This window comes from Lawsonibacter hominis (assembly GCF_014287895.1).
GTDB lineage: Bacteria > Bacillota > Clostridia > Oscillospirales > Oscillospiraceae > Lawsonibacter_A > Lawsonibacter_A hominis.
Window position 1 is genome coordinate 1 of sequence record NZ_JACOPP010000007.1, and the last position, 111,571, is coordinate 111,571.

Sequence of the window (111,571 nt, forward strand, 5' to 3'; positions counted from 1 at the left end):
TAAGATATCCTCTTACCGATGTCTCCTTAGAAAGGAGGTGATCCAGCCGCACCTTCCGATACGGCTACCTTGTTACGACTTCACCCCAATTATCGAACCCACCTTCGGCCGCGCCCCCCATTGCTAGTTAGGCTACGGACTTCGGGTGTTCCCGACTCTCATGGTGTGACGGGCGGTGTGTACAAGGCCCGGGAACGTATTCACCGCGGCATGCTGATCCGCGATTACTAGCGATTCCAACTTCATACAGGCGGGTTTCAGCCTGCAATCCGAACTGGGACGGCTTTTAGGGATTTGCTCCACCTCGCGGTATTGCTTCCCTCTGTTTACCGCCATTGTAGTACGTGTGTGGCCCAGGACATAAGGGGCATGATGATTTGACGTCGTCCCCACCTTCCTCCGTTTTGTCAACGGCAGTCTCGCTAGAGTGCTCTTGCGTAGCAACTAACAATAAGGGTTGCGCTCGTTGCGGGACTTAACCCAACATCTCACGACACGAGCTGACGACAACCATGCACCACCTGTCTCTACTTTCCCCGAAGGGCACCTAATGCATCTCTGCTTCGTTAGTAGGATGTCAAGCCCTGGTAAGGTTCTTCGCGTTGCTTCGAATTAAACCACATACTCCACCGCTTGTGCGGGCCCCCGTCAATTCCTTTGAGTTTCAACCTTGCGATCGTACTCCCCAGGTGGGATACTTATTGCGTTAGCTGCGGCACGGAGGGGGTCAGACCCCCCACACCTAGTATCCATCGTTTACGGCGTGGACTACCAGGGTATCTAATCCTGTTTGCTCCCCACGCTTTCGCGCCTCAGCGTCAGTTACTGTCCAGCAATCCGCCTTCGCCACTGGTGTTCCTCCGTATATCTACGCATTTCACCGCTACACACGGAATTCCGATTGCCTCTCCAGCACTCAAGAACTACAGTTTCAAATGCAGGCTATGAGTTGAGCTCATAGTTTTCACATCTGACTTGCAGTCCCGCCTACACGCCCTTTACACCCAGTAAATCCGGATAACGCTTGCCACCTACGTATTACCGCGGCTGCTGGCACGTAGTTAGCCGTGGCTTATTCAAGAGGTACCGTCATTTCTTTCGTCCCTCTTAAAAGAAGTTTACAACCCGAAAGCCTTCTTCCTTCACGCGGCGTTGCTGGGTCAGGCTTGCGCCCATTGCCCAATATTCCCCACTGCTGCCTCCCGTAGGAGTCTGGGCCGTGTCTCAGTCCCAATGTGGCCGGTCAACCTCTCAGTCCGGCTACTGATCGTCGCCTTGGTGGGCCGTTACCCCGCCAACCAGCTAATCAGACGCGAGTCCATCTCAGAGCGATAAATCTTTGATATCACTACCATGCGGTACCGATATATCATGCGGTATTAGCACAATTTTCACTGTGTTATTCCCCACTCCAAGGCAGGTTACTCACGCGTTACTCACCCGTCCGCCACTAAGTAACTCTATCATTTGGACGAATCCTCAATCAAGAGCACTCCGTTCGACTTGCATGTGTTAAGCACGCCGCCAGCGTTCATCCTGAGCCAGGATCAAACTCTCAATAAAATGGTATCTATACAGACCTTCCAGCCTGTCTAAATCATTTCATCGAAACTTAATCATAGCTTCAAAGAAATTTGTCAAGAGCCTTCCTATTCCAATTGCTTGTCTTAGAAAGGACTTCTCGTCCTTTTCTGGTGCTTCAAGTTTCACGTTGTTTAATTTACAAGGTGCACGCGTCCCGCTTCATTCGGCTTCCGTCTCAGTCGCAGGAACTTTATTGTACCATGCTCGGTTCAACTTGTCAAGAGGTTTTTTGATTTCTTTTTCATCGAGCCGCAAGGCTGATTTTTTGGAAACCCTTGCCTCTCAAGGGGTTGCTCCTCACAGGCGCTCAATTAATATACCAAATGCCTGTCCAATTGTCAACACCTTTTTTGCATTTTCCTGCGTCTTTTTTTACACCCCCTTGACGCAACAAGATATGCCGTGCTTCTCTGCCGTATAGGCACAAGATATGCTTTCCTATGCCCGCTTCCGGCGCAGAAGCGCCACAGGCAATACCAGTGCAGGCAGCAGGAACCCAAAAACCAGCCCCCCCGCTTCCCCCCAGCCCTCGATCCATTCATATAAGGTAAAGGCGTCCGGGAACAGGAACAGCGCGCCCGCCAGCGTCAGAAGAATAAGAGGCAGGGCGGCGCTTTCGCGCCGCTGAAAGCCAAAGACAGCTTGCGCCATACAGCAGCAGGAGCACAGGAGCAGGGTGAGCAGCGCCAGATCGGCCAGCACCCACAGGGCAATGACCACCGACTCCACCCGTCCGAAGGCGCCTTCCACACCCACGCCTTTGACCATCATAAAAAAGGGGGTGTCCATCCGCTGTGTCAAACCGGGTCCAAACGCCCCCAGGCACACCCATTGCAGCAGCGTGAGCACCAGGCAGAAAACAGCGGCCCAGCGCATCGCCCGGCGGCGGTTTCCCTCTTTCCGGGCCACTCCTCCCCCCAAAAAAGCGCCAAAGATCACGTATCCCACTACCGAAAGCGCAGGCAGGGTGCCCCGGAGGACTTCCGGCACATCCTGCACCCATACCGGCAGCACATTCTGGGGTTCCACCCGAAACAGCCCCAGAAACAGGACTACTCCCAAGCAGAGGGATAGGGCCAGATAAAAGATTTCTCCTGCGCGGACCAGGGCCGGCAGCTTTTTGCGGGCAAGCCACAGCGCCACCGCCAGCAGCACCACCAGAAAGAGCTTTAGGGGTGCGTTGCGGTAGCTGGTGGACAAAAGGCGCAGGGCAAACAGCCGTGCGTTGACGCACAGCAGGCACAGCCCCCACAGCAGGTAAAGCAGGGCGAGGGCCTTTCCCGGCAGCCTGCCCAGGGCGCGCTGGAAGATCTGGGCCAGACCGTCCTCCGGCCCGGCCGTGCGAAACAGGGCAAACAGCACCCAGCAAAGCCCCAGCAGCACGGGCAGCGCCGTCAGGGTGCACAGCCACCCGGCCGCTCCCGCCGCCGCGGCCGTGCGGCCGGGAAGTACGCGTACCGTCGGGGAGAGCAGGGCCGCAAACAGCAGACAGAGCAGCTGGCGCAGCGCGATTTTACCCTCAGGCATGGATTCACCACCTTAATGAAATCGTTTTACCCCGCGTCATAGCTGCGCTCCAGCTTAGCCGTGACGGAGACGCTGACCTCCAGGCTGGAGGGATCCCACTGCCGCCGCAGCGCCTCTGCGCGCCAGGGCTGGGACAGTCCGGCCGCTCCGGCCAGGGAGAAGAAATCCCCCTCCAGCGTCCGGCACAGCTCCAGCGCGGCCAGAATGCGCTCCTGTTCCACTGCGGCCAGCTCCGCCTCCAGGCGGCGGCGGGCCGCCTCCTCCTGCAGCGCAGGCGCCCCTTCCGCCAAATTGGCCTCCACACGGCACTTTACGTCCATACCGGTGAGCACTTCCCCGTCAAAAACGCCCCGGATACGGGTCTTGGCCCCCACCACCCGCAGCGCGGCGGTTCCGTCGGCCTGAGGCAGTTCTACCACGTCGGCATCCACCCGGCTCAGCAGCAGGTTGACCCCGGCTGCGGCCGCTCCCTCCGCCCAGCCCACCAGCACGCCGTCCCGCAGCAGGGCGTATCCGGCGGTGGAGAGCGTGCCGTCACCGGTGAGGGCAGGCGCAAAGGAGGCCCCGCAGCGTTCCAGATCGGAGAGTACGTTCCGGACCGTGCGGGACATGGAGTCCGAGCGCAGCCCCGCTCCGTCGTGCAGGGTCTCCAGCCGGTCAGCCGCGGAGTCCTGCTGCCAGGCGGCGGAGATCGTCGTTCCCGCCTGTCCGTTTTGGATCACATAGAGTTCGGTGTCTAGGCGCATCTCCACATCCCGCATCACATAGTCCAGGGCGCCGCCCACGCCCCGGCGTGCCAGGTCCTCCCCCAGCAGCATCTGTCCCACATGGCCGAAGTAGATATAGGAGTCCCCTTCCCCCTGCATCTCCAGCAGGGCGGCGCTGAGGGTGCCCGCGCTGCCGGAGATCAGGGCGGGGTCGTCCAGCCCCTGCCCGCCGGTGGCGGCGGTGACCGCCACCCCGTCCGCGTCGGCATCCACCCCCAGGGTACGTACCAGGGACATGTCCTCGATCTCGCGGGCGTAGGGCAGCAGATCGGCGCGGCAGCCGCCCAGGGGAAGCAGCAGAAGCGCCAGCACACCGGCCCATCGCTTCATCGCTGGTTCCTCCGGTTCCGGGTGCGCAGGGCTGCGGGGCGCAGCTTCGTACGCTTCAGGGGCTGGCGCAGAACGGCGTGTCCCTCCACCTGCTCTCCCGCATTGGCGGCAAAGGGGGTCAGGTAGGATACGCCGAAGCTCTCGATGCCCGCCAGGTGGCACACCAGCATAGCCGCCCCCGCCACCACCCCGAACAGCCCGGCGGCCGAGGCCAGTACCGCCAGGAGAAAGCGCCAGATGCGCAGGGCGCCCGCCAGCTCCTGCGAGGGCATGGTGTACCCGGCAATGCCCGCGATGGACACCACGATGAGCACCGCCGGGGAAACGATCTTGGCCTCCACCGCCGCAGTGCCCACCACCAGTCCGCCGATGATGGAGACGGTCTGGCCGATGGACTGGGGCAGACGCAGCCCCGCCTCCTGCAGGATCTCAAAGGCCAGCAGAAGAATGAGCACCTCGAACACCGAGAGAAAGGGCACGTCCCGTTTGGCCGCGATGATGGACAGGGCCAGCCGGGTGGGGATCATCTCCTGATGGAAGGTGACCACGGCGATATACAGGGCGGGCAGGGTCAGGGTAAGCAGCAGGCAGGCATACCGCAGCACCGAGATGACCGAGGCCACCATCCAGTTGTTGGACTTGTCCTGGGGCGCCCGCAGAAAATCGCCGATGACGCCGGGGGCCAGATAGCCCAGCGGAAGGCCGTCGATGAGAATGCCCACCCGCCCCTCCGCCAGCCCCGCGCAGAAGCGGTCGGGCCGCTCGGTGTACTGCACCAGGGGAAACGCGGTTGCGGTCTCGTCGATGATATATTCCTCAATATTGCCGGTGGAAAGCACCGCGTCGATATCGATGCGCTCCAGCCGCGCCTGTACCCGCTCCACCAGGGAGGGGTCCACCACGCCCTCCAGGTACAGCACGTCCACCGTGGTCACCGATTGCCGCCCTACGATCTGTTCCCGCAGGCGCAGCTCCGGCGCCTTCAGGTGGCGGCGGCACAGGCTGGTGTTGGTGCGCACCGACTCCACAAAGGAATCCCGGGGTCCCTTGAGCACCGTTTCGTTTTCCGGCTCGCTGATGGAGCGCTTTTCCTCCGTGCCTACGTTGAAGGACAAGACCTCCGTCTCCCCCGGAAACAGCAGCAGGCAGTTGCCCTCCACCAGGTCGAAGGCCGCGCGGTCTGTGGCGCTCCGGCGCTCTACCCCCAGATTATAGAGGGCCCCCTCCTCCATGGCGGCCATCAGCTCCGCCATATCCGGGCAGTCCGCCAGGGCCGAGTCCTGCGCCAAAGGCCGCAGGACATAGTCGCTGACCCGCTCCATCCGCACCATGCCGCTGATGTAGCACAGGGTGATCACCTTTTCCCCGTCCCCCGCCAAGCGGACGTTCCGTTTGGAGAAGTCCGCGCAGCCGGCAAAGACCGTCTCCAGGCTTTCCAGCGTCAGGGGCAGGTCATAGCGGGGCTCTTTCCTGGGGTGGGGCGGCACGCTCTCCCGTGCCCGGCCAAAAAATCCCATGGCCCGCACCTCCTTTTTTGCAAATCCTTCTATGAGTATGACCGGTTTTTCCCGCGATATGCAAAAAGCCCCGGAGCGGCAAAGAAAGAACGTTCCAGGCTGTCAAAAAACCGGAACAGGGTTGGACAACGGGAAGGAAGATCGTGTAAAAGAAACCCGGGAGGGGCGTCTTTCGCGTTGAATCAAATCAAATGTTGAACGTTTGGGAAAGTTCAACATTTGCCCCAGCTTGGCAAAAAGACTTTTTTGACAAGCGGAGAATATTCTTGTATTCCCGCAGGCCTTCCTTTATAATAAGAATAAGATCGCGGTGCGCCGCGGCAAAGACACTGTAAAGTGAGGCGGGAATTATGGAGATCAAGAATTTCGATAATATCATCAGCCGTGTCCCCAAGCTGTCGGCCCCCCTGCGGGTGGTGCTGGCCGGTTCCGACGGAGAGAACATGCTCCGGGGCCTCTTCCAGGCTCAGAACGAGGGCTTTGTGCAGCCCGTGCTGGTGGGCGACCGGGCGCGCACCATGGTCCAGCTGGAGAAGCTGGGGCTGGAGCAGGAGCCTTACACCATGGTGGACACCCCCCCCGGCCACAATGTCACCCAGGCCGCCATCGACATCATTACCTGCGGAGAGGGCGACATCCTCATGCGCGGCAACCTGCCCACCCGCGACTTTCTGATGCCTGTGCTGGATCGGAAGAACGGCCTGCGCACCGAGCGGCTGATGAGCCATGTGTCCCTGGCCTCCATTCCGGAGTATCCCAAGCTGCTGGCTCTGTCGGACATGACCATCATCGTCAACCCCAATCCCACCCAGAAGAAAGCCATCATCAAAAATACCGCCGACGCGCTGAAGGCCTTTGGATATGAGAACCCCAAGCTGGCCCTGATGGCTCTGGTGGAAAACGTAAACTTTCATATGCCCGATACCATCGAGGCCCAGCGCCTGGTGTCCGAACAGAAGCAGCATCCGTTTGCCGACTGCGAGCTGTGGGGCCCCATCGCCTATGATCTGATTATCTCCAAGGAGGCCTGCCGCCTGAAGCATTACGACTGCCCCTGGTCGGGCGGCGGCTTCGACGGCATCATCGCCCAAAACCTGATCGCGGCCAACACGCTGGTCAAGAGCTGGCTGATCCATGCCCACGCCGTCACCTGCGGCGCGGTGGTGGGCGCCAAGGTGCCCATTGCCCTCACCTCCCGCTCCGCCGCTGCGGAGGAGAGCTTCTTCTCCCTGGTCTTCTGCGCCGTCCTCAACGAGTGGCGCAAAAGCCAAAAGCCGTAATTCCGACCCAAACGAGCGCGGCCCCCGTCCTTTCGGACGGGGGCCGCGTCTGTTTAACCGGAGCGGGCGGTGCGTTTCCCGGTTCATCTGCCCTTGGACGCGCCCGTATACAGCGGCGCCCGCCGGGCGCCGGGGACCCGCCGCACCCGGCGCGCGCCCGCGCGTCCCGCCGCTTTGGCGGCTTCGCACACCACCACGGGGGTCACGGCAAGGCAGAGCACCACGGCCCACTCCACAGGGCTCATGGGAACGGTGTTGAAAACGGCCTGCAGCGGCGGCACACAGAGCACGGAGAGCTGCATCACCAGCCCGATCAGGAACGCCCGGTTCATGGCGGCGTTGGAGAAAACGCCGATGTGCAGCAGCGAGGCCCGCTCGCTGCGTACATCAAAGGCATGGAACAGCTGGCACAGGGTCAGCGTGGCGAACGCCATGGTGTTGGCCGCTGCATGGGCCTCACCGGGATCGGAGAGCACATACTCCCCCAAAAAGTAGGCCGTCAGGGTGAGCAGTCCCACCATGGCACCCTGCCAGGCCAGGCGGAGGGAGAAGGCGCGGGAAAACAGGGACGCGCGGGCGTCCCGGGGCGCCTGCTCCATGACGCCCTCCTCCACCGGCTCCACCCCCAGGGCCAGGGCGGGCAGGGAGTCGGTGACCAGATTGAGCCATAAAAGCTGGACCGGCACCAGGGGCATCTGGTGAAAATCCAGCACAGTGGCCAGGAAGATGGTCAAGATCTCCCCAATGTTGCAGGAGAGCAGGTAGTGGATGGCCTTTTTGATGTTGGCGTAGATGCCGCGGCCCTGCTCCACGGCGGAGACGATGGTGGCAAAGTTGTCGTCCGTCAGGATCATATCCGCCGCACCCTTGGCCACGTCGGTGCCCGCCACCCCCATGGCGCAGCCGATGTCGGCCGCCTTGAGGGCGGGGGCGTCGTTGACCCCGTCGCCGGTCATGGCCACGACCTTGCCCCGGGCCTGCCACGCCCGGACGATGCGCATCTTATGCTCCGGAGAGACCCTTGCATAGACGGCGAAGCGCTCCACCTCCTGCTCCAGCAGTCCCTGGGGCATAAAGTCCAGATCCTCCCCGGTGACGGCCAGATCCCCCTTGCGGCAGATCCCCAGTTCCTTTGCCACGGCCACGGCGGTAAGCTTATGGTCTCCGGTGATCATCACCGGCCGTATCCCCGCGGCGTAACACTGTTCCACCGCACGCCGCACCTCCGGCCGGGGCGGGTCCATCATGCCGATCAGGCCCGTAAAGGTCAGCCCCTGCTCCAGGGTGGCGCTGTCCAGCGTCCGGGGCAGGAAGGCCAGGTCCTTATAGGCCACGCCCAGCACCCGCAGGGCCCGCAGGGCCATGGCCTCGTTGCGGGACAGGGCCCTGCGGCGCGCCCCCTCGTCCATCCTGCACCGGCCCAGCAGCACGTCGGGCGCCCCCTTCACCAGCACCCGAAAGCTGCCATCCGCCTTTTGATGTACCGTGCTCATGAGCTTGCGCTCCGAGTCGAAGGGCAGCTCGGCCCGCCGGGGCCACTGCTCCTCCAGCGTCCCTTTCTCCAGCCCCTCCCGCGCGGCGGCTACCACCAGGGCCGCCTCGGTGGGGTCGCCGCCGGCGGCGGGTTCCCGCCCTGCCCGGATGAGCGCCGCGTCGCTGCAAAGCGCGCCGATGGTGAGGGCCAGCGCCCGCTCCCCTGTCCGGGGCGTCCAAACGTCCACCACAGTCATCCGGTTCTGGGTCAGGGTGCCCGTCTTGTCGGAGCAGATCACCCCCGCGCAGCCCAGGGTCTCCACGGCGGGCAGGCGCTTGACGATGGCGCCCCGCCTGACCATCCGCTGGACCCCCAGCGCCAGCACGATGGTAACGATGGCGGGCAGCCCTTCCGGAATGGCGGCCACGGCCAGGGATACGGCGGTCATGAACATCCCCAGCAGGGCCTTGCCCTGGAGCAGGCCAGCCCCGAACATCACCGCGCACACGCACAGACACACGAAGGAGAGGGTCTTGGAGATCTCCGCCATCTTTTTCTGGAGCGGCGTCTGGCTGTCCTCCTCCCCCAGCAGCATCCCCGCGATGCGGCCCATCTCGGTGTCCATGCCGGTGGCGGTGATCACGCAGAGGGCCCGGCCGCCGGTGACCACGGTCCCGGAGAGCACCATATTCCGCCGGTCGGCCAGGGGGGTGTCCTCCGGGAGCTCCCCCACAGGGGCCTTGGCGGCGGGTACCGGCTCCCCGGTCATGGCGCTCTCATCACAGCGCAGCCCCGCGGCCGTGAGGATGCGGGCGTCGGCGGGCACCAGGTCCCCCGCCTCCAGCCGGATAATGTCGCCGGGCACCAGCGCCGCGGTCTCCAGGCGGATCTCCTTGCCGTCCCGCAGCACCTTGGCCAGCGGGGCCGACATCTGCCGCAGGGCCTCCAGGGCCTTTTCGGCGTTATCCTCCTGCGAGATGGAGATGCAGGCGTTGACCGCCACGATGACCAGGATGATGGCCGCGTCCAGCCAGTCCTCTCCCCCGGTGGCCCACAGGGACAGCCCCGCCGCCGCCAGCAGCACCAAGATCATGGGGTCCTTCATCTGCCCCAAAAAGCGCCGCAGCAGCCCTGCCCGCCGCTGGCGCGCCAGCTCGTTGGGCCCCCAGCGCTCCAGCCTGCGTCCGGCCTCCGCCGGTGACAGGCCCCGCTCCCGATCCGTCTCCAACTCTCCCAGCACTTGCTTGACGCTCTTGGCGTACCAGGCGTTCATATGCATTTCCCCTGACATCCAGAATTTTCCTGTCCTTGGCTGCCAGTATAGCACAAGGCCTGTCCGTATTCAGGGGAAACGTGGCGGGACAGGAAACGGCTTTTGCAGCTGCGCCGCCCGGTCCGCCAGGCGGCGCAGGAAGCAGTCGTTGCTGGGCCGCTTTTCGGGCCTGCCGCCCATCAGGGCGCAGTATTCCGGCGGCGCGGCGCTGTGGATGCGCCGCACCATCTCCCGGATGTTCTTTTCCACGCAGGCATAGCTGGTCCGCCCCCGCCGCATGGCGGGGAGATAGGCCTGTTTGAGCAGCATATGCTTTCCCCGCGCCCCGGCCAGGGCCGCGGCTGCAATGGCGGCGGCCTCGGCGCCCAGGCCGCCGCCCCCCATATCCGCCAGCAGAGCGGCGGCCGCCTGCTCCAGGGGGTCCTGATAGAGCACCCGGATCAGCCCGGGCAGCGTCGCCAGGTGCACCGGCTTGATGAGATAATAGTCCGCCCCCAGGGAAAAGGCATAGCTGACCACATGGGAGGATGCCACCCGGGAGAGCACGATGACCTTCGGGCGCGGGACCACCGGATGCGCCCGGAGCTGCTGCAGGACCCCCAATCCGTCCAGGCCGGGCATGATCAGGTCCAGGAGCACCACGTCCGGCCGCTCCCGCTCCAGCAGCTCCAGCGCCTCATAACCATCCCGGGCGGCGGCGCACACCGCCATGTCCTCCAGGGGGGCGAAGAAATCGTTCAGCAGCGTGCGGGCGGCTGTGTCGTCCTCCGCCAGCAGGATACGAATCGGTCGTGTCATCCGTCCTCCGATTCCATCGCACGCACCAGATCGGCCGCTTTCAGAATAATGTGGGCGGCCAGGCCCCGGTCCAGCGGCGTCATCTCCTCCATGCGCCGCAGCATCCGCCCTGCCGCCGCGCCGGGTTCCCTCTGCCCATAGGCCAGCGCGTCCAGGCTGATGTTAAAAATACTCCCCAACCGGATGAAGTAAGCCATACTCATGCATTTCTTCCCCTGTTCGATGTCCCCGATATACTGGGTCGAGCTGCCCAGCCGCTCCGCCAGCGCCTCACGGGTCAGTCCCGCCTCCTTCCGGCACCGCCAGACCCGCCGGCCCACTTCCTCGCACAGCGCCTGCTTTTCCTGCTCATCCATATTAAAAGCCCCTTTGTGCAAAACTTTAGTTATAGCTTGGCACAACTCAAGGTTTTTAAAAGCAACCATCGTTTCTTATTATGCGTCTATAATACCTATTTTCTTAATGCAAGCTTCTTTTTGAGCATTTTGCTCTATTGCGGCGGCAAAAGATTGGTCAATCAGACGATTTTGGGGGCTCGCCCCCTGAAATTTTGCTTTCCCGCCCTTCCAGACGCCAAACAGCACTATTTCAAGCGATTTTTTAAAAACAGCTCGCTTATTCTTTTCTTTTCTTCCGTTATCCATTAAAATCTCTTTGTAAATTCATTTGTAAAACCGGCCCTCTTTTTGCTATCCTAAGCGTGTGGAAAGCAACGCCTGTTTTTTGATCCGGACAAGCAAATTTGGAAGGAGAGGCCGCCTGCGGGATCGTCCTCTGATTTCCCGCGCGCGGCGGGAGCCCTGCCATGACGCCTAAAACACTCAAGAGCAAGGTATCCCTGGTCTATTTCAGCCTGATTTTTATCATACTGATGCTCGGCGTCATTTCTCTGTGGAATTTGACGCGAATCGGCCGCGCCGTCAATAATATCGTTATCACCAATTATAACAGTATCCAGCGTCTGGGCCATATGAGCGACGCGCTCAATTCCCAGGGCTCCATCCTGCTGACGTACCTGGACACGGGCAATTACGACGCCGCCCTGGAGCAGTTCGACGCCCAGACCACAATCTTTTGGGAAAACTACCACATGGAGCATGCCACCATCATTATCCCCTATGAGATGGAGCTGATCGAGGGGATCGGCAGTGAATATGAATCCTTTCTGACTCAGGCGCAGGCGGTCTTCTCGGCAGAGGGGAACGCGGACGCGCTGACGCTGTACCAGACCGGCACAGCGCCCCAGGCCCAGCGGGTCACGCTGAACATGGACGCGCTGGTCGCTTCCAATGAAAACGCCCTGTTTGCCCGCAAAGAGGAGGCCCAGCAAACCGTCTCCCGCGCCTGGGCTGTGCTGGCGGTCTTTTTCCTGCTGGCGGCGGTCATCGGCTTTTTTGCCCTCAAGCTGTATACCGACAAGCTGTTCCGCCCCATCTACGAAATCACGCAAAACCTGAAAGCGGTGCGCCAGGGCAACCTGAACCGCAAATCCTCGGTGCGCTCCAACGATGAGTTGGGCGCGCTGTGCGAGGAGTTCAACAACATGACCCAGCGTCTGCTGGAATTCGAGCGGAGCACCATGGGCCAGCTCCTTTCGGAACGCAACCGCACCATGGCCATCGTCCGCAGCATTACGGAGCCGCTGGTCATCCTGGACGGCAACCAGCGCGTTACGCTGCTCAATCACTCGGCGGAAGAGCTCTTCGGTCTGTTCACCAGCGACAGCGCCGGTCAGGATTTCCTTTCCGTCATCCGCCGTTCCCGCTTTCATGAGCCGTTGTCCCAGATCCTGCGGGACCCGGGCGCGTATCAGGAGGAGGTGCTCTGTATCGGCTCCTCCGATGACGCCCGTTATTTCAACGTTACCTTGACGCCTCTGCATTACGAGGGGATCGACCCCGGGTCGGTCATCCTGGTCTTTTACGATATTACCGAGCTCAAGCGTCTGGACACGATGCGCAGCGATTTCATCGCCACCATCTCCCACGAGTTCAAAACGCCCCTCACCTCCATCGTCTTTGGGGCGGATCTGCTCTCCGACGGCTCCCTGGGGGCGCTGAACCCGGCCCAGGGCGAGGTGGTCACCACCCTGAAGGAGGATGGCGAACGTCTCTCCCGGCTGGTCTCCGACCTGCTGCTGCTGTCCAGGATCGAATCGCCCAATCTGATCTACCAGTTTGTTCCCTGCGATCTGGCCGGGATCATCCGCAGCGCTCTTCCCCAGTTCCTCCCGCTGGCCGAACAGGGGGGCGTTTCGCTGGCGGCCCAGCCGGAGGCGGACCTGCCGCTGGTTCTGGCCGATCCGGACAAGATCAAATGGGTCCTGAACAACCTGCTTTCCAACGCCGTGAAATATACCGATCCGGGCGGTCGTATCTTGGTCCGCGCCCGGCTGACCGGCGCAAGCGTCACCTGTGAGGTGTCCGACACGGGTGAGGGGATCCCGCCCGCTTTCCTGGAGCGCATTTTTGACAAATACGTCCAGGTCAGCAGCTACGATCTAGAGCTGCGGGGCAGCGGGCTGGGTCTGGCTGTGGCCAAATCCATCATCCTGGCCCACAACGGAAGGATCTGGTGCGAGAGCGAGCTGCACCAGGGCTCCAGCTTCTATTTTACCCTTCCGCTGTCCGATAAGGGAGTTTTGCACCCATGAAGAAGGTCCTGGTCGTCGACGACGCAAAAAACATCCGCATGCTGCTCACCAAATGCCTGGAGTTGGAGGGATACCAGGTCAAGACCGCCACCAACGGCAAGGACGCCCTCGCGCTCTTTTCCTCCGAGCGCTTTGACCTGGCCTTCCTCGATATCAAGCTGCCGGAGCTCTCCGGCACGGAGGTGCTCCGGCGCATCCGCGCCCAGGGCAACGACACCCCGGTGATCGTCATCACCGCCTATCCCACGGTAAAAAACGCCGTGGAGTGTACCAAGCTGCAAAGCATCACCTACCTGCAAAAGCCCTTTACCGCCGACCGGCTGCGCGCCGTGCTGAAGGAGGTCACCCCGCCCGACCCGCTGCCGGCGTCCTCCGATGCGTACAAATGCGCCGCCGATTTGTTGGATGCAGAACGCTGGGAGGAGGCGATCTCCCGGCTCAAGGCGGCTCTCGCCGCCGATCCCACCGATCCTGCGGTTTACTTTGGTCTGGAACGGGCCTATCTCGGTCTTGGCGACCGGGAGACCGCCGAAAAATTCCATAACGCCGGGCGCTCGTTTACCTGATCCCCGCACCGCTCTTCCGCTCAGAAAACAGGACCGTTGTCTTTCCACAAACTGATCAGCGAGAAATCCCTGTTATTTCTGGAAAGGAAGGCCAATTATGAACGACACTCTCAAAAACATTCTGCGCAAAGACGAGACCGTCCTCTGGGCGGGCGCCCCGGAACCGGTGGAGGTGCTGGAGAAGCCGCACGTTCCTCTGCTGATTGTGCGCTGGGCGGTCTGCGCCGTCCTGGGCGTGCTGCTGATCGCTTACCTGACCTATTTCTCCGTGTACGTCTTCCAGGTGGAAAACCAAGCCCGCATAGTGGTGGGCGTCGTACTGGCAGCCTGTATCTTTGTGGCCCTGCGCCCCTTTATGGACGCCCGCGGCCTGCCCAAACGGGTCTGCTTCGCCGTCACCGACCAGCGCTTTATCCTCTATCGCCGCAACGGAGACGCCTTTGATTACCGGGAACTGACCGACATGACCGAAGCCACGGTAGAGGCGCTTCCCACCGGTGCGTATAACTTCTTTATCGGCCCGGTCACCAATTCCCTTCGCCGGAGCACCCACCTCAACGTCACCGAATACCGCGAGGACGCCAAGCTCGACCCGCTGGTCTTTGCCAGCGTGGCGGATATCCAGGGCCTTCTCCGCGTCCTGCCGTCCTATATCACCGTCCACGGCGCCCCCGCCGCCGACCCGGAACGGGCGGCCTGAATCTGCGTTCTTCTCTTTCCCTTTCACATCCCGCCCGGCGCGCCGTTGCCCAACGGCGCGCCGGGCGGGAACCATTTTACCCGTCCGCGTCCTGCGGCCTCCCGGCGGAAGCGCATCCGCTCTGCCGCTGCGCCCGACCGCGGTCTTCCCCCGCCGCGCGGCGGTCCGCCACGCAAAACCGCCCCGGAGCCCGGCATCCAGCCGGTGCTCCGGGGCGGTTTTCACTTCTGCGGCGGACGTTATTCCGCGGCGGGACTCCCGGCGGGCGTGCCGGTCGCTTCCGGCGCACCGGACTCCTCCGGCGCACCGGACTCCTCCGGCGTCCCGGTCTCCTCCGGCGCGGCGCTCTCCTGAGCGGCGGCCTCGGCGTCCCGCTTGGCCTGACGGGCTTCGTTGAGCTGCTGGATCTTATCATAGAAGGCCTTGGGGTCCAGCGCGGCAAAGGCGTCGTTGGTCTCCACCACGGCGTTTTCCAGCCACCCGTCCATCAGGTTGCTCATGGCGTAATTGCTGTAGAGGCTGCGGGTATCCGGGGTGTCGGCATCCAGGCGCAGGATGATGTGATAGCCGTACACGGTCTCGATGGGCTCGCTGATCTCGCCCTCGGCCAGGGCCAGAGCCCCCTCCTCAAACTCGGCCACCATCTGACCGCTGTAGGCCAGGTAGCCATCGGGGTAATAAAGGTTGCCCTCTTCGTCCCGGCCGTCGTCGCTGTACGCATTCATCAGCTCGTCAAACTTGGCCGCAGGGTCGTCCGCGGCACGGATCTGCGCCAAAAGCTCCTCCGCCTCGGCCTTTTTGGCTGCCTTTTCCTCGTCGCTGTAAGTGGGATAGCCGGTCGTCTCATCCGTACCGGTGGAGTTCTCGAACGCCACCAGGATATGCTTGGCATTGTAAATGCCCTGCTCTTCCAGAAAGGCATCCATCTCGGCGTCCTCCGGGTCCAGCTTCCCGTCGGCGGCGTATTTCTCCTCCAGGGCCAGGCTCTGGTAATACGCCATGTTCAGCTTGCGGAACGCCGTATCGCTGATGCACTGCTGATCCAGCCAGTCCTGATAGACGATCCCCTGGCTCTCCAGGGTCTCCTGGAGCTGAGTCATCTGCTCGTCCGCCGTCGTCTGGTCCTCTTCGGATATCGTCGTGCCTTCCTCCGCGGCCTTGAGCTCCACCAGGGCGTAGAGCTTGCTGGTCTCCAGCGCGTCGTTCTTCAGGTAGTCGGCCGTGGGCGTGCCGTCGATCTCCTCCTCCCAGGCGGTGTCGTCGGCCAGATAGCCGCTCTGCTTGGCGGTGGAAATGCTGGTCAGCAGCCAGAACAGGTACTCGTCGGCGGGCACCTCGGTACCGTCCACGGTATAGAGCACGGTATCCCGGGTGATCCCGGCGGCCTGATATGCGATGTCCCCGGGATCGGGCGTGGCCTCAGGCTCGCCGGTCCCGGCGCAGCCGGCCAGCAGCCCCGCCGTAAGTACGCCGCTTAGTCCGGCGCACAGGAGCTTTTTCAGTTTCATCTGATTCATATCCTCCTTCATTTACAAGAGGCGCCGCCCCTGCGGAGGCTCTGGATACTACACGCCAAAGGCCGGACGCTTGTTAGAGTATACCGCGTTTCTGTCCCCGCGGCAAGAAAAAGGGGCGGGATTTACTGAAAATTCATAATTTTAAGGTTCGGTCGGCGCCGGGCGCGGCCCGGTGCGAGCCGGCCCGCCGGGACGGGAGCGGCCGCTCCTGCGCCCCGTCCGCTCATTCCTCCGCCGGCGCGGTCTTTCCGTAGTCCTCCACCAGCTTTTGGGCCGCCTTGAGGGCGTCCTCCCCCCGTTTGAGCTTCAGGGAGAGGTAGGGCTTCTCGCCGGCGGAGAACAGCAGCCGGCCCCCATAGCGTTCCTGCCCACACAGGGCAGATACCCGCTGCAGGTCGAACCGGGCCAGGTAAAGGTTCAGCCGGATGCCCTTCTGGTCGATCTGGCCGATGCCGTTCCGGGCGGCGGCGGCGCGCAGCAGAGCCACGGCGATGAGGTTATTGACCGTCCGGGGCGGGTCGCCGTAGCGGTCGATGAGCTCGTCGGTCACATCGTCGGCGTCTTCCTCGCTGCGGATGGCGGCAATGCGGCGGTACAGGTCCATCCGCTGTTCCGGAGAGGGGACGTACCGGTCGGGGATGGAGGCGGCCACGCTGAGGTCCGCGGCGCACTCGGTCTGCACGGGAACGGGCTCCCCGCGCTCCTCCAGCACCGCCTCCTCCAGCAGCTTGAGGTACATGTCATAGCCCACGCTGAGCAAAAAGCCGCTCTGCTCGGGGCCCAGGATGTTGCCCGCGCCGCGGATCTCCAGGTCCCGCATGGCGATCTTGAAGCCGGAACCGAATTGAGCAAACTCCCGGATGGCTCCCAGGCGCTTGGCGGCCACCTCGGAGAGGACCTTGCCCCGGCGGTAGGTCAAATAGGCGTACGCCCGGCGGGTGGAGCGCCCCACCCGGCCCCGGATCTGGTGGAGCTGGGCCAGCCCCATCCTGTCCGCGTCCTCGATGACCAGGGTGTTTACGTTGGAGATGTCGATGCCGGTCTCGATGATGGTGGTGCACACCAGCACGTCGATCTCTCCCTCGCTCATACGGCTCATGACGTCGTTGAGCTCCTCCTGGCTCATCTTCCCGTGGGCCACCGCCACCGCCGCATCCTCCCCCAGCAGCTGCTGAAGGCGGGCGGCGGTGCGCTCGATGGTCTCCACCCGGTTGTGGAGGTAGTAAGCCTGGCCGCCCCGCTCCAGCTCCCGGCGCAGGGCGTCGGAGAGCACGCCCCAGTCGTGCTCCAGCACATAGGTCTGCACCGGCTGCCGGTCCTGGGGCGGCTCCTCCAGGGTGGACATGTCCCGGATGCCGGAGAGCGCCATGTTCAGGGTGCGGGGAATGGGGGTGGCGGACAGGGTAAGCACGTCCACCTGCTTGGACAGCTCCTTGAGCTTCTCCTTGTGGGCCACGCCGAAGCGCTGCTCCTCGTCCACCACCAGCAGTCCGAGATCCTTCCACTCCACGTCCTTCTGGAACAGCCGGTGGGTGCCGATGAGCACGTCGATGCTCCCGTCCTTCACCCGGCGCAGGGTCTGCTTCATCTGGGCAGGCGTGCGAAAGCGGGAGACCACGTCGATCTCGACCGGATACTTGGCAAAACGCTGCTTGGCGGTCAAAAAGTGCTGGCGGGCCAGCACGGTGGTGGGGACCAGGATGGCGGCCTGCTTGCCGTCCAGCACGCACTTCATCACCGCCCGGAAGGCCACCTCGGTCTTGCCGTAGCCCACATCGCCGCAGAGGAGCCGGTCCATCGGCCGGGGGGTCTCCATATCCCGCTTGATCTCTTCGATGCAGCGCAGCTGGTCGTCGGTCTCGGCGTACTCGAACTCGTCCTCAAACTCCTTCATCCAGGGGGAGTCGGGGGAAAAGGCATACCCCGGCTGCCGCTGGCGCTGCGCGTAGAGCTGGATGAGCCCCTTCGCCAGGTCCTGCACCGCCTTGCGGGCCCGGCTCTTGGCCTTCTCCCAGTCGGTCCCCCCCAGCTTGGAGAGCTTGCGCGTTTCGTTGGCGTCCTCGCCGGAACCGATGTATTTGCTCACCAGGTCCAGCTGGGTGGCGGGGACGTAGAGCACGTCGGCCCCGGCGTAGACGATCTTCACGTAGTCCTTCTCCACGCCGTCCACCGTCATGCGGGTCATTTCCAAAAAGCGCCCCACGCCGTGGTGCTCGTGCACCACCAGGTCGCCGGGGGACAGGTCGGCGTAGGAGCCCAGCTTCTGCCGGTTGGTCACCGCCCTGGCCCCGCGCTTCTTCCTGCCCGGCAGGGCCTGCCCCTCCGTCAGCACCGCCAGATGGGCCCCGGGGTACTCCATCCCCGCGGTAAGGCCGCCCACGGCAATGACCGCCTTGCCGTACTCGGGCAGTGCATGCAGCTGGAAGTCCACGGCGGTCTTCCGGTTCTGCTCCCGCAGCAGGGTCTGCAGATTCAGGGCCCGCTGCTCGCTGCCCACCAGCACCACGATCCGAAATCCGTCGGACACGTAGTGGGCCAGGTCGGACACGGCGGTCTCCAGGCTGGCGCCGTAGGAGGGCAGCTGTTTGGCCAGCAGGCTGAGCAGGGTGCGGGGCCGTGCGGGGTACTGGGCGGAGGCAAAGGAGTCCAGATAGCAGACCGGCCATGCCTCCAGCTGCCGGCACAGCGCGTCGAAGCTCTGGGCGAACTCGGCCAGCTCCCCGGCCACCGTGCCGTTTTCCAGCAGGGTCTGGCTGTCCTGCTCCAGCTGCCACAGATAGTGTTTGGCCCGCTCGGCCACGCGGGGGCTCTCGCTGAAGAGCACCACCGCCTCCTCCGGCAGGTAGTCCGCCGCCGTGGCCACCCGGGGATAGATCAGCCCCAGATACCGGTCCAGTGCCGGAAACACGGCGTGGCCGGCCAGGCGCTCCCGGTCCTCCTCCAGCGTGCGCAGCAGGGCGTCGCTGCCGCCTTTGCGCCGCTTCACCCGGGCAATCAGGCCGTCCAGTTCCCCCAGCAGGCCGTCCCAGCCCCCCGGCGCGCACTGGGGCAGCACCTCGGCGGCGGGCAGGATCTCCGCCTGCCGGATGTTCTCGGTCCGCCGCTGGGTATTGGGGTCGAAGAGCCCCAGCGAATCCACCTCGTCCCCGAAAAACTCCGCCCGCACCGGGCGCTCCTGGGCGGGAGAAAAGAAGTCCAGAATCCCCCCGCGCAGGGCAAACTGCCCCACGCCCTCCACCTGCTCGCAGCGGGTGTATCCCGCCGCCGTCAGCGTCCCGGCCAGTTCGTTCAGGTCATGGCTCTCCCCCAGGCGCAGGGTCTGCGCGGCATGGATCAGCTGGCTTTTGGGCATGGTGCGCTGTAACAGGGCCTCCACCGTGCACACCAGCAGGGGGCATTCCCCCGCCGCCAGCGCGCGGAGCACGGAAAGGCGCCTGTGCTCCCACTGGCGGGAGGCCACGGCGGCGTTATGAAAGGTGAACTCCCGGGCGGACAGGGTGCGCACCCCTTCTCCGGAGAGCGCGGCCAGATCCCGCTCCAGCCGCTGGCACTCCCCCTCGTCGGCGCAGACCAGTACCACCGGCCGCCCCAGGGCCTGGCGCAGCCCAGCGGCAAAGTGGGCGCGATGAACGGCGGACAGGCCGTTCACCGCCGCCGGACAGGCGCCGTTGTCCACGGCGGCGCACAGCTGCCGGAATTCCGGGAGATCGTTGAGCGCGGCAAGCAGCGGCTTCATAGGGCCCTCCTAAATAGAAAATTTTGGAAGTCACAGGCGCAGCGCCCACTCAGCGACGGACGGCGGGCGCCCGGTGCGGCCGCCTGCGCCCCAGCAGGATGGGGCAAAAGCGATCCAGCAGCAGGATCAGCGGCGCCGGGATCAGAACCAGCCCCGCCAGGTGGACCGCCAGCAGGCCCCAGCCTGAGACGGGCGCGAGGCACTCCACAGCCCGCTGGGCCAGATTGGAACCAAGCCACCCCACGGCATAGTAGGCGGCGCTGTATTTCCCCAGAAAGCGCAGGCCTCGGGCCGCCGGAAGCGCCCGGCAGAGCAGGACACAAAACGCCGCGCCGCAGGCGCCCGCGGCGTAGCAGGTGAAAAACTCATTGAGGTAGCGCAGATTATAGTCGATCCGGGTGGGGCCCAGATTCCGGTTGAAGGCGGTAAACAGCAGGTTGGCCCCCAAACACACCAGGGCCAACCGTATCGTTTGTCCCGCGCTGCAGACAGAGGCGGGATGTCTCTCCAGCCAGTGCCGGGCCCGGCGGCCCAGGGCCAGATAGGGCAGCAGCAGCACCGCGGCGTCCACATGCCAGGGCAGTCTGGCCCCGCCCAGCCGGGCGTAGATCCACACCGCCCCCGCCGCCAGCAGCGCGGCGGGGAGCAGTCTGTTTTCCCTCCCCTCCAGAGCGCGCAGCAGCAGGGCAAACAGGCATTCCGCCGCAAAGAGGCCGGGGAAGAACCAGGCCCGCCCGGCCCAGGGGGTATCCGGCCACTGCAGGGCGATGCCCAGCAGTCCGTCCCAGTCGGGCCCGCCGCCCGCGGCAAGGGCCGCGGCGCTTTCCCAGCAGAAGAACGCCAGGTTATACGCCAGGTAGGGCATCAGGATCGGCAGCGCCTTATGGCGCAGGGTCGCCCCCACGCCGCCGGGGCGCAGGGAAAAAAACCAGCCGCTGAGCAGAAAAAACAGCGGCATGTGGAAGGAGTAGATCCAGGCGCTCGCCCACTCCGGCAGAAGGCGGGAGTGCCCCAGTCCTACCAGCAGCACGCCCAGCCCCTTGGCCGCGTCGGGCCAGGCCAGACGCGCGCCGCCCTGCTCAGCCATTGAAGCGGCTCATGGCCCGGTCCGCTCCCTCCCGCAGCAGGCACTCCACCGCGTCGGCACACCGCTTGACGGCCTGATCCATCGCCTTGGCGTCCTCCCCGGTGAATTTGGAGAGGACCCAGTCGGCCATGTCGTAATCCGGGTGGGGCTTGCCGCCCACCCCCACCTTGACCCGGGGGAAACCGTCCCCGCCCAGCTGAAGGATGATGTTTTTCAGGCCGTTGTGCCCCCCGGCGGAGCCGTTTTTCCGAATGCGCAGCCTGCCCACGGGCAGGGACACGTCGTCGGAGATCACCAGCACCCGCTCGGGCGGAATCTTGTAAAAATCCGCCGCCGGGCGCACCGCCTCGCCCGAGAGGTTCATATAGGTCACCGGCTTCATCAGCAGCACCCTGTGCCCGCCCACCTCCGCCGTATTGGTGAGGGCGCGGTATTTCAGCTTCTGTACGGGCACGCGGCAGCGCTCGGCCAGCTCGTCCACCACCCGAAAGCCCACGTTGTGACGGGTGAGCTCGTACTGCCCGCCGGGGTTTCCCAATCCCACCACAAGCCACTCCACACCGTTTTTGTTCTTGCCAAACAGCATCCTATTACCCCTTGATACGGATCTTCCTGAAACACAGCGGGCGCTGTGTTTCAGGAAGGTTGATTCGGACGGGTTTTGCGCCCGCCGGGCGCGCTCCCATTCCGCTCTGGGAGCGAAATGGGAGAATCGATCCAAAACGGGAAACGGCGGGGGCAAGCCCCCGCCCTCCCCGGTCGGTCTGTCTTTTGTCGGCTCTGCGCAGCGGCTCTGCAGCCGGGGAGCGCTCCCGGACGCCGCTTACACGAACAGCTTGGAGACGGAGATCTCCTCGTAGATGCGCTCGATGGCCTCGGCAAACATGTGGGCCACGGAGAGATACTTGATCTTATCACAATTTACGCCGGGACGGGCGGGAACGGTGTCGAGGAAGAACACTTCCTTGATCACGCTCTTTTCAATGCGCTCCACCGCGGGCCCGGAGAGCACGCCGTGGCTGGCGCAGGCCACCACCTCCGTGGCGCCGCCCAACTCCACCAGGGCCTGCGCCGCGCCGCACAGGGATCCGCCGGTGTCCACCATATCGTCAAAGAGGAGGACCTTTTTGCCCCGCACCTCGCCGATGATGTTCATGACCTCGGAGGAGTTGGCCTTCTGGCGGCGTTTATCCACGATGGCCAGTCCCATGCCCAGCTTCTGGGCGAAGGCCCGGGCCCGGGCCACGCTGCCCACGTCGGGAGAGACCACGATCACGTCGTCCTCCTGCCCGGCGTAGCGCTGGTGCAGGTAATTGGTAAACACGGGGTTGCCCAGCAGATTGTCCACGGGGATATCGAAAAAGCCCTGGATCTGATTGGCATGCAGGTCCATGGTCAGCACACGGTCGGCGCCGGCACGGGTGATGAGGTTGGCCACCAGCTTGGCGGAGATGGGGTCGCGGGGTTTGGTCTTGCGGTCCTGACGGGCGTAGCCGAAGTAGGGCATCACGGCGGTGATGCGCCCGGCGGAGGCCCGCTTCAGGGCGTCGATCATAATGAGCAGCTCCATCAGGTTGTCGTTGACGGGCGAGCAGGTGGACTGTACCACAAACACGTCGGAGCCGCGGACCGTCTCGTAGATGGAGACGAAGTTCTCCCCATCGGAAAAAGCCCCGACCTCGGCGTTGCCCAGTTCCATCCCCATCTCCTTGCAGATGGCCTCGGCCAGGGGCCGGTTGGAATTGCCGGAAAAGATTTTGATATCCTTGCCGTGTGCGATCATTTCTGACATCCTCTCCTTTTTGTTTCTCTTTATCATTTCCCGCTTCCGGGATCATTTCCTGCTCTTGCGGCGCTTGGCGGCCCACTGCTTCTTGACCACCTGCACGCTGCGGGCGATGGCCAGGGAGTCGGCGGGGACCTCGTTGGTGATGGTGCTCCCGGCGGCGGTGTAGGCGCCGTCGCCCACCTTTACGGGGGCCACCAGGTTGGTGTTGCAGCCGATAAAGGCGTCGTCCCCGATGGTGGTGCGGAACTTGGTGGCGCCGTCATAGTTGACGGTGACGGTGCCGCAGCCGAAGTTGACCCGCTGCCCCACGTCGGAATCGCCCACATAGGTGAGATGGGAGATCTTCGTGCCCGCGCCGATGTCGGAGTTCTTCAGCTCCACAAAGTCGCCCACCTTCACGTTGGCCCCCACATGACAGTTGGGCCGGATGTAGGCAAAGGGGCCGATCTTCACGCCGTCGTCCACCCGGCTCTCGTTGAGCTGGGATGCGTTCACCGTCACCCCGTCCCCGATGGTGCAGTCCCGGACCATGGAATTGGGGCCGATCTCGCAGTGTCGGCCGATGACGGTCTTCCCCCGCAAAATAGTGCCGGGCAGCAGCACGGTACCGTCCCCCACGGTGACCTGCGGGCCCACGTAAGTGTTGGCGGGGTCCACCACGATCACGCCGCGTCCGGTCGTCAGCGCCCGGTTCAGGGCGGATACGCCGTCGTGGTGGGCAAAGCTCTGGGCGCTGAGCCAGTCCATGCCCCGGCTCAGCGGCTGGATGCCCAGGAACTGCCCGTAGGGCTGGCCAAAGGCCTCCCCCTTCTCCCGCAAAACGGCGTCGAAGTCCGCCCCCGCGTCCAGCGCGTCTTTGAGCGCGGCGGAGTCCACCCGGAACACGCCGCAGCTCTCCCCCCGGGGCAGCGCCGCCCCGTCGTCCGCCAGATACGCGGCGGCGGCGGCGTTCAGATAGACCGGCTGGGTCACCACGGCCACCCGTCCCGTCAGGCCGGACAGGAATTCCGCCAGCCGCTCCCGTGCGTCGGTGGCGCCGGTGGTCACATAGCCCGTCCCCTCCGGGAAGCAGGCCTGGGCCGCCTGCCGGTCATCGTCGTGGCAGACCACTAAAAATTTCTCGAACCCCTCCGCGCGCAGCGCTTCGGCCATCCAGACCGCCGGCGGAGCGAACATCAGCTCCTCCAGCATCCAATTGAACCGGCCGTCCTCCCGGGGGAGAAACACGACCGCGCCCTTTCCTTCCATATGGCGCACCTCTCTTTTCCGTTTCATTATAGCAAAATGGTCTCAAAATTGCATCGACAAATTCAAAAAATCCACGTTTTTCCCGCACTTTATGTGCCTTGCACAATTTTGCCGCCGTTTCCCCCGCTTTTCTCGGATAAAACACGCCGGCGTGTCCGCTTGCGGCGGACAAACGCAGGCTCGGCGAAGACGCCCGCACCGTTCAGGCCAGCAGGATGCGCCGCAGGGCCAGCCGGCGCCAGATGTGGGTCACCTCGGCGGTGGCGCAGAGCTTATCCGCCAGATTGACGGTCAGCGCCTCCCGGCAGCGGGGACGGCGGCGGGCCATGGGCCACATGTGGGAGAGGATGATGTTCTCCTCCTTGGAGGAAAGCCCGCCGCACAGCTTGACGGCGTTGCGCAGGGCGGCCGCCGGATGGGCGAAGCACTGGCGGTAGGACCTGAGGCTGCGGGGATCGTAGAGGTACAGGTCGTGCAGCAGCCCGGCCCGGGCGGCAGCGCGGTAGTCCAGCCCCCACTTCCGGGCCAGGCGGAAGGCGGTATAGGAGACGAAGACCGAGTGCTCATAGCAGGACACGCCGGGGTGATGGCGGATGCCCTGCATAGCGCGCACCGCGGGGGTCTCCAGCAGGTCCTCCACCTGCTCCAGATAGCAGTTCCAGTTGGTCTTGTCCCAATAGGTCATGACGCGGGCTTCCTTTCTTGGTTTCGGCACCTTTGATTATACGCGCCCGCGCGGCATTTGTCATCGGGAAAAAGGGAGTTCGACTGAAAAGTGTTATAATTTCTTAAACATTTCCGCCCGGCCCTTGTATATACTAGCTGTACTAACACGCTTCATACACCCGGGGCGCCCCTGCCCCGGCGGAAAGGAGACGGGCGCATGATCTCTCTCAATTACCGGGATGCCCGGCCCATCTACGAACAGGTCAAGGACGGCCTGCGGCATCTGGTGGTCACGGGGGCCATCCAGACCGGGGACCGGCTTCCCTCGGTCCGGGCGCTGGCCTCTTCCCTGGCCATCAATCCCAACACCATCCAGCGGGCCTACGAGTCGCTGGAGGCGGAGGGCTATCTCTACACCGTGGCGGGCAAGGGCTCCTTCGCCGCTCCCCAGGACGGAGTAAACCGGGTGCGGCGGGATGCCCTGCTGGGCCAGTTCGACAGCTCTGCGGCAGAGCTTTTATTCCTGGGCATGACGGCGGAGGAGCTGACCCTGCGGCTGCGGGACGCGGCCCTGCGTCAGGCGCGGCGAGAGGAGGCGGGACAATGATCCAGGTAAAAGACGTGGTAAAGACCTTCGACGGCTTCCGGGCCCTGGATGGGCTGACCATGACGGTGCCCAGCGGCTCCATTTACGGGCTGGTGGGGCCCAACGGCGCGGGCAAGTCCACCATACTCCGCCATATCAACGGGGTCTACCGCCAGGATTCCGGCGAAGTGCTGGTGGACGGCGCGCCGGTGTACGAAAACCCGGCGGTCAAGGCCCGCCTGGCCAGCATCCCCGACGAGCTGTACTACTTCCTCTCCGCCTCCACACGGGACATGATGCGCTTTTTCCGGGGCTTCTATCCCCGCTTTGACCAGGCCCGGTATCAGGCGCTCAAGGACGTGTTCACCACCGTGGACGAGCGCCAGTCCATCCGCCGCCTTTCCAAGGGCATGCAGAAGCAGAGCGCCTTCTGGCTGGCGCTGTGCTGCCGGCCGGACGTGCTGGTGCTGGACGAACCGGTGGACGGCCTGGACCCGGTGATGCGGCGGCAGGTGTGGAGCCTTTTGATGGGAGACGTGGCCGAGCACGGCACCACGGTGCTGGTCTCTTCCCACAACCTGCGGGAGCTGGAGGACGTATGCGACCACGTGGGTATTCTCTCCCGGGGAAAGGTGCTCATCGAACGCAGCCTCAGCGACCTTCAGGAAAACGTGGTCAAGATGCAGGTGGTCTTCCAGGAAAAGCAGCTGCCCCAGCTCCCGGCGGACCTGGAGATCCTCAACATCTCCCAGGTGGGCCGCATCCACACCCTGATCGTCCGGGGCAACGCCACCGAGGTCACCAACCGCCTGGCGGCGTATGCCCCCATCCTCATGGAGGCCCTGCCCCTGACCCTGGAGGAGATCTTTATTTACGAGCTGGGAGGTGAGGACTATGCGGTCCGCGACATCGTGCTTTAATCTCACCCTCTATCAAAAAAACCTGTCCCGCTTTTGGCCCATCTGGGCGCTGTACGGCCTGATCTGGCTGTTCCTGCTGCCCATTTCCATCCTCAACGAGAGCCGCTGGTGGGACAGCGCCAGAGCCGCTCAGCGCCCCCTGCAGTTTCTGGAGGGCGGCAGCGCCGGTCTGGCCATGGCCCTGATCTTCGGGCTGCTCTCGGCCATGGCGGTGTTTTCATACCTCTATAACAGCCGCTCGGTAGGACTGATGCATACCCTGCCCCTGAAGCGGGAGGGGCTGTTCTTGACCAACTACCTCTCCGGGCTCTCCTGCTTCCTGCTGCCCAATCTGGCGGTCTTTGTGCTCTCCCTGGCCGCCGAAGCCCTGGCGGGGGCGGTGAATGCGGGCAGTCTGTGCATGTGGCTGACGGTACAAAGCCTTCTGTGCTTCTTTTTCTACTCCTTCGCGGTATTCTGCGCCATGTTTACCGGCCACATCCTGGCCCTGCCCGCCTTTTACGGCATCCTGAACATTCTGGCAGCCGGGCTGGCGTACCTCTTTGACGCTCTGGCCGGGGCATTCGTCTACGGCTACGCGGGCATCCCCAGGCTGAGCGAGGCCGCCGTCTGGCTCTCCCCCGCCCTGCGCCTGACCTACACGCTAAATCTGATCTATCCGGGCGGCAACGGGGTGTACGTCCAGTTCTACGGACTGCACGTGGTGCTGCTCTATGCCCTGGCGGGGCTGATCCTGACCGGGCTGGCCCTGCTGGTCTACCGGCGCCGCTCGCTGGAGCGCGCCGGAGACATCGTCAGTGTGGGCTGGGTGCGCCCCGTCTTCAAGTACGGCGTGGGCGCCTGCGCCGCCGTGGCTCTGGGCTCTTTCCTGTACGGGAGGATGTTTCTCTACAGTCTGCCCGAGAACGCCTGGACCCTGCTGTCGTTCCTCCTTCTGTGCGGCGCGGCGGGCTATTTCGTGGCCGAAATGCTGCTGCGCAAGCGGTTTTGGGTCTTCCGGCGGAGCTGGAAGGGCTGTCTGGTCCTGCTGGGCTGCCTGACCGCGCTGGTCTGTGTGCTGGAATTCGACCTGACCGGCTTCGAGCGCCGGGTGCCCGGCTCGGACCAGGTGGCCTCGGTCCAGATCGGAGACGTGCGCTCCGCCCCCTACGACGACCTCAACTATACCTCTTTGAATCTGAGCGACCCGGCCGATCTGGCGCTGGTGGAGCAGCTGCACCGGGCCATTGTGGCGGAAAAGGACCGGTTTGACCAGGCGGACGATTACGGCGCGGTCCAGCTGACCGACGGGCTGTATGTGGAGACCAGCAGCTCGGTCTCCGTCTGGCTGGATTATACCCTGAACACCGGCGGGCGCGTCCTCCGGCGCTACTCCTTGCCGGTCACCGCGGCCGACCTGACCGATCCCTCCTCCGCCGCCAGCCTGCTTACCCGGCTGCTCAACGACCGCACGCAGGTGGAACAGGGCTATTTCCCCCGCTGGAGCGGGAACGCCCGGCTGGTGGACGCCTGGGTCTCCAATCTGCAAAATCCCCAGCCCGGGAGCGACGCCTCCGAGGCCTCCTACGCGGACGTCTACGTGGACAGCGCCGCCCTGGAGGAGCTATTGACCGCGGTGCGCAGCGACCTGGCCGCCGGGCGCCTCGGGGTGCGCTACCTGTTGGACGACCAGGCGCGGCAGGAGAACTGCTACCTCAGCGACCTGTATCTGGACTTCCGGACCCCCGCCGCCCGGAACGCGGCGCAAAACAGCACGGACGAACCCGGCGCGGAGACGGCGTACGAAGGCAACGTCGTCTGCATCACGCTTCAAAAGAGCGCCGCGGAAACTCTGGCCGTGCTGGAGAAATACGGCGTCGTGGGCGGCGCCTCCCAGCTGGTCACTCACGCGGAGCTCTCCCGGATGGAGGCGGCCGGGGCGGCTTCTGACGGCGGCGGTGAGTATACCGTGTCTCTGCCCGCCAACTGAGCGGCTCCGCCGCGTCCCCGGAAGCGGAGCGCGTCCGGCCCTTTGGCCGGACGCGCTTTTGCCCCGAATTGTTAAAGTTTTAACTTAAAATCCCCAAAACGGCCCGAAAAACTCTTCCTCTTGGAGTTGATTTTTGTGTGAGGCAGGCGTATAATCAGGCCGAAGGGTATTTCCAGCACGGGAAGAATATAAATTTTTGGAGGTCTTCGTACATGAAAGAAGTCTACGTAGTCAACTGCTGCCGTACGGCAGTGGGGTCTTTCGGGGGCAGCCTGAAGGACGTGCCCGCCACCGATCTGGGCGCGGCAGTCGTCAAGGAAGTGCTGAGCCGCGGCGGCGTGAAGCCCGAGCAGGTGGACGAGCTGATGTTCGGCTGCATCCTCACCGCCGCGCAGGGCCAGAACCCTGCCCGTCAGGTGGGCGTTAAGGCCGGTCTGCCCTATTCCGTGCCCGCCTACACCGTCGGCATGGTGTGCGGCTCCGGCATGAAGAGCGTGATCGAGGGCGCCCGCGCCATCCTGGCCGGGGACGCTGAGATCATCGTGGCCGGCGGCACCGAGAACATGTCCGCCGCCCCCTACGCCCTGCCCGCCGAGCGCTGGGGCGCCCGCATGGGCGACAAGAAGGTCGTGGACACCATGATCAAGGACGGCCTGTGGGATGCTTACAACAACTACCACATGGGCACCACCGCCGAGAACATCTGCGACATCTGGGGCATTACCCGGGAGGAGCTGGACGCCTTTGCCGCCAGCTCCCAGCAGAAGACCGAGGCCGCCCAGAAGGCCGGCAAGTTTGACGACGAGATCGTGCCCGTCCTGGTCAAGAAGAAGAAGGAACTGGTGGAGTTCAAGGTGGACGAGTTCCCCAAGGCCGGCGTGACCTGCGAGAGCATCGCCAAGCTGCGGGGCGCCTTCCCCGTGGGGCCCGAGGGCGTGGAGGACGAGGTGGTGCACACCTTCGAGGTCACCCAGATCCATGAGGCCGATACCAAAAAGCACGTCCAGCGCGTGACCGCCGCCAACGCCTCCGGCATCAACGACGGCGCCGCCGCCATCCTGCTGGCCAGCGGCGAGGCTGTTGAGAAGTACGGCCTGAAGCCCATGGCCAAGCTGGTCGGCTGGGGCCAGGGCGGCGTGGATCCCAAGATCATGGGCGTGGGCCCCGTGCCCGCCTCCCGCAACGCCATGTCCAAGGCCGGCGTGACCATTGAGGACATCGACCTGGTGGAGGCCAACGAGGCCTTTGCCGCCCAGTCCATCGCCGTGGCCCGCGAGCTGAACTTCGACATGAGCCGCGTCAACGTCAACGGCGGCGCCATCTCCATCGGCCACCCCGTGGGCGCTTCCGGCGCGCGCATCATCGTCACGCTGCTGCATGAGATGGCCAAGCGCGGCGACGCCAAGCGCGGCCTGGCCACCCTGTGCATCGGCGGCGGCATGGGCGTTGCCACCATTTTCGAAAAGTGCTAAATGAAACTCAGCGCTGTGCCGGAACGGGGACGGGAACAGACCGCCCCCGCTCCGGCATACGGCAAAACTCCCATTCTTCATTTTAGGAGGGCAATATCGTGCGCAATAAAGTAATTTCTGTTGCGGAGGCCGTGGCCATGATCCCCGATGGGGCCACCATCATGTGCGGCGGTTTCCTGGGCTGCGGCAGCGCCCATCACATTATCGAGGCCCTGGCAGAGAAGGGCACCAAGGACCTGACCCTCATCGGCAACGACTGCGGTATGGCGACCGGCCCCAACGGCGAGGAATTCTACGGCATGGCCAAGCTGGTCCACAATCACCAGGTCAAGCACGTCATCGCCACCCACGTGGGCATGACCCCCGACGTGGGCACCCAGGGCATGGTGGATAAGACGCTGCAGGTGGACCTGATCCCCCAGGGCACCCTGGCGGAAATGATCCGCGCCGGCGGCGCCGGCCTGGGCGGCGTACTCACCCCCACCGGCGTGGGCACGATCGTGGAGGATTCCCCCTACTGCCTGGGCAAGCAGACCATCGACGGCAAGGAGTACCTGCTCATGAAGCCCATCCGTGCCGACTTTGCCCTGATCAACGGCCACATTGTGGATCAGTTCGGCAACATCTGGTATAAGGGCACCACCCGGAACTTCAACATCGTTATGGCCACCGCCGCCGACGTGGTCATTGCCGAAGGCGATAACCTGGTGGAGATCGGCGATATCGAGCCCGAGAACGTGGTCACCTCCGGTGCCTTTGTCAATTACATCGTGGATGGAGGGAAAGCATAATGGATAAGTCTGAGATCAAGGGCTTTATCGCCAAGCGCGTCGCCCAGGAGCTGAAGGACGGCGACGTGGTCAACCTGGGCATCGGCCTGCCCACGCTGGTCCCCGCCTACCTGCCCGAGGGCGTCCACGTGATCCTTCAGTCCGAGAACGGCATCATCGGCACCGGCCCCAAGCCCACCCCCGAGGAGGCCGAGCCCCGCTATAAGACGGACGCCGGCGGACAGCCCGCCCAGGCCGCCAATTTCGGCTGCTACATCGACTCCGCCACTTCCTTCGGCTTTATCCGCGGCGGCCACGTCAACGCCACCATTCTGGGCGGCCTGGAGGTGGACGAGGAGGGTTCCCTGTCCAACTGGATCATCCCCGGCAAGAAGATGCCCGGCATGGGCGGCGCCATGGATCTGCTGGTGGGTGCCAAGGAAGTCATCGTGGCCATGGAGCACACCGCCAAGGGCAATCCCAAGATCCTGAAGAAATGCCGTCTGCCCTATACCGCGGTGCACTGCATCACCAAGATCATCACCGAGATGTGCGTGATCAACGTCACCGACAAGGGCCTGGAGCTGGTGGAGATCAACCCTGAATTCACCGTCGAGCAGGTGCAGGCCGCTACCGAGGCTACCCTGATCGTCTCCCCCGATCTCAAGCCCATGTGCTGAACCCCAAAAGAAGTCAAACGGGTCTGCGGCTATGCCGCAGACCCGTTTTTCTGCTCTTTCCCTTCTATCCGCATCAAAAATGCTTCATTACGTCCGGATCCCGTTCTTTACAGGCTGCCGAAAGCGGCAGTATAGTAGGCCTTGACCAAGACAGCTGCCGCCAGCGAAAGGAGGCTCTGCATCAGGGGCGGGAAAATCCGGCACAGTCTACCAGATGAAAGAGAGGGAGCAGAATGTCAGCTTTAACTGCACGCGGAAAAAACGTTAAATACTATATCTGTGTCGCTATTTCGCTATGCTTTATTTTCCTGTTTGGAAAATTGGTCCAGCCCTTTGCCGGCATTACGCCGGTGGGCATCAGCATCCTGGGTATTTTCTTTGGGGTGCTGATCGCCACCATCGTCACCGGAGAGACCTTCTGGCCCGCCCTGCTGGGCCTGTTCGGCATGATCGTCTGCGACTTTACCACTGCGGGCGACCTGCTGAAGACCTGGTTCGGCAATACCACCATTCAGCAGATCATCTGGGTCATGGCGCTGACCGGGGCCGTGACGGAATCCGGCGCGGTCAACGTGCTGGCCCGCAAGGTCCTCAAGATCCGGGCGCTGAAGGGGCATCCCATGCGTCTCATCACCGCGCTTTTCCTGACTGTTTTAGTCTGCGCCGCATTGGTCAGCAGCCCCACGACCATGCTCCTGCTGTGGTATCCGATCCTGGACGGCATCTGTGAGATGTGCGGGGTGGAGAAGAACAGCGACCTGAAGCGGGAGCTGCTGCTGGGCATCTACATCGCAGCCATGGGGGCCTATGTACTGCCCTTCAAGGGCGTGCACCTCTCCTCCATCGCCATCATCAGCGGCATTATGGAGAGCAGCGGGCTGCCCTTCAACAATATGGCCTACCTGGTCGTGGCCACGCTGGTGGTGCTGGCCTTCGTGCTGGTCTACACGCTGTTCATCCGCTTTGTCTGGAAGACCGACCTGACCCCGCTGAAGGAGTTCGACGTGGACAAGATGGGGCTGACCGAGGCCGACCTGAAGATGACCGGCAAGCAGAAGACTCTCTTCGGCTTCATGCTGTTCGGCATCGTGTTCCTGCTGCTGGGCATGGCTCTGCCCAAGGGCAGCGCCGTCTATGATTTTTACAACAAGATCGGCTCCACCTGGGTCTGGATCGTTCTCTTCGCGGTCCTGTGCCTGATGCGGGACCGGGAGGGCAAGCCCTTCATCAACGGCGTCAAGCTGCTTCAGTCCAAGACCATGTGGGGGATCGTGGCCGTGGCCGGCTGCTTTACCATCTGCGGCTCCGCCATCGCCTCCGATGATCTGGGTATCAAGGCCGCCATCGCTACGGTTCTGGGGCCCATTCTGGGCAATGCCAGCTGGCCCATCATGGTCATTCTCTGTGTGGCCGTATCCACCATCTTCACCAACTTTACCAACGGTATGCCCGTCAGCTTCACCATCAACGCCATCTGCATCCCTCTGGCCTGTACCATGCAGATGGAGGGCCGCGGCAACGCCACCATCCTGGGCGTGGCCACCATCCTGGCCAGCATGTGCGCCTTCCTGACCAACGGAGCCATTGCTTATGCCCCCATCCTGCTGGGCCGGGAGGAAATGACCTCCAAATTTATCTTTACCAAGGGCGTTGTGACCAACATCCTCTTTATCGTACTGGCCAGCCTGATCTGTATCGTAGGCGGCTACGTGGTCTGACCAAACTACCAGCAAGGGAGAAAATTCTACTATGACGAACAAGACTTATCTGGAGCCCGCAGCCGAGCTGCCGGTCCAGGAGGAATGCGACATCCTGGTGGTCGGCGGCGGCGCGGCCGGCCACTCCGCCGCCATTGCCGCCGCCCGGGCAGGGGCCAAAAACATCATCCTGCTGGAGCGCTACGGCTATATGGGCGGCGATGTGACCGGCGGCTATGTGATCATGGTCCCCAACCTCTCCTGGTATGACAAATCCTTTGTCCGCGGCCTTCAGGAGGAGTGGTTTACCCGCCTGAGCAAGATCCCCGGCGCGGTGACCGCCCCCGGACTGGACCAGGTGGGCTGCACCGACCCGGCCCTGCTTCATCCCTGGCGCGCCTTCCACGACTGCGTCAGCCGGGACGGCTACGGCGGCTGCAAGCCGTCCTGCCTGGTGCGTTCCGTCTACTTTGAGCCCAATCAGCTGAAGATCGAGATGGACAAAATGCTTCTGGAGCACAAGGACGCCATCCGGGTCATGTGCCACAGCATGGGCGTGCGCCCCATTCTGGAAGGCGGCCGGGTCAAGGGTGTGGTCTACGAGAGCAAGGAGGGCCGCAAGGCGATCCTTGCCAAGATCGTGATCGACGCCACCGGCGACGGCGACCTGTACTCCCGGGCCGGCGCCCCCTGCCAGAGCATGGCCGACCAGGTGACCCGCGCCAACACCACCGCCCTGGTGTGGCGGATCGGCGGCATCAACTGGGACCTGTTCTACCAGTGGCGCAGCACCCACCCGGACGAGATGGCCGCCCTGCGCCTGGGTCTGACCCGGGTGGCCGGGTTCCGCTGCCTGCCCATGCCCAGCAACCAAAACGACATCTGTTGGGTCAACAGCTGGCACGCCAACCGGGACTGCTCGCAGGTCAAGGATCAGACGGAGACCGAGATGAACACCCGCAGCACCATGCGGGACGTACTGGACTATTTGCGCCAGGCCGTGCCCGTGGCCTTCCGCAACGCGTACCTCTACGATATCGCGCCTCAGCTGGGCACCCGCATCAGCCGCCGCCTGGTGGGCGAGTACGTGATGAGCACCGCCGATTTTGCCTACGCCATCCAACACGACGACGTGATCGCCTGGCACTCCACCATATGCCAGGTCAACGACTGCGGCCCGGTCGAGATCCCCTACCGGGCCATCCTGCCTCAGGGGGTGGAAAACCTGCTCTGTCCCGGCCGCCACCTGTCTGCCGACGGCATCGCCATCGACTGGCTGGATCTGATCCCGCAGTGTGTGGGCACCGGACAGGCCGCCGGCGTGGCCGCCGCCGTGGCGGTCGCCGACGGCTCCACCGCCCACGGGGTGGATATCCGCAAGGTGCAGGATATCCTGGTGGACCAGGACGTGCCCCTGCCCCGCAACGCCAAGTTTGAGGCCAAGGACCCCTCCTACCGGGAATGTGTGCAGGCCCATCAGTACGGCCTGTACACCGATAAGGCCAAGCTGGCCCGGGAACAGCGGGAAAAGGGCCAGCGCCTGGACCTGGACTTTCAGGAAAAATTCAATGAACCGCCCAAGCACTGAGCCGCCGGAGCAGGCTGCGCAGCCCGTCCCTTCGCAGCAACCCGTGCTGCCGCTGGACTTCTGCCGCTCCCTGGTGGACGCGCCCGGCTGTCTCCGCGACGGCGTCTGCAACGAGTGCGGACGGTGCGAGCACTGAACCCGAAGCGGGGCCGTACCGGAACGCGCCGCCTTTGGCCGGCCGGTAACGCCGTCTCTCATACAAAAGGCCGGAGCATTGCCCTTCCAAGGCAATGCTCCGGCCTTTTGTATGGAAGGCGCCCGCTCCAGCTCCTGTCCCGCGGCGTTCGCCCGCGCCGCTCGTGCCGCAGACGCTAGGATTGCCGGGTCTGCTGCCGCATAAAGGTAAGAAAGGGCTCCATCGCGCTCTGCTGATAAAGTCCGCGGCTCCATACCAGCCGGTTCGTGCTGGGGTGGAAAAAGTCCAGAGGCACCTGCCTTACCTCCTCCCACGTCGCCATCATATCCAGCGGCAGGATCGGATAGAGCTTCCCCTGCCGGGTCAGTTCCTTCAGCAGCATCTGGTCCGACGTCCGGATCACCACGCTCAATTCCCTGCCCAGCGCCTGAAAGCAGGTCTTCAGCGTGGCCTCGATGGGCATGGGAGCGTTGAAAAAGCCCAGCGGCAGATCCAGAATATCCGCGATGCTGACGCTCGTCTTTTGGGCCAGGGGGTCCGCCGCCGCCACCCCCAGCATGATGGGATTCGGATAGAGCTCCAGCGCGTCAAACTCCACCGGGTCCGGCCGCACCGGTGTAAAAAAGGCGTCCAGGCGCCCATTCAGCAGCATGCGCCAGGCGTCATAGGCGCTGTATTCCTCAATATACAGGCGGATCTGAGGATAGCGGCACTGGAATTCCTCCAGGTAGGTATGGTAGATGCAGTAGGCATTGGTGGGCGTAACGCCCAGCCGCAGCAGCCGTGTCTGCTCCTGAGTGCGCAGCCGGCCGATCCGCCCCTTGGCGGTGGCGTAGCTGGCCGTAAACGTCTCGAACAGCTGGGCCAGGATGGTTCCGCTCTCCGTCAGGGCAACGCCGTTTTTGGAGCGTGTAAAGATCTGGGTCCCGAACTCCTCTTCCAGCTCGGCAATGGCGCGGGAGACCACGGAGCGGGAAATAAACAGCGCCTCCGCCGCAGCGGAGATATTCCCCTTGGCACAGACCGTCTGGAAATACTCGATCTGCTTCAGCGTCATATCCGCACCCGCCCCTTTGCCCGGCCGGCCCGCGTTCTCATTCCGCCCCGCCCACGAACTTGTGGGCCTCGTTGACCGCCCGCTCTACGGCGTTGAGGATGTTCTGATAGCCGGTGCAGCGGCACAGGTGGCCGGAGATGAGCCTGCGCAGCTCGTCCCGGGTGTACTGCCGGCCGCTGCCCACGATCTCCACCGCGCTCATGATGATGCCGGGGGTGCAGAAGCCGCACTGGACGGCGGCTTCCTCCACAAACGCCCTCTGGATGGGGGAGAGCTCCCCGCTTTCCGTCTGCAGGCCCTCCACGGTGAGGATGCGCTTCCCCTGGGCCCAGACGCCCAAATAGATGCAGGAGTCGATGGCCACTCCGTCCACCAGGACGGTGCAGGCTCCGCACTCCCCCACTTCGCAGCCTTTTTTCACGCTGGTCAGGCCCAACCGCTCCCGCAGCACGTCGGCCAGGGATTCCCGGGGATCGATCCCCACCTCCACCGCCCTTCCGTTGACGGTACATTGGAGCGCTTCGATCATATCTGTGCCCCTCCCTTCCGGGCCGCCTCCCGCAGGGCGCGGCCCGACAGCTCCTCCACCAGCTGCAGGCGGAACTCTTTGGACGCCCGCCAGCTGGAGCGCGGATGCACATCCTCCAGCGCCGCCCGGCCGATCCGGCCGACGGCCTCCCCGATGGGCAGGCCCCGCACGGCCGCCTCCGCGCCGCAGGCGCGCATGGGCACCGGGCCCGCCACGCCGAAGGCCAGGCGGGCCTCCTCAACGGTCCTTTTGTCCGCGCTGAGCTTCACCAGGCAGCTGACCCCCAGTGTGGCGATGTCCATGGCGCTGCGCATGGCGTATTTGATGTAGTGTCCGGTATAGCCCTCGCAGTTGGCGCGTGGGATGACGATCTTCACCAGCAGCTCCTCGTGGGCAAGGTCCACCTTGCCCACCCCCTTATACCACTGGGCGATGGGCACTTCCCGCTCGCCCCGGGGGGAGCGTACCCGCAGCACCGCGCCCAGCGCCATGAGGGTGGAGGCGGAGTCCGCCGAGGTAATGCCGTTGCAGACGTTGCCGCCGATGGTGCCCGCCGCCCGGAGCTGGGGCCCGCCCGCCTGGTCCACCGCCTCCCCCAGCACGGGGATGCAGCGGCGGATGACGGGGTCAAAGGCCACGCCCCGGAACGTGGTCAGAGGCCCGATCTCAATGTCCCCGCCGCTCGCCTGCGTCACGCCGGAGAGCTCCTCCCCCAGCCCGTGGATGGACACCAGGGAGCAGCCCGCCAGCTTCCCCTCCCGTACCTTGATGAGCACATCGGTGCCGCCGGCGATGACCAGGGCGGACGGGTCGGCCTGAAGGGCACGGATGGCGTCGGCCACCGACCGGGCCTGATAGATGGATGCGATATCATACATCAGAGCAGTCCCTCCTTTCGGAATGCGTCCACCAGCCGCTGGGGCGTGAGCGGCAGGGTGTTCACCGCCACCCCGGTGGCGTGGAGCAGGGCGTTGCGGATGGCGGGAGCCACGGGGATGGCCGGCGGCTCGCCCAGGGATTTGTTGCCGAAGGGCCCGGAGGGGTCCTCCGTCTCGACAAACAGGGCGTGCAGCTCCGGGTGGTCCAGCGCGGTGGGCAGTTTATAGTCCAACAGGTTGCCGTTGAGCAGCCGCCCGGTCTTCTCGTCCAGCTTCATCTCCTCGCTCAGGGCGTACCCCAGCCCCATGCTCATGCCGCCGTGGACCTGGGCCTCGGCCAGCTTGGGGTTGATGAGCGTTCCGGAATCGTGGACGTTGACGATGCGCAGCACCCGGATCTTCCCCACGGGGATATCCACCTCGATCTCCGCGAAGCAGCAGCCGAAGGAAAAGGTGTTGTCCTTGACGTGGCTGGTGCACTCGGCGGTGATGTGCACGGAGTGCTCCAGCGAATAAAAGGCCTCCAGCGCCAGATCGGCCAGTGAGAGCAGGCTCTCCCCGCTCCGGGCGTCCACGATGTCCCGGCCGCGGACGTCCAGCTCCCCCGCCTCGGGCAAAAGCTCCCGGGCATAGCGCAGCAGCTTTTCCCGGAAGCGCTCCCCCGTCCGGCGGATGGCGTGGCCGGTCACGTAGGTCTGCCGGGAGGCGTAGGCCCCCGTGTCGAAGGGGGCGATGTCGGTATCCTGGGTGGAGACGATGTGTACGTCCTCGGTGGGGATCCCGATGGCCTGGGCGCACATCTGGGAAAAGACGGTGTCGCCCCCCTGGCCGATCTCGGTGGCCCCCAGCTGAAGCTGGACCGTGCCGTCCTGGTTGAGAACGATCCGGGCGGAGGAGGTCTCCAGCGAAATGGGGTGCACGCCGGTCTTGTAGGAGAAGACGGCCATCCCCACCCCCCGGCGCACCGGCCCGGTCTGGTTTTGATACCTGGCCCGCAGCCCGTCCCAATCCAAGAACCTGCGCCCTTTTTCCATGCATTCCCGCGCTCCGGTGGAGTGACAGGTAATGCCGTTGAGGGGGTCCACATAGCCGGGGGGCATCAGGTTTTGATAGCGGAATTCATAGGGGTCCAGCCCCATTTCCCGGGCAATGTCCTCCATCATGCACTCCAGGGCAAAATTGCACTGAGGGATGCCGTAGCCCCGCATGGCGCCGGGGGCGGGGCGGTTGGTGTAGACGGTGTACGCCTCGCTGCGGTGGGCCAGCTGGTCCAGGTAGGTCTGGCGGAAGCCGGTGACGGCGTTGGCCGCGATGGCGTGCCCGTGGGAGGCGTAGCCCCCCTGGTCGGATACGGCCACGCACGAGCGGGCCATGAGATAGCCGTCCCCGTCCACCGCGGCGCGCACGTCAAAGGAAATGGGATGGCGGGAGCGGGTGTTCCGGAAGGTCTCCTCCCGGCTGGCCTCCAGCTTGACGCAGCGGCCGCCCGCTTCCACACACAGCCAGGCGTTCAGGGGCTCGTAGAGCACTTCCTGTTTGTTGCCGAAGCCGCCGCCGATGTAAGGCTTGACGACCCGCACCCGGCCCCAGGGGATCCCCAGCGCCTGCCCCACCACCCGGCGCACGATGTGGGGGATCTGAGTGGAGGTGACCACCACGATGCGCCCGCCCTCCCGATAGGCGTAGGAGGTGGGATTCTCAATGTGGCAGTGCTGGACCTGCTGGGTCTCGTAGTGCCCGGAAAACCGGTGGTAGGCGGGGCAGTCCAGCACGTCCCCGGCGCAGCGGAAGTCCGAGGGCGGCAGGGGGATCTCGGACACGGTGTGCTTCAGGATATTGTCCGGATGCTCTTCGTGGATGGGCGGTACGCCGGGCGCCATGGCGGCCTGGGGCGTGAGGACGGGGGGATATTCCTCATACTCTACCCGGATCCGTTCCAGCGCCCGCCGGGCGGTGATCTCATCCACCGCCACCACGGCGGCGATATCGTCTCCATAGATGCGCACCCGCCGGTTGAGCAGTTTCCGGTCGGCCACGTCCTGGTGGGCCGGCTCCACGCTCCAGGGGTGGCCGGGGGTGGGATACTGGATCTCCGGCACGTCGAAGCAGGTGAGCACCTTCACCACCCCGGGCAGCGCTTCGGCCGCCGCGGTGTCCATGCTTTTGACCCATCCGTTGGCGATGGTGCTGTGGAGGACCTTGGCCACCAGCGCATTGCGGGGGCAGAGGTCGTCGGTATATTGGGCGCGGCCGGTCACCTTGTCCACGGCGTCCACCCGCTGGATACTTCTGCCGACTTCCATAAAACGCACCTCCTTATTTGCCCTAAGTATACCGCAGGATGACCAAAAAAGGAAGGGAAAGACGCAAAAAGCTAAAAATTTGTCAGAGGCACCAAAAAGCTTTTTGTTTTCCCTTGATTTATTCCCGCCATGTGCTATCATAAACGGAGAAGTCCCAATTGAAGGAGGCGCCAGCATGATCGACTTGACCATCCACCAAGCGTGCCTGGACCGCAACATCCAAAAGGCCCGGGAGAACGGGGTGATCATCCCCACCTTTGAAAACATGAAGCATCCCGAGACCGTGCCCGGCAAAGTGAAGGACCGGCTGAAGCACGTGGGTCTGTGGGACGTGGACCCGCTGAACCTGTTCCGCATCACGTGGAAAAACGAGCCCCTGGAGACCGGCGGGCTGTACCGCCCCGTCCCCAATTACATCGAGCTGCCCTCCGCCCTCACCGGCGTGAGCGCCCGCATCCTCTGCCTGGTGGGCAAGTGGTTCCCAACCGGCTGCCATAAGGTGGGCGCCTCCTTCGGCTGTCTGGCCCCCCGGCTGGTCACCGGACAGTTTGACGCCGCCTACCACCGGGCCGTGTGGCCCTCCACGGGCAACTACTGCCGGGGCGGCGCCTTCAACTCCAAGCTGCTGGGGGTCAAGTCCGTGGCCATCCTGCCCGCGGGCATGAGCCGGGAGCGCTTCCAGTGGCTGGAGCAGATCGCCGGCGAGGTCATCGCCACCCCCGGCTGCGAGAGCAACGTGAAGGAGATCTTCGACAAGACCCACGAGCTCTCCCAGCTGCCCGACTGCATGATCTTCAACCAGTTTGAGGAGATGGGCAACCACCTGTGGCATTATCAGGTCACGGGCAGCGCCGTGGCGGAGGTGTTCGAGGCCGTCAAGCGCCCCGGCGACCGCTTCGCGGGGGCCTGCTTCACCAGCGGCAGCGCGGGCACCATCGGCTGCGGGGATTACCTCAAGGAGGTCTACCCCACCCTGAAGCTGGCGGTGGGCGAGGCGCTGCAGTGTCCCACCATCCTGGAAAACGGCTTCGGCGACCACCGGATCGAGGGCATCGGCGACAAGCACATCCCCTGGATCCACAATGTGAAGAACACCGATCTGGTCATCGACATCGACGATGAGGACTCCCAGCGCCTGCTGCGGCTGTTCAACGACCCGGCGGGCCTGGATTACCTGCGCACCTGCGGCGTGGATGAGGCCACCCTGGCCCAGCTGTCCCTGCTGGGCATCTCCGGCATCGCCAACGTACTTTGCTGCGTCAAGCTGGCCAAATATTACGAGCTGACCGAGCACGACGTGGTGGCCACCGTGCTCACCGACTCCGCCGCCATGTACGGCTCCCGCATCCAGGAGCTGGCGGAGCAGTACGGTCCTTACGACGCAAAGGCCGCCGCGGTGGATCACAGCCTGCACCTGCTGGGCCTGCGCACCGACGCCATGGCGGAGCTGACCTACTACCAGCGCAAACGGGTCCATAACCTGAAGTATTACACCTGGGTGGAGCAGCAGGGCCGCACCATGGAGGAGCTCAACGACCTGTGGTACGGCACGGTATGGGACGACGTCCACCAGCAGGCCGCCGCCCTGGACGAGCTGATCCATTCCTTCAATGAGGCCACCGGCGTTCTGGGGCGGCTGTAGGGGCCTGCACCCCCCATTCTCCATTCCCAAAAGGAGGTTTCCCCATGAAATACGTGCTGGGCGCCCAATGCGTCAAATGCGGCCGGGAATACGACGCCGTGCCGGACCTCACCACCTGCTCCTGCGGCGGCATCCTGGATATCGTATACGACTACGCCGCCATCCGGCGGGACGTTTCCCCCAGGGACCTGGAGGACTGCCGGGACTACAGCATGTGGCGCTACCGGCCCTTCCTGCCGGTGGAGGCCGACTCCGCCCCCACGCCCCTGCGGGTGGGCTGGTCCCCGCTCTACCCGGCCCCCCGCCTGGCCCGGGCGCTGGGGCTCAAGGCCCTCTACCTCAAGGACGACGGGCAGAATCCCACCGCCAGTCTGAAGGACCGGGCCTCCGCCCTGGCGGTGGTCAAGGCCCGTGAGGCCGGGGCGGACACCATCGCCTGCTCCTCCACGGGCAACGCCGCCTCCTCCCTGGCAGGCAACGCGGCGGCGGCGGGGCTGTCCACCTATATCTTTGTCCCCAGCCGGGCGCCCAAGGGAAAGGTGGCGCAGCTGCGCATTTTCGGCTCCACCGTCATCAGCGTGGACGGCTCCTATGAGGACACCTTCGCGCTGTCCAAGGCCGCCATCGACCGCTGGGGCTGGTACAACCGCAACGCGGCCGTCAATCCCTACCTGTCCGAGGGCAAGAAGACCGTCACCCTGGAGATTCTGGAGCAGCTGGGCTGGCGGACGCCCGATTACATCGCCCTTTCCGTGGGGGACGGCTGCACCATCGCCGGAGCCTGGAAGGGCCTGAAGGATCTGTATGCGGCCGGGTTCATCGAGCGCCTGCCCCGGCTCATTTCCGTCCAGGCCCAGGGCTGCTGCCCCCTGAACCGCGCCATCCAGACCGGGACGCCCTGGACCCCCATGGCGGAAAACACCCTGGCCGATTCCATCGCCGTGGGGGTGCCCCGCAACCCGGACAAGGCCCTGAACGCCATCCGGGAATCGGACGGGATCGCCGTCAACGTCTCCGACGATGAGATCCTCGCCGCCATGCGCCTGCTGGGCCGCACCCAGGGCGTGTTCGGGGAACCCGCCGGGGTCACCGGTACCGCGGGCGTGAAAAAGGCCCTGGAGCTGGGCCTCATCTCCCCCGACTCCACCGTGGTGAGCATCGTCACCGGCAACGGCCTGAAGGACGTGCAAAACGGCATCCGCGCCGCGGGGGAGCCCATGCTGGTCCGGCCGGAGCTGGACGCGCTGCTGGACGCCTTCGCGTCCCATGGGATCGCCCCGTAAGAGAGAAAGGAAGCTGCTGCAATGAATGAACGCCCCGCCAAGATCGCCGTGATCTGTCACATGCTCTTTACGCTGGCCAGCCTGCTGTTGGCCATCTACTTCTTCCTTTTCGTCCCCGGCAAGGGGATCGTCCCCATGGTCGGCCTGCCCATCTGGATGGGCTACAGCGTCTACGCCACCATCAAGAGCGTGGCCGACATCATCGGCCGCCAGCGCCGGTTCACCAATTTCTCCAACATGATCGCCCGCTGGGAGGATACGCTGGAGGGCCGCGGCAAGGCCTTGGCCCTGCTGACCTTTATGACGGTGATCGTCGGCGCGGTAAAGATCGCCGTCCCCCTGCTGCTGATGGAGCTTTGATCCCCTTCGCCGACAAGCGCGGCCGCGCCGGCAGGCGCTTGACCGCGGCGTTTGATCCCGGTCCCGTATAAGGAGGTTTTTATGTCCATCCTGATCCAAAACGGCACTCTGCTGCTCCCGGAGGGGCCTGCCCGGGCCGACCTGCGGCTGGAAGGGGACAAGATCGCTCAGATCGGCCCCGGCCTCCCGGTGGAAGACAGCCGGGTGGTGGACGCCTCCGGCCGGCTGGTTTTCCCCGGCTTTATCGACACCCACACTCATTTCGAGATGAACAAGGGCACCGACCGGGAGACCGCCGACGATTGGGCCACCGGCACCCGGGCCGCCCTGGCCGGGGGGACCACCTGCGTGCTGGATTTTGCCGAGCCCAAGCGGGGGGCCGCCCTTTCCTCCGCCCTGGAGACCTGGCATAGCCGCGCGGACGGCCGGGCCTGGTGTCACTACGGGTTCCACATGACCCTCAAGGACTGGAACCCCGCCGTCCGCGCCGAGCTTTCCGCCATGACCGCCGCCGGGGTGACCTCCTATAAGGTCTATCTGGCCTACGACAACCTGCGCCTGCGGGACAGCGCGGCCTATGAGGCCGTGCGCGCCGTCGGCAGGGAGGGCGGCCTTGTGGGCTGCCACTGCGAGAACGGGGACCTGGTCGCCGAGGGCGTCGCCGCCATGCACGCCGCAGGCCGCCGCGGCCCCGAGGCCCATCCCCATTCCCGTCCTCCCCTGGTGGAGGCGGAGGCGGTGGGCCGCTGGCTGGCCATCGGGGAGATGGCGGGCTGTCCGGTGAATATCGTGCATCTCTCCACCCGCCGCGCTCTGGAGCTGGTCCGCGCCGCCCGGGCCCGGGGCCAGGCGTGCTATGTGGAGACCTGCCCGCAGTATCTGCTGCTGGACGAGGGGCGGTATGCCCTGCCCGGCTTTGAAAGCGCCAAATTCGTCCTCTCGCCGCCCCTGCGCGCGCCGGAGGATGTGCGCGCCCTGTGGGACGCCCTGGCCGCCGGCGAGATCGACACCGTGGGCACCGACCACTGCTCCTTTGATTTCTACGGTCCCAAGCAGCTGGGACGGGAGGATTTTGCCAAGATCCCCAACGGCATCCCCGGTGTGGAGCACCGCCCCGTGCTGCTTTATACGGCGGGCGTGGCCGCGGGGCGTATGAGCGCCCATCAGCTCATGCAGGTTTTGTCGGAGCGCCCCGCCAAGCTCTTCGGGATGTACCCGCGGAAAGGGGCTTTGGCGGTGGGCAGCGACGGCGATCTTGTAATATTGGACCCGAATGCTACCCAGCGTATTTCCGCCCGCACCCAGTACCAGAATGTGGACTACACCCCCTACGAGGGCATGCAGGCCAGCTGCCGCGTGGAGCACGTGTTCCTCTCGGGGGTGGAGGCTGTGCAGAACGGCAACGTCCTTTCCCCGCCCCGGGGCCGCTATGTCCGCCGGGGGCCTTCCCAATTCTGGCGATGAGGGTGGGCGCGGTGCTGCTGGCCTCCGGCGCGGGACGGCGCTTCGGCTCCAACAAGCTGCTGGTCGACTGGCATGGGGCGCCGCTGATATGCCGCGCCCTCTCGGCCGTCCCCCCCGCCCTGTTTTCCCGCGCGGCGGTCTGCTCGCCCTATCCCCGGGTCCTTGCGCTGGCGGAGGCGGCCGGGTTTCTTCCGCTGCGCAACGCCCACGCCCGGGAGGGGGTCTCGGCCTCGATCCGCCTGGGCCTGGGGGCCATGACGGATCTGGACGGGGTGCTGTTCGCCGTGTGCGATCAGCCCTATTTGACTACGGAAAGTATCAAACGTCTTCTTGATTCCTTTCTGGAATCAAAAGAGGCCGTCTGCGCCCTGTCCTGGCAGGGCAGGCGGGGCAATCCCGCGGTCTTTCCCTCCAGTCTGTTTCCGGAGCTTCTCGCCCTTTCCGGCGATACGGGCGGCGGCGCCGTCATCCGCCGTCACCCGGACCGCCTGCGCCTGGTCGAGGCCCGTTCCCCCCGGGAGCTGGTGGACGTGGACACGCCCACGGATCTCTGCGGGATTTAAAGCGCGCCGGGCGTTTGCCCGGCGCGCCTGCTTGTCGCAAAAGGCCCTTGGGCCTTTTGCGACAAAAGAGCCGCATGGCGGACGCGGCTCGATTCCTGCAGAAAAGTCGCCCCGTCCGCCATGAGAAGTGTCATTTTCAAGGCGCATGTCCTTGAAAATGACAGGTCCTGATTTTGTTCCGTCCTTTGCGAATGACGGAATTCTGCGAAGCTTTCCTGCTGTGAGGTTCTTCCACCGTCTGGCGCGCCGGGCGTTTGCCCGGCGCGCACGCTTTTTATACGCCGATCTGTGCGTTCTCTTCCAGAGCGGCCCGGAAGACGGCCTCCACGTCGGCCCGCTCCGCATGGCCCTCATGGACCTTTTCCCCGCCCACGTAGTAGCAGGGCACATAGTAGTAGTCGAAGGAGTCGGCATAATCCGCCTCCGCCCGCTCGTCCACGATGCGCAGGGGGACCTCCCGCCACTGGGGCCGTTCGGCCAGAAGCTCCTGCTGATAGGCCAGCGCCAGCTTACAGTGGGGACAGCCCTTCAGAATAAACAGCTGGATCTCTTTCATCTTCGCACCTCAAATTCCACGTCGATCTTGCCCCCGCACACCATCCCCAGCTCGGCGGCGGCGTGGGACAGATCATAGTGTTTCCGCAGCGGGCCTGCGCCATCCCTCCAAAGGGCCTGGGCGTCCAGCGTGACCTGATGCTCCACCGCGCCGCCGCCCACGGTGCCGACGCTTTGCCCGTCGGGCCGCACCAGCATCCAGGTCCCAACGCCCCTGGGCGCGGAGCCGCTCTTTTTCACGATGGTGCACAGCACCCCCGGCCCCTCCGGCGGCCGCACCGCGCCGGGACCCAGCCGGGCGCGGACCTGGATAAGCTCGGCCGCGATGGATACGGCGATCTCCGCCGGGGTCTGGGCCCCGATCTCCAGGCCGATGGGAGAATAGACCTGCTCCAGCACGCTGCGGGGCCAGCCCGCCTCCTCCAGCGCGGTCATCACTGCGGCCACCTTGATCCGGCTGCCGATCATGCCCACATAGGCCCGTTCATGCCGCAGCACCCATTCCAGGCAGGTACGGTCGAACACATGCCCCCGGGTAAGGATGACATAATAGTCCTGCGCCCCGCCGCCCAGCTGATCCAGCGCCTCCAGGAAGGGCATGCACAGCACCCGCGCCATGGGGAACCGGTCTGGATTGGCGAACTCCGGGCGGTCGTCGATCACCGCCAGCGCGAAGTCCAGCCGCTGGGCGATCTGGGCTACCTGCAGGGACACATGGCCGCCGCCGCACAGGATCAGCCGTTCCATGCTCCGCCCCTCCTTCCAAAGTACAAAAGTCCCTCCAGCACGCCGCCGCCGATGGCGCGCGCCTTGTCGGAGACGGTAAAGCAGTGGCGCGCCTGGCACCGGGGATCAATGTCTCCGGCCTTCATGCCCTCCTCCACCGTCAGTCCCGCCGGGAGCATGCCCCGGACGATGCCGGTCAGCTCCGCGCAGGCCACCGCGCCGCCCACCCGGGCCACGGGCGTCCCCTTCGTCACCGGCTGGCCGATCCGGGCCAGCGGCTCGAAAATCCCCCGCGCCGGGGCGCGGATGATGCGCTCCCGCGTATAGCCGCCGATCTCCCCGGGCACGCCGGTATTGGGGATGGCGCCGCCCTCGGTGAGCAGCCGCCCCAGATCGTGGCCCCGCATGGTCTCCACCACGCCGTGGCAGTCCGTCCCGGCCGCAAAACCCGGCCCCAGGGCCAGCACCACGGGAGCGTCGGTAATGCGGGTGCCGGTGTTGCGCTTGGCCAGGATGGCGTCCACCAGCGCGTCAAAGGGCAGCGCGTGCAGAATTTCCGCCGCCGGATCGGCCAGCACCGGGATCTCCCCCGCCGTCAGAACGCGTCCGGCCTCCTCCGCCCCGGCCGCACGGCGGGCGGTGACTCCCTCCACGGCGCAGGCCCCGTCATAGATGCACTGGCAGAACGCCACGCTCCTCCGCACGGCGGTAGGCTGCTCCAGATCGGTCATGATCACTGAAAAGCCCGCCCGGTACAGCCGCAGGGCCGTGCCGGTGGCCAGGTCTCCCGCGCCTTTGATCAGAACCAGCATGCCCCTCCACGCTCCTTCTCCGTATAGTGGGTCACGGCGGCGCGCACGCCCCGCTCCCCCAGCAGGCGGCAGATCTCCGCCCCCCAGGCCGCCCGCTGCGGCGTGTCCGCCTTGTTCAGCAGGCACCGAAACGCCATTCGCTCTCCCAAGCCCTTGCGCCCCCCCAGCGGGTGCGCCAGCAGCAGCGCCACGTCCTGCGCCGTCACCGGCGCTTCCATGGACTTGCCCAGCAGGGCGCACACCCGCTCCGGCCGGTGGCAGACCGCCCCGATGGGGGCGCCTACGCTGTCCAGACCCGCCACCGCCACCACTGCGTCGGCCGCCGGCGGGATCACCGGTTCGTGCTCCGCCGGCGCCTTCAGCGGCCGCAGCCGGGCGCCGTCCGCTTCCGCAATCACCACGCCGGCCACCGCGCGGCACACCGCCACGCTGCCCGCCTCAGAGAGCTTGTCCGGGCGCAGGAAGCGGCCCAGGGTGATCACGCCGTGCCGCGCCAGCAGGGCGCGCAGGCGCTCCGGGTCCGGGTCGTCGGTCAGCGGCAGGCGCGGGTGGGGCATGATATGCGTGGTGGTGGTGACGATCACGGTGCGTCCCGTATCCCGGGCCTGCCGGGCCAGGGCATACATGGTGGAGGATTTGCCCCCCGCCCCCACCAGGGCGACCGCACGGTGCTCCGCCATATCCAATCCCAAAAGGCCCCACGTGTCCATACGCCTCACCCCATCAGATGCTCACACAGGATCTTGACGCCGATACCGATGAGCACCAGTCCGCCCACCAGCTCGGCCCGCCGCTGGAACAGGCAGCCCAGCCGCCGGCCGACCAGTCCGCCCACCACGGAGAGGACAAAGGCCACGATACCGATGATCCCGGCCGAGGAGAGGATATCCACCGGCATAAACGCCATGGATACGCCCACCGCCAGCGCGTCGATGCTGGTGGCAACGGCCAGTACGCACAGGCGCCGGGCAGACAGGTCGCCCGGGGCTTCCTCTTCCCCGCCGCAGCCTTTTCGCAGGGATTCCCGTACCATCTTCCCGCCGATGAGGGCCAGCAGGGCGAAGGCGATCCAGTGGTCCACCGCCTCTATGTACCGGCTGACGCTGCTGCCCAGGGCCCAGCCCAGCAGGGGCATGAGGAACTGAAACACCCCGAACCAGCAGCCCATCTTCACAGCCTGCCTCCAGCCGAAGCCGGGCACGGAAATGCCGCTGGATACCGACACGGCAAAGGCGTCCAGCGCCAGGCTCACGGCAATGAGAAAAATCGCGATCAAATCCATCACCTGCACAAAAAGTTTGGTTGGCAGAAGAAACCGCCGATCCCATCGCCGTGTGCGCACCGGTGGGGATCTGGGTCCGGCCGGGCAAACGCGCAGGAATACGGCCGCGCTTCAAGGCGCCTTGCGCCGCCCGGGCAGCGTTCCTCCGGCCAGATGCGCGTGGGGAGCAATCCGGCGGTTCTTTTCAATTGATTCTAGCACATTTCCCGTTTATATGCTATAACAAAAGGGCGAACGCCACAAAAAAGGAGGGCCCCATGGAACCGAGAGAGTATATGCGCCAGGCGCTGGAATTAGCCCGCCAGGCCATGGAGGAGGGCGAGGTGCCGGTGGGCTGCGTCATCGTGCGGGACGGCGCGGTGGTCGGCCGGGGCCGCAACCGGCGGGAAACGGAACATACCGCCCTGGGTCATGCGGAGCTGGACGCCATCCGCCAGGCCTGCGGCGCCCTGGGGGGATGGCGGCTGAGCCGCTGCGCCCTGTATGTGACGCTGGAGCCCTGCCCCATGTGCGCCGGGGCCATCATCAACGCCCGCATCCCCGCCCTCTATTACGGCGCGAAAGACGAGAAGGCGGGCTGCTGCGGTTCGGTGCTCAACCTGTTTGAGGAACGCTTCAACCACCACCCCCGCATCTACGGCGGCGTGCTGGAGGCGGAGTGCTCCGCCCTGCTCCAGTCATTCTTCCAAAATCTACGCTGAGCGGCAGCGCTTTTTTATGGATTTCATACTTTCGTAACAAACCAGGCTACCTTTTTTAACAACCCCCTGGTACGATAACACTCGCAAGAGGCAATACTTCTTTTCATTCTATCCTCCAATCACCGGAACGGGCAGCGGCGAACGCCGCTGCCCGTTCCGGATACAGGCGGCTCTTTTCGCCTGCGCCGTGCCGGGGGCGGCCCCGGGCGGCGCCCTTCGGCAGGCCGATCACCCGGGCTTGTCAGCGTTTTGGAGCAGATTACGGGAACTTTACATAAAAAAGCGAAGATTTAAAGCTTTTGTAACAAATCCCGTTTTATTCATTAACATCTTCCGGTTATGATAATACTTGCAAGAGACAGTTTCTTTTCATTTCATTGTATCCTCTTTCCTTCGGCAGGGCCGGACGTCAGGAGCAGGCGTCCGGCCCTTGTCGTATTTTCTTTTTCCCGCGTCTGTGGTATACTTTTCGCAAAGGGAAGGTGAAGCATATGCAGCTGCGGGTGAAACGGGTCAAATTTGGGGATTGCGCCCTCTTGGAGACGGAGGGACGGCGGCTGATCGTGGACTGCGGAAGCGACAACCGGGGCACCCGCCCGGCGCAGGGAAAATCGCGCTTTGCCTACTCGGCCATCCGGAGCGCCATCGACGACGATCTGCCCACCGACCTGCTGGTCTCCCACTTCCACAGCGACCACTTCTGCGGCTTTTTGCGCCTGCCCGAGCCGGGCACGCTGCTGTGCGCCGCGCCCCCCATTGAGACCGCCTGGCTGCCCTGGAGTCTGCTGAAAAGCGGACAACCTGCCTTTTCCGGGGCCATGGCCCGGCTTTTGGCCGTGGCCCCCGCCAACTCCTACGGGTTCCGGCTCACCCGCCAGATCCTGGACCTGTTCCAGCATCTGACGGTATGCGCCCGGCGCATCCGCTTTGTCCGCACCGGCTCCCGCATCCCGCTGGACGGGGCGCACCTGCGGGTGCTTTGGCCCCAGGTGGAGTTCCCGCTGATGGTGCGCAGCAAGCCGGGCAAGGGCCCCTTCTTCCAGCATTACTGGGATGAGGGCTCCGACGCGGAGCGCTTTGATTACGACCTGTACCCTTATCAGGAGATGGAGGCCCAGGCGGAGACGCTGTTCCTCGGCCTGCTGGAACGGCTCGGCCCCCGCCGGGGCGCTCTGCTGGAGGCCCGGCGGGGCGTTCAGTCCGCTCTGAACGCCTATCTGGAACTGCTGCACCAGGAGCAGGCCCCCCAGGAGGCCCCGGCGGAGCGGTTTCAGGCGCTGCGCGCCTCCATGGAACCCCTTCTGGCCCTCCATGACGCTCTTTGGGCGGATCTGGCCCGGCCCGGCGCGCCCCAGGCGCTGATCACCGATCTGAAGGGATTTGCCAAGGCGCAGTACCACCGGCTGGTGGACGGCCTGAACGCCATGAGCGTGGTCTGCGACCTGGAGGACCGGGTCCTCTTTCTGGGGGACGCTCCGCCCCATGTGGTGGATCACATCCACGGCAGCGGCGCCGGCTTCCGCCGGTTCTACCAGGTGGTCAAGCTCCAGCATCACGGAACCGGTGCGTACTTTACCCCGAAAACGCCCGCCGGCGACCACTACATCCTCTCCAACGGCGGCTATGAGCGCCGGAAGGTGGGCGTCAATCCGATCAAAAGCCTGACCCGTCAGCCCTCCTGCCTGCTTCACTGTACCGACGCCCACGACGACCCCGCCCGGTTCTGCCGGTACGCCCGGGACTGCGGCGGCTGCTCCCCCAACTGCCGCCCCGTCACAGGGGACGAGCTGGTGCTCCCCCTGTAGCAGGGCGCGCCCGAGGGGCCGCCGCCCGCTGCCGGAGGCAGACGGCTTTCCCACCGGTGTGCGCACCGGCGGAAACGGACGGAACGTGCTCTCCCGCAAACGCGCCCCAGGTCCATGGCTGGACCTGGGGCGCGTTTGACTGTCGAAAAAACCTCCTGAGGAAGGGCCTCGCAGAGTTCCGCCGTCCGCAGGAGCAAGGGAGGCTCCCCTGGGGGTGCGCCTTGGAACGGGCCCTTCTCATGCCGGCCGGCCCTTTTACCGTTCCTCCCGGAAATAGGCCAGCCCCAGGCTTGCAGGGGGCTGCTTGTCTTTGCTGTTGCGCAGGCTGGTGAAGATGAGCACGATCACCGTCACCACATAGGGCAGGATCTTGTAGAGCTGATCGGGGATAAAGGGGACTTGCAGGCGCAGATAGAGGATCATCAGCCCGCCGAAGAGGATAGAGCCCCAGATGGCGTTAAGGGGGCGCCACAGGCAGAAGATGACCAGCGCCACGGCCAGCCAGCCCTCGCCGGCGAGGCCTTCGTGGTTCCACACGCACCCGGCGATGGTGGTGATATACACCATGCCGCCGATGGCGGAAATGCCGCCGCCGATGACGGTGGCCAGGTACTTGTTGCGCGTGACGTTGATGCCCGCCGCGTCGGCGGTGGCGGGGGACTCGCCCACGGCGCGGAGATAGAGCCCCGCCCGGCTGCGGTTCAGGAAAACGGCCATGACGACGGCCACCGCCAGGCCCAGGTAGACGAAGATGTTCTGGCCGAAGAGCAGCGGGCCCACCACCGGCAGCTTTTGCAGCGCCGCCGGGAAGGGGGAGTTGGCGAAAACCGCCTTGAGCTCATTGCTGATGGCTACGTAGCCGCCGGAAGTGACGCGCATGTACTCGCCGATGAACTGGCCCGCGCCGGTACCGAAGATGGCCAGCGCCAGACCGGTCACGTTCTGGTTGGCCCGCAGGGTGATGGTGATGAAGCTGTAGATCAGCGCGCCGAACGCGCCGCCCAGGAAGGAAAACAGGATGGCCAGCAGCACGGCCACGATCCCGCTGGCGCTGCCGCCGGAGAGCTGCTCATAGTAGAACGCGGCTCCCAGCCCCATGGCGCCGCCCATATACATCATGCCCTCCACGCCCAGGTTCAGGTTGCCCGACTTTTCCGAGAGGATCTCCCCCACGGTGCCGAAGAGCAGGGGCGTACCGTTGAGCACGGCGGCCATGATGAGCAGCAGGACCGGACTTTGGTTGATCATGCTCCGGTCACCTCCTTATGGCCGCCCCGGAGGATCAGCCGGTAGTTGATGAAAAATTCGCACCCCAGCATACAAAACAGGAAAATGCCGGTGATGATGTCGGAAATGGAGGCGGGCACGTTCATACGGGTCTGAAGGGTATCCGCGCCCTTCTCCAGCACCGCCAGCAGGGCGGAAATGCCGATCATGGCGAAGGGGTTGAGCTGGGCCAGCCACGCCACGGTGATGGCGGTGAAGCCCACCCCGGCGGCCACCCCGTCATAGAGGGTATTGTTGGCGCCCGAGGCCACGATGAAGCCCACCAGGCCGCTGATGGCGCCGGAAAGGAACATGGTGCGCATGATAATGGCCCCTACGTTCATCCCCGCGTACCGGGCGGTGTTCTCACTCTCCCCGATGACGGCAATCTCATAGCCCTGTTTGGTGTACTTCATGTAGATGAACATGACCACCGTCAGTACCAGCACGATGATCCAGCCGCAGTGCACGCCCAGCACCTTGGGCAGGACGGCCTTGGAGTCAAACTGCGGAATGATCTGGGAACCGGGCCGTCCCTCCCAGGGACCGCCCTGGAGCCAGCGGACCACGCCGATGATGATGTAGTTCATCATCAGGGTAAACAGGGTCTCGTTGGTGCCCCACTTGGCCTTGAAGAAGGCGGGCACCAGGGCCCATATGCCCCCCGCCACGGCCCCGGCCGCCGCCATGACCAGGATCAGGGCGGGCCCGGGCAGGCGGTCGGCCCAAAACAGGGCAAAATAGCTGGCCGCCACGGCGCCTGCGGTGATCTGCCCCTCGGCGCCGATGTTCCAAAAACGCATCTTGAAGCAGGGCGCAATGGCCAGCGCGGTACCCAGCAGCGGGATGGCGATCTTTACGGTCTGACGGATGGCGGTGGACTTGCCCAGCGAGCCGGAAAGGATGGTCCCGTAGGCGGAGATGGGGTTATTGCCCAGCACCAGGAAAATCAGCGCGCCCAGCAGGATCGCGGCGATGAAGGAACTGCCCCGGATGCACCACACCTGCCAGGCGGGCATGGCGTCCCGCTTGGCCAGGCGGATCAGCGGTGTTTTCACTTCGTGCATCACGCGCCCTCCTTTCCGCCCACACGGGTCATCATCAGGCCCACCTGCTCCTTGGTGGCGGTGCGGGCGTCCACCACGCCGGAGACCTTGCCGCCGCAGAGGACCAGGATACGGTCGCACAGCTCCAGCAGCACGTCCAGGTCCTCCCCCACGAAGATGACGGCCACGCCCTTTTTCTTCTGCTCGGTCATCAGGTTATAGATCGTATAAGAGGTGTTGATATCCAGGCCGCGCACGGCGTAGGCGCTCATGAGCACAGTGGGCGAGGAGGCGATCTCCCGGCCGACCAGGACCTTCTGCACGTTGCCGCCGGACAGCCGCCGCACCGGGAAATCCACGCTGGGGGTGACCACCTCCAGGCTTTCCTTCACCTTCAGCGCCAGTGCGTTGGGGTCCTTTCGATCTACAAATACGCCCTTGCCGCGCCGCCAGGAGCGCAGCATCATGTTCCCCGTCATGCCCATGCCGCCCACCAGGCCCATCCCCAGCCGGTCCTCCGGGACGAAGGCCATGGCCACGCCCGCCTGCTTGATCTGCATGGGGGTCTTGCCCACCAGTTCCTGGGGCCCGGCTCCGTCGGGGGTATAGCGGATGGAACCCGCGGCGATGGGATAGAGTCCGGCGATGGACTCCAGCAGCTCCCGCTGGCCGGAGCCGGCGATGCCCGCGATCCCCAAAATCTCGCCGCCCAGGGCCGTGAAGCCCACGCCGTCCAGCTTCTTCACACCCTCGGCGTCCAGCACGGTCAGGCCCTCCACCGTCAGGCGGGGCTTGGGGTCCACCGGGTCGGGCCGGTCGATGTTCAGGGTGACCGCGTGGCCCACCATCATATCGGTGAGGGCCTGGGGATCGGTCTCGGCCGTGTTCACGGCGCCGATGTACTGCCCCTTGCGCAGCACCGCCACCCGGTCGGAGATGGCCATGACCTCATGGAGCTTGTGCGTGATGATGACGATGGCCTTTCCGTCGGCCTTCATCGTACGCAGGATGGCAAAGAGACGCTCGGTCTCCTGAGGGGTGAGCACGGCGGTGGGCTCGTCCAAAATGAGCACGTCGGCCCCCCGGTAGAGCACCTTCACGATCTCCACCGTCTGCTTTTCCGACACCGACATGTCGTAGACCTTCTTGTTGGGGTCGATGCCGAAGCCGTATTTATCGCTGATGGCCTGGACCCTGGCCGCGATCTCCCGCCGGTCCAGCCTGCCGCCGTCGTGCAGGCCCAGGGCGATATTTTCCGCCGCGGTGAACACGTCCACCAGCTTATAGTGCTGGTGGATCATGCCGATGCCGTTGGCATAGGCGTCCTTGGGGGAGCGGATGGCCGCCGGCTTGCCGCCCACCAGGATCTCTCCCTCGTCCGGAAAATAGATGCCGGAGAGCATGTTCATCAGCGTGGTCTTGCCGCTGCCGTTTTCCCCCAGCAGGGCCAGGATCTCCCCCCGGTCCAGGGTCAGGTCGATCCCGTCGTTGGCCACTACCTTGCCGAATCGCTTGGTGATATGCCTGAACTCAATCGCATGGACAGTTTCCAAGGCTGTCATCCTTTCTGTTCCGGGCCCGGCGCCGGACCCGGTCAATGGAACAGCGCCGTATCTCTGAAACGCTTCTTTTCCTATGGTATCAAAACCGCGGGCCCGGCGCAAGGGTGTAGCACGATTTTTTCCCCCGGCACAGCCAAAGAATTGCCCGGGCGGCGCCGTCCCGCCGTCCGGCAATGGAAAAGGCGGGCTGCAGAAGCAGCCCGCCTTTGGGTATTGGGTCAAATTGCTTAGAACGCGGAATTCAGCCACTCGATGCCGTCGATCTGGAGCGCGAAGTAAGGAGCGGACTGGAAGTAGGACTCGTGGTAGGCGCCGTCAAACACGGCCTCCTCGGAATCGGGGGTAAAGTCGCCGTCGGTGTCCAGCGCGAAGGAGGCGGTAACCTCTTCGCCGCCCACGGTGAAGGTAGCGGTATCAAAGACCTGCAGCGCGCCGGTGCGGATGGCTTCCTCCACCTCGGCCAGCTTCTCGGCGGTGCCGGCGGCGGCGATGTCCTCGTTCAGCGGGGTCATGACCACGGCGCCCTCGTCCATGCCGTGGCACCAATCCTGGTCAAAGCTCTCGCCGTTGACGACGGCCTCGATGGCGTACTCAAAGTACACGGACCAGTCGATGCGGGTGCCGATGATGGAGGCCTCGGGCGCCACGCCGATCATATCGTTGTTGTAGCCGGTGTGGAACGCGCCCTTGGACTGGGCGGTGGTGGCGGGGGTGGTGTTGTCGGAGTGCTGGGAGATCATGATGCAGCCCAGGTCGCACAGCGCGTCGGCGGCGTTGCCCTCAGCGGTGGCGTCGGACCAGGAACCCACGAACTGGACCTTCATGGAGACAGAGGGACACACGCTCTTGGCGCCCAGATAGTAAGCGGTAAAGCCGGAGATCACCTCGGCGAAGGAGTAAGCGCCCACGTAGCCGATCACGGCCTGGTCGGCGGTGATGTCGCCGTTGTCGATCAGCTCCTGCATCTTCATGCCCGCGGCCACGCCGGCCAGGTAGCGGCCCTCATAGATGTTGGCGAAGGCGTTGTGGGTGTTGTCCAGACCGTCGTTCCAGGAAGCCTGGTTGGTGCAGGAAATGAACTCGATCTCGGGATAGTCGGGGGCGACCTTGAGCATAAAGGGCTCGAAGCCGTAGGAGTTGTTGATGATCAGCTGGCAGCCCTCTTCGGCCAGCTCGATATTGGCGTCCTCGCAGGAGCTGTCCTCGCCGATGTTGTACTTGACGACCCACTCCACGTTGATGCCCTTGGCGGCCAGCGTCTCGGTGACGGCCTCCTTGCCGCGGATGAAGTTGTAGGTGTAGCCCTGGTCGTTCTCGTCGCCGATGCAGATCAGGCCGACCTTGACGGTCTTGGCCTCGGGGGCGCCGGTCTCGGGCGCGGTGGTCTCGGGCGCGCCGGTTTCAGGCGCGGTGGTCTCGGGCGTGCCGGACTGGCCGTTGCCGCCGCAGGCAGCCAGTGCGAAGACCATGGAGCAGGCAAGCAGGAGCGCGAGCAATCTCTTCTTCATTTCTGGGTTTCCTCCTTAATTATGTAAGATCAGGTTTCCGGTACCACTATTTAAAAACGGCTGACACAGCCGGGATCAGCAGAACGTCACGCCGTCCTCCACGCTCATGGATTTGATCCGCGCCGGAGATCGCCCGGGCCGCCGGAGCCGGCCCGGGGTCCCAGAACCGGCTTCACATGCTCGGCGGAAGTGAATCCCGCCTGCGCCAAGGGGTTTCCAACCCCTTGCACGCGCTGCCGCGCGCCCCGCCCTGCGGGGGCGGGTGGAATCTCTGGCCGGGGAAACGGCGGTCTTCCGCCTCAGCAGAACGTCACGCCGTCCTCCACGCTCATGGATTTGATCCGCGCCAGAGATTCCACGCGCACGCCCATGGAGCGGATCAGGTCGCCGCCGGGCTGGAAGGCCTTCTCGATGCAGATGCCCGCCCCCACCAGGGTGGCGCCCGCGTCCTCCACCAGCTTGATCAGCCCCTGCAGGGCGCTGCCGTTGGCCAGGAAATCGTCGATGAGGAGCACCCGGTCCTCCGGGTGCAGAAACTCCTTGGACACGATGATATCGTACACCTTCCCGTGGGTAAAGGATTCCACCTTGGAGGTATACACGTCTCCCGCGATATTGCGGGTCTTGTTCTTTTTGGCAAAGATCACCGGCACATGGAAAAACTGCGCGCTCACGCAGGCGATGCCGATCCCCGACGCCTCAATGGTCAGGATCTTGGTGACGGCGCAGTCCCCGAACAGACGCAGAAACTCCTTCCCAATCTCATTAAACAGCTCCACGTCCATCTGATGGTTCAAAAAGCTGTCCACTTTGAGCACGCCGCCCTCCCGAATCCTGCCGTCCTGCCGGATGCGATCCTCCATGAGCTTCATATCCGCGTCTCCTTATTTCTGTATTACCGTCCCCATCGGAAAAACTTACTTTCATTTTACCGCAAACACACACGTCACTTCAATTAATCATATTCTATCAAAAATGCCGCCGTTCGTCACCCCTTTTTGGAAATTTTGTGGAGGGTCTTTTCCCCTGTCCGTTGCGTTTTTCGACGATGTCTGCTACAATGCAGACATCGCGGCCGGCCGGAACAGACCCCGGGCCCGCTCCGGCCGCCCTATCCGGATCCGTCCAGTGCCTAAGGAGGCTATTATGAAACGTCGTACGCTTTCCGTTCTGCTCGCCCTGGTCCTGCTGCTCTGCGCGACGCCCCTCTCTCCGGCCGCCCGCGCCTTTTCCGACGCGCAGGGCAGCTGGGCCGCTGACGTCATTGAGAAGACCCGCTCCTACGGTCTGATGGAGGGCTATGCCGACGGCACGTTCGGCGTGGGCCGGGACATTACCCGCGGGGAGTTCGTCACCATCCTCTGCCGTATGTTTTCCTGGGAAACCGTCACTCCGCAGGCCCCCTCCTATATCGACTGCGCCGCCGGCAAGTGGTGCTATTCCTATGTGGAGACCGCCCGCGCCCACGACGTGATGGACGCCAGCGGCGCGTTCCGCCCCGACGATTACATCAGCCGGGAAGAGATGGCGGTGATGCTGGTGCGCGCGCTGGGTTATTCCACCCTGGCCCAGTCCCTGTCCTCCCTGGCCCTTCCCTTCACCGACGTAAAAAGCAATACGGGCTATATCGCCATCGCCTACGACATCGGCATGATCACCGGCGTGACCGCTTCCGACGGCAGCCTGCGCTTTCTCCCCCACAACTCCGCCAAGCGGGAGGAGGCCGCGGCCATGCTGGTGCGGGTCTATGAGCGCTACACCTCCAAGATCGACTGGCTCCACGGTTTTTACGCCTTTTCCTCCTACAGCCAGATTAACCTGGCCTCCTCTCTGGACGCCCTCAGCGTGGGCTGGGCCCGGATGGAGTTCGACGCGGAGGAGGGCCCCCGGCTCAACTCCACCAGCGCCAACAACAACGATTGGGTCATGCCCTCCGACCCCACTCCCGCCACGGACTATTTCAACCAGCATCAGATCCCTTACAACCTGAACGTCTACGCCTCCGCCGCCGACCGCGTCTCCCTGGCCGACGGGAGCAGCACCTCCACCGTGGCGGCCCTGACCTCCAGCGCCGAAGCCCGCGCCCAGGCGGTCTCCCTTCTGGCCGCGGCCGCCGCCGGTTACGCGGGGGTGACCCTCGACTTTGAGGGACTCAAGGGGGATACCCTCAAAACGGACTACGTGTCCTTTTTGACCCAGCTGCGCGCCGCTCTGCCGGCGGACAAGACCCTCTACGTCTGCGTGCAGCCGGATACCTGGTACACCGGCTTCGATTACCGGGGCCTGGGCGCGGTGTGCGACAAGGTCATCCTCATGGCGCACGATTACCAGTGGACCGCCGCCGAGACCGCCAAGCACGTGGGCACCGCCAATACCGACTCCCCCGTCACCCCCTTTGCCGGCGTGTACGAGGCCCTGCGGGATCTGACCGACCCGGACACGGGCGTGGCCGACCGCAGCAAGATCGCCCTGGCCATCTCCTTCGGCACCGCGGGCTTCCGGATCGACGAAAACGGCATCCTGCTGGAGGGCGTTGTGTACCACCCCGCCCAGGACGTGCTGCGCGCCCGTCTGGCCCAGCCCGGCGCCGTGGTGGAGTACAGCGAGCGTTACCGCAATCCGGCGGTCACCTACACCACGCAGGACGGCGCCCGCTACCGCGTGTGGTATGAAAACGAGCAGAGCGTGCTGGACAAACTAACGCTGGCCCGCATGTTCGGCGTCACCGGGGTCTCCCTCTGGCGTCTGGGCGCCATCCCCGCCTCCACCGGCTACGATGTGTGGAGCGCCATCCAATCCCAGCGCTGACCCGTCCCTCTACCAAATCACGAGGAGGCATTCCCGCCATGAAGCCTGACTGGAAGCAGACCCTGCACACCTACCTGCTGATGACGCTCGGCACCGCGCTGGTGTCTGTGGGGGTCTACTTCTTCAAATTCCCCAACAATTTCTCCATGGGCGGCGTATCCGGTCTGGCGCTGCTGCTGGGCCAGTTGGTGAACGTGCCCCGGCTGACCCCCTCGGTCTTCAACGGGATCATCAACCTGGCGTTCCTGCTGCTGGGGTTTCTGCTGCTCAACCGCGGCTTCGGCGTGCGCACGGTGTACTGCTCCCTGCTCTATTCCGGCCTGGTGCAGATGTTCGAATGGGTCTTCCCCATGCACGCCCCGCTGACCGGTCAGAAAATGCTGGAGCTCTTTTTCGCCGTCATCCTCCCCGCATTGGGCTCGGCGATCCTGTTCAACATCAACGCCTCCACCGGCGGCACCGACATCGCCGCCATGATCCTGAAAAAATTCTCCGGCATGGACGTGGGCCGCGCCCTGCTGGTCTCCGACGTGGCCATCGCCGCCGCGGCCCTGTTTCTCTTTGATATCGAGTCCGGCCTTTTCTCCCTGCTGGGGCTGGTGTTCAAATCTGTGCTGGTGGACAGCGCCATCGAATCCTTCAACCGCCGCAAGGCCTTTTTCATCATAACCTCCGACCCGGAACACGTCTGCGCTTATGTGACCCATACCTTGGGCCGGGGGGCTACCCTCTGGAAGGCGGAGGGCGCCTATACCCACGAGGTGCATCACGTGGTGCTCACCGTTCTCTCCCGGACGCAGGCCGTGGCGCTGCGCCAGCACCTGAAGCAGTCCGATCCCCACGCCTTTATGATCGTGGCCAATTCCAGCGAGATCTTCGGAAAGGGCTTTCTGCGGGCTTAGGCCCTCAGGCGCCCCTCTCTTTTCGCGCCCCTGGAAGCGCGCCCTGCGGCGGCCAAACGCCTGCGCAGGGCGCGCCCTTTTGCAGGAACGTTTTTTCCCGCATCGGCTCAGGCCTTTTGAACCGCCGCAGCCGCGGGCCGGATCGCCCGGTCCGCGGCTTCTATTTGGAAAATATTTCCCATCCGACGCCGTTCGCGCTTTTTTGCGGCATAATATGGTAATATATGGTTATCAGACAAGCCGCGTGTACGAAGGAGGGCGTGATCATGCCGCTGCTGCGCAAAAAAGGGCTGCTGGAGAGCAGCCGGGTCCTGTTCCTGCCCCTGTCCGAGATCTCCCCCAACCCCAATCAGCCCCGACGGAACTTTTCCCAGGAGGGCCTGGTGGAGCTGGCCGCCAGCATTCAGGAGCACGGGGTGCTTCAGCCGCTTTCCGTGCGGCGGACGGCCGGAGGCTACGAGCTGATTGCCGGGGAGCGGCGTCTGCGGGCCTCCCGGCTGGCGGGGCTGAAGGAAGTGCCCTGCATCCTGCTGGGGGTGGACGAGGAGGCCTCTTCCCTGCTGGCGCTGGTGGAAAACCTCCAGCGGCGGGACCTGGACTTTTTGGAAGAGGCCAACGCATTGTCTGTCCTGATCCGTACCTACCACCTGTCTCAGGAGGAGGCCGCCCGGCGCATCGGCAAATCGCAATCGGCGGTGGCCAACAAGCTGCGGCTGCTCCGCCTGGCCCCGGAAGTCCTTACGCTGCTGCGGGACAGCGGCTGTACCGAGCGCCACGCCCGGGCCCTGCTGCGGCTGGAGGACGGCGCCCTGCAGTGGACGGCCGCTCAGACCATTGTGCGGGACGGACTTACGGTGGCCCGCACCGAGCAGCTGGTGGAGCGTCTGTTGTCCCGCGGCGGCGCTTCCGCTCCCCGGCGGCCCACGTTTGTGATCAAGGACATTCGGTTTTTCCTCAACACGATTACCCGGGGCGTGAGCCTGATGCGCACGGCCGGCGTAGACGCCGCCTGCGACCGGCAGGAGACGGCCGACACCATTTTGCTGACGATCCGCATTCCCAAGCAGGCCAGAGCCTGACGCCGCCGGGAGCGAGCTGCGCTGTTTCACGTGAAACAAGCGCAGCTCATTTTTGTCCTGCTTCACGTGAAACAGCGGTCCGTTTTTTATTTCCGGGCAAAACAGGCGAATTCCTGTTGAATTCAAAGCCCGCTGGCATTATAATAGGTCTTGTCCGTTTGAACTGAGAAAAGGCAGGTGTGCTATGGCGAAGACCATTGCAATCGTGAATCAGAAGGGCGGCGTAGGCAAGACGACGACCTGCGTCAATCTCGCGGCCGCCCTGAAAAACCTGGGGCTGCGGGTGCTGGTCTGTGATTTTGACCCCCAGGCCAACAGCACTTCCGGCTTTGGGGTGGACAAGACCAGCTCCCCCAACATTTACGACGTGCTTTTGAACGGCGCGGACCCGGCCAAAGCCGTGGCCGCTACGGTCTACGGCGACGTGCTCCCCTCCAGCAAGGCGCTGGCGGGCGCGTCCATCGAGATGATCGGCCTGGAGCGCCGGGAATACCAGCTTCGGGAGTCCCTGGACCAGCTCAAGGCGCGGTACGACTACATCCTGATCGACTGCCCCCCCTCTCTGGAGCTGCTTACCCTCAACGCCCTGTGCGCGGCGGATACGGTGCTGGTGCCGGTACAGTGCGAGTATTACGCCCTGGAGGGGCTGAGCGACCTGCTCTCCACCATCCGTATCGTCAAGCGCTCTCTGAACCCCGAGATCGCCCTGGAGGGCGTGGTCCTCACCATGTACGACGGGCGCACCAACCTGTCCATGCAGGTGGCGGAGGAGGTCAAACGCCATTTCCCCGGCCAGGTGTACGCCACCGTCATTCCCCGCAACGTTCGGCTGAGCGAGGCCCCCAGCCACGGAAAGCCGGTCTGCGCGTATGACGCGCTTTCCCGGGGCGCCGAGGCCTATGACCAGCTGGCCCGGGAGCTGGTGGAGCACAACCGCTATGCCGTCACGCGGGTGTGACGGGCAGAAAGGATTGACATTATGGCATCTGAACGCGGCCTGGGCAAGGGCCTGGGCGCTTTACTGGGCGACGCCGCCCTGCAGACACAGGAGGCAGGCTCCCTCTCCCTCCCCATCTCACAGGTGGAGCCCGGGCTCAAACAGCCCCGGAAACGCTTTGACGACGAGGCGCTGGCCGACCTGGCCGATTCCATCCGGCAGCACGGGGTGATCCAGCCGTTGACCGTGCGCCGCCTCTCCTCCGGTTATTATCAGATCATTGCCGGGGAACGGCGCTGGAGGGCCGCCAAGCTGGCGGGCCTCAGCGAGGTCCCGGTCGTCATTATCGAGGCGGACGACCGCAAGGTCATGGAGCTGGGCCTGATCGAAAACCTCCAGCGGGAGGACCTGAACCCCATGGAAGAAGCCGGAGGCTACCGTGTGCTCATGGAGGAGTACGGCCTGACGCAGGAGGAGGTGGCCCAGCAGGTGGGCAAATCCCGCCCCGCCGTGGCCAACGCCCTGCGGCTGCTTTCCCTTCCCCCCTCCCTGCATCCGCTGCTGGAGGACGGCCAGCTTTCCGCCGGACACGCCCGGGCCATTCTCTCGGTCCCATCGCCCCAGCTTCAGGAGAAGCTGGCCGACAAGGTGGTCGCCGAGGGACTCTCCGTCCGCCAGACCGAGGCCCTGGCCAAACGGCTCGCGGCGGGCGAAGCCACCCCCCCGCCCCGTCCGGAGGGCCCCGATCTGAGCATCTATCTGAAGGAAGCGGAACGGACCCTGGGCGCCCGGTTCGGCCGGAAGGTCAGCATCGTCTCCGGAAAGCGCAAGGGCCGGATCGAACTGGAGTATTATGGCCCCGACGACTTGACCGCGCTTCTCGATCTGTTGGAGAAGGCCCCCTCCGCCGGAAGGGGGGAGCTGCTGTGAGCGCCGAACGCGATCCGCACCAGGGCGGCGCGCTCCAGCACGATGCGGAGCACGAACGCCCCCATAAAAAAAACTCCGTCCTCTTTTATTTGATGATCCTGTTTGCCGCCGCCTTTCTTCTGCTGCTGCTCTCCTATTTTATGCAGCAGCGGGTGAATCAGGAGGCCCTGGACGATCTGGAACAGACCTCCAATTCCGCTGTGGAATCGCTGGAGAACCTGATCGCGGAGCGGGACGCGCTGAAGCTTCAAGTTTCCGCGCTGGAAGCGGAGCGCGATACGCTCCAGGCCGAATGGGAGGCGTCCGCGGATACCGCGCAGAAGGCCCGGGACGGTCTGATGGCGGCCATGGATCAGGTGGATGCGCTGAACAAACTGAATCAGCTGCGCACCCTTTATAATCAGCGGCGCTATTCCCAGGCCCGCACCCTGCTGGCCGAATGGGAGGCCGCCGCTCCCGGCGGGCTGGAAGCCTCCCTCCAGGCGGTCAGCGACGCTATGGGTCCCGCGGAACGGGAGCTTTACGACCCGCTGGAGGCCTACCGCCAGCTGAGCGAATGGCTGGAGCAATGACAAGACCTCTGTTTCACGTGAAACAGCGGGGCGGGCCCCGCGCAAACAAACGACCCAAGTAATGACAAGAAAGGCGGATAAACCATGATCGATCTTAAGTTCCTCCGGGAAAACCCCGAGGCTGTCAAAGAGAATATCAAAAAGAAGTTCCAGGAGGAAAAGCTGCCCCTGGTGGATCAGGTGCTGGCCCTGGACGCCGAAAACCGGCGCACCATCCAGGAGGCCCAGGACCTGCGCACCGCCCGAAACGCCCTGTCCAAGCGGGTCGGCATGCTGATGGGCCAGGCCAAGAAAGACCCTTCCAAGCTTGCTGAGGCCGAGCAGGCCAAAGCCCAGGTAAAGGCCAACGCCGACCGGCTGGCCGAACTGGAGCAGGAGGAGGACCGGCTGGCCGGTGAGATCCGCAGGATCATGCTGGTCATCCCTCAGATCATCGACCCCTCCGTGCCCCTGGGTCCCGACGACTCCGCCAACGTGGAGGTAGCGCGCTTCGGAGCGCCTCTGGTGCCCGACTACCCCATCCCCTATCACACCGAGATCATGGAGTCCTTCGCCGGCATCGACATGGACGCAGCCGGGCGGGTGTCCGGCTCCGGCTTCTACTACCTGCTGGGCGACATCGCCCGCCTGCACGAGGCGGTCCTGGCCTACGGCCGCGACTTTATGATCGCCAAGGGCTTCACCTACTGCATCCCCCCCTTCATGATCCACGGCAACGTGGTGGAAGGCGTTATGAGCCAGACCGATATGGACGGCATGATGTATAAGATCGAAGGCGAGGACCTGTATCTGATCGGCACCTCCGAGCACTCCATGATCGGCCGCTTTATCGACCAGATCCTGCCCGAGGACAAGCTCCCCCAGACCCTCACCTCCTATTCCCCCTGCTTCCGCAAGGAAAAGGGCTCCCACGGCATCGAAGAGCGGGGCGTCTACCGCATCCATCAGTTCGAGAAGCAGGAGATGATCGTGGTCTGCAAGCCCGAGGACTCCATGCAGTGGTACGAGCAGATGTGGCGCTACTCCGTGGAACTCTTCCGAAACTTTGACATCCCCGTGCGTCAGCTGGAGTGCTGCTCCGGCGATCTGGCCGACCTGAAGGTCAAATCCTGCGACATCGAAGCCTGGTCGCCCCGGCAGCAGAAGTATTTTGAGGTCTGTTCCTGCTCCAACCTGGGCGACGCCCAGGCCCGGCGGCTCAAGATCCGGGTCAAGGGCGAGGAAGGCAGGACTTATCTGCCCCATACCCTCAACAACACCTGTGTGGCGCCGCCCCGCATGCTCATCGCCCTGCTGGAAAACAACCTTCAGGCCGACGGCAGCGTAAGGATCCCCAAGGTGCTCCAGCCCTATATGGGCGGCAAGGAGCGGCTGCTCCCAAACAAAAAGAAGGAGGACTGAAGTATGAGCAAGCAAGAGAAAACCACCGGCTTTTTCGCCGAATTCAAGCAGTTCATCGCCCGTGGCAATGTGATGGATATGGCCGTGGGCGTCATTATCGGCGGCGCGTTCAAGGCCATTGCCGACTCCCTGGTGGCGGACATCATCAACCCCATCCTGGGCATCTTCGCCGGAGGAAACAGCGACCTGTCCAATCTGGCCCTCCATCTGCCCGGCGGCGGGGATCTGATGCTGGGCAACTTTATCAACGCCATTCTGAACTTCCTCATCATGGCCTTTGTGGTCTTCTGCATCATCAAGGGCCTCAACGCCTTCCACCGGAAGAAGGAGGAGCCCGCCGCGCCCCCCGCGCCGCCGGAGCCCTCCGCGGAAGAGAAGCTGCTCACGGAGATCCGCGACCTGCTGAAGGAGCAAACGGATGCCTGAGCCGCGCCAGGACCGGCCCCAGGACGAAACGGAACCCTATGTCCCCGCCTCCCCCGTCAAGCGGATCCTCGCCTGGACGGGCGTGGCCTATATGGTGATCTTCGTGCTGCTCAATCTCTATCCCTTCTTTCGGGGCGGCGAATACCTGCGGGGCGTCGGTCCCCTGCTGGTCTGCCCCGGCTGTCTCGGGCTGGGCGCCGTGGCCGTCTGGCAGCTGCGCCAAAAGGAGTGCGCCTCCAGCCGCAAGGCCGCCATGCTCGCCCTGGCCATTGCCTGCGCCGTCGTGCTGATACTGGGCCTGCTGGACGGGCTTCCCGCTCTGGTGGCCGGGCTGGGAGGACACGCATGAAGGAGCGTATCGAACGGGGCCTGACTGCGCTGGGGATCGACGCCCCCGGCGGGGCGGCGGCCCTTGCGGAATACGGCCGCCTGCTGCTGGAGCAGAATCAGGTCATGAATCTGACCGCCATCACCGCGCCCGATCAGGTGGCCGACCTGCACTTTTTGGACTGTGCGGCGCTTTTGAACGCGCCGGGGATCTCCTTCGCCGGAAAATCCCTGATCGACGTGGGCACCGGCGCCGGCTTCCCCGGTCTGCCGCTGCGCATTCTGGAGCCCACAATTCGGCTCACCCTGCTGGACAGTCTGGGCAAGCGGGTCTCCTGGCTGGAGCAGGCCTGCACCGCCCTGGGCGCCCAGGATGTGAAGTGCCTTCACGCCCGCGCGGAGGAACAGGCCCTGCTGCCCGGCTTCCGGGATTGCTTCGATCTGGCCGCAGCCCGGGCGGTGGCGCCGCTGGCGCTGCTGTGCGAGCTCTGTCTGCCGTTTGTGGCGGTGGGCGGCTTTTTCCTGGCCATGAAATCGGTGGACTGCGGCGCGGAACTGGAGCAGGCCGGACGCTGTGTCTCCCGTTTGGGGGGGCGGCTGCACAAGAGCTGGGACTACGAAATTCCCGGTGCGGGCGTGGCCCATCGTCTGGTTATTGTGGAAAAGATTTCCTCAACTCCCAAGGGATATCCCCGCCGTTGGGCAAAAATTCAGAAAGCCCCGCTTTGACGGTAATTTTGCCGCCATTTTGCACAAAAAACGATTGATTCGTTTGACAAACCATGCTATTCTATAAATTGGAACGGACAGGAGGAACGCTATGGCCACTTCGATCGTGATCACCTCCGGCAAGGGCGGTACGGGAAAGACCTCCCTCACCGGCGGAGTCGCCTCCTGTTTGGCCGCCCTGGGGCACCGGGTCCTGTGCATCGACATGGACATCGGCCTGCGCAATCTGGACCTTTCCCTGGGCCTGAGCGACCGGGCGCTGATGGATTTCACCGACGTGCTGGAGGGCCGCTGCTCCCTGGAGCGGGCGGCGGTGGCGCATCCGGTCATCCGCGGGCTTTATCTGCTGACCGCCCCCATCCTGCTGCCGGTGCGCCCCCTGTCCGGGCAGGCCATGGCGCAGCTGGTGCGCCAGGCGAAAGAGGACTTCGATTTTGTCCTGATGGACTCCCCCGCCGGTCTGGGCGAGGGATTCCAGCTGGCGGTGTGCGCGGCCGACCGGGCCGTGGTGGTCTGTACTACCGACGCCTCCGCCCTGCGGGACGCGCAGCGAACAGTGGCCCTGCTGCGCGGGCGGATCTCCCGCATCCATCTTGTGGTCAACCGGGTGCAGCCCAGGCTGCTCAAGCGCCTGCATACCACCATCGACGACGCCATGGATACCGCCGGCCTGCCCCTGCTGGGCGTGGTACCGGAGGACCCCCAGGTGATGCTCTGCGCCAACCGGGGAGAACCGCTGATCCTGGCGGCCAGCCGCGGGGCCGCCGTGGCCTATCTGAACATTGCCAAACGCCTGTTGGGGCAGCGCTCCCCGCTGATGAAGCTGAAATAGAAGAGCAGATAAGAGAGGTAACGAGCCATGAATATTGCACTGATGAGCCACGATCGGAAGAAAGAGCTGATGGTCCAGTTTTGCATCGCATACTGCGGCATCCTGTCCAAGCATACGATCTGTGCCACCAACACCACGGGTAAGCTTGTAGCCGAGGCCACCGGTCTGCCGGTCAGCCTCTTCCTCTCCCATGCCCATGGCGGCAGCCAGCAGATCGGCGCGCGCATCGCCTACAACGAGATCGATATGGTCCTCTTCTTTTCCGATCCTCAGTCCAACGACCTGGATGCGGACCTGAACTATATCACGCGCCTGTGCGACCAGTACAACATCCCCTTCGCCACCAACGTGGCCACCGCCGAGATGCTCATCCACGGCCTGGAGCGGGGCGACTTGGACTGGCGGGATATCATCAACCCCAAAACAAAGCCCTTTACCGCGTAACCAGAGCGCATGCTCCCGGCGCCGCCTGCGGCGGCGCGGCGGAGCATGCGGGAAAGCGCGCCGTTCTCTTGACTTTTTTCGGAAAATGAGATACCATCAATAGCACCGCGACGACGGGGCATGAGTAGCCCGGATACCGCCGGACAGAGAAAAACGCCATGGCTGAAAGCGTTTACGGCAAGGACCGGGGGAAAGACGGCCTCAGCAGCGGGTATGGAGACATACACGGCCCGCTCCCCGTAACCGGAGCAAAAGGGCGGCTCTGCGGCCGCTGAACATGGGTGGCACCACGAAAGCAGGCGCTTTCGTCCCGTGATACGGGATGAGAGCGCCTTTTTAAGGTCATTCCGGGCGGGCGCAGGCTCTTTGCAGAATCCCTTGACGCCGCGCCTGCGGCGTTCCGGCGCCCGCCGGATACGGTTCATAAAGGAGGATACCCCAATGGCAAAATTGAAACCCCGCACCCTCTCCGGCTTTCTGGAGCTGCTGCCGGAGCGGCAGGTACAGTTTGAGCGCATGGTGGAGACCCTGCGCCGCACCTACTCCCTCTATGGCTTCACCCCGCTGGACACCCCCCTGATCGAGGCCAGCGAGGTGCTGCTGGCCAAAGGCGGCGGCGAGACGGAAAAGCAGATCTACCGCTTTACCAAGGGGGACACCGACCTGTCCCTGCGCTTTGATCTGACGGTCCCGCTGGCCAAATACGTGGCCCTGCACCAGAACGAACTCGCCTTTCCCTTCCGCCGGTTCCAGATCGGCAAGGTCTACCGGGGAGAGCGGGCCCAGCGGGGCCGCTTTCGGGAATTTTATCAGGCCGACATCGACGTCATTGGAGACGGCAGCCTGGACATCCTCAACGAGGCGGAGATCCCTTCCATCATCTATAAAACGTTCACCGCCCTCGGGCTGAAGCGCTTTAAGATCCGGGTAAACAACCGCAAGGTGCTGGGCGGGCTGTTTGCCCTGCTGGGGCTGGAGCGGCAGAGCGCGGACGTGATGCGCACCATCGACAAGCTGGAGAAGATCGGCGCGGAACAGGTACGCGCCATCCTCGTGGACGACTTCGCCGTCCCCGCCGCCACCGCCGGACAGCTGCTGGAGCTGCTCTCCACCGCCGACCCGCTGGCCTCCCTGGCGGCCTTGAAGGGGCGCAGCGCGCTCCTGGATCAGGGTGTGGAGGAGCTGAACACCGTGGTCCGCTCCATGTCCGCCTTCGGCGTTCCGGAAGACCACTTTACGGTGGACCTGACCATTGCCCGGGGCCTGGATTACTACACCGGCACGGTCTACGAGACTGTCATGCTGGACCACCCGGAGATCGGTTCCATCTGTTCCGGGGGGCGTTATGATAACTTAGCGGAATACTACACCGATAAACAACTGCCCGGAGTAGGCATTTCCATCGGTTTGACCCGTCTGTTCTTCGTTTTGGAGGATCAGGGCTACCTGAACGACCACCTGCTCACCGCCCCGGCGGACGCGCTGATCCTGCCCATGACCGAGGACCTCTCCCCCGCCATCTCCTTTGCCACCACCCTGCGGGATGCGGGCATCCGGACGCAGCTGCACGGCGAGAAGAAGAAGTTCAAGCAGAAGCTGGCCTATGCGGACAAGCTTTCGATCCCCTACGCGGTCTTCCTGGGGGAGGACGAGGTGAACGCCGGGAAGGTCACCGTTAAGGACCTTTCTTCCGGCGCGCAGCAGACCCTCTCCCCGGCCGAGGCCGTGCTCCTGATCCAAACCGGCCTGACCGCCCGGCAGGGCGGCACGCCTATTTTAGAACCGGAGGGAACCAACCAATGAAAAGGCTCGTGTGTATGATCCTGTCCCTGGCCCTGTGCCTGTCCCTGAGCGTCCCCGCCCTGGCCGTGAGCGTGGAGAACCGTTTCCCCGACAAGCAGACCTATCGTGGCTTTACCGACGTGCTGGAGCGGGACTGGTTCTATTCCGCCGTCAATACCTGCTACCGGGTCGGCCTGATGAACGGCACCAACGCCGGTTTCCAGCCCAATAAGGTGCTCACCGCAGGCGAGGTGGCGGCCATTGCCGCGCGTATCCACGCCACCGTGAACGACGCCGTGCTCCCCGCCCCTTCCACCGATCCCTCCCTCCCCTGGTACCAGCACTCCATGGACTACCTGTCCGGTCTGGGCGTGAGCCTGCCCGACGGCGCCAAAAACGCCACCCGGCTGGAATTTGTGCAAATGCTCTCCGCCGTGCTCACCGACGAGCTTTTGGAGCCCATCAACACCATCACCGCCCTGCCCGACACCAGCGACGCCGCCGTGCTGCGCTTCTACAACGCGGGGATCCTGACCGGCGTGGACGACTACGGCACCTTCTCCGGCGGCAAGACCCTTACCCGGGCGGAATGCGCCGCCATGGTCTCCCGCATCGTGCGCACCGCCCAGCGGCAGTCCTTCACCCCCGCCGACGCGCGCTCCTTCCAGGCCGCCGGGATGGAGCCCGCTACCGTGCTCTTCTCCCTGGACGGGCGCACCGTCACCGCCAGGGAGTTCCTGCCCCTGGTCATGGAGCGCATCCGCTTTTTGGAGGGGCAGTGCAAAGGCGGCTATATGGACTTCAACTGGAACAACCTCCATGGGGACCTGACCTACCGGGAGGACGTGCTCCAATACGCCATGGATCACCTCGATGTGAGTGAGCGGATCGGTACCGCCGCCTATCAGAATTTTGACGTGCAGGTCTTCTACAGCACCCTCATCGACCTGCGGGGCGGCGCACCCCTTTGATGATATCGCGTTATATTTTTAGCTGATTATACGAATTGGAGTTGATTTTCATGGGCCATACGGCCAATTCCTACCGCAGCCACACCTGCGGAGAGCTGCGCATGGAGCATGTGGGCCAGACCGTCAGGCTGGCCGGCTTTCTGGAAAATCTGCGGGAGGTGGGCAGCAGCTTTGCCTTCGCGGTGCTGCGGGACTTCTACGGGGTGACCCAGCTCGTCATTGAAAACGAGGAGACCCTGCGCATGTTCAAAGACCTGAACAAGGAATCCACCCTGGCGGTCGAAGGCGTGGTGCGGGAACGGGACTCCAAGAATCCCAAACTGCCCACGGGCGACGTGGAGGTGGTCCCCGCCCGCGTGGAGGTGCTGGGCCGCTGCCGCCACAACGAGCTACCCTTCCAAGTCAACCGCAGCCGGGAGGCCGACGAGTCCGCCCGGCTCAAATACCGCTACCTGGACCTGCGCAACCCCGCGGTCAAGCGCAATATCATCCTGCGCTGCCATGTGGTCTCCGCCCTGCGCCGCGCCATGACCGAGCAGGGCTTCCTGGAGATCACCACCCCCATCCTTACCGCCTCCTCCCCGGAGGGCGCCCGGGACTACCTGGTGCCCAGCCGGAAGCACCCCGGCAAGTTCTACGCGCTGCCCCAGGCCCCGCAGCAGTTCAAGCAGCTGCTGATGGCCTCCGGCTTCGACAAGTACTTTCAGATCGCCCCCTGCTTCCGGGACGAGGACGCCCGGGGCGACCGCTCCCCCGGCGAGTTTTACCAGCTGGACCTGGAGATGGCCTTTGCCGGGCAGGAGGATGTGTTTGCCGTTCTGGAGCAGGTGCTGCCCCCCATCTTTGCCCAGTACGGCACCTACAGCATAGCCTCCGACGCCCCCTTTACCCGCATCCCCTATCTTGAGGCCATGGAGAAATACGGCTCCGACAAGCCCGACCTGCGGATCGACCTGACCGTTGCCGACGCCACCGCACTGCTCGCGGACTGCGGCTTCGGCCCCTTTGCGGGCCACACCGTGAAGGCCGTGGTGGTGTCCGATTTTTCCGGTACCCGCAAGCAGATCGACCAGCTGTGCGCCGATGTGGAGGTCCAGGCCGGGGAGAAGGCCTACTGGTTCCGCCTGGACGAGCAGGGCGAGCTGGTGGGCGGCATCTCCAAGTTCGTGCAGGAGAAAAAGGACGCGGTCATCCGCGCCCTGGGCCTGCAGCCCAACTGCTTTGTGGGCCTTACCGCCGGAACGCGCCTCACCGCCCAAAAGACCGCCGGCGTACTGCGCAATAAGCTGGGTAATTTCTGCCCCGGCCACATGGACCGGGAGCGCTACGAATTCTGCTGGATCGTGGATTTCCCCATGTATGAGATCGGTGAGGAATCCGGGGCGCTGGAGTTCTGCCACAATCCCTTCTCCATGCCCAACGGCGGTCTGGAGATCCTGAAGCGTGCCGCCGCGGGAGCGGTGGATCCCCTGACCATCACCGCCTATCAGTACGACCTGGTATGCAACGGCGTGGAGCTCTCCTCCGGCGCGGTGCGCAACCACGACCCTGAGATCATGGTGGAGGCCTTCCAGCTGGTAGGCCTGGGGGAGGAGGATGTAAAGGCCAAGTTCCCCGCCATGTACAACGCCTTCACCTACGGAGCGCCCCCCCACGCGGGCATCGCCCCCGGCGTGGACCGGATGGTCATGCTCCTCTCCGGGGAGGACTCCATCCGCGAGGTCATCCCCTTCCCCATGAACAAGAACGCCCAGGACCTGATGATGGGCGCGCCTTCTTTTGTGGAACCCAAGCAATTAGACGAGCTGAACATCCAAATCACCGCCCGGGAAGACGGGTAAGCGCGCCCTTGCTCCAAACCACGGCCCCGGCCGCGCCGCAAGTCTGCGGCGCGGCCGGGGCCGTGTCATCGCTCGCCCAGCAGGGTCCCCAAAAAGACCGAAAGGGCCTGCCGCTGAATGGGCGTCAGCCGGTCCACCTGCCGGAGCAGGGCCTCACGCTCTGTGTCCTGCCCCGAGGGCTGGTCAAAAAACTGCTTCAGCGAGACGCCCAGCGCATCGCACAGCAAGGACAGGCTCTCCACCGAGATCCCCTTCTCGCCCAGCTCCACCGACCGCAGGAAGCTTTGGGACAGTCCGCACTGGTTGGCCAGCCGATTCGTGGTCCATCCTTTCGTCTCCCGGAGCGCGGCGATGCGCTTTCCTATCTCCATAAAAATACCTCGTCCCGTTTTTGTTATAACAATAGCAAAAACCGAAGGCTATATTTACATCTATAGTAATTTATGTTATATTTATAAATATATTCTCAAGGAGATGAGGGCAAATGGATCGGAAAACCGCGGAACAGAGGCGCTCCCTGGCACAAACAGAGGACCTGGACCGGTTAAAGGGCCAGTACCAATGTGTCAGCGACTCCGTGCTGCTCAAGTGGATGCAGGCCGTCACCGGGACCCATCGGGAGGCCATGGCGGCGGTGCTGCGGGAGCGGGGGCATACGGTATGAGCCGGCGCGGCCCATCCGGGCGGCACGGACTCCTGCGGAACAACCGGAAGCCGCCGGACACAGCTGTGTCCGGCGGCTTCCGGTTGTTTTCAGAACTTCACACGCTCGGCGATATAGGCCTTGACCTGATCGATGGGGATCCGGACCTGCTCCATGGTGTCCCGCTCCCGGACGGTGACGCAGTGGTCGGCCTCGGTCTTGTCGTCCCCCACGGTCTGGAAGTCCACCGTAATGCAGAAGGGCGTGCCGATCTCGTCCTGGCGGCGGTAGCGCTTGCCGATGGAGCCGGCCTCGTCGTAGTCAACCATAAAGTCGCGGGCCAGCGCATCCCGCAGCTCCAGCGCCTTCTCCCCCAGCTTCTTGGACAGGGGCAGCACGGCGCATTTGAAGGGGGCCAGGGCCGGATGGAAGCGCATGACGGTGCGCACGTCGTTCTTCTCGGCGTCCACGACCTCCTCGTCGTAGGCTTCCACCAGAAACGCCAGCGTGACCCGGTCGGCGCCCAGGGAGGGCTCGATCACGTAGGGGATATAGTGCTCGTTCTTCTCCTGGTCGAAGTAGGTCAGGTCCTTGCCGGAGTGCTCCTGATGCTGCTTCAGGTCATAGTCCGTGCGGTCGGCCACGCCCCAAAGCTCGCCCCAGCCGAAGGGGAATAAAAACTCAAAGTCGGTGGTCGCCTTGGAATAGAAGGCCAGCTCCTCCGGCTCGTGGTCCCGCAGGCGCAGGTCCTCGTCCTTGATGCCCAGGTTCAGCAGCCACTGATGGCAGAACTCCCGCCAGTAGGAGAACCACTCCAGGTCGGTGCCCGGCTGGCAGAAGAACTCCAGCTCCATCTGCTCGAACTCCCGGATGCGGAAGATAAAGTTGCCCGGGGTGATCTCGTTGCGGAAGGACTTGCCCACCTGGCACACGCCGAAGGGCAGCTTTTTCCGGGTGGTGCGCTGGATGGCCGGGAAGTTGACAAAGATGCCCTGGGCCGTCTCGGGGCGCAGATAGACCTCGGTGCTGCTGTCCTCGGTGACGCCCTGGTGGGTCTTGAACATGAGGTTAAACTTGCGGATATCGGTAAAATCGCTCTTGCCGCAGCCGGGACAGGTAACGCCGTTGTCCCGGATAAAGGCCACCAGCTCGTCCTGGGTCATGGCTTCCACGTTCACGTCGGTACGGGCGTTCTCCGCGCACCAGTTCTCGATGAGCTTGTCGGCCCGGTGGCGCATTTTGCAGGCCTTGCAGTCGATCAGCGGGTCGTTGAAGGTGGAGACGTGGCCGGAGGCCACCCACACCTCGGGATTCATGAGGATGGCGGCGTCCAGGCCCACGTTGCAGGGGCTCTCCTGGACAAACTTTTTCCACCAGGCGCGCTTGACGTTGTTCTTCAGCTCCACGCCCAGGGGGCCGTAATCCCAGGAATTGGCCAGCCCGCCGTAAATCTCGCTGCCCGGATAGACGAACCCCCGCCCCTTGCAGAGGTTGACGACCTGCTCCATGGTCTTTTCCGTATTTTTCATCGAAACACACTCCTTTATGGTAATTTCTGCGCAAAACAAAACGCCCTGAGCATCTGCTCAGGGCGAACGTTGTCCGCGGTGCCACCTGAATTCGGGATTTCCGGGGAAATCCCGCGCTCTTGCCCGGTAACGGCGGGTCCGGCGGGGCATTTCCGCCCCGCGGCTCGCGGGCGCCTTCCCGCCGGTTCCCGCAGAGCCTCGCACCGCCCGGCTCCTCTCTGAAACGGGTCCCGGGGTACTCCTCCCGGTCCTTGCCTTTCCTTCGTGAGGGGTATTGTATCACCTTTTCCCCGGAGCGTCAAGCAAAACCCTCCGGGCAGGCGGGGCGCATCAGCTCAGCAGCAGGTCGATATCCGCCACGTCCAGGCCGCTCTGCAGCGCCAGATCGATCCCGTATCCGATCACCTTGGCCAGGTCGCCGACCTGGGTATCCACCTCCCGGGGGGTGACGATCAGGTTCTCCCCCGCCCCGGACAGGGCCGCCGGGTCCAGGTCCTCCCGGCCCGCCTCGCTCAGCAGGTCGCAGGCCAGGGTAGCCGCGTCCACCACCGTGGGCACGCCGATGGCAATGACGGGCACCCCCAGCGTCTCCCGGTTCAGGGCCATACGGTGGTTGCCCACGCCCGAGCCGGGGACGATGCCGGTATCGGAGAGCTGCACCGTCCGCCCCACCCGGCGCAGGCTCCGGGACGCCAAAGCGTCCACCGCCAGCACGCAGGCCGGGCGGGTCTTTTCCACCACGGCGGAAATAAGTTCCCCGCTCTCCATGCCGGTGGTGCCCAGCACCCCCGCCGCCAGGGCGGACACGGGCCGGAACGCGCCGAACTGCTCCGGGACCTGCTCTACCAGATGGCGGGTGACCAGGGTGTAGTCGGCGGCCTTGGGGCCGATCCCGTCCGGCGTGATGGCCCGGTTGCCCAGGCCCGCCACCAGCACCGCATCCCCCTCCTTCAGGTCCAGCAGGCCGCGCAGCTCCGCCGCCAGTGCCCGGGCCGCCCGTGGAAACGCGTCCTCCTCCCGGCGCAGCAGGCCATCCAGCTCCACCGTGATATAGGTCCCCACCGGCTTGCCCAGGGCCTGGGCGCCGCTTTCGTCCAGGATACGCACAGTCGTGACCTTGTAGCCCTCCCGCACGCTGTCCCTGGCCTGCACGCCTCTGAGCTGCGTGGTCTCCCCCGCCTGCTCCTGCCAGAGCTGTGTGGCCTCCACCGCCAGGTCTGTCCGCCGTTTCAACATGTGCAGTACTCCTTTCGCGGCACAAGATATGGTGCCGTCTTCCCGATTTGGTACTATTTTTTGCCCAAGCGCAGGTCCTATGCAAAAAAGTATGAAAAAATCGAAAAAAATAGTTGCAATTTTGGGGCTTGGCTGTTACAATAAATATCTGCACGGGCAAACTGTGTATCAAATCATATCGTCATCGGAGGAGGTGTTTGGTTTGCCGAATATTAAGTCTGCCAAAAAGCGTGTCCTGGTCAACGCAACCAAGGCTGCGCAGAACAAGGCCGCTAAGTCCGCGCTGAAGACCGACATCAAGAAGTTCGAGGCCGCGGTGGCCGAAGGCAACCGCAGCGAGGCCGAGGGCGCTTACAAGGTGGCCGTCAAGGCGGTTGACAAGGCTGCGGGCCACGGTCTTCTGCACCAGAACAACGCCGCGCGCAAGAAGAGCGCTATGACCCTCAAGCTCAACAAGCTGGCCTGACCGGACCTGGGTCAACAGAAACCGCCTGCACATGCAGGCGGTTTTTTGCTGCTTGATGCGGTTATCCTGTTACGGTGAGGAGGTGTTCCTTTGAAGGACCTGCTGCAAAAGGAGCCGGTCAAATTTGCCCTGGAACTGGCGGATATCTATTTTTCCAAGCGGGTGGCCCGCTCCGCGGCGGAACTGGCCTATTTCCTCATTCTCACCTTTTTCCCCATCCTCATCTGTCTCAACGCCTTTATCGGTCTGCTCCACGTGGATATCAACACCCTGATGGAGGCCGCCGCTCCCTTTTTTCCAAAGGAAACGGTCAGCATTCTGGCCGATTACGTCAGCTATATTACCACCAACCAGTCTTCCGGCCTGCTGGCGGCGGGGGTGGTGATGACGCTCTTCTCCTCCTCGGCGGCGTTTCGCGCCCTGATGAACATTATGGGCGAGATCTACGAACGCAAGAGCTACCGGGGCGTGTGGCAGATCGTGGCCAGCGTGGCGTTTTCCATCCTCTTTCTCGTCACGATCTACCTCTCCCTGGCCGTCCTGCTCACCGGCGAGTGGCTGTTTCAGCTGGCGGAGCAGCTGTTCCACCTGAACAGCGGCACCCTGCCCTGGGACTGGCAGTGGCTGCGCTTTCTCATCCTGTTCTGCCTGGTGCTCCTGTTCGTGATGGTAGTCTACCGCATGTCCGCCCCCCGGGGCAAGCCCCGTCCCCCCCTTCTGACCGGCGCGGTGCTCTCCTCCGCCGCCCTGGTGGCCGCCTCGGCCCTGTTCTCCTGGTTCATCGGCATGTCCTCCCGGTATTCCCTGGTGTACGGGTCCCTGGCCTCGGTCATCATCCTGCTGGTCTGGCTCTATCTCTGCGGTAATATTCTGATCCTGGGCAATGTGTTCAACTGCGTCTGGTACCGGCGCAAAAAAATACGCTATCTGAAAAAGCTCCGGGAGCAGGACGCGCCCTGACCGCTCCGCCCCGCGGCCGCAAAAGCGGAAACGCCGCTTCTGCAGCAGCAAAGCCGTGCGCATCTGCGCACGGCTTTGCTGCGTTTTTCCTATTGATACTTCCGGCTCTCCGCCACGGCCAGCTCGTCGCAGCGGTTATTATACTGGTTCTGGGCGTGGCCCTTGACCCAGTGCAGGTGCACCGTATGGTATTCGCACAGCTCCAGCAGGCGCCCCCACAGATCGCTGTTCAGGGCCGGTTTCTTATCGGACTTGATCCAGCCCCGGGCCCTCCAGCCCTTGGCCCAGCCCTTCTCCAGCGCGTCGACGACGTACTTGGAGTCGGAATAGAGCTCCACGGCGCAGGGCTGCTTCAGCGCCTCCAGGGCGGTGATGACGCCGGTAAGCTCCATGCGGTTGTTGGTGGTGTGGGCCTCCCCGCCGGAAAGTTCCTTCTGAACCGCCCCGTATTGCAGGATGGCCCCCCATCCGCCGGGGCCGGGATTGCCGGAGCACGCCCCGTCCGTATAGATGGTGACCGTTTTCATATACCCTCCTTGGGGGCGGTCCTGCCGCACGCGGCAGCGTGCGCCGGCCACTTCCGCCCGGTAATCGCTTAACCGCCTAGGGCCGGGATCGCCGGAGCACGCCCCGGCGCAGATGGCGGCTTGCCCCGCGGCCCCTTACAGCTCGTTCAAAATTTCCTTCCGCTTCTGCTCGTACTCCTCCTGGGTGATCAGACGCTGGTCATAGAGCGCGCGCAGCTGTTCCAGCCGGGCCTGGGGGGAAGCGGGGGCGCAGGTCTGCTCCTCCGCCCCGTCCTCTTCGATGCGGATCTCGGGGCCCACATAGCTCTTGCCGAAGGCCTGATAAAAATTCATGCCCGTGATCCCGACGGCGATCAGCGTCCAGAGGATTCCGAAGGGACCGAAGGTGGGAATCGCCACAAACAGGCCGATCAGCACGAAAAGGATCCCCACCACGCCGCCGAAGACGGCCTGGCTCTTACTGGGCCGATAGGTCATACGCCGGTTTCGTCTCATTTCAGCCCTCCTCGGCGGCCTCGCCGGAGTCTTCCTCCTCCTCATGGTCGGTGCGGGCGAAGGAGATGACCTTGACCCCCTCCTCCAGGTTCATGATCTTCACGCCCTGGGCGGCGCGGCCGTAGACGGAGATGCCGGACACGGCCATGCGGATGATGACGCCGGCGTCGCTGATGACCAGGATATCGTCCTCGTCGCTGACCACCTTGACGCCCACCACCGGGCCGGTCTTCTCGGTGACCTGGTAGCCCTTCAGGCCGAAGCCGCCCCGCTTCTGCGGGCCGTCGGCGCGGATATACTCGTCCATCAGGGTGCGCTTGCCGTAGCCGTTCTCGGTGACCATCAGCACCTGATGGTCGTACTTGGCCCGGGCGGCGCCGATGACATAGTCCCCCGGGCGCAGGTTGATGCCCCGCACGCCGCAGGCGTCCCGGCCCATGCAGCGCACGTCGTTCTCCAGGAAGCAGATGGCCATCCCGTCGTGGGTGGCGATGAGGATGCACTGCTCCCCGTCGGTCTCCCGCACGCAGATCAGGTCGTCCCCCTCGTCCAGGGTGATGCAGCGGATGCCCGCCTTGCGGGCGGTATTGATGGCGGAGAGCTGGATGCGCTTTACCGTGCCGTTTCGGGTCACCATGACCAGGTAGCGGTCTTCGGGGAATTCCCGCAGGTGGATCATGGCGGTGACCTTCTCATCCTGCTCCACCGGCAGCACATTGCCGATGTAGGTGCCCTTGGCCGTGCGCCCCGCCTCGGCGATCTGATAGCCCTTCTTCCGGTGGACCCGGCCCTTATTGGTAAAGAAGAGGATAAAATCATGGGTGGAGGCGGTGAAGACCGTTTCCACATAGTCCTCGTCCTTGAGGGTCTGGGCGGTGATGCCCTTGCCGCCCCGGCGCTGGGCCTTGTAGGCGGAAACGGGGGTGCGCTTGATATACCCGGCGGCTGTGAGGGTGAAGACGCACTCCTCCTCCTCGATCAGGTCCTCCACGTCCAGATCGTCCTCGGCAAAGGCGATCTCGGTGACCCGGTCGTCGCCGTATTTGCTGCGGATCTCGGTCAGTTCGTCCTTGAGCACCTGCTTCAAAAGGCCCTCGTCGCTGAGCAGCTGGTTGAAGTAGGCGATGCGCTCCTCCAGCTCCTTGTACTCGGCCTCCAGCTTCTCCCGGTTCAGGCCCTGAAGGGCGATCAGGCGCATTTCGCAGATGGCCTGGGCCTGCACGTCGTCCAGGCCGAAGCGCGCCATCAGGTTTTCCTTGGCGTTGTCATAGCTCTGGCGAATGATCCGGATGACCTCGTCGATATTGTCCTGGGCGATGAGCAGTCCCTCCAGCAGGTGGGCCCGCTCCTGCGCCTTGCGCAGGTCGAACTTGGTGCGCCGGAGGATGACCTCCTCCTGGAAGGCCAGGTATTCGTCCAGGATATGCCGCAGGGAGAGGATGCGGGGCTGGGACTGGTTGTTGACCAGCGCCAGCATGTTGATGGCGAAGGTGATCTGGAGCTGGGTCTGGGCAAACAGCCGGTTGAGCACCACCTGGGCGTTGGCGTCCTTCTTCAGCTCGATGACGATGCGCATGCCGTTGCGGTCCGACTCGTCCCGAATGTCGGAGATCCCCTCCAGGCGCTTGTCCTCCACCTGGTCGGCCATGTTCTTGATAAGCATGCGCTTGTTGACCTGATAGGGGATCTCGGTGACGATGATGCGGGTGCGGTTGTTGCCGAACTCCTCAAACTCCGTACGGGCCCGGACCCGGATGTGTCCCTTCCCGGTGGCGTAGGCCTGCCGGATGCCGGCCCGGCCCATGATCATGCCCCGGGTGGGGAAATCGGGTCCCTTGACGTATTCCATCAGGTCGTCCAGGGTGGCCTCGGGGTTGTCCAGCACACAGACGGCCGCGTCGATGACCTCCCGCAGGTTGTGGGGCGGGATGTTGGTGGCCATACCCACGGCGATGCCGCTGGAGCCGTTGACCAGCAGGTTGGGGAAGCGGCTGGGGAGCACCCGCGGTTCCTTCCGGGATTCGTCAAAGTTGGGGTCCCAGTCTACCGTCTCCTTTTCGATGTCCCGCAGCATCTCCTGGGAGATCTTGTCCAGCCGGGCCTCGGTGTACCGGTAGGCGGCGGGGGGGTCTCCATCCACGGAGCCAAAGTTGCCGTGGCCGTCCACCAGAGGGTAACGCATGGAGAAATCCTGGGCCAGTCGGACCAGCGCATCGTAGACGCTGGCGTCGCCGTGGGGATGGTAGCGGCCCAGCACGTCGCCCACGCAGGTGGCCGACTTTTTAAAGGGCTTGTCGTGGGTCAGGTTATCCTCGTACATGGCGTAGAGGATGCGCCGGTGGACCGGCTTGAGCCCGTCCCGCACGTCGGGCAGGGCCCGGCCTACGATGACGCTCATGGCATATTCGATATAGGACTGCTCCATCTCGGGCACCAGAGGAGACGTGACGATCTTCTGGTCCGGGAAACGGATCTCCTCCGGATCATATTGGGGTTTTTTACTCATTCAATAACAGCCTTTCTCACTCAAAAAGGATTTACTGGTCCCGGCTGATCAGCCCGGCGTCTGCAGCATTTGGATCTGCTCCGCCGTCAGCTCCACATAGGGAATGGAAAGTTCCCTGGCCTCCCCCAGGTAGGGGGCCAGCCACGCCTGGTATTGGGACGCGTCCACCGGATGATCCCACGTGATGTCCCCTTCGGTGGTGATGTAGTAGACGAACCCGGTCTTGCTGGCGTCCACCTCGTCCGGGTATCCCTCCAGGCCAAGGGCCTTATCCCAGGCGTCCACCGCGCCCACCTGCTGGTAGCTGTCGCTCTCGGGCAGGTATTGGTAGAGGAAGTAGGGCCAGAAGGAGCCGCCCTTTCCCTGGTTGTGGGACCAGCCCGCCATGACGGCGCCATTATCGTAAAAGGTCAGCAGGGGAAATTCCTCCAATTGCTTGCGAAGCTCTCCCGTCGCCTCGTCCCAATCATAGACGAAGCCCCGCTCCCCGGCCACGATTGTGGTGGTGTAGAGAAGGATCAGCTCCTCCCTCCCGTCCCCGTCCACGTCCCAGACGGAAAACTGATTTTCCGCCATCGCCTCTCTCTCACGGATACTTCCGATATAGCCGCCGGAATCGCCGGTCCCGTCGGGCAGGACCCCCGTGTCCAGCAGCTTGTTCAGCGCGGCGCCATAGGCCGCCCGGGCGGGGGCGTTCTCCTCGCTCAGCATGGACATCTGCGGCGGCTCCGAGGTCGCTTCCGGCGTGGGCGACGGCTCAAGCTCGTCGGAAGGGCTGGGCGCGGGGGTCTGTACGGCAGCGGTGGGGGCCTGCTTCGGCGTATCCACAGCCGGGGTGCTCCCGCAGGCGGACAGCGTGAGGCACGCCGCCGTGCAAAGGGCGACCACACTTGCTTTTTTCATCTTGACGCCGCTCCTCTCCTGCTCAGTAGTCCAGATTCACGGCGTATTTGGCGTTGCGCTCGATGAATTCCTTGCGGGGCTCCACCTTCTCGCCCATGAGGATGGAGAACGTCTCGTCGGCCCGGATGGCGTCGTCCAGCTCGATGCGCTTCAGCGTGCGCTTCTCCGGGTCCATGGTGGTCTCCCACAGCTCATGGGGGTTCATTTCGCCCAGGCCCTTAAAGCGGGAGATATCCACCTTGGCGTTGGGGTTATCGCCCCGCAGCTCGCCGGAGATACGGTCCCGCTCCTCCTCCGAGAAGGCCAGCCGGGTGGTCTTGCCGCGGCTGAGCTTGAACAGCGGCGGCACGGCGGCGTAGACGTAGCCGTGCTCGATCAGCGGACGCATGAAGCGGAAGAAGAAGGTGAGCAGCAGCGTGCGGATATGAGAGCCGTCCACATCGGCATCGGCCATAATGATGACCTTGTGATAGCGCAGCCTGCTCACGTCGAACTCGTCCCCGATGCCCGCGCCCAGCGCGGTGATGACGGGCTGAAGCTTGTCGTTTCCATAGACCTTGTCGGCCCTGGCCTTCTCCACGTTGAGCATCTTGCCCCACAGGGGGAGGATGGCCTGGAAGCGGGAATCCCGGCCCTGGGTGGCCGAGCCGCCGGCGGAATCGCCCTCGACGATATAGATTTCGGTCAGTTCGGGGTTGTTTTCATTGCAGTCCCGCAGTTTATCGGGCATGGCGGCTCCGCCCAGCGCGGTCTTGCGGCGGATGGACTCCCGGGCCTTGCGGGCGGCCTCCCGGGCGCGGTTGGCCATCAGCGCCTTGTCCAGGATCGCCTTGCCCACCCCCGGGTTCTCCTCCAGAAATTCCTCCAGCTTGTCGCTGACGATACCCGCCACCAGGGTGCGGATCTCCGAGTTGCCCAGCTTGGCCTTGGTCTGGCCCTCAAACTGGGCGTCGGTGAGCTTGACGGAGATGATGCAGGTAAGGCCCTCCCGGCAGTCTTCGCCGGAGACCTTCTCCTCGTCCTTGAGAATCTTCATCTTTTTGCCGTAGTTGTTGAGAACGGTGGTCAGCGCCCGCTTAAAGCCCTCCTCGTGCATGCCGCCTTCCGGGGTGTGCACGTTGTTGGCAAAGGAGATGATGCTCTCGTTATACCCGTCGTTGTACTGGAAGGCCACCTCCGCCATGGAGTCTTCCCGGCTGCCGGACATATACACCACGCTGTCGTGGATGGGCGTTTTGGCCCGGTTGAGCCAGGTGACGAACTCCCGGATGCCGCCTGCGTAGTGCATCTCGTCGGACTGCTCCCGGCCGGCGCGCTCGTCGATAGTGCGGATGCGCACGCCCGCGTTGAGGAAGGCCTCCTCCCGCATGCGGGTATGAAGCGTTTCATAATTGTACTCGGTGATCTCAAACATGGACCGGTCGGGCTTAAAGACCACCTCGGTGCCGTGGCGCTCGGTGTCCCCCACCATCTGCATGGGCTGGGTCACATTGCCGCGGGAAAACTTCATCTCATAGATCTTCCCGTCTTTGTAGACCCGCACCTCCAGCCACTCGCTCAGGGCGTTGACCACGCTGGCGCCCACGCCGTGCAGGCCGCCGGAGACCTTATAGCCCCCTCCGCCGAACTTTCCGCCCGCATGAAGGATGGTAAAGACCACCTCCAGGGCGGGCTTCCCGGTCTGCTGCTGGATATCCACCGGGATACCGCGGCCGTTGTCCACCACCGTGATGATATCCCCCTCGGAGATCTTTACGGTGATCTCGTCGCAGTACCCGGCCAGCGCCTCGTCGATGGCGTTGTCCACGATCTCATATACCAGATGGTGCAGTCCGCTCTCCGAGGTGGAGCCGATATACATGCCCGGGCGCTTGCGGACGGCCTCAAGCCCCTCCAGCACCTGGATCTCGGATGCGCCGTACTCATGCTCCACCTGGGTGGCGCCGTTTTCAAAAGTTTCAGACATCAAATAACCTCCATTGGGATATCGGGCGGCCAAAGGCCGCCCCTACAAAGCGTTGTAGGAGCCGCCTTCGGCGGTCCGTCCTGCTTTATTCAAATAAATTGTTTTCCGCCCGGCCCCGCAGGGTGGCGGTGGAGAGCTGGGAAAGATAGACCACCGGCGCGTCCTGTCCGCTGCGGCAGAGCACAAAGGACTTGGGCAGCTCGTCGGAGACGTTGATCACCCTGCCCTCCCGCTGGGCCTGGTCCAGCATCCTGCGGGTGCGGTGGGACGCGCTGGTGTTGTCCAGGTCGAAGATGCCCACCACATCCCGGTAGGGCACGACCACCGATTGTCCTAAATGCAGATACATACGTCCGTTTCTCCTTTGCCTGCGGATACAATGCCGCTTTCACCGGCCGTCCACCACCCTGGGCCGCCAGAACCACTTCCAAAACCGCCAGCCGGCGAACAGGCCCGCCAGCAGCGCCAGAGCCGGCAAACCGGGGAAAAACAGCACCTGCGTCAGCGGGGAGACCTGCTCCGACGCCCAGAGGTTCCACCGTCCCGCCGCGATCAGAAGCGCCAGCACGGCCGCCGCCAGACCGGGCAGCACCCGCCACCGCTTTCTTCGGGTAAAGCGGCAGACCGCATATTGGATCACCGCCCCCAACAGAAACGGCAGCAAAACGAATCCAGCCAGGATGATCGGCATAGCGTCCTCCTTCTCCCCCGCGCCGGGCGGCGGGGCTCACACCAGCGTTCCTGCGTGAATGTGGAAGGTCTTCCCCTCCCGCAGGCGCCCCAGCCCCATATCCTCGCAGCAGGTGATAAAGACCTGGCCGCTGGTGATCCGGCCCAGCACGAACGCCTGCCGCCGCGGGTCCAGCTCGGAAAGCACGTCGTCCAGCAGCAGCACCGGCCATTCGCCCGTCTCCTGAAAAAAAATCTCCCGGCAGGCCAATTTCAACGACAGCGCCGCCGTGCGGGTCTGTCCCTGAGAGGCAAAGGTCTTGGCGCTTTTCCCGTCGATCTCCACGTCCAAATCGTCCTTATGGGGGCCGGAAAGGCATTGCCGGGACTCCAGTTCGGCCTGCCGGTGCCGCTCCTGATGCTCCAGCAGCTGGGGCAGGATCTCCCGCGGGGCGGCCTCCGGATCGGTCACGGTCTTCACCGTCTCATAATGCAGCTCCAACCGCTCCCGGCCTCCGGAAAAATCCAGATGGATGGCGGGCGTGACCTCCCGCAGGCGCTTGACGAAGTGGGCCCGGTAATGGATGAGCACCGCCCCCGTCTGGGCCATGCGGAGGTTGAATTCGTCCAGCGCGTCCAGCAGGGAGGGCTTTTCCGTACCGTCCCGGAGGATGCGGGTCTTGTGCTCATAAAGCCTGCGGTACTCGGCCAGGGCCTCGGCATACCGGGGGCGCAGCTGGCTGATGCAGCCGTCCAGAAACCGCCGGCGCACCAAGGCCCCCTCCCGGATCAGGTACAGATCCTCCGGGCAAAACAGAACGGTGTTCAGCACCCCCGCCAGCTCCCCGGCGGACTTGAGGCGCACGCCGTTGGAGAACAGCTGCCGCCGCCCGCCCCGGGAGAGGCGGGCCTCCAGCGTAAAATCCCGCTGCCGGGCGCTGACCTGGGCCTGCACAAAGGCGTGGTCCACCCCGAATTGGATCAATTCCCGGTCATACCGGGCCCGGTGGGAAGACGCGGTGGACAAATACGCCACTGCTTCCAGCAGATTGGTCTTCCCTTGGGCATTCTCCCCGTAGATCACGTTGACGCCCGGGTGGAACCCGGCCTCCAGGTGCAGGTAATTGCGGAAAAAATCCAGAGAGATGGAGCGGACGATCATAGGATCCTCAGCTTCACGGGCCCGAGCTGGGCGGTATCCCCGCTGCGCAGCTTCCGCCCCCGCTGTGTGCAGACGGCCCCGTTGACCAGCACGCCGCCGGCCTGGATCAGCTCCTTGGCCTCCCCGCCGGTCTCGGTGAGCCCCTCGAACTTCAGCAGCGCGTCCAGACGGATAAACTCGGTGATGATCTTCACATCTCGCTCTTCCATGCGCCCTCCTTGCCCGCCAGGGCCTCAAATCGTTGATACAGCTCCGGCCGCAGCCGCTTGAGCGCGGCCGGCCGTCCCTTCTTCCGGTCGTAGAAAAAGTGGCGGCTCTCCCCCTCGCACCGCAGTGTCCCCGTCTCAACGTCCACCATCCGGTAAGCCAGGGCCAGCCTGGCCGGGGAAAGAGCGATGATGGTCAGAAAAAGATCCACATGCGCCCCAAAGCGGGTCATGGAACGGTAATGGCAGCTGACGCCGGTCAGGGCGATGTCGATGCCCGCGTCCACCAGCGTCTCATAGCCGCAGCCCAGCTGCTCCATAAAAGCGGTGCGGGCCTCCCCCATCCAATGGATATAATTCCCATGGTAGACGATGCCCATGCCGTCCGTCTCATAGAACTGAACTTTTCTGCGGTAGGGCCTCCGTTCCATCAGTCTCCCGCCTTCAGCCGAACGGGCAGCACCATGTACAGAAAGTTTTCGTCGCCCTGGGTGGGCAGGATCACGCAGGGGGAGACGCCGGTGGTCAGCTCCAGGCGGACCCGGTCCGCGGGGGCGGCCTTGAGGGCGTCCATCAGGTACTTGTTGTTGAAGCCGATCTCCAGCCCCTTGCCGTCTCCGGAGATCGGGCACACGTCGGCGGCGTCCCCGATGGCGGTCTTGGTGGAGATGTTCAGCACCCCGTCGTCGAAGATGCAGCGCAGCGGACTTTTCAGCTTGTCGCTGATGATGAGGGAGACGCGGTCGATGGAGGAGATCAGGGCCCTGGTATCCCCCTCTACCTGAATGGTGTTGTTGCGGGGGATGGCCTGGCGGTACGCCAAAAATTCTCCCTCCAGCCGGCGGGAGACCAGCATGGTGCTGCCCACCTTAAACATCACATGCCGCGCGCCCTGGGTGACGCTGGCGCTCTCGTCGCTGTCGGCGCAGATTTTTTCCACCTCGCTCAGGGCCGCGCCTGGCACCACGAAGGAGAACGTCTCGGCGCCCTCCTTCTTTTCGATGGCCTCATGCCGCAGGGCCAGCCGGTAACCGTCCACCGACACGACGGTCAGTCCGCTCTCGTCCACCTCAAAAAGGCTGCCGGTGTGGATGGGCCGGCTTTCGTTGTCGCTGACGGCAAAAAGGGTCTGTCCGATCATGGACTTGAGTACGTTCTGGGGCAGCAGCAGGGAATTTTGATACTCCACGGCGGGCAGCTCCGGGAACTCCTCCGGGTCGGTGGCCAGGATATTGAATTCGCTCATGCCGCACTTGATGTTGACGGTATAGTTGGTGGACTGGAAGCTCACCATGTCGTCGGGCAACTTGCGGATGATCTCTCCGAACAGACGGGCGCCCAGCACCAGAGTGCCCTGCTCGGAGATTTCGGCGGGCACGGTGGTGCGGATGCCGGTCTCCAGGTTGTAGCCGGTCAGCCGCAGATCGTTTCCCGCTTCCAGAAGGATGCCCTCCAGGGCGGGGATGGAGCTTTTGGGGGATACCGCCCGGGAGGCGGTGGAGATGGCAGCCTGCAGCAGGGCCTTCTCGCAGGTGAATTTCATGGCGTAACCTCCGTTCGCATTTCTCTCTGCGCAGGAGAGGAAGGGATATGAGTTCGTAATAGTAAGCCGTAGGGAAAAAAGATGTGGAAAACCGCCGCAAAGCGTTCGCAGGCAAGAAAAAGCGCGTCCACAGGGGTTGGGGAGAAAACAGCGGCTTTTCCCCACAGAGGGGGAAAGGGGCCGGGTTTTCCCCCTTACGTTGTCCACATCTGCACAAAAAGCGGTGGAAATGTGGAAAAAACAAACATCCGCTTCTATTCGTACCGGGCGTTGATGTTGGTGTTGATATCCTTGATGACTTCGGCCACCTCAGGGGACTGCTTCATCAGCTTTTCCACCCGTTCGATGGAGTGCATGACGGTGGTATGGTCGCGGTTGTCGAATTCCCGGCCGATCTCTTTCAGGGACAGGTTGGTCATGCGGCGGATCTGGTACATGGCGATCTGCCGGGCCAGGGCGGTATCCTTGGTACGTCCCTGCCCGCGGATGGCCTCGGCGTCGATGTTGTAGAATTTGCTGACTTCCTCGATGATGACGTCGGAGGAGGGGAGAAAGTCGGCCTTGTCCTTGAACATGTCCCGCACCGCCCGGGTGACGGTGTCCACGTCCACGCTTTCCCCCATCAGCTCCTGGAAGGCCAGGATCTTGTTGACGGTGCCTTCGATCTGGCGCACGTTGGAGGTGATGTTGTCGGCGATGTACTGGAGCACCGGGTCGGGCAGATTCATGCCCCGGCGGATGGCCTTGTTTTTGATGATGGCCACGCGGGTCTCATAGTCGGGGGGCTGGATGTCCACGGGCAGGCCCCACTCGAACCGGGTGCGCAGCCGGTCGTCCAGCCGCAGCATCTCCTTGGGGGGACGGTCGGCGGTAAAGACGATCTGCCGTCCGGCCTCGTAGAGCGTATTGAAGGTATGGAACATCTCCTCCTGGGAGCTCTCCTTGCCGGCGATGAACTGTACGTCGTCCATCAAGAACACGTCGGCGTAGCGGTACTTCTCCCGGAATTCCTGATTGCGGCCCTCCCGGATGGCCTGGATGAGCTCGTTGGTAAAAGAGTCGCCCTTGATATACACGATGCGGAAATTGGGGTTGCCGGCATGGATCTTGTGGGCGATGGCGTAGAGCAGGTGGGTCTTGCCCAGGCCGGATTCCCCGTAAATGAACAGGGGGTTATAGGTCTGGGCGGGCCGCTCGGCCACCGCGAGGGCGGCGGCATGGGCGAATTTGTTGGACGCGCCCACCACAAAACGCTCGAAGGTATATTCCTCCGTGCCGGGCAAAAAAGTCTCGTCCGCCGGCTTGCCGTACCCCTCCAGCTCTCCCTCTCCCAGCACCGTGACCTTGAAGTCGGCGGAAAACAGCTCGTGGAGGGCCTTTTGGATGGCGGGCACATACCGGGAGACGATGATGTCCCGTTTGAAGTTGGAAGGCGTGTGCAGGACGAAGGTATCCTCGTCCAGGGAGACGGCGATGGCGTCGTCGAACCAGGTGTTGATGGTGGTGGCGGTCATCTCCCCCTCCATCAGGGTGAGCACCTTGGCCCAGATATCAGCCGGGGAATTCATCCCGGATACCACCCCTTTCGTGTGAAGTTTCAATCGATTTATTATACCAGAAAAACCGTTCTCAAGCAACATTTTCACCTCATACATTATAAAAATAAAATGGGAGAGGAGGGAGGAAGCGCGCCGCCCCGTTTTCTGGAAGGAGGCGGCCCCGTGCGGCAGGGAAAAAGAGGCGGGACTTGAGCTGGAAGAGCCTGGGGGACACAATATGTTGTACCGGGAAAAAGGTTGTAAAAAAAGATGCATCCAAGGGGAAAAAATATAGTTGACAGGCCATTTTGAAATAGGCTATAATATCATCTGCATCTGCATCGTGTGGTCTCATGCGGTGTAAAGCAATTTTACTTTGACGACCGCAGCCGGGCCCGTCCGGCTGTTGTGGTGGGCGGGGGAAACTCCGCTTGATTTTCGTACAGGAGGTGTACCCAAAATGGTTCGTACCTATCAGCCCAAGAAGCGCCAGCGCTCCAAGGAGCACGGGTTCCGCAAGCGCATGCGTACCGCCAATGGCCGCAAGGTGCTGGCGCGCCGCCGCGCCCGGGGCCGCGCCCGTCTGACCCACTGATGCGCGCAGCAAACGGAATAGGGCTTTCATAAAAGGGGCGGAGGAGCGATCCTACCGCCCCTGCGCAGCATGCAGAGAAAAAGGGGAAAGCAGCGTGAAACATACCGTCTCCCTCAAGCAGAACCATGAATTCCGCCGTCTTTACAGCAAGGGAAAAAGCGCCGTCTGCCCCTGCCTGGCCCTGTACTGCCGGAAAAACCGGCAGGGGCGCAGCAGGCTGGGGATCACCGTGGGGGTGAAAGTAGGCAAGGCCGTGTGCCGTAACCGCACCCGCCGCCGTATCCGGGAGGCCTACCGCCTCCATGAGGAGCAGTTTCTTCCCGGATACGATTTGGTCGTGGTGGCCCGGGTCCGGGCCGGCCGCGCCCCCTACCGGGAGATCGAGCGCAGCCTGCTCCAGCTGGCGGACAAGCTGGGTCTGCTGCAAAAGGAGGCACGCTCGTGAAACGGCTGCTGCTGGCCCTGATCGGGGCCTACCGCAAGTACATTTCCCCCTGCCGTCCCCCCTGCTGCCGCTTCATCCCCACCTGCTCGGCGTACGCCCTGGAGGCGGTGGAGAAGTACGGCGCGTTCAAGGGGGGCGCGCTGGCCCTGCGGCGTATTCTGAAATGCCAGCCCTTCCACCGTCAGGCGTCCATCGAGTACGACCCCGTCCCTTAGAGCCGGACGGAGCCTTCTGCAGAATGCCGGCGGAACGGCCGCCGCGCCGCCCGCCCGTCCTTCGGCAGGTACTGAAACCGGCTTTGAAGCGGGACCACAAATGAAACTTGGAGGCGTCCAAATGGATTTTGCACAGATCATCCTCTCCCCCTTCGTATGGCTGCTGACCGTTTTTTACAATCTCTTCGGCAGCTATGGTCTGGCGCTCATTTTCTTTGCCATCGTGGTCAAGCTGATCCTCTTCCCCTTCTCCCTGAAGGGAAAGCGCAGCATGATCCAGATGAACATGCTTTCCGACAAGATGCAGAAGCTCCAGAAGCAGTACGGCAAGGACAAAGAGCGCTATAACCTGGAGGTCCAGAAGCTCTACGAGAAGGAAAAGGTCAACCCCATGAGCGGCTGCCTTTGGTCCTTCGTTCCCCTGCTGATCCTGCTCCCCCTGTATGCCATCATCCGCCAGCCCCTGAAGTATATGATGGGCGTCAATTCCCAGGACCTGCTCAACGCGGTGGCCAACGCCGTGCAGTGGAACAGCGCCGCGCTGGATATGGGCTGGATCAAGGAAGCGGCCGACAGCTTTGCCAATACCGGTTACAACCAGCTCTATCTGGCCTCTCTCATCACCCCGGAGAACCTGGCCTCCGTCCAGGCCGCCGTGGGCGAGGCCGGAAGCAAGATCTTTTCCATCAATTTTGATTTCCTGGGCCTGATCGACCTGTCCCAGACGCCCCAGCTGAAGTTCTGGACCATCAGCGGAGGCTTTGGCCTGTTCCTGCTGCCGGTCATCTCCGCCGCGTCGGGCTTCGTGTTCTCCCTCATCTCCATGAAGACGAATTCCGTCAACCAGAAGAGCGCCCAGGCGGCCAACAACGCCACGGCCAAAAGCATGCTCATCGTCTCCCCCCTGATGTCTCTGTGGATCGGCTTTGCCATGCCCGCCGCCCTGTGCGTATACTGGATCGCCAACAACCTTTTGTCCATGCTCCAGGAATTCCTCTGCGGCAAGCTGCTGAAGAAGGACTATGAAAAGGCCGCCGCGCAGCAGGCGGAGCGGGAACGCCAGGAAAAAGAGGAGGAGAAGGAGCGCCGCCGCCTTGCCGCTGAAGAGCGCGCCCGCCGTCTGGAGGAAGAAAAGCAGAATAAGGGCAGGAAGAAGAAAGCTGAGAAAAAGCCCGCCGAGGAGGAGGAAAAGATCCCCGGCGCGGTGAAAGAGGCCAGCCGGGTCGGGATGCGTCAGTATGCCCGCGGCCGCGCCTATGATCCCTACCGCTACAGCGCCGAAGGCCCTACCGCTTATCCGGGCGCCGCCCCTGTTTTCCAGAAGAAGGAAGACACCAGGGCGCTGGAGAAGGAGTCCGACGAACTGGAACAGGTCGCTCTGGAGCAGGCCGCCGACGAAGCGATTGTGGAGGCTATCCGGGAGGAGCAGGCCGGCGCCGCCCCTGCGGGGCTGAGCGAGACGCCCGTCCTGGAGACTCCTACCTATGAAGCCCCCGATTATGACGCGGCGGAAGCCGAGGCTCCCTATGCGGAAGAGTCGGAAGAGTCGGAAGACAAGGACAAGGAGTAACGGCAGCCTGCCGTTGGTTCCATCATAAGGAGAGATATACCCAATGCTGAAATGGATTGAAAGCACCGGCAGGACCGAGGACGCCGCCATCGAGGCCGCCCTGGCCAAGCTGGGTATGGATCGGGACGAGGTCTCCGTGGAGATCCTGGAGCGGGCCAAGTCCGGTTTTCTGGGCATCGGAAGCTGTCCGGCCAAGGTGAAGGTGACCTACGAGGCCCCCGATGAACCCGAGCAGGTCCCCGTAAAGAAGGCGCCTGCCGCGGCTCCGCCGGCCAAAGCCGCCCCCACCGCCAAGGCCCCTGCCGCGCCGAAGGCAGAATCCAAGCCGGTCGAGGCGGCATCCGCGCCCCGGCCCGTCGCCCCCACAGATGGGGAAAAGACGGAACAGATCGTACAGTTCATCACCGGCCTGCTGGAGCACATGGGCTCCGTCGCCCGCCCGGTGGTGCAGCTGGATGATGAGGGCAACTATCAGGTAGAGCTGGTGGGCGAACATCTGGGCGGCCTGATCGGCCGCCGGGGCGAGACCCTGGACGCCATCCAGCAGCTTACCGGCTATGCCGTCAACCACGGACAGTCCAAGCGCGTGCGCATCCATGTGGACGCCGAGGGCTATCGCGCCAAGCGGGAAGAATCCCTGGTCCGCCTGGCCCGCAAGGTGGCGGGCAAGGTGGTCAAGTATCGCCGCAACGTTACCCTGGAGCCCATGAACGCCTACGAGCGCCATGTGATCCACACCGCGCTTCAGGATTATCCCGACGTGACCACCTACTCCATCGGAACAGAGCCCAACCGCCGCACGGTAGTGGCCTTCAGCCGGGGCGAGCGGCGCTGAAGCCGGATCTGACCCAGGCTGCAGGGAAGCGGCGTGCATCAAAACGGACCTTTCTCCGGAGCATATCCGGAGAAAGGTCCGTTTTTTATCCCAATGCGGGGCAAAAATGTGGAAAACTTTTTGAAAAACCCCCTTGTCAAACTCGAACATATGTTATATAATTTGATCGAACGAAAGTTCTATAGAACAATTGTTTTTAAAAGGCCGCAATTAAAGGACCGTTTTATGGGACTGATTACGGGGTACGATAGGTCTGTCAAGGACCGATCAGGAGGGAAACGCCATGGAGACGATTTATTACAGCTTAGACGCCAAACGCCTGACCATCTGTGCCGATGCGCAGGGCTGCAGAGCCAGCGGCGGAACGGAGAGCGTCTGCTACGCCTTTGTACCCCGCCGTGTCTCCACACAGCGCCCGGCGCAGGCCAAGGTAGTAAATATCGCGGACTACCGCGGCGCCGGGAAAACCTCTGCTGCGGAAGAGCGGGAGGCGCCCTCCCGCCCGGAAGCCCCCCTCCCCCGCCGGCGTGGCCTTTCCTTCGGTTTGATGCTGGATCTGGCGGTGTCAGCCGCCATCCTGGGCGTGTTGGCGGCCGTGCTGGTGCGCTTTTGCGCCCTGTAACAGAGGCAAAAAGCGGTGCGGGCTTGAAGGCAGCCTGCGGGCGGCGAACTCGGAAAAGTGTGTCAACAAACGAACATGCCGCAGGCTATAGCCTGCGGCATGTTCGTTTGTGTCTGACCAATTTCGATTTTTCAAGCCAGATCCGGGTGGAGAAAGCGCAACAGACAGGATAGATTTATTGGCCGATAAAGAAGAGCCAGGTATTAGCGCCCCGCTCCATTGCGGCGAAATAATGAGTTTCCCCGCCAACCTCAATGGAATATACTTTGAAATTCTTTCGGATCCCATCGGTATAATCTTTCAGATACGCGGTCTCTCCGGTGTCGGTCCACTCATAATCAAAGAGGTTGACGCCCCAGAGCTTATAAGTCCTATTTTTGATCAGCTTCCCCAGTTTCCATTCCATAGCGCAGCCCTCATTTGTTTGATGATATTTAAAGTTTAGCGTCAAAGTCGCCGCAAGTCAATTACGTTTGAAGATAGTTGGCCCAGGAATCCGGCTCGCCCAATTCAGCCTTGACCATTTCCGGGGAAAGGGGCTGGACCTGGCGGCCGGTGGCCAGGGCGGTCAGATAGGTTTGCGCAGCCTCCTCAAGATAGACCGCTGCATACAGGGCAATTTGGAGGGAGGAACCGAACGCCATCACGCCATGGCTGCGAAGAATCACCGCATTGGAACCATTGGCATATTGCACGGTCAACTCTCCCATCCCCTTATCGGAAGAGGGAGTGAACGGAGCCACGGGGACATCGCCCTGCAAGGCGTCGATTTGGGAAACCAGGCAGGCAGGAAAGACGTCCGCGATCAGGCCAAGCGCGGTAGCGCAAGGCTGATGGGTATGAATCGTGGCATTCACCCCGGGCATTTTCTGAAAAATAAAGAGGATGGCATCCAGATCGGAGGTGGGCCGCCGGTGACCCTCCACCCGCTTCCCCATAGAGTCCACGATACAAATGTCGTCTGCCGTCATAACTTCATAATCCAGGCCGGAGGGGGTCACGGCAATATTGCCGTCCGCCAGGCGAACACATACATTTCCGCCGCACAGCGTAATCAGGCGGCATCGTTTCAGTTCCAGAGCGCAGTCGATCAGAGACTGCTTTTCTTTTTCATACATAACGATCACCTTATTTCAGACAATACTGATCTGTGTAACGGGCCAGCAGTTCGGCGGGCGAGTGTTCGCGCTCGCTTGGAAGGTAGGCCCGGCGGGCAGAGCCTTCCTGCGCCTTTTTTTCCGGAAAGATGAGCCGTCCGGCGATGACCGCATCGGCCCCGAGATGGAAGCAGTTGCCCATCTCGGTCTCATCCATGGCGCCGTCCACCCAGAGTTCTTTACCGGCGGGAAGCAGGTTTCTGGCGGTGCGAATGCGGTCGTGGCTGGCTCCGCAGAAGCCGAGTCCATTGGTGCCGCCAAATCCGCAGTCCATGGTCATGAGCAGCAAAAAGTCAATGTACTCAAAGAAGGGAGCCACCTGTTCCACCGGGGTTTTTACATTGATGGCCAGTCCGGGGATCAGGCCCAACTGCCTCAGGGCGCACAGTTCCTCTGAAGGATAGGGCAATTCCTCAAAGTGGACTGCCACCTCCCGCGCGTTGCATTTGGCGATTTCCCCAAAATATTGACTGGGGTTTTTGGCCATAAAATGAAAGCACAGGGGATTGGGGAACAGGGCGGCAATGGAGCGCACAGTACGCATTCCGAAGGTGATATTATTGACGAAATTGCCATCCTCAATATCAATATGCAGGGGCGTATCCTTCGGGAAGGCGCCCAACTCCTCTGCCAGGAAAAGCTGATTGGCTGAGGCGGCGGAAGGGATGATTCGTTTCATGTCGAGCGTCCTTTCTCTGCGCCTTACCGTTTTGCGCGCAGCGCCTTTACCACGTCCATAAATTCTTTGACACGGTTGACATCCACACGTACGTTCTCCAGGCGGTCGTTTTCCAAACGACCGCCCTCTTTAAAATAGGTGCCTACCACCGCGCCGTCAGCGGAGGAGAGCTTCTGCTCGATGGTATCGGGGCGGCAGCCGGTGTTGCACAAGACCACCACGTCAGGCGCGCCTTTCTTCACGCTGGCGATTAGGGCGTCGTCGACATCCTGCCCGGCCGCATTGGCGGAAATGCAAAGCCCGTCGGGATGCGCCTTGAAGATCGTGGATTTGGCGATATCCACCAGCGGGCGCGGGTCCAGATTGCGATCGGATTCGGGGTTAATGAAGTACAGCATCTTCAGCTCATCCAAGTGCAGCGCAGCCTTACGGCGCAGCAAATGGGAAAAATCATTGTTGTAAAGTCCGCCGTCACCCACGTAGACTCCGCTGAAGGTGCCGCGGATGAACTTTGCGTCCACGGCGGCCGCCAGCTCAATGGCCGCCAGTCCGTCCGAAATGCAGTCCACGCCGTAAGGAACGCAGATCTCCGACTTGAGCTCGCCGATGACGCGGGCCATGGCGGCCGGCGTCACAAAGCTCATGTGCCGTTCGTAGGGCAGGCTGAACTCATTGGAAAAAATAATACCATCCACACCGCCGTCCTGAAGCGCATGGAGGTCTGCGCGGGCGTGTTCGACCACGCGCTCCATGCAGTGGCCGTAATGAAACCGGGGATCGCCCGGGAGGGGATCCAAATGCAGCATGGTAAAAATCGGCTTTTTTACGCCAAACATATCGTCAGTCCACATAGCATATCACCTTTTTCGCTGATTTTTTCCTGAGGTCAGGCCCACAGTTTTTGCATACGTGCCTTGATGCGTCGGGCTTCCGCGGCCGGGTCCTTTGCATTGCGGATCGAGCGGCCACAGATGACGGCAAACAGAGGCAGACCGGCCAACATATCCAAGTCGTCGTAGGTAATACCGCCGGTGGCTGTGACTTCAAAGCCCATGTTACATAGCTTCTGAAGAAACTCTACATCCTCACAAGTCCAGGGACCGCTGGCCGAACTGGGGCGGCCGTAGATGATCTGCTTGATGCCGATTTCCTTCCAGGTTTTAAGATCATCCAGCGTCCAACCGGCGCCATAGTCGCCGTAGAGTTCAATTTGCACATCCTGTCCGTTTGCCCGGGCCTGCTCCAGGACAGCGGCCTTGACTTCATTGCGGGCAGGGGAAAACATAGTTACATACTGGACTTGACTGGCCAAAACCTTCGGACCGAAATGGGCTACGGAAAGCTGAGCGTCAGCGACCATGATTTTGTCCGGAAAACAGGCCCGCATGATCCGAACGGCGCGCATCCCCTCCATCAGGATAAGCATAGTGCCGCATTCGATAATGTCTGCCTCAGTTCCAAGACCGCCCTGCAAGGTACGAAACGCATCTTCCAGGGATTCGTTATCTAAAGCGATTTGTAAATAAGGTGCTTTCATATTTGCCTCTCTTATTTTTAATTTTTAAACAGAAAAGCGGCCTGCCTGCCGGCTTGCGGGCAGGCAGGCCGCTTGGTGGTGGGGCGGGGTTCGATCCGATGGGAATCAGGCCACCAGGGACTCCAGCAAATATTCGATCATAAAATAGTTGCCCATATAAAAAATGAGTGGGATAAACAGCTTCCGCCTGGACAGCGAACGGTTGACAATATCCCGATAGACCAGATAGACGATGACTAGAAAGGTCACGATACAATAAGCGGCGCTGGGGACCGTAACAGAGGAAAAGCCGAACCAGGTCCTCAGGTCGATTTGGGTTGGGAGCTGCTGCCAGGCCGTAACGTTCAGGTAGGCTGTCCCGCACAGAATGAGCAGATACAGCCCCTTGGTCAGAGTGGAACTCTTTTTTAATCCATCTGAGAGAGAGAGCCGTTCCGGCTGCCATACGTCCAGTTCCTCCGCGTCCGGATCGTCCGGAGAGGTGTGCACACGCGCTTGTGCCGCCTCACTCTGTCGGGTATCCTGCTGTCTGTGGTGACCGCGCTTGCTTCCCATGTTAAGATCCCTCGCTTTTTATTTTCTCATGGAGTAGAACCGGGCGGGATTATTGATCATGAAGTCATCCACGGTCTCCTGGGTGAAGCCTTCGTCCAGCAGACGCGGAATGAACTTCTGCTTAATAAAGCCCCAGCCGGGACCATAGCCATAGGCCTGATGATGGCTCTTCTTGCCCATATCGTTGCTGAGCATGATCTGCTTGCCGAACCCGTCATCCACCAGGCGGCGCAGCAGGTCCACACGGACCGAATCGGGATAGTACTTGACTTTGCCCGGCCCGTCGTAGATCAAATAGGCGCCGGTCTCCAGAATTTTCTTGTGCAGCCAGTAGTCGGGATTGCGGTCAATGTGGGCGATGCCGAACTGATTGGCAGGAAGTCCTTCGTTGAGGACGATCTCCAACTGCTCCAGGGCAAAGGAGCCCCCGTCGGTATGGGTGTGCATGGGGCAGCCAGTGGCAATAGCGGCGCGGGCGCCGGCCTTCAGGGCCTTGACCTCACCAGGGGTGGCGTAGCAGTACTGCGTGCCGGCCTTGATCCAGCCGGCCTTGATCGTGGTGCCGTTCATGCCTTCTGTGATCTCCTTGACGTAACCGGCGGCAATCTCATCCACATCCTTATCCTTCCAGACAATGGACAGGTCCATCAGCGGCTCACGGTCGCCCGGATAGTCGAAGGGAACGCCGGTAGCGGCAATGATATGGACGCCGGTAGTTTCAGAGATGACCTTGAGGTAGGCCGGCGCGCGGCCGTCCTGATCGCGGCACATGGCGTCCACCAGGCAGCCGCCGCCAATGGACTTATAGTCTTTTACCATCTGCAGCTGGATATTGAAATTGCGCAGGGCCCATTCATTGTCCGGCGCGAACAGGCCGCGGGGACAATGGATCACGTGCTCATGGGCCATTGTGAACCCTAGCTCAGACGAGTCGATGTCGCCCAGAACGGTTCTTACTTTTCCCATTTTCTAAGACCTCCAGATAAAGATATAGCCACTTTTGGACAGAGAAGCAGCGCTGAAAAGTGAATCGGCCGGGATTTTGCTCCTCTGTTCGTCGCAAGTATATAAAAATTTTGCGGGTAACTCAAGCTGTTTGGTGTGTTTTTCACAACCGTTCGCCTTCCGGCGGGGCGAGGGAACGGATGGGGCGGTTTTAAGAAAATTTTTGAAATGAAATACGCGTAATTGTGCAAAAATCCGGCGGCCAGCGTTGTTTTTTTGCGATATACGTGAAAAAGCGGACGGTTATTATGGTGATTTTAACGAGAATAGCTGCACAAATGAGCAAGCTGCACAGGTGATTCAATTGGCCCGAAATGATTGACAATGTTCAAAAAGTGCCTCAAACTTGATATGGTTTCTGAACTGTGTGTAACGGAAAGAGGCCATTGTGGAGACGGCATGCCGCCTTCACGGGTAATTTGAAGGGAGCGAGCGCGCCATGAAGCTTGATTATTTAAAAGGCCTGTATCAAAAGGGCCTGTTTGAAGTACACGAATGCTTTACGACCTGGGAGCAGGCGGTCAGGGCCTCTGTTCAGCCGCTGGTGCGAGCCGGCATGGCAGAGCCGGCTTATGCCGACAGCATCATTGACAATGTGGAGGAAAACGGACCTTACATCTTTTTGGCGCCCCATATCTGTATGCCCCATTCCAAGGCGGTGGAGCTTGTCCATAAACCGGGGATCTGTTTTGTAAAGGTAAACCAGCCCGTTTGGTATGATAAGAACGACCCCGACATGGGCGCGGAGCTTTTTTTTACCATTGCAGCCTGCGAGTTGAACGCCCACTTGGATGCGGTCATGGAATTAGCGGATATTTTTGATGATGAAGAAACCATAACCGCTTTGCTGAACGCAAAAAGTTCCCAGGATTTTGAAAAGCTGTTGGGCTGAGCCACTCCCTTCGCTTTTCAAATGATAGAATCAAATTCCGGCCGGGGAAAGGAGGAAAAAGTCCCATAGTTTCCCTCACAGGCAGTTAAAAGGACCGAGATTATTTTGGTACCCCCAAAACAGAGAAAACTGCAAAAAGAAAGAAGAGGAGAATATGGAGAACGTCATATCCGTATTGAGCTGGGTCTGGTACAATTTCTTTGACAGAGCAGCTATGTTTATGATGGTGCTGGTCCTGATCGGCCAGCTGCTGACAAAGCGCCCCGTTTTGGAGTCCATTATGGGCGCCCTGAAGGCCTATATCGGCTATATCGTCTATCAGACGGCCACCGGCGGACTGTACAATGCCTTCCAACCCATCATGATGGGGATGCGGAACGTCCTGGGCATGAATTTGCTCGTCAATGACGATTCCTTGGGCGCAGGGACCCTAACCGCCATTTTGGAGGGCTTTGGGCGCACCACCAGCCTGCAGATGGCTTCCATGGCGGCAGGCTTTATTTTTGCAATCCTATTGGTCCTGCTGAAGAAGTACACAAAGTGCCGGTCCCTTATTATCCAGGCGCACATCCTGTCCGGTCAGGCCATCGACATGGTCCCGATCCTTCTGGTCATGTTCCCCCTGATGAACGATTTCACCGTTATTCTGGCGGTGGGCCTCTTCCTGGCGGTAAAGTGGTGCGTGCTTTCCAACTTAACGGTGGAACCCGCGCAGGATCTGACCGACGGCGCAAATATGTGCGTGGGGCACACCCAGATGATCCTGGACCGCATCGGCTATGAGTATGGCCGGTACCTGGAGCGCAAGGCCAGGAAAAAGGGTAAGGAAGTCAAGAAGTTCGATAATATGGAGATGCCCGGTTTCCTGTCCATTTTCAACGATATGTATGTGTCCTCCTTTATCGTCATGCTGATTTACTTTGCCGTGCTGATTTCCCTGATCGGAAAGCCCGGTATGATGGCCATCGACTCCAGCCTCACTGAAAGCACAAGTTTTGCCCTGTATATCTTCCACACCGCCGGCAAGTTCCCCGTTTACCTGGTGATCCTGCTGACCGGAATGCGGATGTTCGTTGCTGAGCTGACCGTGGCCTTCAGCGGTATCTCCGAAAAGATCCTGCCCAACACCCTGCCCGGCATCGACTGCGCCGCCTTCTACGGCTTTGTAACCAACGGCTCGGTCATTACCATCAGCTTCCTGGTGGGTTCCCTGACCATGACCCTCTTTACCACGGTCGGCATGTTGCTCGGCCTGCCCTTCGTGTGCCTGGTCGGGTTTGTCCCCATGATGTTCGACAGCGCCACCGTCGGCATTTTCGCCCATCACAGAGGCGGTATCAAGGCCCTGGTGGTCTCCTGTATCGGCGTGGCGGTGGCCGACGTATTCCTGGCGGGGATCGCCGCGTGCACCATCGGCTTTGCCCAGTACGGCGGGGTCGGTTTCCAGGTGGACAACGCAATTACCCTGGCGGCGTTCTCCCCCATCTGGAAGTATCTCGGATGGGCCGGATATGCCTTGGTCCTGGTCATCATGCTGGCAATCCCACAGATTCAGTATCTTAAGAACAAGAAGGGATATTGGCTGGCCGCCGAGGACTGGGAACAGTACAAGCAGGTCATGGGGGAGGATTTATAAGAATCCGCAGGGCCCCTTTTTTGGATCGGGAATCCCACGGCCGGATCGGCCGTGGGATTCCCTCCCTGTTAAAAATACCGCGTAAAATGCAGCGCACGAAAGACAAATCATGTCGGAGGAGTGAGACAGATGGACGTCAAGAGCAAAAAGTTTAATATCCTGGCGTGCTGTGCGGCTGGCAACGGCTGCTGCCAGCTGGTGAGCCTGAAGGTCAAACGGGTGTTTACCAAGCTGGGGCTGAAATGCAATGTGGAGGCGAACACCGTGTCGGTGGGAAAGGCCATCGGTCAGAAATACGACGTGGTCTACTGTGGCGTGGCGCTGGAGCCCCAGTTCGCTGCGGCAAAACAAAAGGGAGCCTATGTGATCCCCCTGAAAAACATTATGTCCGAGGCAGAGATCGAGGAGAAGACGAAGCTCTGGCTGGACACCCTGGCCGGCGCCTGACCTGGCTGGAGGAGAGAAGCGCCATGAAAGAATTTACTTATGTGATCCGGGATGCCGAGGGACTTCATGCCAGGCCGGCAGGTCTGCTGGTCAAGCTGGCCCAGGGCTTCTCCTGTACGATTCAGCTATCCGCCAATGGGAAGAGCGCCGACGCCAAGCGTCTGTTTGCCGTAATGAAGCTGGCGGCTAAGTGCGGACAGGAGCTTCGAATAAATGTGGAGGGGCCGGATGAAACGGCGGCGGCCAGGGCGCTGGAGGAGTTCTGCGCCAAAGAACTGTAAGGGGGCCGCAGCATATGGAGATCATGACCGGGATACCGGCCTCGTCTGGCCTCGTTACCGGGCCGGTTTTCCTGTATGAAAGACCAGAGACAGCGGCCTTCTCCACGCAGTCGGCCCGGACTGCAGAGCAGGAGCACCGGCGATTCGAACAAGCGGCGGAACAGGCCGGGGAACAGCTGGAGAAACTGTATGAAAAGACCGTCCGGGATGCGGGGGAGTCTGCCGCTCAGATTTTTCATATCCATAAGATGATGCTGGAGGACCTGGACTGGCTGGAGTCTATTTCCATCAATATTTATGAAAAGGGATATACGGCCGAGTATGCGGTAACGTGCACTGCGACCGAGTTTGCCGAAATGTTTTCCTCCCTGGAGGACGAAGTCATGCAGGCCCGAAGCGCCGATGTCAGAGATCTGTGCCAGCGCCTGTTGGCGGTTCTGTCCGGCAAGGGAGCGGGCCGGGCGCTGACCGCCCCTGCGGTGATCGCCGCTGCAGATATGCTTCCCAGCGACACCATGCAGCTGGAAAAGCGTCATGTGCTCGCGTTTGTGACGGAGCAGGGCTCCTACGCCTCCCACTCGGCCATTTTAGCCCGGACCATGGGGATTCCCGCAGTGGTGGGGGTGCCGGGACTGATGGATGCCCTATCCGATGGACGTACCGTGATTGTGGACGGGAGCCGGGGAAGGGTTATCCTGGACCCGGACGAAGAGACGCTTCAGACCTGTGAAGCGCGCCGTACGGCCTATTTGAAAGAGCAGGAGGACCTCAGGGCCTTTCGGGACAAGGAAAGTATTACGCGGGACGGCGTGCGGATCGAGGTGTGTGCCAATATCGGCAGTGTCGCGGACGCCGATTCGGCTTTGGCGCAGGGCGCGGACGGCGTGGGACTAATGCGCAGTGAATTCCTCTACCTGGACGCAGCGGAGCTCCCGGATGAAGCGGCTCAGGTCGACGCATACAGCCAAGTCCTCCGCAGGATGAACGGTAAAAGAGTGGTAGTACGCACCCTGGACATTGGGGCGGACAAGGTGCCCTCGTATCTGCCGCTGCCCCACGAGGAGAATTCGGCCCTGGGCTGCCGGGCCATCCGGCTGTGCTTTGCCCAGCCGGATGTGTTCCGTACGCAATTACGGGCTTTGCTGCGCGCTTCTGTGTACGGCACGCTGGCCATCATGTTCCCCATGATCAGCAAGCTGGAGGAACTGCACAGGGCCAAGGCCGTGCTGAAGCAGTGCCAGGAGGAACTGAGACAGGAGGGGATCCCCTTCTCCCAGAACATTGAGGTTGGGATGATGGTAGAGGTGCCCTCGGCCGCGATCATGAGCGACCGGTTTGCTGCCGAGGTGGACTTTTTCTCCATTGGGACCAATGACCTGACACAGTATACCTTGGCGGCCGACCGGCTCAATGAGAAGGTGGCGGCGTTATTTGACTATGGCGATGAAGCGGTTCTGCGGCTGGTCGCCCATACCGCGAAGAGCGCTGCTGCACATGGGATCTGGTGCGGAATCTGTGGGGAGTCGGCAGCGAAGACGGAGCTGTTGCCCTTCTATGCAAAGGCAGGGATCCGGGAGCTGTCTGTCGTTCCGGGAAAAGTCTTGGAAATACGCAGGGCAGTGACCCAATTGGACACGACCGCGCTATAGCGCAGCTTTTATTTTATAAGGCAGAGCCTCCGCTTGCATCAAACGCGCCCGCGGAGGCTCTGCCCTATGTTTGCTTTGCCCGAAAGCCAGCTTGTTCCAGCGGTTTCTGTCAGCTTGCCCTTGAAATTAAAGGTGCTAGAGATTAAAATGATTCAGAAGTGATTTTTTAAACTCACCCTTTCAGCACTGCCTTTGCAAGGAGGGAAGCCGCATGAAGGATATAGATTTGCTGGTAGAGGTTGCCCGGATGTACTACGATCAAGACCTGACGCAGCAGGAGATCGCCGACAAAATATATGTTTCCCGTTCCCGGGTATCCAGGCTGATCAAAAAGGCGAAAGCCCTTGGGATTGTGGAGATCATCATTAAACCGTCCTTTGAAAATCACCATAATTTAGAAAAGATACTTCGGGATCGCTTTTCATTGAAAGACGTATTGGTGGCCTACTCGGAAAACTCTGGAATCCAGGAGGAATTTGACAGCGTATGCAGTATGGGAGCATCCTATCTGTCCAGCATCCTGAACGAGCACAGTGTCCTTTCCGTCTCCCACGGAAAAACGGTCGCCACCACGGTTCAGAATCTAAAACCGCACCGTACGCTGCCTGGGATGAAAGTCGTGCAACTGGCCGGATCGCTGGAAAATACGAGCAACCCAACAGTGGACGAGATGTACACGATGCAGCAGGTGGCGGTGTTGTACGGGTGCGAAATGAAACGATTGTTTCTGCCGTACCTGATGGACGATGAAGAGAGCAGGCAGTTGCTGCTAAAACGCAATGCAGCCATAGAGATTTTTCGGGTGCATCAGGAAGTGGACACGTTTATCAGCGGGGTGGATACGCTGCTTTACTGGACCGATCATATAGGGGAGAAAAACGTGGCGCCGCTGATGAAAAACGGTGCGGTTGGCTGTATATGGGGTTATTTTTTTGATATAAATGGCGCTATTATCGAGACCCCGCTTTATGACCGCATGATTATCCCAAAGCGCAGTATCTTTCAAACGGCTGAAAACCGGATCTGTATTGCAAATGATCGGTTTAAGATGAAAGCGATCTTGGGTGCGCTGCGGGGCGGATTGTGCAACGTGTTGATCACAAATTCTAAAATTGCGCGGCATTTGCTGACGCTGGACAGCGAGCCCGGATTGGAACGGCCGACATAAGCGGTACCGGCCGCTTTCCCGGTTGGGGGCGCGCTAAGCGCAGCTTTCTTTATAATTAATTACAAGGCGCCCGCAGCGCAGGAGGCGGGGCTGTTGCCTCCACTGTGTACCGGTCCGCGTCGGGCGTCCACGCCGGTATGCACTTGCTTGGGGCCGATTTCGTTTATGCGGTCCAGAACGGCCTCCCTCCGGGCGGGTTGTTTTCGCATGCTGTGCGTTCATTCACGGAAGCGGTTCTGCGGGATCTCATTTATGCCACCATTGCAGGTATTTTGCGGAAGACAGTGAGGATCCAAGAATCAAACGGGGAAAGGCGCAATAAGAACGGATAACGAAAAGGGAGCCGCTCCGATCAGGGCGGTCCCTTTTCCCTTTTCAGCCGTTTATGGGGCGCTGACGCCGCTACGGGCAGATGGAAAGGCGGCGCCGGGCCGGCAGAAACGCAGGCAGTCTCTTTTGCCGCGGCGGGGGAAAAATACGGCGACACGCCGGTGTGCCCGCCGTGTCGCTGCGATGCCGTCAACCGTTCCTTTGTGGTACGCCATCTCTTTGCATGACGGCAGACGTTCCTTTTTATTCCGCGCCCTTATACTTCTTGCGGGTGGCGATGCCGCCGCGGATATGCCGCTCCGCCTTATTTTCCTCCAGCACGCCCTTGACCTGGAGATACAAGGGCCTGTTAAACGCGGGCAGACGTTCGCTCAGATCCTTATGTACCGTGGATTTGCTGATGCCGAACTTTTGGGCCGCGGTGCGCACCGTCGCTTTGTTTTCTATGATGTAAAGCGCCAGCTGACAGGCGCGCTCCTCGATGTTCCCTTTCAAACAGCAACACTCCCCGCAATGTTTCTTCACTGGCAGATTTATATGCGCCAGAACGGGGAGATATGTGGGTGGGGACGATCAGTACAGCAGCATTTGCGCGATATCATGGGCGGTGATCCCGTTGAGGTACTCGCCGATCCTGCAGTTTTCCAGGGCCTTTTCCAGATGTTGATCCAGCTTGAGCGATACCATTGCCTCTTCCAGCTCGGCAAGGTCGCCGTTTCCAAAAAAGTCACCGTAAAACCGGATGCTTTTGATCCTGCCTTCCTCGGCCTGGAGGAAGATGGTGACCAGTCCCGCGCTAAATTTCCGCTCACGGCGCATGTGGTAAGCGGGAGAACGGCCGTAATTCCACTCCCATGTGGCATATTTTTCGTCCCGAAGCCGTTTTACGGCGGCCAGCTCCTCCGGCGTCAGGGTCCGGGGCTCCAGACCATCGCTCTCCAGGATACCGGCGCGCAGCGCAGCCTTGAATTCCTCCATGGAAATGGGGCGTGGGGCGTGCGCGTTGATGGTGGTCACCCGGCTGCGGACGGATTTGACGCTTTTGGAATCAAACTTGGCCTGTTTGACCTTCAAAGCGTCGGCCACGTTGGTCAGGTTGGAGTCCAGCATAATGCAGCCGTGGTGGAGCAGGCGGCCGTGTCGGGCATACTGAGAATTGCCGGAAAACTTCTGCCCGTCGATGGTGAGGTCGTTTCGTCCGTTAAACGCAGCCGTTACCCCAAACCGTTCCAGCGCACGCAGGACCGGGACGACAAAGACGTTGAAGTTGAAGTCGGCGTTGTCCGCCTGATCCACAATAAAGGTAAAGTTCAAATTTCCCTTGTCGTGGTAGACCGCCCCGCCCCCGGACAGGCGGCGGGCCACCCGAATGCCGTGGGCCTCCACATAGCTTTGGTTGATCTCTTCCGCCGTGTTTTGATACTTGCCCACTACGATGGTACGGTCGTTTTGCCAGAGCAGGAAATACTGCCTGCTCCGGTCCATGTGTTCAAAGATATATTCCTCCAGGGCAAGATTAAAGTAGGGATCCGTGCTGTGCGACTCCAGATAGACCATTGTTTTCGGCTCCTTTCCGTATGTTTTCCCAATCCGCTGCCCGCCCGTCCACCCAGGCCATGTGCTCCAGCCGTTCCGGCCGGGGCAGATCGGCCGGGCAGGCCCGGGCCGCCTGGCGGGCCAGCTGACGGTAGTGATAGCGGTCGTCCGCCTGAAACGGCAGGTGATACAAAAAAATCCGCTCCGGCGCAAGGGCGCGGAGAAAGTCCAGTCCCTCCGGAGAGGCCAGCTGATAAAGGTTGCAAAAAGCTGCCGACACCGGCTCCGGGTAGAAGCCGGCAAAGTCTGCCGCGTCTGCACGGCGGAGGGCGGCGTCTCCCGCCACGAAAAAGCGCTCGCCTCCCATGCGGATCAGGTAGGACTGATGGGGGTCCTCCCGGTAGCGCGCGCCGTCGTGACGGGTATCCCGGGCCAAGATATATGCCCCGCCCATGCGGACGGTGCGCAGATTGGCGCGGATGGGACGCACCGGCGCGCCGCCGCGCCGCAGGCGCGGACCATAGACCGGCAGATCGGGGCGCCCGTGCAGCAGGGACTCCAGGCCGTCTTCATCATAATGATCGTGGTGCAGGTGGGTAAAGAGCACGCCGGTCAGGTGGGCGAACAGGCCGGTATTTTTGCGCAGCTGCAGGGATAAAAAATCCGGCATGGGCGAGCAGCCCTCTTCCCGGCCCTGATGGATCCCATCGACCAGCAGACCGTTTTTGCCGTCGCAGAAAAAGAGCCCCGAATTGACCGAGTGAAACATTGCGGTGTGCATACGCCATCCCTCCGGTCCTGTTAATAGAGCAATCCATATGCCAACTTTTGCGCCGGGATAGCCCCCTTTTACGGCTAAAAAGGAGACGATGGTATCAAAATGATACAAAAAGAGCAGCGGATTTGCCGTTGCTCTCAGGCTGTCGAAAAACCCTCCTGAGGAAGGGCCTCGCAGAGTTGAGTCGTCCGCAGACGACGGAAGGAAAGGAAACTCCGTCATTTCCGGCGACACGTGCGTCGGAAATGACACCTCTCATGACGGACAGGGCGACTTTTCCGCCAGAATCGAGCCCTGTCCGTCATGCATCCCTCTGTCGAAAAAGGCCTTTGGCCTTTTTCGACAGGCTGAAGAGCAGCGGATTTGCCGCTGCTCTTTTCCGTGGGGCTGTGCTTACGCCCGCAGCTTTTGGATCTCGGCCGTGAGTACGGGCAGGACCTCAAAGAGGTCGCCCACCACGCCGTAGTCGGCCACGTCGAAGATGGGGGCGTCCGGGTCCTTATTGATGGCCACGATCACGTCGGAACCGCTCATACCGGCCAGATGCTGGATGGCACCCGAAATGCCGCAGGCGATGTACAGCTTGGGCCCCACGGTCTTTCCGGTCTGGCCCACCTGATGGGCGTGGGCGATCCACCCGGAGTCCACCGCCGCCCGGGAGGCGCCGACCACGCCCCCCAGCGCCTCAGCCAGGGCGCGCACCGGAGCAAAGCCCTCCGCTCCGCCTACGCCGCGGCCGCCGGAGACGATGATCTCCGCGCCCTCCAGGTCCACGTTCTGGCCGCCCAGGTCCCGGATCAGCTCCAACACCTGGGTGCGGATCTGCTCGGCGGGCACAGAAATAGTCTCCCGAAGGATCTCCGCTTTGCCCTGTGCGGTCTCGCTCTTTTTAAACACGCCGGGGCGCACCGTGCCGATCTGGGGCCGGTGGTCCGGGCAGAGGATCGTCGCCATCAGGTTGCCGCCGAAGGCGGGACGGGTCCAGGCCACGTTGCCGCTGTCCGCATCGATGTCCAGCGCGGTACAGTCCGCCGTCAGGCCGGTCTTCAGCCGGCAGGACAGGCGGGGGCCCAGATCCCGGCCGTTGTTGGTGGCGCCGATCAGCATGCTGGTGGGGCCGTATTTTTCCACCAGGGCATAGAGGGCCGCGGTATAGGCATCGGTGGAGTAGTGTGCGTATTCCGCGCCGTCCACCACGATGACCCGATCTGCGCCATGCTCCGATGCGGCCTTTACCGCCGCGTCCGTTTTGCTGCCGATGACCACGGCCACCAGGGCGCCGCCCTGCTTACCGGCCAGCTCCCGGCCGGGGGTCAGCAGCTCCAGACCCACGTTCTTGGCGCTGCCGTCCGGATCGGTCTCGATCAATACCCAGAGATCTTTCGTTTTTGCTTCCATCGTTTTTTCCCCCTCAGATCACGTTGCTGTCGCTCAGCAGCTGGAACAGCTTTCTGGCCGAATCCTCATTGGACGCTTCCCTGATCTTCACGCCCCCGGTCTTCTTCTGGGGCACGAAGGTCTTCTTCACCTTGGTGGGGGAACCCTTCAGACCGGCGCGGGTCAGGTCGATGGCGGGCAGGTCGGCGGCGGTGAGGGTGGGAATCTCGGCCCGATTGGCGGCCATTTTCCGCTTGATAGTGGGGTAGCGGGGATCCCAGGCGGGCTTGGTGAAGGTCACCACGCAGGGCATGCTTATCCCGATGATCTCGGCCCCCTCCTCCACTTCCTTCTTCACCTTGAGCCGATCGCCCTCCGCCTCAGCCTCCAGGGCATAGGTCACCTGGGGATAGTTCAGGTGCTCGGCGATCTCGGGGCCCACCTGTGCGGTGTCGCCGTCGATGGCCTGCTTGCCGCAGAAGATGGCGTCAAATCTGCCCTCCAGCTCCTCCACCTTCCGGATGGTCTCGGAGAGGATGTAGCTGGTGGCCAGGGTGTCGGAACCGCCGAAGGCCCGGTCAGAAACCAGGTAGGCCTTGTCGGCGGCAATGGACAGGCATTCCTTCAGCGCGGCCTTGGCCTGCTCGGGGCCCATGGACAGGACCACGATTTTGGCGTCGGGGTCCCGGTCCTTGATGCGGGCCGCGGCCTCCAGCGCATACCCGTCGAAGGGGTTGACGATGGACGGTACGCCCGACCGGATAAGAGTGTTGGTCACCGGATCGATCCTGATCTCCGTCGTATCCGGCACCTGCTTGACACAGACAAGCACGTTCATGTTGTTTCCTCCCTGAATGATTTGATACGAATGCCGGATGAAAACGGCGGACGGTTTTCATCCGAAGGCGGCGCGCCTGCAGACGCCGTTTTGAGGGCGCTCATCGGGGAAAGCCGCCTTCCGGGCGGAGGACGGAGCGGATCCGCGGCCGGCCGGACGCTTCCGGCGGGCATTGGATGTCCCCGCCCTCCCGCACCGGATCAAAGCTTGTGGCAGCACAGCCCCTCTACGTCATGGGCCGCCTCCATAAGGATCTCGCTGACGGTGGGATGGGCATGGATGGTATCGGACACGGCCCCGGCCGTCAGCCCGTTTTGGATGGCCAGGGCGATCTCACCGATCATTTCCGTGGCGTGGGGCGCCAGGATATGGCAGCCCAGCACCTTGCCGGTCTCGGCGTCCGCCACCAGCTTGGCAAAGCCGTCTTGGCAGCCCATGGCCAGGCTGCGGCCGTTGCCGGACACATTAAATTTGCCCACGCGCACCGGATGTCCCGCCGCCGCGGCCTTTTCCTCGGTCAGCCCGACACAGGCGATCTCGGGCGTGGTGTAGATACAGCCGGGCACGGCGTCATAGCGCATCGTGCGGTGTGCGCCAGCGGCGTTATGGGCGGCCACGATGCCCTGCGCGGTGGCCACATGGGCCAGCTGCTGTTTGCCGGTCAGGTCGCCGATGGCGAAGATGTGGGGCACGGTGGTGCGCAGCTCGTCGTCCACCAGGACAAAGCCGCGCTCGGTGGCCACGCCCGCGGCCTCCAGTCCCAGGGCGGCGGTGTCCGGCTTCCGACCAGTGGCCAGGATCACCACCGCGCCCTCCGCCGTCAGCTTCTGCCCCTCCTTCTCAAAGACGCAGGTGAGGCCGTCCCGGATCTCCAGCACCTTCGCGCCGGTGTGGATGGTCACGCCCCTGTCGGTGAGCAGCTCGGTCATGGTGCGGCACACATCGGAGTCGTTGCCGTAGAGGATGGAGGGCAGCATCTCCACGATGGTCACCGGCTTGCCCAGATCCCGGAACAGGGTGGCAAACTCCACGCCGATCACGCCGCCGCCGATGATCACCACCGACTCGGGGCACTCCTCCAGGGCCAGCACCCCGTCGGAGTTGAGCACGCCCGGTTTGTCGGTCCCCGGCACGGGGATGGCGGCGGGCACGGAGCCGGCGGCCAGGATAATCCGCTCGGCCTCGAACTCCTCCTCCCCGGCCCGGAAGGTGTGGGGGCCGGTGAGCACCGCCTCCGCCCGGACCAGGTCGGCGCCGTGGCCGGCCACCAGGTTCTCCACGCCGCTGCGCAGCTGCTTGACCACCTTGTCCTTGCGTTTTGCCATCTTCTTATACTGGAAGGAATACTCTCCCAGCGTGATGCCCAGCGCCTTGGCGCCGCTGAGCTGCTGATAGCGCTCGGCGCTGTGCAGCAGGGCCTTGGTGGGGATGCACCCCCGGTTCAGGCAGGTGCCGCCCAGGTCCCGCTTCTCCACCAGCACGGTCTTTTTGCCCAGCTGGGCGGCGCGGATGGCGGCGATATAGCCGCCGGGGCCGCCGCCGATGACCGCAACTTCATACTGTCTCATGCATGTTCCTCCTGTCATAGCTGAAAGCAGCCGTGGGTGCGGGCGTACTCGATGGCGCGGGCCGCGTCCACCCGCATCGGGCCGCCGCGGGTGACCGCGCAGGTGATCACATCCCCCGGCTGGAAGAAAATTTCCCGCTCGCCGTCCAGGGCCAGGGTGCCCTGGTAGGTCATGGTCCGGGTCACCCGCTCCCCCAGGGGCAGGCGGCGGACGTTTTGAATGTGTACGCCCTGGATGGTGCCGGCGCCCACCGGCGCCAGCGTGTTGGGCGCGCCGTCGGTGAACTCCGCCGAGGCGCCGCAGTCCTCCTCCCGGGTGACGCGGAGCGCCGTCCCCACCAGGGAGGAGAAGCCGATGGAGGCCATGGAGCACTGGGTGACCACCACTTGGTCGATCTCCTCATAGTTCCAGATGGCTCTGGAGCCCACAAAGGGGTTGCGGCAGAATACCAGGTCGATGAGGGCCAGATCCACCAGCGTCCCGTTTTTCCAGATCTCGATGCACTTGGCCGGCGACGCGCACTCCGCCGCGGGGACCATGCCCCCGGCCAGCGCCGCGGCGGCCATTCCGGCCACGGTGCCCTCCATCAGCTCCGGATAGACGTTGTTGGTACCAGTGGACATGGAGATCATCGGCACCCTCCGGGTGCCCTTGGCGGCGGCCCGGCTGGTTCCGTCGCCCCCCATGACGATCAGCACGTCCGCCCCGATGCGCTCCATCTCAGAGGCAAAGAAGATGGTGTCTGCCTGGGTCTCGGTGCGGTCCATGTCGTAGATCTCCAGCTGGGACAGATCCCCTGGGTAGCCGCGGGAGTTCCGCTTCTGGAGGAGCAGGCGGCCGTAGCCCAGCCGGTCGGGCATGAGGCAGACGCTCTGCTCCCCCACCGCGGCGGCCGACAGGAGAATCCGCTCCAGAATGTTCAGCTTCTCCATGTCGTCGATGGTGGTGGCCGCGGTGAGCAGGCGGCGGATGTCCTTGCCCGACTGGGGATTGCAGGCGATTCCGATCAAAGGCATAGACGTCGTCCCTCCAAAGATGGGGCAGGGCCGGCATGCCCGCCCTGCCCCAAATCCTTCATTTACGCTTCGTCGTTCTTCGGGCGGCTCTTTTTCAGCTCCGCCACGCCGTCCACTTCCACCTGGCCCTTCTCCTCTTCCAGCAGATCCCGGCCCAGGGTCTTCTTGATGGCGCGGATCACGTCCATCTTGTCCGGGACGATCTGCCACTCCACCATGCCCACGGGGATGTAGGTGTTGGGAGTGCCCACGCGGACGATGGGGGCCTTGAGGGCGCCCGCCTCCCGCTCGGTGACCTGGGCGGCGATCTCGGCGCCGAAGCCGCCGCGGACGTTGGCCTCATGGGCGATGACCAGATGGCCGGTCTTGCGCACGGAGGCCAGAACCGTCTCGATGTCAAAGGGGATCAGGGTGCGGGGGTCGATGATCTCGCAGGAGATGCCCTGCTTCTCCAGATCGTCGGCGGCGGCCAGGGCGTCCTTGAGCAGCTTGTGCCATGCCACGATGGTCACGTCGGTGCCCTCCCGGCGGACGCGGGCCTTCCCGAAGGGGATCAGGGCGTCCTTCTCCTTCTCGGGGATGTCGGCCTCCTCGGTGTAGATGGTGGTGCGGCAGTCCAGCCAGAGCACGGGGTCGTTGTCCCGGATGGCGTACTTCATCATGCCGTAGGCATCCTCGGGGAAGGTGGGCACGGCGATCTTCAGGCCGGGGTAGTTCATCATCCAGCCCTCGATGCACTCGGAGTGGTGGGCGCCGCACTGGGAGCCGATGCCCTGAGCGGAGCGGATGACCATGGGCACGGGGACCTTCTGGTTGGACAGCCAGTACTCCTTGCAGG

General features: G+C 63.0%; 108 protein-coding genes, 1 rRNA gene and 1 other annotated feature (1 of these 110 cut by a window edge). Of the genes, 50 read left to right on the forward strand and 59 right to left on the reverse strand.

What is annotated here, in order from left to right; genetic code table 11:
- Nucleotides 1-30 precede the first annotated feature (30 nt).
- The 4 genes from H8S57_RS06820 to H8S57_RS06835 form a co-directional block, all read right to left on the reverse strand.
- Nucleotides 31-1,563: ribosomal RNA gene (locus tag H8S57_RS06820) — 16S ribosomal RNA — on the reverse strand.
- A 459-nt stretch (nt 1,564-2,022) separates the two neighbouring features.
- On the reverse strand, nt 2,023-3,111 hold the full coding sequence (locus H8S57_RS06825) for a GerAB/ArcD/ProY family transporter (RefSeq protein WP_186907337.1): 1,089 nt from the start codon (nt 3,109-3,111) through the stop codon (nt 2,023-2,025).
- Between the two features lie 26 nt (nt 3,112-3,137).
- Nucleotides 3,138-4,208 (reverse strand): Ger(x)C family spore germination protein, encoded by a 1,071-nt coding sequence (locus H8S57_RS06830; RefSeq protein WP_186907338.1) that lies wholly within the window; start codon nt 4,206-4,208, stop codon nt 3,138-3,140.
- Complete coding sequence (locus H8S57_RS06835; RefSeq protein WP_186907339.1) at nt 4,205-5,725, reverse strand: spore germination protein; 1,521 nt, start codon at nt 5,723-5,725, stop codon at nt 4,205-4,207. Before H8S57_RS06835 ends, H8S57_RS06830 begins: the two co-directional genes overlap by 4 nt.
- Nucleotides 5,726-6,075: 350 nt before the next feature.
- On the opposite strand from H8S57_RS06835, the gene H8S57_RS06840 reads away from it, so the two are divergent.
- Complete coding sequence (locus tag H8S57_RS06840; RefSeq protein WP_186907340.1) at nt 6,076-7,005, forward strand: phosphate acyltransferase; 930 nt, start codon at nt 6,076-6,078, stop codon at nt 7,003-7,005.
- An 83-nt stretch (nt 7,006-7,088) separates the two neighbouring features.
- On the opposite strand, the gene H8S57_RS06845 is transcribed toward H8S57_RS06840, so the two are convergent.
- From H8S57_RS06845 to H8S57_RS06860, 4 genes are all read right to left on the reverse strand, one after another.
- A complete protein-coding gene (locus H8S57_RS06845; protein WP_186907341.1) occupies nt 7,089-9,752 on the reverse strand; it encodes a cation-translocating P-type ATPase in 2,664 nt (887 codons plus the stop codon).
- A gap of 69 nt (nt 9,753-9,821) precedes the next feature.
- Nucleotides 9,822-10,550, reverse strand: coding sequence for a response regulator (locus tag H8S57_RS06850; protein ID WP_186907342.1), 729 nt, complete (start codon nt 10,548-10,550; stop codon nt 9,822-9,824).
- The gene (locus tag H8S57_RS06855; protein WP_186907343.1) at nt 10,547-10,906 is read right to left on the reverse strand and encodes a helix-turn-helix transcriptional regulator; all 360 of its coding nucleotides are present in this window, start codon (nt 10,904-10,906) and stop codon (nt 10,547-10,549) included. The genes H8S57_RS06850 and H8S57_RS06855 overlap by 4 nt, the downstream gene beginning before the upstream one ends.
- A 78-nt stretch (nt 10,907-10,984) precedes the next feature.
- Nucleotides 10,985-11,194 (reverse strand): hypothetical protein, encoded by a 210-nt coding sequence (locus tag H8S57_RS06860; protein ID WP_186907344.1) that lies wholly within the window; start codon nt 11,192-11,194, stop codon nt 10,985-10,987.
- 161 nt (nt 11,195-11,355) lie between these two features.
- Here H8S57_RS06860 and H8S57_RS06865 point away from each other — a divergent pair, with 161 nt between their 5' ends.
- From H8S57_RS06865 to H8S57_RS06875, 3 genes are all read left to right on the forward strand, one after another.
- Entirely contained in the window at nt 11,356-13,203 is a 1,848-nt protein-coding gene (locus H8S57_RS06865) for a sensor histidine kinase (protein ID WP_186907345.1), read from the forward strand.
- Complete coding sequence (locus tag H8S57_RS06870) at nt 13,200-13,769, forward strand: response regulator (RefSeq protein ID WP_186907346.1); 570 nt, start codon at nt 13,200-13,202, stop codon at nt 13,767-13,769. The genes H8S57_RS06865 and H8S57_RS06870 overlap by 4 nt, the downstream gene beginning before the upstream one ends.
- A 97-nt stretch (nt 13,770-13,866) precedes the next feature.
- Complete coding sequence (locus H8S57_RS06875; RefSeq protein WP_186907347.1) at nt 13,867-14,469, forward strand: hypothetical protein; 603 nt, start codon at nt 13,867-13,869, stop codon at nt 14,467-14,469.
- A 239-nt stretch (nt 14,470-14,708) separates the two neighbouring features.
- Here the strand turns inward: H8S57_RS06875 and H8S57_RS06880 are convergent, their stop codons facing one another.
- The 7 genes from H8S57_RS06880 to H8S57_RS06910 form a co-directional block, all read right to left on the reverse strand.
- The gene (locus H8S57_RS06880; protein WP_243204734.1) at nt 14,709-15,986 is read right to left on the reverse strand and encodes a peptidylprolyl isomerase; all 1,278 of its coding nucleotides are present in this window, start codon (nt 15,984-15,986) and stop codon (nt 14,709-14,711) included.
- Nucleotides 15,987-16,209: 223 nt separating this feature from the next.
- Nucleotides 16,210-19,722, reverse strand: a complete 3,513-nt coding sequence (gene mfd / locus H8S57_RS06885) for a transcription-repair coupling factor (RefSeq protein WP_186907349.1) — start codon at nt 19,720-19,722, stop codon at nt 16,210-16,212.
- A gap of 49 nt (nt 19,723-19,771) precedes the next feature.
- Entirely contained in the window at nt 19,772-20,809 is a 1,038-nt protein-coding gene (locus tag H8S57_RS17085; RefSeq protein ID WP_207723728.1) for an acyltransferase family protein, read from the reverse strand.
- A complete protein-coding gene (gene pth, locus H8S57_RS06895; protein WP_186907350.1) occupies nt 20,802-21,395 on the reverse strand; it encodes an aminoacyl-tRNA hydrolase in 594 nt (197 codons plus the stop codon). Before pth ends, H8S57_RS17085 begins: the two co-directional genes overlap by 8 nt.
- Nucleotides 21,396-21,632: 237 nt before the next feature.
- On the reverse strand, nt 21,633-22,592 hold the full coding sequence (locus tag H8S57_RS06900) for a ribose-phosphate pyrophosphokinase (RefSeq protein ID WP_186907351.1): 960 nt from the start codon (nt 22,590-22,592) through the stop codon (nt 21,633-21,635).
- Nucleotides 22,593-22,643: 51 nt separating this feature from the next.
- Nucleotides 22,644-23,873 carry a DapH/DapD/GlmU-related protein gene (locus H8S57_RS06905; RefSeq protein ID WP_243204735.1) on the reverse strand — a complete coding sequence of 410 codons (1,230 nt, stop codon included), beginning with the start codon at nt 23,871-23,873 and terminating at the stop codon, nt 22,644-22,646.
- A 175-nt stretch (nt 23,874-24,048) separates the two neighbouring features.
- Nucleotides 24,049-24,531 carry an HD domain-containing protein gene (locus tag H8S57_RS06910; RefSeq protein WP_186907352.1) on the reverse strand — a complete coding sequence of 161 codons (483 nt, stop codon included), beginning with the start codon at nt 24,529-24,531 and terminating at the stop codon, nt 24,049-24,051.
- 198 nt (nt 24,532-24,729) lie between these two features.
- Here H8S57_RS06910 and H8S57_RS06915 point away from each other — a divergent pair, with 198 nt between their 5' ends.
- The 9 genes from H8S57_RS06915 to H8S57_RS06955 all read left to right on the forward strand — a co-directional run bounded on the left by H8S57_RS06915 (nt 24,730) and on the right by H8S57_RS06955 (nt 34,330).
- Nucleotides 24,730-25,119, forward strand: a complete 390-nt coding sequence (locus tag H8S57_RS06915; RefSeq protein ID WP_186907353.1) for a GntR family transcriptional regulator — start codon at nt 24,730-24,732, stop codon at nt 25,117-25,119.
- Nucleotides 25,116-26,018, forward strand: a complete 903-nt coding sequence (locus H8S57_RS06920; RefSeq protein WP_186907354.1) for an ABC transporter ATP-binding protein — start codon at nt 25,116-25,118, stop codon at nt 26,016-26,018. The genes H8S57_RS06915 and H8S57_RS06920 overlap by 4 nt, the downstream gene beginning before the upstream one ends.
- Nucleotides 25,993-27,987: an ABC transporter permease gene (locus H8S57_RS06925; RefSeq protein WP_186907355.1), complete on the forward strand. Its 1,995-nt coding sequence runs from the start codon at nt 25,993-25,995 to the stop codon at nt 27,985-27,987. Before H8S57_RS06920 ends, H8S57_RS06925 begins: the two co-directional genes overlap by 26 nt.
- 212 nt (nt 27,988-28,199) lie before the next feature.
- Nucleotides 28,200-29,459: an acetyl-CoA C-acetyltransferase gene (locus H8S57_RS06930; RefSeq protein WP_186907356.1), complete on the forward strand. Its 1,260-nt coding sequence runs from the start codon at nt 28,200-28,202 to the stop codon at nt 29,457-29,459.
- Between the two features lie 98 nt (nt 29,460-29,557).
- Nucleotides 29,558-30,250, forward strand: coding sequence for a CoA transferase subunit A (locus tag H8S57_RS06935; RefSeq protein WP_186907357.1), 693 nt, complete (start codon nt 29,558-29,560; stop codon nt 30,248-30,250).
- Nucleotides 30,250-30,909 carry a 3-oxoacid CoA-transferase subunit B gene (locus tag H8S57_RS06940; protein WP_186907358.1) on the forward strand — a complete coding sequence of 220 codons (660 nt, stop codon included), beginning with the start codon at nt 30,250-30,252 and terminating at the stop codon, nt 30,907-30,909. Before H8S57_RS06935 ends, H8S57_RS06940 begins: the two co-directional genes overlap by 1 nt.
- 320 nt (nt 30,910-31,229) lie before the next feature.
- Nucleotides 31,230-32,627 carry an SLC13 family permease gene (locus tag H8S57_RS06945; RefSeq protein ID WP_207723729.1) on the forward strand — a complete coding sequence of 466 codons (1,398 nt, stop codon included), beginning with the start codon at nt 31,230-31,232 and terminating at the stop codon, nt 32,625-32,627.
- 31 nt (nt 32,628-32,658) lie between these two features.
- The gene (locus H8S57_RS06950) at nt 32,659-34,194 is read left to right on the forward strand and encodes an FAD-dependent oxidoreductase (RefSeq protein ID WP_186907360.1); all 1,536 of its coding nucleotides are present in this window, start codon (nt 32,659-32,661) and stop codon (nt 34,192-34,194) included.
- On the forward strand, nt 34,175-34,330 hold the full coding sequence (locus H8S57_RS06955; protein ID WP_186907361.1) for a hypothetical protein: 156 nt from the start codon (nt 34,175-34,177) through the stop codon (nt 34,328-34,330). Before H8S57_RS06950 ends, H8S57_RS06955 begins: the two co-directional genes overlap by 20 nt.
- Before the next feature lie 175 nt (nt 34,331-34,505).
- Here H8S57_RS06955 and H8S57_RS06960 read toward each other — a convergent pair whose 3' ends face one another.
- The 4 genes from H8S57_RS06960 to xdhA are packed head-to-tail and all read right to left on the reverse strand — an operon-like array spanning nt 34,506 to nt 39,097.
- The gene (locus tag H8S57_RS06960; RefSeq protein ID WP_186907362.1) at nt 34,506-35,387 is read right to left on the reverse strand and encodes a LysR family transcriptional regulator; all 882 of its coding nucleotides are present in this window, start codon (nt 35,385-35,387) and stop codon (nt 34,506-34,508) included.
- 37 nt (nt 35,388-35,424) lie between these two features.
- Entirely contained in the window at nt 35,425-35,916 is a 492-nt protein-coding gene (gene xdhC / locus H8S57_RS06965) for a xanthine dehydrogenase subunit XdhC (RefSeq protein ID WP_186907363.1), read from the reverse strand.
- On the reverse strand, nt 35,913-36,794 hold the full coding sequence (xdhB, locus tag H8S57_RS06970; RefSeq protein WP_186907364.1) for a xanthine dehydrogenase subunit XdhB: 882 nt from the start codon (nt 36,792-36,794) through the stop codon (nt 35,913-35,915). The genes xdhC and xdhB overlap by 4 nt, the downstream gene beginning before the upstream one ends.
- Nucleotides 36,794-39,097: a xanthine dehydrogenase subunit XdhA gene (gene xdhA / locus H8S57_RS06975; RefSeq protein ID WP_186907365.1), complete on the reverse strand. Its 2,304-nt coding sequence runs from the start codon at nt 39,095-39,097 to the stop codon at nt 36,794-36,796. The genes xdhB and xdhA overlap by 1 nt, the downstream gene beginning before the upstream one ends.
- A gap of 175 nt (nt 39,098-39,272) precedes the next feature.
- Here xdhA and H8S57_RS06980 point away from each other — a divergent pair, with 175 nt between their 5' ends.
- The 5 genes from H8S57_RS06980 to H8S57_RS07000 all read left to right on the forward strand — a co-directional run bounded on the left by H8S57_RS06980 (nt 39,273) and on the right by H8S57_RS07000 (nt 44,409).
- Nucleotides 39,273-40,739: a pyridoxal-phosphate dependent enzyme gene (locus H8S57_RS06980; RefSeq protein ID WP_186907366.1), complete on the forward strand. Its 1,467-nt coding sequence runs from the start codon at nt 39,273-39,275 to the stop codon at nt 40,737-40,739.
- A gap of 44 nt (nt 40,740-40,783) precedes the next feature.
- A complete protein-coding gene (locus H8S57_RS06985; protein ID WP_186907367.1) occupies nt 40,784-42,022 on the forward strand; it encodes a threonine synthase in 1,239 nt (412 codons plus the stop codon).
- A 21-nt stretch (nt 42,023-42,043) separates the two neighbouring features.
- Nucleotides 42,044-42,382: a hypothetical protein gene (locus H8S57_RS06990; RefSeq protein ID WP_186907368.1), complete on the forward strand. Its 339-nt coding sequence runs from the start codon at nt 42,044-42,046 to the stop codon at nt 42,380-42,382.
- Nucleotides 42,383-42,463: 81 nt separating this feature from the next.
- Nucleotides 42,464-43,846 carry a dihydropyrimidinase gene (hydA, locus tag H8S57_RS06995; protein WP_186907369.1) on the forward strand — a complete coding sequence of 461 codons (1,383 nt, stop codon included), beginning with the start codon at nt 42,464-42,466 and terminating at the stop codon, nt 43,844-43,846.
- A complete protein-coding gene (locus H8S57_RS07000) occupies nt 43,843-44,409 on the forward strand; it encodes a nucleotidyltransferase family protein (protein ID WP_243204736.1) in 567 nt (188 codons plus the stop codon). The genes hydA and H8S57_RS07000 overlap by 4 nt, the downstream gene beginning before the upstream one ends.
- Before the next feature lie 274 nt (nt 44,410-44,683).
- Here H8S57_RS07000 and H8S57_RS07005 read toward each other — a convergent pair whose 3' ends face one another.
- Genes H8S57_RS07005 through H8S57_RS07025 form a run of 5 tightly spaced genes read right to left on the reverse strand, consistent with a single transcriptional unit; the run spans nt 44,684 to nt 47,784 of the window.
- Nucleotides 44,684-44,965, reverse strand: coding sequence for a thioredoxin (locus H8S57_RS07005; RefSeq protein WP_186907370.1), 282 nt, complete (start codon nt 44,963-44,965; stop codon nt 44,684-44,686).
- A complete protein-coding gene (locus tag H8S57_RS07010) occupies nt 44,962-45,711 on the reverse strand; it encodes an XdhC family protein (protein ID WP_186907371.1) in 750 nt (249 codons plus the stop codon). The genes H8S57_RS07005 and H8S57_RS07010 overlap by 4 nt, the downstream gene beginning before the upstream one ends.
- Nucleotides 45,699-46,502: a selenium-dependent molybdenum cofactor biosynthesis protein YqeB gene (gene yqeB, locus H8S57_RS07015; protein WP_186907372.1), complete on the reverse strand. Its 804-nt coding sequence runs from the start codon at nt 46,500-46,502 to the stop codon at nt 45,699-45,701. The genes H8S57_RS07010 and yqeB overlap by 13 nt, the downstream gene beginning before the upstream one ends.
- Nucleotides 46,490-47,212: a selenium cofactor biosynthesis protein YqeC gene (gene yqeC / locus H8S57_RS07020; RefSeq protein WP_186907373.1), complete on the reverse strand. Its 723-nt coding sequence runs from the start codon at nt 47,210-47,212 to the stop codon at nt 46,490-46,492. Before yqeC ends, yqeB begins: the two co-directional genes overlap by 13 nt.
- Before the next feature lie 5 nt (nt 47,213-47,217).
- A complete protein-coding gene (locus H8S57_RS07025; protein ID WP_186907374.1) occupies nt 47,218-47,784 on the reverse strand; it encodes a manganese efflux pump MntP in 567 nt (188 codons plus the stop codon).
- A 257-nt stretch (nt 47,785-48,041) separates the two neighbouring features.
- Between H8S57_RS07025 and H8S57_RS07030 the strand changes: the two genes are divergently transcribed.
- Nucleotides 48,042-48,485, forward strand: coding sequence for a nucleoside deaminase (locus H8S57_RS07030; protein ID WP_186907375.1), 444 nt, complete (start codon nt 48,042-48,044; stop codon nt 48,483-48,485).
- A 491-nt stretch (nt 48,486-48,976) separates the two neighbouring features.
- Nucleotides 48,977-50,290 carry an MBL fold metallo-hydrolase gene (locus H8S57_RS07035; protein WP_186907376.1) on the forward strand — a complete coding sequence of 438 codons (1,314 nt, stop codon included), beginning with the start codon at nt 48,977-48,979 and terminating at the stop codon, nt 50,288-50,290.
- A gap of 255 nt (nt 50,291-50,545) precedes the next feature.
- Here H8S57_RS07035 and H8S57_RS07040 read toward each other — a convergent pair whose 3' ends face one another.
- From H8S57_RS07040 to H8S57_RS07060, 5 genes are all read right to left on the reverse strand, one after another.
- Nucleotides 50,546-51,538 carry an ABC transporter permease gene (locus H8S57_RS07040; protein WP_186907377.1) on the reverse strand — a complete coding sequence of 331 codons (993 nt, stop codon included), beginning with the start codon at nt 51,536-51,538 and terminating at the stop codon, nt 50,546-50,548.
- Complete coding sequence (locus H8S57_RS07045) at nt 51,535-52,623, reverse strand: ABC transporter permease (protein ID WP_186907378.1); 1,089 nt, start codon at nt 52,621-52,623, stop codon at nt 51,535-51,537. The genes H8S57_RS07040 and H8S57_RS07045 overlap by 4 nt, the downstream gene beginning before the upstream one ends.
- Nucleotides 52,623-54,164 (reverse strand): ABC transporter ATP-binding protein, encoded by a 1,542-nt coding sequence (locus H8S57_RS07050; protein ID WP_369807603.1) that lies wholly within the window; start codon nt 54,162-54,164, stop codon nt 52,623-52,625. The genes H8S57_RS07045 and H8S57_RS07050 overlap by 1 nt, the downstream gene beginning before the upstream one ends.
- 227 nt (nt 54,165-54,391) lie before the next feature.
- Entirely contained in the window at nt 54,392-55,672 is a 1,281-nt protein-coding gene (locus H8S57_RS07055; protein WP_186907380.1) for a BMP family ABC transporter substrate-binding protein, read from the reverse strand.
- A 299-nt stretch (nt 55,673-55,971) separates the two neighbouring features.
- Nucleotides 55,972-56,544, reverse strand: a complete 573-nt coding sequence (locus tag H8S57_RS07060) for a xanthine phosphoribosyltransferase (protein WP_186907381.1) — start codon at nt 56,542-56,544, stop codon at nt 55,972-55,974.
- A 274-nt stretch (nt 56,545-56,818) separates the two neighbouring features.
- On the opposite strand from H8S57_RS07060, the gene H8S57_RS07065 reads away from it, so the two are divergent.
- The 15 genes from H8S57_RS07065 (at nt 56,819) to aspS (ending at nt 71,653) form a co-directional block, all read left to right on the forward strand.
- Nucleotides 56,819-58,480 (forward strand): S-layer homology domain-containing protein, encoded by a 1,662-nt coding sequence (locus H8S57_RS07065; protein ID WP_186907382.1) that lies wholly within the window; start codon nt 56,819-56,821, stop codon nt 58,478-58,480.
- Between the two features lie 38 nt (nt 58,481-58,518).
- Complete coding sequence (locus H8S57_RS07070; protein WP_243204737.1) at nt 58,519-59,382, forward strand: YitT family protein; 864 nt, start codon at nt 58,519-58,521, stop codon at nt 59,380-59,382.
- 266 nt (nt 59,383-59,648) lie between these two features.
- Nucleotides 59,649-60,461, forward strand: coding sequence for a ParB/RepB/Spo0J family partition protein (locus H8S57_RS07075; protein WP_186907459.1), 813 nt, complete (start codon nt 59,649-59,651; stop codon nt 60,459-60,461).
- A 184-nt stretch (nt 60,462-60,645) separates the two neighbouring features.
- Nucleotides 60,646-61,419, forward strand: coding sequence for a ParA family protein (locus H8S57_RS07080; RefSeq protein ID WP_186907383.1), 774 nt, complete (start codon nt 60,646-60,648; stop codon nt 61,417-61,419).
- Nucleotides 61,420-61,440: 21 nt separating this feature from the next.
- Nucleotides 61,441-62,328, forward strand: a complete 888-nt coding sequence (locus tag H8S57_RS07085; protein WP_186907384.1) for a ParB/RepB/Spo0J family partition protein — start codon at nt 61,441-61,443, stop codon at nt 62,326-62,328.
- Complete coding sequence (locus H8S57_RS07090) at nt 62,325-62,900, forward strand: hypothetical protein (protein ID WP_186907385.1); 576 nt, start codon at nt 62,325-62,327, stop codon at nt 62,898-62,900. The genes H8S57_RS07085 and H8S57_RS07090 overlap by 4 nt, the downstream gene beginning before the upstream one ends.
- An 84-nt stretch (nt 62,901-62,984) precedes the next feature.
- Nucleotides 62,985-64,301, forward strand: a complete 1,317-nt coding sequence (gene serS, locus H8S57_RS07095; protein ID WP_186907386.1) for a serine--tRNA ligase — start codon at nt 62,985-62,987, stop codon at nt 64,299-64,301.
- Nucleotides 64,302-64,304: 3 nt separating this feature from the next.
- The gene (gene mscL / locus H8S57_RS07100) at nt 64,305-64,727 is read left to right on the forward strand and encodes a large conductance mechanosensitive channel protein MscL (RefSeq protein WP_186907387.1); all 423 of its coding nucleotides are present in this window, start codon (nt 64,305-64,307) and stop codon (nt 64,725-64,727) included.
- Nucleotides 64,720-65,076 carry a hypothetical protein gene (locus tag H8S57_RS07105; protein WP_186907388.1) on the forward strand — a complete coding sequence of 119 codons (357 nt, stop codon included), beginning with the start codon at nt 64,720-64,722 and terminating at the stop codon, nt 65,074-65,076. Before mscL ends, H8S57_RS07105 begins: the two co-directional genes overlap by 8 nt.
- Nucleotides 65,073-65,783 carry a 16S rRNA (guanine(527)-N(7))-methyltransferase RsmG gene (gene rsmG / locus H8S57_RS07110; protein WP_186907389.1) on the forward strand — a complete coding sequence of 237 codons (711 nt, stop codon included), beginning with the start codon at nt 65,073-65,075 and terminating at the stop codon, nt 65,781-65,783. The genes H8S57_RS07105 and rsmG overlap by 4 nt, the downstream gene beginning before the upstream one ends.
- Nucleotides 65,784-65,874: 91 nt before the next feature.
- Complete coding sequence (minD, locus tag H8S57_RS07115; protein ID WP_186907390.1) at nt 65,875-66,615, forward strand: septum site-determining protein MinD; 741 nt, start codon at nt 65,875-65,877, stop codon at nt 66,613-66,615.
- Nucleotides 66,616-66,642: 27 nt separating this feature from the next.
- Nucleotides 66,643-67,059, forward strand: coding sequence for a methylglyoxal synthase (locus H8S57_RS07120; RefSeq protein WP_186907391.1), 417 nt, complete (start codon nt 66,643-66,645; stop codon nt 67,057-67,059).
- Nucleotides 67,060-67,500: 441 nt separating this feature from the next.
- Nucleotides 67,501-68,862 carry a histidine--tRNA ligase gene (hisS, locus tag H8S57_RS07125; protein WP_186907392.1) on the forward strand — a complete coding sequence of 454 codons (1,362 nt, stop codon included), beginning with the start codon at nt 67,501-67,503 and terminating at the stop codon, nt 68,860-68,862.
- Nucleotides 68,859-69,812: an S-layer homology domain-containing protein gene (locus H8S57_RS17860; RefSeq protein ID WP_186907393.1), complete on the forward strand. Its 954-nt coding sequence runs from the start codon at nt 68,859-68,861 to the stop codon at nt 69,810-69,812. The genes hisS and H8S57_RS17860 overlap by 4 nt, the downstream gene beginning before the upstream one ends.
- A gap of 50 nt (nt 69,813-69,862) precedes the next feature.
- The gene (gene aspS, locus H8S57_RS07135) at nt 69,863-71,653 is read left to right on the forward strand and encodes an aspartate--tRNA ligase (RefSeq protein ID WP_186907394.1); all 1,791 of its coding nucleotides are present in this window, start codon (nt 69,863-69,865) and stop codon (nt 71,651-71,653) included.
- A gap of 65 nt (nt 71,654-71,718) precedes the next feature.
- Here aspS and H8S57_RS07140 read toward each other — a convergent pair whose 3' ends face one another.
- Nucleotides 71,719-72,024, reverse strand: a complete 306-nt coding sequence (locus H8S57_RS07140) for a helix-turn-helix domain-containing protein (RefSeq protein ID WP_186907395.1) — start codon at nt 72,022-72,024, stop codon at nt 71,719-71,721.
- Nucleotides 72,025-72,137: 113 nt separating this feature from the next.
- Here H8S57_RS07140 and H8S57_RS07145 point away from each other — a divergent pair, with 113 nt between their 5' ends.
- Nucleotides 72,138-72,317 carry a hypothetical protein gene (locus H8S57_RS07145; protein ID WP_186907396.1) on the forward strand — a complete coding sequence of 60 codons (180 nt, stop codon included), beginning with the start codon at nt 72,138-72,140 and terminating at the stop codon, nt 72,315-72,317.
- Nucleotides 72,318-72,406: 89 nt separating this feature from the next.
- On the opposite strand, the gene H8S57_RS07150 is transcribed toward H8S57_RS07145, so the two are convergent.
- Together H8S57_RS07150 and gpr are read right to left on the reverse strand one after the other, a co-directional pair.
- Complete coding sequence (locus H8S57_RS07150; protein ID WP_186907397.1) at nt 72,407-73,825, reverse strand: glycine--tRNA ligase; 1,419 nt, start codon at nt 73,823-73,825, stop codon at nt 72,407-72,409.
- Between the two features lie 55 nt (nt 73,826-73,880).
- Nucleotides 73,881-74,086: a binding site (T-box leader), on the reverse strand.
- Nucleotides 74,087-74,155: 69 nt separating this feature from the next.
- Nucleotides 74,156-75,061, reverse strand: coding sequence for a GPR endopeptidase (gpr, locus tag H8S57_RS07155; RefSeq protein WP_186907398.1), 906 nt, complete (start codon nt 75,059-75,061; stop codon nt 74,156-74,158).
- 202 nt (nt 75,062-75,263) lie between these two features.
- Between gpr and rpsT the strand changes: the two genes are divergently transcribed.
- Both rpsT and H8S57_RS07165 read left to right on the forward strand, forming a co-directional pair.
- On the forward strand, nt 75,264-75,527 hold the full coding sequence (gene rpsT / locus H8S57_RS07160; protein WP_207723730.1) for a 30S ribosomal protein S20: 264 nt from the start codon (nt 75,264-75,266) through the stop codon (nt 75,525-75,527).
- Between the two features lie 90 nt (nt 75,528-75,617).
- On the forward strand, nt 75,618-76,487 hold the full coding sequence (locus tag H8S57_RS07165; RefSeq protein WP_186907399.1) for a YihY/virulence factor BrkB family protein: 870 nt from the start codon (nt 75,618-75,620) through the stop codon (nt 76,485-76,487).
- Between the two features lie 89 nt (nt 76,488-76,576).
- On the opposite strand, the gene rnhA is transcribed toward H8S57_RS07165, so the two are convergent.
- The 12 genes from rnhA to dnaA form a co-directional block, all read right to left on the reverse strand.
- Nucleotides 76,577-77,014: a ribonuclease HI gene (gene rnhA, locus H8S57_RS07170; protein ID WP_186907400.1), complete on the reverse strand. Its 438-nt coding sequence runs from the start codon at nt 77,012-77,014 to the stop codon at nt 76,577-76,579.
- A 135-nt stretch (nt 77,015-77,149) separates the two neighbouring features.
- Nucleotides 77,150-77,509 (reverse strand): SHOCT domain-containing protein, encoded by a 360-nt coding sequence (locus H8S57_RS07175; RefSeq protein ID WP_186907401.1) that lies wholly within the window; start codon nt 77,507-77,509, stop codon nt 77,150-77,152.
- Between the two features lies 1 nt (nt 77,510).
- Complete coding sequence (gyrA, locus tag H8S57_RS07180) at nt 77,511-80,015, reverse strand: DNA gyrase subunit A (protein ID WP_186907402.1); 2,505 nt, start codon at nt 80,013-80,015, stop codon at nt 77,511-77,513.
- Nucleotides 80,016-80,063: 48 nt separating this feature from the next.
- On the reverse strand, nt 80,064-80,918 hold the full coding sequence (locus H8S57_RS07185; protein ID WP_186907403.1) for a hypothetical protein: 855 nt from the start codon (nt 80,916-80,918) through the stop codon (nt 80,064-80,066).
- A gap of 22 nt (nt 80,919-80,940) precedes the next feature.
- Nucleotides 80,941-82,884 (reverse strand): DNA topoisomerase (ATP-hydrolyzing) subunit B, encoded by a 1,944-nt coding sequence (gyrB, locus tag H8S57_RS07190; RefSeq protein ID WP_186907404.1) that lies wholly within the window; start codon nt 82,882-82,884, stop codon nt 80,941-80,943.
- An 85-nt stretch (nt 82,885-82,969) separates the two neighbouring features.
- The gene (gene remB, locus H8S57_RS07195; protein WP_186907405.1) at nt 82,970-83,233 is read right to left on the reverse strand and encodes an extracellular matrix regulator RemB; all 264 of its coding nucleotides are present in this window, start codon (nt 83,231-83,233) and stop codon (nt 82,970-82,972) included.
- A gap of 39 nt (nt 83,234-83,272) precedes the next feature.
- Nucleotides 83,273-83,575, reverse strand: coding sequence for a Tat pathway signal protein (locus H8S57_RS07200; protein WP_186907406.1), 303 nt, complete (start codon nt 83,573-83,575; stop codon nt 83,273-83,275).
- A 36-nt stretch (nt 83,576-83,611) separates the two neighbouring features.
- The gene (gene recF / locus H8S57_RS07205; RefSeq protein ID WP_186907407.1) at nt 83,612-84,715 is read right to left on the reverse strand and encodes a DNA replication/repair protein RecF; all 1,104 of its coding nucleotides are present in this window, start codon (nt 84,713-84,715) and stop codon (nt 83,612-83,614) included.
- The gene (locus H8S57_RS07210; RefSeq protein ID WP_186907408.1) at nt 84,712-84,924 is read right to left on the reverse strand and encodes an RNA-binding S4 domain-containing protein; all 213 of its coding nucleotides are present in this window, start codon (nt 84,922-84,924) and stop codon (nt 84,712-84,714) included. The genes recF and H8S57_RS07210 overlap by 4 nt, the downstream gene beginning before the upstream one ends.
- The gene (locus tag H8S57_RS07215; protein WP_186907409.1) at nt 84,906-85,352 is read right to left on the reverse strand and encodes an acyl-CoA thioesterase; all 447 of its coding nucleotides are present in this window, start codon (nt 85,350-85,352) and stop codon (nt 84,906-84,908) included. Before H8S57_RS07215 ends, H8S57_RS07210 begins: the two co-directional genes overlap by 19 nt.
- On the reverse strand, nt 85,352-86,464 hold the full coding sequence (gene dnaN / locus H8S57_RS07220; RefSeq protein WP_186907410.1) for a DNA polymerase III subunit beta: 1,113 nt from the start codon (nt 86,462-86,464) through the stop codon (nt 85,352-85,354). Before dnaN ends, H8S57_RS07215 begins: the two co-directional genes overlap by 1 nt.
- A 254-nt stretch (nt 86,465-86,718) precedes the next feature.
- Entirely contained in the window at nt 86,719-88,032 is a 1,314-nt protein-coding gene (gene dnaA / locus H8S57_RS07225; protein WP_186907411.1) for a chromosomal replication initiator protein DnaA, read from the reverse strand.
- Between the two features lie 430 nt (nt 88,033-88,462).
- Between dnaA and rpmH the strand changes: the two genes are divergently transcribed.
- The 6 genes from rpmH (at nt 88,463) to H8S57_RS07260 (ending at nt 92,284) form a co-directional block, all read left to right on the forward strand.
- Complete coding sequence (gene rpmH, locus H8S57_RS07235; RefSeq protein ID WP_186566784.1) at nt 88,463-88,597, forward strand: 50S ribosomal protein L34; 135 nt, start codon at nt 88,463-88,465, stop codon at nt 88,595-88,597.
- Between the two features lie 94 nt (nt 88,598-88,691).
- Nucleotides 88,692-89,042, forward strand: a complete 351-nt coding sequence (gene rnpA, locus H8S57_RS07240; protein ID WP_186907413.1) for a ribonuclease P protein component — start codon at nt 88,692-88,694, stop codon at nt 89,040-89,042.
- Complete coding sequence (gene yidD / locus H8S57_RS07245) at nt 89,039-89,257, forward strand: membrane protein insertion efficiency factor YidD (protein ID WP_186907414.1); 219 nt, start codon at nt 89,039-89,041, stop codon at nt 89,255-89,257. The genes rnpA and yidD overlap by 4 nt, the downstream gene beginning before the upstream one ends.
- Before the next feature lie 121 nt (nt 89,258-89,378).
- On the forward strand, nt 89,379-90,827 hold the full coding sequence (locus tag H8S57_RS07250; RefSeq protein WP_186907415.1) for a YidC/Oxa1 family membrane protein insertase: 1,449 nt from the start codon (nt 89,379-89,381) through the stop codon (nt 90,825-90,827).
- A gap of 43 nt (nt 90,828-90,870) precedes the next feature.
- Nucleotides 90,871-91,662, forward strand: a complete 792-nt coding sequence (gene jag, locus H8S57_RS07255) for an RNA-binding cell elongation regulator Jag/EloR (RefSeq protein WP_186907416.1) — start codon at nt 90,871-90,873, stop codon at nt 91,660-91,662.
- Nucleotides 91,663-91,945: 283 nt separating this feature from the next.
- Nucleotides 91,946-92,284 carry a hypothetical protein gene (locus H8S57_RS07260; protein WP_186907417.1) on the forward strand — a complete coding sequence of 113 codons (339 nt, stop codon included), beginning with the start codon at nt 91,946-91,948 and terminating at the stop codon, nt 92,282-92,284.
- A 175-nt stretch (nt 92,285-92,459) separates the two neighbouring features.
- Here the strand turns inward: H8S57_RS07260 and H8S57_RS07265 are convergent, their stop codons facing one another.
- The 7 genes from H8S57_RS07265 to H8S57_RS07295 form a co-directional block, all read right to left on the reverse strand.
- The gene (locus H8S57_RS07265) at nt 92,460-92,690 is read right to left on the reverse strand and encodes a hypothetical protein (protein WP_186907418.1); all 231 of its coding nucleotides are present in this window, start codon (nt 92,688-92,690) and stop codon (nt 92,460-92,462) included.
- Between the two features lie 61 nt (nt 92,691-92,751).
- Nucleotides 92,752-93,402 carry a class II aldolase/adducin family protein gene (locus H8S57_RS07270; protein WP_186907419.1) on the reverse strand — a complete coding sequence of 217 codons (651 nt, stop codon included), beginning with the start codon at nt 93,400-93,402 and terminating at the stop codon, nt 92,752-92,754.
- A gap of 10 nt (nt 93,403-93,412) precedes the next feature.
- Entirely contained in the window at nt 93,413-94,120 is a 708-nt protein-coding gene (locus H8S57_RS07275; protein ID WP_186907420.1) for a beta/alpha barrel domain-containing protein, read from the reverse strand.
- A 23-nt stretch (nt 94,121-94,143) separates the two neighbouring features.
- On the reverse strand, nt 94,144-94,971 hold the full coding sequence (locus tag H8S57_RS07280) for a BtpA/SgcQ family protein (RefSeq protein ID WP_186907421.1): 828 nt from the start codon (nt 94,969-94,971) through the stop codon (nt 94,144-94,146).
- Between the two features lie 35 nt (nt 94,972-95,006).
- A complete protein-coding gene (locus tag H8S57_RS07285; RefSeq protein ID WP_186907422.1) occupies nt 95,007-95,657 on the reverse strand; it encodes an orotidine 5'-phosphate decarboxylase / HUMPS family protein in 651 nt (216 codons plus the stop codon).
- Between the two features lie 105 nt (nt 95,658-95,762).
- Complete coding sequence (locus H8S57_RS07290; RefSeq protein WP_186907423.1) at nt 95,763-96,212, reverse strand: hypothetical protein; 450 nt, start codon at nt 96,210-96,212, stop codon at nt 95,763-95,765.
- Nucleotides 96,213-96,230: 18 nt separating this feature from the next.
- Nucleotides 96,231-97,178 carry a phosphotriesterase family protein gene (locus tag H8S57_RS07295; protein ID WP_186907424.1) on the reverse strand — a complete coding sequence of 316 codons (948 nt, stop codon included), beginning with the start codon at nt 97,176-97,178 and terminating at the stop codon, nt 96,231-96,233.
- 478 nt (nt 97,179-97,656) lie between these two features.
- Between H8S57_RS07295 and H8S57_RS07300 the strand changes: the two genes are divergently transcribed.
- The 6 genes from H8S57_RS07300 to H8S57_RS07325 all read left to right on the forward strand — a co-directional run bounded on the left by H8S57_RS07300 (nt 97,657) and on the right by H8S57_RS07325 (nt 103,290).
- On the forward strand, nt 97,657-98,109 hold the full coding sequence (locus tag H8S57_RS07300) for a PTS sugar transporter subunit IIA (protein ID WP_186907425.1): 453 nt from the start codon (nt 97,657-97,659) through the stop codon (nt 98,107-98,109).
- 154 nt (nt 98,110-98,263) lie between these two features.
- Nucleotides 98,264-99,745, forward strand: coding sequence for a PTS transporter subunit IIC (locus H8S57_RS07305; RefSeq protein WP_186907426.1), 1,482 nt, complete (start codon nt 98,264-98,266; stop codon nt 99,743-99,745).
- A 129-nt stretch (nt 99,746-99,874) separates the two neighbouring features.
- Entirely contained in the window at nt 99,875-100,192 is a 318-nt protein-coding gene (locus H8S57_RS07310) for a PTS sugar transporter subunit IIB (protein ID WP_186907427.1), read from the forward strand.
- 23 nt (nt 100,193-100,215) lie between these two features.
- The gene (locus H8S57_RS07315; RefSeq protein WP_186907428.1) at nt 100,216-100,473 is read left to right on the forward strand and encodes an HPr family phosphocarrier protein; all 258 of its coding nucleotides are present in this window, start codon (nt 100,216-100,218) and stop codon (nt 100,471-100,473) included.
- Between the two features lie 14 nt (nt 100,474-100,487).
- Complete coding sequence (gene ptsP / locus H8S57_RS07320; protein WP_186907429.1) at nt 100,488-102,122, forward strand: phosphoenolpyruvate--protein phosphotransferase; 1,635 nt, start codon at nt 100,488-100,490, stop codon at nt 102,120-102,122.
- A gap of 211 nt (nt 102,123-102,333) precedes the next feature.
- Complete coding sequence (locus H8S57_RS07325; protein ID WP_186907430.1) at nt 102,334-103,290, forward strand: sugar-binding transcriptional regulator; 957 nt, start codon at nt 102,334-102,336, stop codon at nt 103,288-103,290.
- Nucleotides 103,291-103,863: 573 nt separating this feature from the next.
- Here H8S57_RS07325 and spoIIID read toward each other — a convergent pair.
- From spoIIID to H8S57_RS07365, 8 genes are all read right to left on the reverse strand, one after another.
- Nucleotides 103,864-104,115: a sporulation transcriptional regulator SpoIIID gene (gene spoIIID / locus H8S57_RS07330; RefSeq protein ID WP_186907431.1), complete on the reverse strand. Its 252-nt coding sequence runs from the start codon at nt 104,113-104,115 to the stop codon at nt 103,864-103,866.
- Nucleotides 104,116-104,193: 78 nt separating this feature from the next.
- Complete coding sequence (gene lplA / locus H8S57_RS07335; protein ID WP_186907432.1) at nt 104,194-105,177, reverse strand: lipoate--protein ligase; 984 nt, start codon at nt 105,175-105,177, stop codon at nt 104,194-104,196.
- Entirely contained in the window at nt 105,137-105,937 is an 801-nt protein-coding gene (locus H8S57_RS07340) for an MBL fold metallo-hydrolase (RefSeq protein WP_186907433.1), read from the reverse strand. Before H8S57_RS07340 ends, lplA begins: the two co-directional genes overlap by 41 nt.
- Nucleotides 105,938-106,327: 390 nt before the next feature.
- Nucleotides 106,328-107,332: an electron transfer flavoprotein subunit alpha/FixB family protein gene (locus H8S57_RS07345; protein WP_186907434.1), complete on the reverse strand. Its 1,005-nt coding sequence runs from the start codon at nt 107,330-107,332 to the stop codon at nt 106,328-106,330.
- 13 nt (nt 107,333-107,345) lie between these two features.
- The gene (locus H8S57_RS07350) at nt 107,346-108,149 is read right to left on the reverse strand and encodes an electron transfer flavoprotein subunit beta/FixA family protein (RefSeq protein ID WP_186907435.1); all 804 of its coding nucleotides are present in this window, start codon (nt 108,147-108,149) and stop codon (nt 107,346-107,348) included.
- A gap of 200 nt (nt 108,150-108,349) precedes the next feature.
- Nucleotides 108,350-109,717 (reverse strand): dihydrolipoyl dehydrogenase, encoded by a 1,368-nt coding sequence (gene lpdA / locus H8S57_RS07355; RefSeq protein WP_186907436.1) that lies wholly within the window; start codon nt 109,715-109,717, stop codon nt 108,350-108,352.
- A 14-nt stretch (nt 109,718-109,731) separates the two neighbouring features.
- Nucleotides 109,732-110,733 carry an NAD(+)/NADH kinase gene (locus tag H8S57_RS07360; protein ID WP_186907437.1) on the reverse strand — a complete coding sequence of 334 codons (1,002 nt, stop codon included), beginning with the start codon at nt 110,731-110,733 and terminating at the stop codon, nt 109,732-109,734.
- Nucleotides 110,734-110,795: 62 nt separating this feature from the next.
- Nucleotides 110,796-111,571, reverse strand: the 3' portion of a protein-coding gene (locus H8S57_RS07365) for an alpha-ketoacid dehydrogenase subunit beta (protein ID WP_186907438.1). Its footprint extends 289 nt past the window's final position; the window shows 776 of its 1,065 coding nt (coding positions 290-1,065); the start codon falls outside the window, past its right edge; it ends in the stop codon at nt 110,796-110,798.

Excerpts from the sequence above, each read along its gene's own strand:
- H8S57_RS06825 (WP_186907337.1), bottom strand. The coding sequence starts at position 3,111 with ATGCCTGAGGGTAAAATCGCGCTGCGCCAGCTGCTCTGTCTGCTGTTT.
- H8S57_RS06830 (WP_186907338.1), bottom strand. The coding sequence starts at position 4,208 with ATGAAGCGATGGGCCGGTGTGCTGGCGCTTCTGCTGCTTCCCCTGGGC.
- H8S57_RS06835 (WP_186907339.1), bottom strand. The coding sequence starts at position 5,725 with ATGGGATTTTTTGGCCGGGCACGGGAGAGCGTGCCGCCCCACCCCAGG.
- H8S57_RS06840 (WP_186907340.1), top strand. The coding sequence starts at position 6,076 with ATGGAGATCAAGAATTTCGATAATATCATCAGCCGTGTCCCCAAGCTG.
- H8S57_RS06845 (WP_186907341.1), bottom strand. The coding sequence starts at position 9,752 with ATGAACGCCTGGTACGCCAAGAGCGTCAAGCAAGTGCTGGGAGAGTTG.
- H8S57_RS06850 (WP_186907342.1), bottom strand. The coding sequence starts at position 10,550 with ATGACACGACCGATTCGTATCCTGCTGGCGGAGGACGACACAGCCGCC.
- H8S57_RS06855 (WP_186907343.1), bottom strand. The coding sequence starts at position 10,906 with ATGGATGAGCAGGAAAAGCAGGCGCTGTGCGAGGAAGTGGGCCGGCGG.
- H8S57_RS06860 (WP_186907344.1), bottom strand. The coding sequence starts at position 11,194 with ATGGATAACGGAAGAAAAGAAAAGAATAAGCGAGCTGTTTTTAAAAAA.
- H8S57_RS06865 (WP_186907345.1), top strand. The coding sequence starts at position 11,356 with ATGACGCCTAAAACACTCAAGAGCAAGGTATCCCTGGTCTATTTCAGC.
- H8S57_RS06870 (WP_186907346.1), top strand. The coding sequence starts at position 13,200 with ATGAAGAAGGTCCTGGTCGTCGACGACGCAAAAAACATCCGCATGCTG.
- H8S57_RS06875 (WP_186907347.1), top strand. The coding sequence starts at position 13,867 with ATGAACGACACTCTCAAAAACATTCTGCGCAAAGACGAGACCGTCCTC.
- H8S57_RS06880 (WP_243204734.1), bottom strand. The coding sequence starts at position 15,986 with ATGAATCAGATGAAACTGAAAAAGCTCCTGTGCGCCGGACTAAGCGGC.
- mfd (WP_186907349.1), bottom strand. The coding sequence starts at position 19,722 with ATGAAGCCGCTGCTTGCCGCGCTCAACGATCTCCCGGAATTCCGGCAG.
- H8S57_RS17085 (WP_207723728.1), bottom strand. The coding sequence starts at position 20,809 with ATGGCTGAGCAGGGCGGCGCGCGTCTGGCCTGGCCCGACGCGGCCAAG.
- pth (WP_186907350.1), bottom strand. The coding sequence starts at position 21,395 with ATGCTGTTTGGCAAGAACAAAAACGGTGTGGAGTGGCTTGTGGTGGGA.
- H8S57_RS06900 (WP_186907351.1), bottom strand. The coding sequence starts at position 22,592 with ATGATCGCACACGGCAAGGATATCAAAATCTTTTCCGGCAATTCCAAC.
- H8S57_RS06905 (WP_243204735.1), bottom strand. The coding sequence starts at position 23,873 with ATGAAACGGAAAAGAGAGGTGCGCCATATGGAAGGAAAGGGCGCGGTC.
- H8S57_RS06910 (WP_186907352.1), bottom strand. The coding sequence starts at position 24,531 with ATGACCTATTGGGACAAGACCAACTGGAACTGCTATCTGGAGCAGGTG.
- H8S57_RS06915 (WP_186907353.1), top strand. The coding sequence starts at position 24,730 with ATGATCTCTCTCAATTACCGGGATGCCCGGCCCATCTACGAACAGGTC.
- H8S57_RS06920 (WP_186907354.1), top strand. The coding sequence starts at position 25,116 with ATGATCCAGGTAAAAGACGTGGTAAAGACCTTCGACGGCTTCCGGGCC.
- H8S57_RS06925 (WP_186907355.1), top strand. The coding sequence starts at position 25,993 with ATGCGGTCCGCGACATCGTGCTTTAATCTCACCCTCTATCAAAAAAAC.
- H8S57_RS06930 (WP_186907356.1), top strand. The coding sequence starts at position 28,200 with ATGAAAGAAGTCTACGTAGTCAACTGCTGCCGTACGGCAGTGGGGTCT.
- H8S57_RS06940 (WP_186907358.1), top strand. The coding sequence starts at position 30,250 with ATGGATAAGTCTGAGATCAAGGGCTTTATCGCCAAGCGCGTCGCCCAG.
- H8S57_RS06950 (WP_186907360.1), top strand. The coding sequence starts at position 32,659 with ATGACGAACAAGACTTATCTGGAGCCCGCAGCCGAGCTGCCGGTCCAG.
- H8S57_RS06955 (WP_186907361.1), top strand. The coding sequence starts at position 34,175 with ATGAACCGCCCAAGCACTGAGCCGCCGGAGCAGGCTGCGCAGCCCGTC.
- H8S57_RS06960 (WP_186907362.1), bottom strand. The coding sequence starts at position 35,387 with ATGACGCTGAAGCAGATCGAGTATTTCCAGACGGTCTGTGCCAAGGGG.
- xdhC (WP_186907363.1), bottom strand. The coding sequence starts at position 35,916 with ATGATCGAAGCGCTCCAATGTACCGTCAACGGAAGGGCGGTGGAGGTG.
- xdhB (WP_186907364.1), bottom strand. The coding sequence starts at position 36,794 with ATGTATGATATCGCATCCATCTATCAGGCCCGGTCGGTGGCCGACGCC.
- xdhA (WP_186907365.1), bottom strand. The coding sequence starts at position 39,097 with ATGGAAGTCGGCAGAAGTATCCAGCGGGTGGACGCCGTGGACAAGGTG.
- H8S57_RS06980 (WP_186907366.1), top strand. The coding sequence starts at position 39,273 with ATGATCGACTTGACCATCCACCAAGCGTGCCTGGACCGCAACATCCAA.
- H8S57_RS06985 (WP_186907367.1), top strand. The coding sequence starts at position 40,784 with ATGAAATACGTGCTGGGCGCCCAATGCGTCAAATGCGGCCGGGAATAC.
- H8S57_RS06990 (WP_186907368.1), top strand. The coding sequence starts at position 42,044 with ATGAATGAACGCCCCGCCAAGATCGCCGTGATCTGTCACATGCTCTTT.
- hydA (WP_186907369.1), top strand. The coding sequence starts at position 42,464 with ATGTCCATCCTGATCCAAAACGGCACTCTGCTGCTCCCGGAGGGGCCT.
- H8S57_RS07000 (WP_243204736.1), top strand. The coding sequence starts at position 43,843 with ATGAGGGTGGGCGCGGTGCTGCTGGCCTCCGGCGCGGGACGGCGCTTC.
- H8S57_RS07005 (WP_186907370.1), bottom strand. The coding sequence starts at position 44,965 with ATGAAAGAGATCCAGCTGTTTATTCTGAAGGGCTGTCCCCACTGTAAG.
- H8S57_RS07010 (WP_186907371.1), bottom strand. The coding sequence starts at position 45,711 with ATGGAACGGCTGATCCTGTGCGGCGGCGGCCATGTGTCCCTGCAGGTA.
- yqeB (WP_186907372.1), bottom strand. The coding sequence starts at position 46,502 with ATGCTGGTTCTGATCAAAGGCGCGGGAGACCTGGCCACCGGCACGGCC.
- yqeC (WP_186907373.1), bottom strand. The coding sequence starts at position 47,212 with ATGGACACGTGGGGCCTTTTGGGATTGGATATGGCGGAGCACCGTGCG.
- H8S57_RS07025 (WP_186907374.1), bottom strand. The coding sequence starts at position 47,784 with ATGGATTTGATCGCGATTTTTCTCATTGCCGTGAGCCTGGCGCTGGAC.
- H8S57_RS07030 (WP_186907375.1), top strand. The coding sequence starts at position 48,042 with ATGGAACCGAGAGAGTATATGCGCCAGGCGCTGGAATTAGCCCGCCAG.
- H8S57_RS07035 (WP_186907376.1), top strand. The coding sequence starts at position 48,977 with ATGCAGCTGCGGGTGAAACGGGTCAAATTTGGGGATTGCGCCCTCTTG.
- H8S57_RS07040 (WP_186907377.1), bottom strand. The coding sequence starts at position 51,538 with ATGATCAACCAAAGTCCGGTCCTGCTGCTCATCATGGCCGCCGTGCTC.
- H8S57_RS07045 (WP_186907378.1), bottom strand. The coding sequence starts at position 52,623 with ATGCACGAAGTGAAAACACCGCTGATCCGCCTGGCCAAGCGGGACGCC.
- H8S57_RS07050 (WP_369807603.1), bottom strand. The coding sequence starts at position 54,164 with ATGACAGCCTTGGAAACTGTCCATGCGATTGAGTTCAGGCATATCACC.
- H8S57_RS07055 (WP_186907380.1), bottom strand. The coding sequence starts at position 55,672 with ATGAAGAAGAGATTGCTCGCGCTCCTGCTTGCCTGCTCCATGGTCTTC.
- H8S57_RS07060 (WP_186907381.1), bottom strand. The coding sequence starts at position 56,544 with ATGAAGCTCATGGAGGATCGCATCCGGCAGGACGGCAGGATTCGGGAG.
- H8S57_RS07065 (WP_186907382.1), top strand. The coding sequence starts at position 56,819 with ATGAAACGTCGTACGCTTTCCGTTCTGCTCGCCCTGGTCCTGCTGCTC.
- H8S57_RS07070 (WP_243204737.1), top strand. The coding sequence starts at position 58,519 with ATGAAGCCTGACTGGAAGCAGACCCTGCACACCTACCTGCTGATGACG.
- H8S57_RS07075 (WP_186907459.1), top strand. The coding sequence starts at position 59,649 with ATGCCGCTGCTGCGCAAAAAAGGGCTGCTGGAGAGCAGCCGGGTCCTG.
- H8S57_RS07080 (WP_186907383.1), top strand. The coding sequence starts at position 60,646 with ATGGCGAAGACCATTGCAATCGTGAATCAGAAGGGCGGCGTAGGCAAG.
- H8S57_RS07085 (WP_186907384.1), top strand. The coding sequence starts at position 61,441 with ATGGCATCTGAACGCGGCCTGGGCAAGGGCCTGGGCGCTTTACTGGGC.
- serS (WP_186907386.1), top strand. The coding sequence starts at position 62,985 with ATGATCGATCTTAAGTTCCTCCGGGAAAACCCCGAGGCTGTCAAAGAG.
- mscL (WP_186907387.1), top strand. The coding sequence starts at position 64,305 with ATGAGCAAGCAAGAGAAAACCACCGGCTTTTTCGCCGAATTCAAGCAG.
- H8S57_RS07105 (WP_186907388.1), top strand. The coding sequence starts at position 64,720 with ATGCCTGAGCCGCGCCAGGACCGGCCCCAGGACGAAACGGAACCCTAT.
- rsmG (WP_186907389.1), top strand. The coding sequence starts at position 65,073 with ATGAAGGAGCGTATCGAACGGGGCCTGACTGCGCTGGGGATCGACGCC.
- minD (WP_186907390.1), top strand. The coding sequence starts at position 65,875 with ATGGCCACTTCGATCGTGATCACCTCCGGCAAGGGCGGTACGGGAAAG.
- H8S57_RS07120 (WP_186907391.1), top strand. The coding sequence starts at position 66,643 with ATGAATATTGCACTGATGAGCCACGATCGGAAGAAAGAGCTGATGGTC.
- hisS (WP_186907392.1), top strand. The coding sequence starts at position 67,501 with ATGGCAAAATTGAAACCCCGCACCCTCTCCGGCTTTCTGGAGCTGCTG.
- H8S57_RS17860 (WP_186907393.1), top strand. The coding sequence starts at position 68,859 with ATGAAAAGGCTCGTGTGTATGATCCTGTCCCTGGCCCTGTGCCTGTCC.
- aspS (WP_186907394.1), top strand. The coding sequence starts at position 69,863 with ATGGGCCATACGGCCAATTCCTACCGCAGCCACACCTGCGGAGAGCTG.
- H8S57_RS07140 (WP_186907395.1), bottom strand. The coding sequence starts at position 72,024 with ATGGAGATAGGAAAGCGCATCGCCGCGCTCCGGGAGACGAAAGGATGG.
- H8S57_RS07145 (WP_186907396.1), top strand. The coding sequence starts at position 72,138 with ATGGATCGGAAAACCGCGGAACAGAGGCGCTCCCTGGCACAAACAGAG.
- H8S57_RS07150 (WP_186907397.1), bottom strand. The coding sequence starts at position 73,825 with ATGAAAAATACGGAAAAGACCATGGAGCAGGTCGTCAACCTCTGCAAG.
- gpr (WP_186907398.1), bottom strand. The coding sequence starts at position 75,061 with ATGTTGAAACGGCGGACAGACCTGGCGGTGGAGGCCACACAGCTCTGG.
- rnhA (WP_186907400.1), bottom strand. The coding sequence starts at position 77,014 with ATGAAAACGGTCACCATCTATACGGACGGGGCGTGCTCCGGCAATCCC.
- H8S57_RS07175 (WP_186907401.1), bottom strand. The coding sequence starts at position 77,509 with ATGAGACGAAACCGGCGTATGACCTATCGGCCCAGTAAGAGCCAGGCC.
- gyrA (WP_186907402.1), bottom strand. The coding sequence starts at position 80,015 with ATGAGTAAAAAACCCCAATATGATCCGGAGGAGATCCGTTTCCCGGAC.
- H8S57_RS07185 (WP_186907403.1), bottom strand. The coding sequence starts at position 80,918 with ATGAAAAAAGCAAGTGTGGTCGCCCTTTGCACGGCGGCGTGCCTCACG.
- gyrB (WP_186907404.1), bottom strand. The coding sequence starts at position 82,884 with ATGTCTGAAACTTTTGAAAACGGCGCCACCCAGGTGGAGCATGAGTAC.
- remB (WP_186907405.1), bottom strand. The coding sequence starts at position 83,233 with ATGTATCTGCATTTAGGACAATCGGTGGTCGTGCCCTACCGGGATGTG.
- H8S57_RS07200 (WP_186907406.1), bottom strand. The coding sequence starts at position 83,575 with ATGCCGATCATCCTGGCTGGATTCGTTTTGCTGCCGTTTCTGTTGGGG.
- recF (WP_186907407.1), bottom strand. The coding sequence starts at position 84,715 with ATGATCGTCCGCTCCATCTCTCTGGATTTTTTCCGCAATTACCTGCAC.
- H8S57_RS07210 (WP_186907408.1), bottom strand. The coding sequence starts at position 84,924 with ATGGAAGAGCGAGATGTGAAGATCATCACCGAGTTTATCCGTCTGGAC.
- H8S57_RS07215 (WP_186907409.1), bottom strand. The coding sequence starts at position 85,352 with ATGGAACGGAGGCCCTACCGCAGAAAAGTTCAGTTCTATGAGACGGAC.
- dnaN (WP_186907410.1), bottom strand. The coding sequence starts at position 86,464 with ATGAAATTCACCTGCGAGAAGGCCCTGCTGCAGGCTGCCATCTCCACC.
- dnaA (WP_186907411.1), bottom strand. The coding sequence starts at position 88,032 with ATGAATTCCCCGGCTGATATCTGGGCCAAGGTGCTCACCCTGATGGAG.
- rpmH (WP_186566784.1), top strand. The coding sequence starts at position 88,463 with ATGGTTCGTACCTATCAGCCCAAGAAGCGCCAGCGCTCCAAGGAGCAC.
- H8S57_RS07250 (WP_186907415.1), top strand. The coding sequence starts at position 89,379 with ATGGATTTTGCACAGATCATCCTCTCCCCCTTCGTATGGCTGCTGACC.
- jag (WP_186907416.1), top strand. The coding sequence starts at position 90,871 with ATGCTGAAATGGATTGAAAGCACCGGCAGGACCGAGGACGCCGCCATC.
- H8S57_RS07260 (WP_186907417.1), top strand. The coding sequence starts at position 91,946 with ATGGAGACGATTTATTACAGCTTAGACGCCAAACGCCTGACCATCTGT.
- H8S57_RS07265 (WP_186907418.1), bottom strand. The coding sequence starts at position 92,690 with ATGGAATGGAAACTGGGGAAGCTGATCAAAAATAGGACTTATAAGCTC.
- H8S57_RS07270 (WP_186907419.1), bottom strand. The coding sequence starts at position 93,402 with ATGTATGAAAAAGAAAAGCAGTCTCTGATCGACTGCGCTCTGGAACTG.
- H8S57_RS07275 (WP_186907420.1), bottom strand. The coding sequence starts at position 94,120 with ATGAAACGAATCATCCCTTCCGCCGCCTCAGCCAATCAGCTTTTCCTG.
- H8S57_RS07280 (WP_186907421.1), bottom strand. The coding sequence starts at position 94,971 with ATGTGGACTGACGATATGTTTGGCGTAAAAAAGCCGATTTTTACCATG.
- H8S57_RS07285 (WP_186907422.1), bottom strand. The coding sequence starts at position 95,657 with ATGAAAGCACCTTATTTACAAATCGCTTTAGATAACGAATCCCTGGAA.
- H8S57_RS07290 (WP_186907423.1), bottom strand. The coding sequence starts at position 96,212 with ATGGGAAGCAAGCGCGGTCACCACAGACAGCAGGATACCCGACAGAGT.
- H8S57_RS07295 (WP_186907424.1), bottom strand. The coding sequence starts at position 97,178 with ATGGGAAAAGTAAGAACCGTTCTGGGCGACATCGACTCGTCTGAGCTA.
- H8S57_RS07300 (WP_186907425.1), top strand. The coding sequence starts at position 97,657 with ATGAAGCTTGATTATTTAAAAGGCCTGTATCAAAAGGGCCTGTTTGAA.
- H8S57_RS07305 (WP_186907426.1), top strand. The coding sequence starts at position 98,264 with ATGGAGAACGTCATATCCGTATTGAGCTGGGTCTGGTACAATTTCTTT.
- H8S57_RS07310 (WP_186907427.1), top strand. The coding sequence starts at position 99,875 with ATGGACGTCAAGAGCAAAAAGTTTAATATCCTGGCGTGCTGTGCGGCT.
- H8S57_RS07315 (WP_186907428.1), top strand. The coding sequence starts at position 100,216 with ATGAAAGAATTTACTTATGTGATCCGGGATGCCGAGGGACTTCATGCC.
- ptsP (WP_186907429.1), top strand. The coding sequence starts at position 100,488 with ATGGAGATCATGACCGGGATACCGGCCTCGTCTGGCCTCGTTACCGGG.
- H8S57_RS07325 (WP_186907430.1), top strand. The coding sequence starts at position 102,334 with ATGAAGGATATAGATTTGCTGGTAGAGGTTGCCCGGATGTACTACGAT.
- lplA (WP_186907432.1), bottom strand. The coding sequence starts at position 105,177 with ATGGTCTATCTGGAGTCGCACAGCACGGATCCCTACTTTAATCTTGCC.
- H8S57_RS07340 (WP_186907433.1), bottom strand. The coding sequence starts at position 105,937 with ATGCACACCGCAATGTTTCACTCGGTCAATTCGGGGCTCTTTTTCTGC.
- H8S57_RS07345 (WP_186907434.1), bottom strand. The coding sequence starts at position 107,332 with ATGGAAGCAAAAACGAAAGATCTCTGGGTATTGATCGAGACCGATCCG.
- H8S57_RS07350 (WP_186907435.1), bottom strand. The coding sequence starts at position 108,149 with ATGAACGTGCTTGTCTGTGTCAAGCAGGTGCCGGATACGACGGAGATC.
- lpdA (WP_186907436.1), bottom strand. The coding sequence starts at position 109,717 with ATGAGACAGTATGAAGTTGCGGTCATCGGCGGCGGCCCCGGCGGCTAT.
- H8S57_RS07360 (WP_186907437.1), bottom strand. The coding sequence starts at position 110,733 with ATGCCTTTGATCGGAATCGCCTGCAATCCCCAGTCGGGCAAGGACATC.